Origin of the sequence: Vreelandella azerica (assembly GCF_013112225.1) — a bacterium.
In the GTDB taxonomy this organism is placed as follows: Bacteria; Pseudomonadota; Gammaproteobacteria; order Pseudomonadales; family Halomonadaceae; genus Vreelandella; species Vreelandella azerica.
Genome location: NZ_JABFHI010000002.1, coordinates 114,834 through 230,176, shown reverse-complemented (window position 1 = coordinate 230,176; position 115,343 = coordinate 114,834). Strand labels below are relative to the sequence as shown.

103 protein-coding genes, 4 tRNA genes, 25 pseudogenes and 1 riboswitch (2 of these 133 cut by a window edge) are annotated in these 115,343 nt (G+C 55.1%); of the genes and pseudogenes, 47 read left to right on the top strand and 85 right to left on the bottom strand.

Translation table 11 applies throughout. From position 1 onward, the window contains the following. Positions 1-441 (top strand): annotated as a pseudogene (locus HLB35_RS05150) (glycerate kinase); it begins 749 nt to the left of the window's first position. 99 nt (positions 442-540) lie between these two features. Continuing rightward, positions 541-1,017: a Dps family protein gene (locus HLB35_RS05145; RefSeq protein ID WP_171701772.1), complete on the top strand. Its 477-nt coding sequence runs from the start codon at positions 541-543 to the stop codon at positions 1,015-1,017. 108 nt (positions 1,018-1,125) lie between these two features. Here HLB35_RS05145 and HLB35_RS05140 read toward each other — a convergent pair whose 3' ends face one another. From HLB35_RS05140 to HLB35_RS05120, 5 genes and pseudogenes are all read right to left on the bottom strand, one after another. Next, positions 1,126-1,302 carry a hypothetical protein gene (locus HLB35_RS05140; RefSeq protein ID WP_171701771.1) on the bottom strand — a complete coding sequence of 59 codons (177 nt, stop codon included), beginning with the start codon at positions 1,300-1,302 and terminating at the stop codon, positions 1,126-1,128. A gap of 40 nt (positions 1,303-1,342) precedes the next feature. Next, a complete protein-coding gene (locus tag HLB35_RS05135) occupies positions 1,343-2,035 on the bottom strand; it encodes an AAA family ATPase (RefSeq protein WP_216601409.1) in 693 nt (230 codons plus the stop codon). 366 nt (positions 2,036-2,401) lie between these two features. Continuing rightward, positions 2,402-2,767, bottom strand: coding sequence for a hypothetical protein (locus HLB35_RS05130; protein WP_216601408.1), 366 nt, complete (start codon positions 2,765-2,767; stop codon positions 2,402-2,404). Between the two features lie 291 nt (positions 2,768-3,058). Beyond that, a pseudogene (locus HLB35_RS05125) lies at positions 3,059-4,515 on the bottom strand (aminoacyl-histidine dipeptidase). A gap of 83 nt (positions 4,516-4,598) precedes the next feature. Beyond that, the gene (locus tag HLB35_RS05120) at positions 4,599-6,710 is read right to left on the bottom strand and encodes a tRNA(Met) cytidine acetyltransferase TmcA (protein WP_171701770.1); all 2,112 of its coding nucleotides are present in this window, start codon (positions 6,708-6,710) and stop codon (positions 4,599-4,601) included. Positions 6,711-7,172: 462 nt separating this feature from the next. Here HLB35_RS05120 and dctP point away from each other — a divergent pair, with 462 nt between their 5' ends. From dctP to HLB35_RS05085, 7 genes and pseudogenes are all read left to right on the top strand, one after another. Next, complete coding sequence (gene dctP / locus HLB35_RS05115) at positions 7,173-8,276, top strand: TRAP transporter substrate-binding protein DctP (RefSeq protein WP_171702153.1); 1,104 nt, start codon at positions 7,173-7,175, stop codon at positions 8,274-8,276. A gap of 86 nt (positions 8,277-8,362) precedes the next feature. Then, entirely contained in the window at positions 8,363-8,866 is a 504-nt protein-coding gene (locus HLB35_RS05110; RefSeq protein ID WP_171701769.1) for a TRAP transporter small permease subunit, read from the top strand. Further along, a complete protein-coding gene (locus HLB35_RS05105) occupies positions 8,863-10,191 on the top strand; it encodes a TRAP transporter large permease (protein ID WP_171701768.1) in 1,329 nt (442 codons plus the stop codon). Before HLB35_RS05110 ends, HLB35_RS05105 begins: the two co-directional genes overlap by 4 nt. Positions 10,192-10,697: 506 nt before the next feature. Continuing rightward, the gene (locus HLB35_RS05100; protein ID WP_235936997.1) at positions 10,698-11,813 is read left to right on the top strand and encodes a TRAP transporter substrate-binding protein; all 1,116 of its coding nucleotides are present in this window, start codon (positions 10,698-10,700) and stop codon (positions 11,811-11,813) included. A 78-nt stretch (positions 11,814-11,891) separates the two neighbouring features. Further along, a complete protein-coding gene (locus HLB35_RS05095; RefSeq protein WP_171701767.1) occupies positions 11,892-12,467 on the top strand; it encodes a TRAP transporter small permease subunit in 576 nt (191 codons plus the stop codon). A gap of 21 nt (positions 12,468-12,488) precedes the next feature. Next, a pseudogene (locus HLB35_RS05090) lies at positions 12,489-13,852 on the top strand (TRAP transporter large permease). Positions 13,853-14,195: 343 nt separating this feature from the next. Next, positions 14,196-15,881 (top strand): ABC transporter permease, encoded by a 1,686-nt coding sequence (locus tag HLB35_RS05085; protein ID WP_422822422.1) that lies wholly within the window; start codon positions 14,196-14,198, stop codon positions 15,879-15,881. Between the two features lie 52 nt (positions 15,882-15,933). On the opposite strand, the pseudogene HLB35_RS05080 reads toward HLB35_RS05085, so the two are convergent. Both HLB35_RS05080 and HLB35_RS05075 read right to left on the bottom strand, forming a co-directional pair. After that, positions 15,934-17,029 (bottom strand): annotated as a pseudogene (locus HLB35_RS05080) (ABC transporter ATP-binding protein). Beyond that, positions 16,968-17,207: a hypothetical protein gene (locus HLB35_RS05075; protein ID WP_171701765.1), complete on the bottom strand. Its 240-nt coding sequence runs from the start codon at positions 17,205-17,207 to the stop codon at positions 16,968-16,970. The pseudogene HLB35_RS05080 and the gene HLB35_RS05075 overlap by 62 nt, the downstream one beginning before the upstream one ends. A 162-nt stretch (positions 17,208-17,369) precedes the next feature. On the opposite strand from HLB35_RS05075, the gene HLB35_RS05070 reads away from it, so the two are divergent. Beyond that, positions 17,370-18,410 carry a Fe(3+) ABC transporter substrate-binding protein gene (locus tag HLB35_RS05070; RefSeq protein WP_171701764.1) on the top strand — a complete coding sequence of 347 codons (1,041 nt, stop codon included), beginning with the start codon at positions 17,370-17,372 and terminating at the stop codon, positions 18,408-18,410. Positions 18,411-18,590: 180 nt separating this feature from the next. Here HLB35_RS05070 and HLB35_RS05065 read toward each other — a convergent pair whose 3' ends face one another. Beyond that, positions 18,591-20,159, bottom strand: a complete 1,569-nt coding sequence (locus HLB35_RS05065; protein ID WP_171701763.1) for an ATP-binding protein — start codon at positions 20,157-20,159, stop codon at positions 18,591-18,593. Between the two features lie 128 nt (positions 20,160-20,287). Further along, positions 20,288-23,041, bottom strand: a complete 2,754-nt coding sequence (gene polA / locus HLB35_RS05060) for a DNA polymerase I (RefSeq protein ID WP_171701762.1) — start codon at positions 23,039-23,041, stop codon at positions 20,288-20,290. A gap of 160 nt (positions 23,042-23,201) precedes the next feature. On the opposite strand from polA, the gene HLB35_RS05055 reads away from it, so the two are divergent. After that, positions 23,202-24,161, top strand: coding sequence for a homoserine kinase (locus tag HLB35_RS05055; protein WP_171701761.1), 960 nt, complete (start codon positions 23,202-23,204; stop codon positions 24,159-24,161). Continuing rightward, a pseudogene (speA, locus tag HLB35_RS05050) lies at positions 24,158-26,088 on the top strand (biosynthetic arginine decarboxylase). Before HLB35_RS05055 ends, speA begins: the two are co-directional and overlap by 4 nt. Positions 26,089-26,151: 63 nt before the next feature. On the opposite strand, the gene HLB35_RS05045 reads toward speA, so the two are convergent. Both HLB35_RS05045 and HLB35_RS05040 read right to left on the bottom strand, forming a co-directional pair. Next, on the bottom strand, positions 26,152-26,817 hold the full coding sequence (locus HLB35_RS05045; RefSeq protein ID WP_171701760.1) for a fumarylacetoacetate hydrolase family protein: 666 nt from the start codon (positions 26,815-26,817) through the stop codon (positions 26,152-26,154). Between the two features lie 102 nt (positions 26,818-26,919). Beyond that, positions 26,920-27,237, bottom strand: coding sequence for a hypothetical protein (locus HLB35_RS05040; RefSeq protein WP_171701759.1), 318 nt, complete (start codon positions 27,235-27,237; stop codon positions 26,920-26,922). Positions 27,238-27,509: 272 nt separating this feature from the next. On the opposite strand from HLB35_RS05040, the gene HLB35_RS05035 reads away from it, so the two are divergent. Both HLB35_RS05035 and HLB35_RS05030 read left to right on the top strand, forming a co-directional pair. After that, positions 27,510-27,767 (top strand): type II toxin-antitoxin system HigB family toxin, encoded by a 258-nt coding sequence (locus HLB35_RS05035; protein WP_235936996.1) that lies wholly within the window; start codon positions 27,510-27,512, stop codon positions 27,765-27,767. Positions 27,768-27,771: 4 nt separating this feature from the next. Next, positions 27,772-28,152, top strand: coding sequence for a helix-turn-helix domain-containing protein (locus tag HLB35_RS05030; protein ID WP_171701758.1), 381 nt, complete (start codon positions 27,772-27,774; stop codon positions 28,150-28,152). On the opposite strand, the gene HLB35_RS05025 is transcribed toward HLB35_RS05030, so the two are convergent. After that, a complete protein-coding gene (locus tag HLB35_RS05025; protein WP_171701757.1) occupies positions 28,134-28,463 on the bottom strand; it encodes a GIY-YIG nuclease family protein in 330 nt (109 codons plus the stop codon). The genes HLB35_RS05030 and HLB35_RS05025 overlap by 19 nt on opposite strands. A 9-nt stretch (positions 28,464-28,472) precedes the next feature. After that, a complete protein-coding gene (locus HLB35_RS05020) occupies positions 28,473-28,937 on the bottom strand; it encodes a YchJ family protein (RefSeq protein WP_171701756.1) in 465 nt (154 codons plus the stop codon). A gap of 146 nt (positions 28,938-29,083) precedes the next feature. Between HLB35_RS05020 and HLB35_RS05015 the strand changes: the two genes are divergently transcribed. After that, positions 29,084-29,404, top strand: coding sequence for a hypothetical protein (locus tag HLB35_RS05015; RefSeq protein WP_171701755.1), 321 nt, complete (start codon positions 29,084-29,086; stop codon positions 29,402-29,404). A gap of 115 nt (positions 29,405-29,519) precedes the next feature. Here the strand turns inward: HLB35_RS05015 and argE are convergent, their stop codons facing one another. Next, positions 29,520-30,692, bottom strand: coding sequence for an acetylornithine deacetylase (gene argE / locus HLB35_RS05010; RefSeq protein ID WP_171701754.1), 1,173 nt, complete (start codon positions 30,690-30,692; stop codon positions 29,520-29,522). A 208-nt stretch (positions 30,693-30,900) separates the two neighbouring features. Here argE and ugpB point away from each other — a divergent pair, with 208 nt between their 5' ends. The 4 genes from ugpB (at position 30,901) to HLB35_RS04990 (ending at position 35,197) form a co-directional block, all read left to right on the top strand. Then, a complete protein-coding gene (gene ugpB / locus HLB35_RS05005; protein WP_171701753.1) occupies positions 30,901-32,226 on the top strand; it encodes a sn-glycerol-3-phosphate ABC transporter substrate-binding protein UgpB in 1,326 nt (441 codons plus the stop codon). Positions 32,227-32,363: 137 nt separating this feature from the next. Next, positions 32,364-33,248, top strand: a complete 885-nt coding sequence (gene ugpA / locus HLB35_RS05000) for a sn-glycerol-3-phosphate ABC transporter permease UgpA (protein ID WP_171701752.1) — start codon at positions 32,364-32,366, stop codon at positions 33,246-33,248. 48 nt (positions 33,249-33,296) lie between these two features. Then, entirely contained in the window at positions 33,297-34,139 is an 843-nt protein-coding gene (gene ugpE / locus HLB35_RS04995; RefSeq protein WP_171701750.1) for a sn-glycerol-3-phosphate ABC transporter permease UgpE, read from the top strand. A gap of 2 nt (positions 34,140-34,141) precedes the next feature. Next, entirely contained in the window at positions 34,142-35,197 is a 1,056-nt protein-coding gene (locus HLB35_RS04990) for a sn-glycerol-3-phosphate import ATP-binding protein UgpC (protein WP_171701748.1), read from the top strand. 5 nt (positions 35,198-35,202) lie between these two features. Here the strand turns inward: HLB35_RS04990 and HLB35_RS04985 are convergent, their stop codons facing one another. Beyond that, the gene (locus HLB35_RS04985) at positions 35,203-35,868 is read right to left on the bottom strand and encodes an SDR family oxidoreductase (RefSeq protein WP_171701746.1); all 666 of its coding nucleotides are present in this window, start codon (positions 35,866-35,868) and stop codon (positions 35,203-35,205) included. A gap of 135 nt (positions 35,869-36,003) precedes the next feature. Between HLB35_RS04985 and HLB35_RS04980 the strand changes: the two genes are divergently transcribed. The 8 genes from HLB35_RS04980 to HLB35_RS04945 all read left to right on the top strand — a co-directional run bounded on the left by HLB35_RS04980 (position 36,004) and on the right by HLB35_RS04945 (position 44,051). Continuing rightward, on the top strand, positions 36,004-36,561 hold the full coding sequence (locus HLB35_RS04980; protein ID WP_171701745.1) for a histidine phosphatase family protein: 558 nt from the start codon (positions 36,004-36,006) through the stop codon (positions 36,559-36,561). 495 nt (positions 36,562-37,056) lie between these two features. Continuing rightward, positions 37,057-38,022 (top strand): porin, encoded by a 966-nt coding sequence (locus tag HLB35_RS04975; RefSeq protein WP_171701744.1) that lies wholly within the window; start codon positions 37,057-37,059, stop codon positions 38,020-38,022. Positions 38,023-38,258: 236 nt separating this feature from the next. After that, a complete protein-coding gene (locus HLB35_RS04970; RefSeq protein ID WP_171701742.1) occupies positions 38,259-39,434 on the top strand; it encodes a glycosyltransferase family 4 protein in 1,176 nt (391 codons plus the stop codon). After that, positions 39,406-39,945, top strand: a complete 540-nt coding sequence (locus HLB35_RS04965) for a phosphatase PAP2 family protein (protein ID WP_171701740.1) — start codon at positions 39,406-39,408, stop codon at positions 39,943-39,945. Before HLB35_RS04970 ends, HLB35_RS04965 begins: the two co-directional genes overlap by 29 nt. A gap of 116 nt (positions 39,946-40,061) precedes the next feature. Then, entirely contained in the window at positions 40,062-40,586 is a 525-nt protein-coding gene (locus HLB35_RS04960; RefSeq protein WP_171701738.1) for a YqiA/YcfP family alpha/beta fold hydrolase, read from the top strand. Positions 40,587-40,690: 104 nt separating this feature from the next. Beyond that, positions 40,691-40,864 carry a DUF6435 family protein gene (locus HLB35_RS04955; protein ID WP_171701737.1) on the top strand — a complete coding sequence of 58 codons (174 nt, stop codon included), beginning with the start codon at positions 40,691-40,693 and terminating at the stop codon, positions 40,862-40,864. Positions 40,865-40,868: 4 nt separating this feature from the next. Then, on the top strand, positions 40,869-42,056 hold the full coding sequence (locus HLB35_RS04950; protein ID WP_171701736.1) for a ChaN family lipoprotein: 1,188 nt from the start codon (positions 40,869-40,871) through the stop codon (positions 42,054-42,056). A 6-nt stretch (positions 42,057-42,062) separates the two neighbouring features. Next, on the top strand, positions 42,063-44,051 hold the full coding sequence (locus tag HLB35_RS04945; RefSeq protein ID WP_171701735.1) for a M1 family metallopeptidase: 1,989 nt from the start codon (positions 42,063-42,065) through the stop codon (positions 44,049-44,051). Positions 44,052-44,080: 29 nt separating this feature from the next. Here the strand turns inward: HLB35_RS04945 and HLB35_RS04940 are convergent, their stop codons facing one another. The 5 genes and pseudogenes from HLB35_RS04940 to glnA form a co-directional block, all read right to left on the bottom strand. Further along, positions 44,081-45,250 (bottom strand): GGDEF domain-containing protein, encoded by a 1,170-nt coding sequence (locus HLB35_RS04940; protein ID WP_171701734.1) that lies wholly within the window; start codon positions 45,248-45,250, stop codon positions 44,081-44,083. Positions 45,251-45,325: 75 nt separating this feature from the next. Further along, positions 45,326-46,754 (bottom strand): annotated as a pseudogene (gene glnG / locus HLB35_RS04935) (nitrogen regulation protein NR(I)). 45 nt (positions 46,755-46,799) lie between these two features. After that, the gene (glnL, locus tag HLB35_RS04930) at positions 46,800-47,849 is read right to left on the bottom strand and encodes a nitrogen regulation protein NR(II) (RefSeq protein WP_171701733.1); all 1,050 of its coding nucleotides are present in this window, start codon (positions 47,847-47,849) and stop codon (positions 46,800-46,802) included. Positions 47,850-48,004: 155 nt separating this feature from the next. After that, on the bottom strand, positions 48,005-48,550 hold the full coding sequence (locus HLB35_RS04925) for a DUF4124 domain-containing protein (protein ID WP_171701732.1): 546 nt from the start codon (positions 48,548-48,550) through the stop codon (positions 48,005-48,007). Positions 48,551-48,720: 170 nt separating this feature from the next. Continuing rightward, the gene (gene glnA, locus HLB35_RS04920; protein ID WP_171701731.1) at positions 48,721-50,127 is read right to left on the bottom strand and encodes a glutamate--ammonia ligase; all 1,407 of its coding nucleotides are present in this window, start codon (positions 50,125-50,127) and stop codon (positions 48,721-48,723) included. 550 nt (positions 50,128-50,677) lie between these two features. Between glnA and HLB35_RS04915 the strand changes: the two genes are divergently transcribed. Both HLB35_RS04915 and HLB35_RS04910 read left to right on the top strand, forming a co-directional pair. Beyond that, complete coding sequence (locus HLB35_RS04915) at positions 50,678-50,983, top strand: hypothetical protein (RefSeq protein ID WP_171701730.1); 306 nt, start codon at positions 50,678-50,680, stop codon at positions 50,981-50,983. A gap of 432 nt (positions 50,984-51,415) precedes the next feature. After that, a complete protein-coding gene (locus HLB35_RS04910; protein WP_171701729.1) occupies positions 51,416-51,583 on the top strand; it encodes a hypothetical protein in 168 nt (55 codons plus the stop codon). A 185-nt stretch (positions 51,584-51,768) separates the two neighbouring features. Here HLB35_RS04910 and HLB35_RS04905 read toward each other — a convergent pair whose 3' ends face one another. The 9 genes and pseudogenes from HLB35_RS04905 to HLB35_RS16385 all read right to left on the bottom strand — a co-directional run bounded on the left by HLB35_RS04905 (position 51,769) and on the right by HLB35_RS16385 (position 60,951). After that, entirely contained in the window at positions 51,769-52,785 is a 1,017-nt protein-coding gene (locus tag HLB35_RS04905) for an IS30 family transposase (protein ID WP_171701662.1), read from the bottom strand. Next, positions 52,760-53,532: pseudogene (cas5e, locus tag HLB35_RS18775) on the bottom strand (type I-E CRISPR-associated protein Cas5/CasD). The gene HLB35_RS04905 and the pseudogene cas5e overlap by 26 nt, the downstream one beginning before the upstream one ends. An 8-nt stretch (positions 53,533-53,540) precedes the next feature. Next, a pseudogene (cas7e, locus tag HLB35_RS04895) lies at positions 53,541-54,586 on the bottom strand (type I-E CRISPR-associated protein Cas7/Cse4/CasC). Between the two features lie 16 nt (positions 54,587-54,602). Next, a complete protein-coding gene (gene cas6e, locus HLB35_RS04890; RefSeq protein ID WP_171701728.1) occupies positions 54,603-55,247 on the bottom strand; it encodes a type I-E CRISPR-associated protein Cas6/Cse3/CasE in 645 nt (214 codons plus the stop codon). After that, complete coding sequence (casB, locus tag HLB35_RS04885) at positions 55,201-55,791, bottom strand: type I-E CRISPR-associated protein Cse2/CasB (protein ID WP_216601405.1); 591 nt, start codon at positions 55,789-55,791, stop codon at positions 55,201-55,203. Before casB ends, cas6e begins: the two co-directional genes overlap by 47 nt. 69 nt (positions 55,792-55,860) lie before the next feature. Further along, positions 55,861-56,875, bottom strand: a pseudogene (locus HLB35_RS04880) (IS630 family transposase). 101 nt (positions 56,876-56,976) lie between these two features. Continuing rightward, positions 56,977-58,369: pseudogene (casA, locus tag HLB35_RS16955) on the bottom strand (type I-E CRISPR-associated protein Cse1/CasA); the annotation flags it as partial. Continuing rightward, positions 58,369-60,225, bottom strand: a complete 1,857-nt coding sequence (cas3, locus tag HLB35_RS04870) for a CRISPR-associated helicase Cas3' (protein ID WP_216601402.1) — start codon at positions 60,223-60,225, stop codon at positions 58,369-58,371. The gene cas3 and the pseudogene casA, both read right to left, overlap by 1 nt. Before the next feature lie 42 nt (positions 60,226-60,267). Then, entirely contained in the window at positions 60,268-60,951 is a 684-nt protein-coding gene (locus tag HLB35_RS16385) for a CRISPR-associated endonuclease Cas3'' (protein ID WP_216601401.1), read from the bottom strand. A gap of 159 nt (positions 60,952-61,110) precedes the next feature. Here HLB35_RS16385 and HLB35_RS04865 point away from each other — a divergent pair. Beyond that, a pseudogene (locus HLB35_RS04865) lies at positions 61,111-62,275 on the top strand (IS3 family transposase). A gap of 27 nt (positions 62,276-62,302) precedes the next feature. Here the strand turns inward: HLB35_RS04865 and HLB35_RS18770 are convergent. Further along, positions 62,303-62,395, bottom strand: coding sequence for a WCX domain-containing protein (locus tag HLB35_RS18770; protein ID WP_171701727.1), 93 nt, complete (start codon positions 62,393-62,395; stop codon positions 62,303-62,305). 61 nt (positions 62,396-62,456) lie between these two features. Between HLB35_RS18770 and HLB35_RS04855 the strand changes: the two genes are divergently transcribed. After that, a protein-coding gene (locus tag HLB35_RS04855; protein ID WP_171701726.1) for an IS5 family transposase occupies positions 62,457-63,258 on the top strand; the annotation gives its coding sequence in 2 pieces (ribosomal slippage) (positions 62,457-62,794 and positions 62,793-63,258; 804 coding nt in all). A 98-nt stretch (positions 63,259-63,356) separates the two neighbouring features. On the opposite strand, the gene HLB35_RS04850 is transcribed toward HLB35_RS04855, so the two are convergent. Together HLB35_RS04850 and HLB35_RS04845 are read right to left on the bottom strand one after the other, a co-directional pair. Further along, positions 63,357-63,746 carry a helix-turn-helix transcriptional regulator gene (locus tag HLB35_RS04850; RefSeq protein ID WP_171701725.1) on the bottom strand — a complete coding sequence of 130 codons (390 nt, stop codon included), beginning with the start codon at positions 63,744-63,746 and terminating at the stop codon, positions 63,357-63,359. Between the two features lie 14 nt (positions 63,747-63,760). Continuing rightward, positions 63,761-64,120, bottom strand: coding sequence for an HTH domain-containing protein (locus tag HLB35_RS04845; RefSeq protein ID WP_171701724.1), 360 nt, complete (start codon positions 64,118-64,120; stop codon positions 63,761-63,763). A 242-nt stretch (positions 64,121-64,362) separates the two neighbouring features. Between HLB35_RS04845 and HLB35_RS04840 the strand changes: the two genes are divergently transcribed. The 5 genes from HLB35_RS04840 to HLB35_RS04820 all read left to right on the top strand — a co-directional run bounded on the left by HLB35_RS04840 (position 64,363) and on the right by HLB35_RS04820 (position 68,107). After that, positions 64,363-64,512 (top strand): hypothetical protein, encoded by a 150-nt coding sequence (locus tag HLB35_RS04840; RefSeq protein WP_171701723.1) that lies wholly within the window; start codon positions 64,363-64,365, stop codon positions 64,510-64,512. After that, the gene (locus HLB35_RS04835; RefSeq protein ID WP_171701722.1) at positions 64,509-65,243 is read left to right on the top strand and encodes a metal ABC transporter ATP-binding protein; all 735 of its coding nucleotides are present in this window, start codon (positions 64,509-64,511) and stop codon (positions 65,241-65,243) included. The genes HLB35_RS04840 and HLB35_RS04835 overlap by 4 nt, the downstream gene beginning before the upstream one ends. Continuing rightward, entirely contained in the window at positions 65,227-66,117 is an 891-nt protein-coding gene (locus HLB35_RS04830) for a metal ABC transporter permease (protein WP_171701721.1), read from the top strand. The genes HLB35_RS04835 and HLB35_RS04830 overlap by 17 nt, the downstream gene beginning before the upstream one ends. A 35-nt stretch (positions 66,118-66,152) precedes the next feature. After that, on the top strand, positions 66,153-67,292 hold the full coding sequence (locus tag HLB35_RS04825; RefSeq protein WP_171701720.1) for a metal ABC transporter solute-binding protein, Zn/Mn family: 1,140 nt from the start codon (positions 66,153-66,155) through the stop codon (positions 67,290-67,292). A 134-nt stretch (positions 67,293-67,426) separates the two neighbouring features. Continuing rightward, on the top strand, positions 67,427-68,107 hold the full coding sequence (locus HLB35_RS04820; protein ID WP_171701719.1) for a cupin domain-containing protein: 681 nt from the start codon (positions 67,427-67,429) through the stop codon (positions 68,105-68,107). On the opposite strand, the gene HLB35_RS04815 is transcribed toward HLB35_RS04820, so the two are convergent. Both HLB35_RS04815 and gloA read right to left on the bottom strand, forming a co-directional pair. Next, positions 68,088-68,453: a DUF6164 family protein gene (locus HLB35_RS04815; RefSeq protein ID WP_171701718.1), complete on the bottom strand. Its 366-nt coding sequence runs from the start codon at positions 68,451-68,453 to the stop codon at positions 68,088-68,090. The genes HLB35_RS04820 and HLB35_RS04815 overlap by 20 nt on opposite strands. Positions 68,454-68,455: 2 nt before the next feature. Then, positions 68,456-68,989, bottom strand: coding sequence for a lactoylglutathione lyase (gene gloA, locus HLB35_RS04810; protein ID WP_171701717.1), 534 nt, complete (start codon positions 68,987-68,989; stop codon positions 68,456-68,458). A 141-nt stretch (positions 68,990-69,130) separates the two neighbouring features. On the opposite strand from gloA, the gene HLB35_RS04805 reads away from it, so the two are divergent. The 4 genes from HLB35_RS04805 (at position 69,131) to thiE (ending at position 71,589) form a co-directional block, all read left to right on the top strand. Then, on the top strand, positions 69,131-69,505 hold the full coding sequence (locus tag HLB35_RS04805) for a DUF2237 family protein (RefSeq protein ID WP_171701716.1): 375 nt from the start codon (positions 69,131-69,133) through the stop codon (positions 69,503-69,505). Positions 69,506-69,610: 105 nt separating this feature from the next. Beyond that, positions 69,611-69,955 (top strand): DUF6482 family protein, encoded by a 345-nt coding sequence (locus HLB35_RS04800; RefSeq protein ID WP_171701715.1) that lies wholly within the window; start codon positions 69,611-69,613, stop codon positions 69,953-69,955. A gap of 43 nt (positions 69,956-69,998) precedes the next feature. Continuing rightward, positions 69,999-70,126, top strand: a riboswitch (TPP riboswitch). A 38-nt stretch (positions 70,127-70,164) separates the two neighbouring features. Beyond that, positions 70,165-70,947 (top strand): hydroxyethylthiazole kinase, encoded by a 783-nt coding sequence (gene thiM, locus HLB35_RS04795; protein ID WP_171701714.1) that lies wholly within the window; start codon positions 70,165-70,167, stop codon positions 70,945-70,947. Positions 70,948-70,962: 15 nt separating this feature from the next. Further along, the gene (gene thiE, locus HLB35_RS04790; RefSeq protein WP_171701713.1) at positions 70,963-71,589 is read left to right on the top strand and encodes a thiamine phosphate synthase; all 627 of its coding nucleotides are present in this window, start codon (positions 70,963-70,965) and stop codon (positions 71,587-71,589) included. Here the strand turns inward: thiE and HLB35_RS04785 are convergent. The 51 genes and pseudogenes from HLB35_RS04785 to HLB35_RS04545 form a co-directional block, all read right to left on the bottom strand. Then, positions 71,567-72,443 (bottom strand): annotated as a pseudogene (locus tag HLB35_RS04785) (DMT family transporter). The gene thiE and the pseudogene HLB35_RS04785 sit on opposite strands and share 23 nt — an antisense overlap. Before the next feature lie 78 nt (positions 72,444-72,521). Then, complete coding sequence (locus HLB35_RS18215) at positions 72,522-72,710, bottom strand: SPOR domain-containing protein (protein ID WP_328731102.1); 189 nt, start codon at positions 72,708-72,710, stop codon at positions 72,522-72,524. A 32-nt stretch (positions 72,711-72,742) separates the two neighbouring features. Then, on the bottom strand, positions 72,743-73,015 hold the full coding sequence (locus HLB35_RS18210) for a hypothetical protein (protein WP_328731100.1): 273 nt from the start codon (positions 73,013-73,015) through the stop codon (positions 72,743-72,745). Further along, on the bottom strand, positions 73,000-73,428 hold the full coding sequence (locus HLB35_RS18205) for a D-alanyl-D-alanine carboxypeptidase family protein (protein ID WP_328731098.1): 429 nt from the start codon (positions 73,426-73,428) through the stop codon (positions 73,000-73,002). The genes HLB35_RS18210 and HLB35_RS18205 overlap by 16 nt, the downstream gene beginning before the upstream one ends. Beyond that, positions 73,388-73,756 (bottom strand): D-alanyl-D-alanine carboxypeptidase family protein, encoded by a 369-nt coding sequence (locus HLB35_RS18200; RefSeq protein WP_328731096.1) that lies wholly within the window; start codon positions 73,754-73,756, stop codon positions 73,388-73,390. Before HLB35_RS18200 ends, HLB35_RS18205 begins: the two co-directional genes overlap by 41 nt. 286 nt (positions 73,757-74,042) lie before the next feature. Then, positions 74,043-74,429, bottom strand: coding sequence for a 50S ribosomal protein L17 (gene rplQ / locus HLB35_RS04770; protein WP_171701712.1), 387 nt, complete (start codon positions 74,427-74,429; stop codon positions 74,043-74,045). A 39-nt stretch (positions 74,430-74,468) separates the two neighbouring features. Next, the gene (locus HLB35_RS04765; protein WP_100820751.1) at positions 74,469-75,464 is read right to left on the bottom strand and encodes a DNA-directed RNA polymerase subunit alpha; all 996 of its coding nucleotides are present in this window, start codon (positions 75,462-75,464) and stop codon (positions 74,469-74,471) included. A 117-nt stretch (positions 75,465-75,581) separates the two neighbouring features. Then, complete coding sequence (gene rpsD / locus HLB35_RS04760; RefSeq protein ID WP_171701711.1) at positions 75,582-76,202, bottom strand: 30S ribosomal protein S4; 621 nt, start codon at positions 76,200-76,202, stop codon at positions 75,582-75,584. 12 nt (positions 76,203-76,214) lie between these two features. After that, positions 76,215-76,601, bottom strand: coding sequence for a 30S ribosomal protein S11 (gene rpsK / locus HLB35_RS04755; protein ID WP_009723883.1), 387 nt, complete (start codon positions 76,599-76,601; stop codon positions 76,215-76,217). Between the two features lie 52 nt (positions 76,602-76,653). Next, positions 76,654-77,010 carry a 30S ribosomal protein S13 gene (gene rpsM / locus HLB35_RS04750; RefSeq protein ID WP_171701710.1) on the bottom strand — a complete coding sequence of 119 codons (357 nt, stop codon included), beginning with the start codon at positions 77,008-77,010 and terminating at the stop codon, positions 76,654-76,656. A gap of 141 nt (positions 77,011-77,151) precedes the next feature. Next, positions 77,152-77,265 carry a 50S ribosomal protein L36 gene (gene rpmJ, locus HLB35_RS04745; RefSeq protein WP_031384759.1) on the bottom strand — a complete coding sequence of 38 codons (114 nt, stop codon included), beginning with the start codon at positions 77,263-77,265 and terminating at the stop codon, positions 77,152-77,154. A gap of 91 nt (positions 77,266-77,356) precedes the next feature. Further along, positions 77,357-78,687: pseudogene (gene secY, locus HLB35_RS04740) on the bottom strand (preprotein translocase subunit SecY). Further along, on the bottom strand, positions 78,688-79,122 hold the full coding sequence (rplO, locus tag HLB35_RS04735; protein ID WP_171701709.1) for a 50S ribosomal protein L15: 435 nt from the start codon (positions 79,120-79,122) through the stop codon (positions 78,688-78,690). Between the two features lie 3 nt (positions 79,123-79,125). After that, on the bottom strand, positions 79,126-79,308 hold the full coding sequence (gene rpmD / locus HLB35_RS04730; RefSeq protein WP_171701708.1) for a 50S ribosomal protein L30: 183 nt from the start codon (positions 79,306-79,308) through the stop codon (positions 79,126-79,128). Positions 79,309-79,313: 5 nt separating this feature from the next. After that, positions 79,314-79,814: a 30S ribosomal protein S5 gene (gene rpsE, locus HLB35_RS04725; protein WP_171701707.1), complete on the bottom strand. Its 501-nt coding sequence runs from the start codon at positions 79,812-79,814 to the stop codon at positions 79,314-79,316. An 11-nt stretch (positions 79,815-79,825) separates the two neighbouring features. Continuing rightward, positions 79,826-80,176, bottom strand: a complete 351-nt coding sequence (gene rplR, locus HLB35_RS04720; RefSeq protein ID WP_100820744.1) for a 50S ribosomal protein L18 — start codon at positions 80,174-80,176, stop codon at positions 79,826-79,828. 9 nt (positions 80,177-80,185) lie between these two features. Further along, positions 80,186-80,716 (bottom strand): 50S ribosomal protein L6, encoded by a 531-nt coding sequence (gene rplF / locus HLB35_RS04715; RefSeq protein ID WP_171701706.1) that lies wholly within the window; start codon positions 80,714-80,716, stop codon positions 80,186-80,188. 9 nt (positions 80,717-80,725) lie between these two features. Continuing rightward, complete coding sequence (gene rpsH / locus HLB35_RS04710; RefSeq protein ID WP_100820742.1) at positions 80,726-81,118, bottom strand: 30S ribosomal protein S8; 393 nt, start codon at positions 81,116-81,118, stop codon at positions 80,726-80,728. A gap of 33 nt (positions 81,119-81,151) precedes the next feature. Beyond that, positions 81,152-81,457, bottom strand: a complete 306-nt coding sequence (gene rpsN, locus HLB35_RS04705; RefSeq protein ID WP_100820741.1) for a 30S ribosomal protein S14 — start codon at positions 81,455-81,457, stop codon at positions 81,152-81,154. Between the two features lie 10 nt (positions 81,458-81,467). Continuing rightward, a pseudogene (rplE, locus tag HLB35_RS04700) lies at positions 81,468-82,006 on the bottom strand (50S ribosomal protein L5). An 18-nt stretch (positions 82,007-82,024) separates the two neighbouring features. Beyond that, positions 82,025-82,339, bottom strand: a complete 315-nt coding sequence (gene rplX / locus HLB35_RS04695) for a 50S ribosomal protein L24 (protein ID WP_171701705.1) — start codon at positions 82,337-82,339, stop codon at positions 82,025-82,027. Positions 82,340-82,353: 14 nt separating this feature from the next. Continuing rightward, complete coding sequence (rplN, locus tag HLB35_RS04690; protein ID WP_100820738.1) at positions 82,354-82,725, bottom strand: 50S ribosomal protein L14; 372 nt, start codon at positions 82,723-82,725, stop codon at positions 82,354-82,356. Positions 82,726-82,776: 51 nt separating this feature from the next. Then, positions 82,777-83,037 carry a 30S ribosomal protein S17 gene (gene rpsQ, locus HLB35_RS04685; RefSeq protein WP_171701704.1) on the bottom strand — a complete coding sequence of 87 codons (261 nt, stop codon included), beginning with the start codon at positions 83,035-83,037 and terminating at the stop codon, positions 82,777-82,779. Position 83,038: 1 nt separating this feature from the next. After that, positions 83,039-83,230, bottom strand: coding sequence for a 50S ribosomal protein L29 (gene rpmC, locus HLB35_RS04680; RefSeq protein WP_016915779.1), 192 nt, complete (start codon positions 83,228-83,230; stop codon positions 83,039-83,041). Beyond that, a complete protein-coding gene (gene rplP / locus HLB35_RS04675) occupies positions 83,230-83,643 on the bottom strand; it encodes a 50S ribosomal protein L16 (RefSeq protein WP_171701703.1) in 414 nt (137 codons plus the stop codon). Before rplP ends, rpmC begins: the two co-directional genes overlap by 1 nt. 15 nt (positions 83,644-83,658) lie before the next feature. Continuing rightward, positions 83,659-84,360 carry a 30S ribosomal protein S3 gene (gene rpsC, locus HLB35_RS04670; RefSeq protein WP_171701702.1) on the bottom strand — a complete coding sequence of 234 codons (702 nt, stop codon included), beginning with the start codon at positions 84,358-84,360 and terminating at the stop codon, positions 83,659-83,661. Between the two features lie 11 nt (positions 84,361-84,371). Further along, on the bottom strand, positions 84,372-84,704 hold the full coding sequence (gene rplV, locus HLB35_RS04665) for a 50S ribosomal protein L22 (protein ID WP_010626471.1): 333 nt from the start codon (positions 84,702-84,704) through the stop codon (positions 84,372-84,374). Positions 84,705-84,722: 18 nt separating this feature from the next. After that, a complete protein-coding gene (rpsS, locus tag HLB35_RS04660; protein ID WP_100820735.1) occupies positions 84,723-84,998 on the bottom strand; it encodes a 30S ribosomal protein S19 in 276 nt (91 codons plus the stop codon). A gap of 33 nt (positions 84,999-85,031) precedes the next feature. Next, positions 85,032-85,858 (bottom strand): annotated as a pseudogene (gene rplB, locus HLB35_RS04655) (50S ribosomal protein L2). A 17-nt stretch (positions 85,859-85,875) separates the two neighbouring features. Continuing rightward, a pseudogene (gene rplW, locus HLB35_RS04650) lies at positions 85,876-86,171 on the bottom strand (50S ribosomal protein L23). Continuing rightward, positions 86,168-86,773, bottom strand: coding sequence for a 50S ribosomal protein L4 (gene rplD / locus HLB35_RS04645; protein WP_171701701.1), 606 nt, complete (start codon positions 86,771-86,773; stop codon positions 86,168-86,170). Before rplD ends, rplW begins: the two are co-directional and overlap by 4 nt. A 14-nt stretch (positions 86,774-86,787) precedes the next feature. Further along, positions 86,788-87,426 carry a 50S ribosomal protein L3 gene (gene rplC / locus HLB35_RS04640; protein ID WP_171701700.1) on the bottom strand — a complete coding sequence of 213 codons (639 nt, stop codon included), beginning with the start codon at positions 87,424-87,426 and terminating at the stop codon, positions 86,788-86,790. Positions 87,427-87,599: 173 nt separating this feature from the next. Next, positions 87,600-87,911: a 30S ribosomal protein S10 gene (rpsJ, locus tag HLB35_RS04635; protein WP_171701699.1), complete on the bottom strand. Its 312-nt coding sequence runs from the start codon at positions 87,909-87,911 to the stop codon at positions 87,600-87,602. A gap of 159 nt (positions 87,912-88,070) precedes the next feature. Further along, positions 88,071-89,264: an elongation factor Tu gene (tuf, locus tag HLB35_RS04630; RefSeq protein WP_171701698.1), complete on the bottom strand. Its 1,194-nt coding sequence runs from the start codon at positions 89,262-89,264 to the stop codon at positions 88,071-88,073. Positions 89,265-89,291: 27 nt separating this feature from the next. Further along, the gene (fusA, locus tag HLB35_RS04625; protein WP_171701697.1) at positions 89,292-91,415 is read right to left on the bottom strand and encodes an elongation factor G; all 2,124 of its coding nucleotides are present in this window, start codon (positions 91,413-91,415) and stop codon (positions 89,292-89,294) included. A gap of 130 nt (positions 91,416-91,545) precedes the next feature. Next, positions 91,546-92,015 (bottom strand): annotated as a pseudogene (gene rpsG, locus HLB35_RS04620) (30S ribosomal protein S7). A gap of 154 nt (positions 92,016-92,169) precedes the next feature. Next, positions 92,170-92,543: pseudogene (rpsL, locus tag HLB35_RS04615) on the bottom strand (30S ribosomal protein S12). Positions 92,544-92,683: 140 nt separating this feature from the next. Further along, positions 92,684-96,897 (bottom strand): annotated as a pseudogene (gene rpoC, locus HLB35_RS04610) (DNA-directed RNA polymerase subunit beta'). A gap of 10 nt (positions 96,898-96,907) precedes the next feature. Beyond that, positions 96,908-100,982: pseudogene (rpoB, locus tag HLB35_RS04605) on the bottom strand (DNA-directed RNA polymerase subunit beta). A 283-nt stretch (positions 100,983-101,265) separates the two neighbouring features. Next, the gene (gene rplL / locus HLB35_RS04600; protein ID WP_171701696.1) at positions 101,266-101,637 is read right to left on the bottom strand and encodes a 50S ribosomal protein L7/L12; all 372 of its coding nucleotides are present in this window, start codon (positions 101,635-101,637) and stop codon (positions 101,266-101,268) included. 97 nt (positions 101,638-101,734) lie between these two features. Beyond that, a complete protein-coding gene (gene rplJ / locus HLB35_RS04595; RefSeq protein ID WP_171701695.1) occupies positions 101,735-102,238 on the bottom strand; it encodes a 50S ribosomal protein L10 in 504 nt (167 codons plus the stop codon). 330 nt (positions 102,239-102,568) lie between these two features. Continuing rightward, positions 102,569-103,261, bottom strand: coding sequence for a 50S ribosomal protein L1 (gene rplA / locus HLB35_RS04590; RefSeq protein WP_171701694.1), 693 nt, complete (start codon positions 103,259-103,261; stop codon positions 102,569-102,571). Between the two features lie 2 nt (positions 103,262-103,263). Then, positions 103,264-103,695, bottom strand: a complete 432-nt coding sequence (gene rplK / locus HLB35_RS04585; RefSeq protein WP_171701693.1) for a 50S ribosomal protein L11 — start codon at positions 103,693-103,695, stop codon at positions 103,264-103,266. 177 nt (positions 103,696-103,872) lie between these two features. Beyond that, positions 103,873-104,406: a transcription termination/antitermination protein NusG gene (gene nusG / locus HLB35_RS04580; protein ID WP_171701692.1), complete on the bottom strand. Its 534-nt coding sequence runs from the start codon at positions 104,404-104,406 to the stop codon at positions 103,873-103,875. Positions 104,407-104,414: 8 nt separating this feature from the next. Beyond that, positions 104,415-104,797, bottom strand: a pseudogene (secE, locus tag HLB35_RS04575) (preprotein translocase subunit SecE). Positions 104,798-104,867: 70 nt separating this feature from the next. After that, positions 104,868-104,943: transfer RNA gene (locus HLB35_RS04570), tRNA-Trp, on the bottom strand. A 166-nt stretch (positions 104,944-105,109) separates the two neighbouring features. After that, positions 105,110-105,184: transfer RNA gene (locus tag HLB35_RS04565), tRNA-Thr, on the bottom strand. Positions 105,185-105,246: 62 nt separating this feature from the next. Then, positions 105,247-105,320: transfer RNA gene (locus HLB35_RS04560), tRNA-Gly, on the bottom strand. A 53-nt stretch (positions 105,321-105,373) separates the two neighbouring features. After that, positions 105,374-105,457: transfer RNA gene (locus HLB35_RS04555), tRNA-Tyr, on the bottom strand. Positions 105,458-105,601: 144 nt separating this feature from the next. Further along, entirely contained in the window at positions 105,602-106,441 is an 840-nt protein-coding gene (locus HLB35_RS04550) for a type III pantothenate kinase (RefSeq protein ID WP_171701691.1), read from the bottom strand. Then, a pseudogene (locus tag HLB35_RS04545) lies at positions 106,438-107,407 on the bottom strand (biotin--[acetyl-CoA-carboxylase] ligase). Before HLB35_RS04545 ends, HLB35_RS04550 begins: the two are co-directional and overlap by 4 nt. A 240-nt stretch (positions 107,408-107,647) precedes the next feature. On the opposite strand from HLB35_RS04545, the gene typA reads away from it, so the two are divergent. The 7 genes and pseudogenes from typA to HLB35_RS04510 all read left to right on the top strand — a co-directional run. Next, positions 107,648-109,474: a translational GTPase TypA gene (gene typA / locus HLB35_RS04540; protein WP_171701690.1), complete on the top strand. Its 1,827-nt coding sequence runs from the start codon at positions 107,648-107,650 to the stop codon at positions 109,472-109,474. Between the two features lie 290 nt (positions 109,475-109,764). Then, the gene (locus HLB35_RS04535) at positions 109,765-111,210 is read left to right on the top strand and encodes a sodium-dependent transporter (RefSeq protein WP_171701689.1); all 1,446 of its coding nucleotides are present in this window, start codon (positions 109,765-109,767) and stop codon (positions 111,208-111,210) included. Positions 111,211-111,278: 68 nt separating this feature from the next. Continuing rightward, a pseudogene (locus tag HLB35_RS04530) lies at positions 111,279-112,051 on the top strand (ABC transporter ATP-binding protein). 62 nt (positions 112,052-112,113) lie between these two features. Further along, complete coding sequence (locus tag HLB35_RS04525) at positions 112,114-112,818, top strand: ABC transporter ATP-binding protein (RefSeq protein WP_171701688.1); 705 nt, start codon at positions 112,114-112,116, stop codon at positions 112,816-112,818. Between the two features lie 16 nt (positions 112,819-112,834). Continuing rightward, positions 112,835-113,837 (top strand): annotated as a pseudogene (locus tag HLB35_RS04520) (branched-chain amino acid ABC transporter permease). Then, positions 113,837-115,167, top strand: a pseudogene (locus HLB35_RS04515) (branched-chain amino acid ABC transporter permease). Before HLB35_RS04520 ends, HLB35_RS04515 begins: the two co-directional pseudogenes overlap by 1 nt. Positions 115,168-115,235: 68 nt before the next feature. Then, positions 115,236-115,343 carry the beginning of a DUF6436 domain-containing protein gene (locus tag HLB35_RS04510; protein ID WP_171701687.1) on the top strand. Its footprint extends 372 nt past the window's final position, so the window shows 108 of its 480 coding nt (coding positions 1-108); it begins with the start codon at positions 115,236-115,238; the stop codon falls past the right edge of the window.

Genomic DNA, 115,343 nt, shown 5'->3' with positions numbered 1-115,343 from the left:
ATCAGCGCTGAGCACCTGGGGAGCGACCTTCGCACCCTGCCAGGCGCTGGCGCAGCCGGTGGCATGGGATTCGCTGTACGCACCTTTCTGGGCGCCAGGTTAAAGCCCGGCATTGAGCTGATCATGGATCAGGCAGGTATGGCTGAGCACCTGGCCTGGGCCGATCTGGTGGTGACCGGTGAAGGCCGCCTGGACGGCCAAAGCATGGCGGGCAAAACGCCAATCGGGGTCGCAAGGGCGGCCAAACGGGCAGGCAAGCCGGTCATCGTGCTGACAGGCAGCCTGGGTGACGGCTGGCAGGCAGCCTATCAACAGGGCGTGACTGCCGCCTTTGCCCTAGCGGATGGCCCCATGAGCCTAGCCGATGCCATGGCACGGACAGCCCCCTTACTTGAAGACCGCTGTGAAAGCCTGCTGCGACTTTGGGTCGCAGGCCCTTGAAAGTCCATTGTTACGCTAGCATGTAAAGATGTTATAAGCGCAAGACAGCTTTTACGCTCAATAGTCATCATTGCTTGAAAAAACGACCAAGGAGATACCATGACAGATACCAACAGCATTGGCCTACATTCCGGTAACGCTAGCCAGCTGGCTGAAAAACTCAACCATCTGCTGGCTAATTATCAGATTTTTTACATGAATGTGCGTGGCTATCACTGGAACGTTAAAGGCAGCGAGTTCTTTCAACTGCATGACAAATTTGAAGAGCTCTACACCGATTTGCTGGTCAAGGTGGATGAGGTAGCCGAGCGCATCCTGACCCTCGGTCACCAGCCAGTACACGCCTATTCTGACTACATGACGCTTTCCAGCATTCAGGAAGACAAGAACGTCAGCGACGGCCAGACCTGCGTTAAAGGCGTGCTCAAAGGTTATCAGACGCTGATTGAGCTGCAGCGTGAAGTATTGGCATTGGCCTCGGATGCCGACGATGAAGGCACTGCTGCCCAGGCAGGCGATTACATTCGCGAGCAGGAAAAAACCGTCTGGATGCTGGGCGCCTATCTTGCCAAATAATCAGCTTGGCCAATAATCACCTCAGTAGGTGAGCGAGTCTGAAACAGCAGCAGTGCCTGAAAAGGCAGCTGCTGTTTTTTATGCCTCAGCCAAACGCTTTGAGTGCCGTTACGTCAGCTGTTCATGCCAGATCGATAAAAGCGATCTCATCTGGGCAGGTTTTAGCCCAATTAGAGTGATATAACGCATCGGCTTGTCCACGATGCCTTTCTCCAGCCCCAGGAAGATAAGGCTGTCACGCAACTTGGGGAAAAGGTGCTTTTCAATCAGGGAATCACTTTGCATTTCCTCCAGGAAACGCTGCCGCTGCTTCTCACAATGCTGCTCAGGAGTCGTGGGACGCCATAAATACCTGAACCCCACGCTCGGCCAGCATGAGTAAAATCTTGACCACTTCTGGCATAAGCGAAGGGGTAAGATTTGCCTCTGGTTCATCCCAGAACAGAGTGTTGTTGGCAAACAGTGACCCGTTATGGATTAACTGCCAGATCAGCGCCAGTTTCCAATGCCCTTCTGCCACCAGCGACATTTCCAGCTTCTTGCTGCCCGCACTAAGGTGAAACTCATCGCCTTCCAGTGACACCATACCGCCCACCGTCTTGCGGATTCGTTCCAGCAGTGGCTTTTCATCATTAAGCGGCATCCCCCTTCGTGCGGGCAGATAAGCCTGTTTGATAATGTCGTAATAGATTTCCTCAAACGCCAGCTCATACTTGTCATACAGTGAGATAAAACCAGGTGCGAAAGACAGCACCTCCTTCACCGGAATAAACACCGGTGAGCGCTCGACATCCCAGGCGCCCTGCAAATCAAAGGTATGGTGTTTGGTCGTATCAAACGTAAGTGCCAATGCTTGCCTATCCAGGGTCGTCAGGTTGACGTGTGCTGTATTACTGCCTTTCTTACGGTTCACCAAACGTGAGACTTTATCGCCACTGGGCCGGAACACCGCCGCCAGCTTCTTTTTCAGTTCAGCCGCATCATGACCCTGCATCTGCAGGGCGTAGATCAGTTTCATGATATGCGTTTTACCAGTGCCGTTAGCGCGATCATGACATTCACGCCCGGCGACCACTCAAACGTGGTTTGCTTGAAGGCGGTAAAGTTCTCCAACAGCAGGCTTTTGAACATATCAAGCGTCCTTTCAATATTGGTTACTGAGCCACCAAGCCCTGCAAACTGCTGACTTCATTTAAGATAACATCATCGACCAGTGCAAAGTATTTATGCCCGCAAGCAATATTCAAGTTTTCGTTACGACGAAGGTTGGCGATAAATCTTAAGGAACGCATCCACTCAGCACAGCTCGGAAACCGAATGCAGCCAATACAAAGATTTTGGAAGCGTAATTGATGCCGCAACCATCCAACAGCTATTTGATTACTCACACCAGCGCGTCTTCATACACTTTATCTATTTCAGAGAACACAGTTACACTCTCTAAGCGTGTCAGGGTAGTGAGTTTCATCGAGTTTTTCATTGGGCGATGCGGCACATTGGTCACTGGGGTTTGCAACGTCAAAGGTTTGCCTAACTCAAATAAATAATACAGATCAGCTGAGTTAGATGATTTACCGGCTTGCTCCTCAGTAATAGCATAACGCGGTAGAACAGTGACACCTTTAACCGGCCATAGTTTGTCAATTTGCTTGGAAGAGCTTTGGGTGTCAGAGGTAGAAGCTAACGCTAAATATCGAACTTCCTCGGCGATATGCTGCTTAAATTTTTGTAGAAAGGTGGTTTGTGGCAAGTGGTACCACTTTGCCGTGCCTTGCACAAAACCTTCAAAATCATCTTCCCACGAAGGACTATTCTAAAAACTTCCTTGCCACTCATAATTGGACAGTATCGCACACAAAAAGTATCTTTTTATAGCCAAATCCCTAATTAAGATTAGCAGCACAGCGCTTGGTTAGCTCAAAGGCGTAGTATTTTGCGTGATAGGCGGTGACGGGCATTAGCGGCCTTCATGTGGGGTTGGCATCGACACAGGCAAAATTGAAAACCTAAACGATGCCAGCACGCTGAATCTCTGGATTGCTTAACGCTTCGCAGCAGCTTCCAGCAGCGCCGTGAGCAGCGCCCAGCATTCGGTGACGGCCTCCAGCTCAACGCGTTCATCCGGCGAGTGAGCGCCGCGGATGGAGGGGCCGAAAGAGACCATATCCAGGTGCGGGTATTTACTGCCGATAATCCCGCATTCAAGGCCAGCGTGAATCACCTTGACCTGTGGCTCATGGCCCAAAAGCGCTTTATGCTGGGCGTTGAACAGCGCCAGCATTTCTCCTTCAGGGTCAGGCACCCATCCTGGGTAGCTGTTTTCCGCTTTAACTCTGGCGCCCATCAGGCCAAATAGCGCCTTGAAGCGATCAACCATTGAGGTGACGGCGCTGTCATGCAGCGAACGTACCAGAGCGCACAGATGGAAGCGCCCTTCTTCCAGGCTGAGCACTCCCAGGTTGTTGGAGGTTTCCACCACCCCTGGAACATCGGCACTCATTTTTTCCACCCCACAAGGCGCGGCATGCAGGGTGGCCACCAGCATGGCGCTGGCATCATGACTCAGCGCTTCTCCATTCAGGTCAGTAGGCGCGGCTTTCAGGGTCACGCCGGGGTCGGCACTGCCCAGCTCACGCTTAAACACCTGTTCAAATGCTGCAATCTGTTCCAGGGCGTCGTCCCAGGCGTCAGCGGGCAACGCCAGGGTGGCAAAAGCTTCACGGGGAATCGCATTGCGCAGAGTACCGCCCTGATAGCTTTTCAGGCGCGCGCCCATTTCACCGAGCTCACGCAGCACGCGCATCATCAGGCGGTTGGCATTACCCAGTGGCTGATGAATATCCATGCCGGAGTGACCACCTTTCAGGCCGGTCAGGGCAAGCGCCAGCCCACGCTCGTCATCACGCAGAGGGGCGCTGGGCAGTTGGGCATTGACCACCACATCACTGCCGCCAGCACAGCCGATATACACATCGCCACTTTCTTCGCTATCCAGATTGATCAACCGCTGGCCGGTGAGCCAATCCGGCGCCAGGTTCAGCGCACCGCCCATGGAGGTTTCCTCTTCCAGGGTGAAGAGCGCTTCCAAAGGGCCGTGAACCAGCTGAGTATCTTCGAGCACCGCCAGTATCGCGGCTACGCCCAGACCATTATCAGCCCCCAGGGTAGTGCCATCGGCATGTAACCAGCCATCCTTGACATAGGTGCTGATTGGGTCGCAGCTGAAGTCGTGTTCGCGCCCGGCGTTTGCCTGGGCCACCATATCCAGGTGGCCCTGGAGAATAACCCCTTGGCGCCTTCATGGCCGGGCGAGGCGGGCTTGCAGATGCGCAGATTGCCGAAGCTGTCGCGGTCATGGACAAGCCCCAGTGAGTCTGCCCAGGCTTCCAGCAGGGCGACCAGTTCTGCCTCTTGCCCGGAGGGGCGTGGCGTATTGCACAGGGTGCGAAAATGGCGCCATACCGGCGCTGGCGTCAATGTTTCCAGATGTTCGTTCATAAACACTCATCGTGAGATTAATCGTGCTACTTTACACGTCCCCAGGGCTTCAGGAAATATTTCAGGCAGTGCTCAAAAAAGAATCAGGCGTCACCTAGCAGGGCCGCGACCGCCTTGCGTAGTGCCGCCACCGAGGCTTTATGGCTGCTGGCCAGCGGTTGATTCTGCAGCGCCCAGCTCGCGACCGCCTGTAAATCAGCGCTAACGCCCTCCTCAACACCCTGCTGGGCGGTATGAATGGCCAATGCCTGCAAGGCGCCACGTGCCAGGCGTGGGTCACGATGGGCAAAGGCCACATCTCGGGCGTCCTGAACCTGGTGGCTCTCGATAGGCTTGCTCTGCATGTCGGCCAGTAAGGGCACCACGATATCCGCCGGCAGCTCGGAAAGCTCAAACGCCAGCATAGCCAGTAGGCCAGCATGCAAGCGCTGGCGCAGGGCATGGATGATCGTTTCACCTTCAGGGGTTAACGCCTTGGCGACCATCAAGGCCACTTCCCCTGTAGTGGTATCTCTGGAAATCCCCAACCTTACCGGCGTAAACCCTGCCGCCTGCCAGAAGGCCAATAACCCTGCTTCAGCACCAAAGGTGGCACCACACAGCGCCATACCATCGCGGCGCGCTTGCTCAACGCTGTGTGCCAGCAATGTGCTGGCAACGCCCTGGCGGCGTACTTCAGGGTGAGTGGCAATGCGGGTCACTCGCCGCCAGTTTGCCGTCAGCGCTTCACGGCAGCCTGCATGGGCGGCCAGCGACTGGGCCAGCAAGTGGCCCTGGGGGCGGCGCTCTCCTCTGGCCACTTGTTCAGCCAGATCGGCTGGAAAGCCGCCTTCATCGCGGGTCACCACCACCCCACGGGGTGCTGTTGGCTCTCCCTGCAGGCCGAGCTGGGTGGCGGGGCCATCCAGCAGCTGACGAATATCGCTGGGCGTGGTGCGATAGTGGGACTGAACCAGAAGCCCAAAAAGCGCTTCAAGCGCCGCTTCATCGCGCCCCAGCGCCGCCTGGGAAAGCCACTCAAACCGGGGGCTGGCCGAACAGGGCGGCAGCTGTGCCTTAAGTAACAGGAGCCGGTTCAGAGTGGCTTCCAGCGGGTCGCCAGGGTTCCAGCGCACCGGCGTTTCAAGGGTGATTTCGCGCCACTGGGGTGTATGGCGCATCAACTGGTCACGAAAGCGCAGCGCGAAGCCTCGGCCGGAGCCTTCATAACCGTGCACCGTGGTAGCAAAGGCAATGCGTGGGAAAGCACTCAGCCAACGCCCCAGCAACGCGGCGGGTATGGCAGCGGCTTCATCAACGAACAGGTATCTGCCATCGCCCCCTAACCTGCCTTGCTCAACCTCCTGCGTTAACGCATCAGGGGCTATAAAACGCACGCTCTGGCCGCTTGGCAGCTGCAGACTGTGCGCTGACGGCCAGCTCGCTTCAGGGTAAAGCACGGCCAGCCGTTTGAACACCGGTTGAACCGCCCCGGGCCGCGGTGCGGTGATACACAAATGCTCGACACCCTTGGCCAACAGGCGCGCGCAGGCGATGCCCAGGGCGGCACTTTTGCCCCGCCCCCGGTCAGCGGTGATCACCAGCGGGCGGCGGCGCTTGAGATTAACCAGGGCGGCTACCGCCTGGGCCTGGTCTTGGGTCAGGCAGTCCAGATCAGCGGGGAGCGGTGTCTGCACGCTCATTTCTGGCAGGCGAGGAAGCTCGATATGCGAGTCAGCCAACCATCGAATCACCTTGTCGTCATTGGAAAGCAGTCGTTTCAAGCGTGCCAGATAATGTGTACTCAGCCCTTGATAAGCATGAGGATAATCGGCAATACGGCGATAATCCTGGTCGGGGGCTGTTGCCCAGTCGTCCGGCGTCAACAGCACCAGCAGCCCACCGGCAACCACTGTGCCCGCCAGAGCACCTACAGCATCCGGATCAAACCCTTGGCGGGTATCAATAATGATCAACTGGTGCTCCTGACCCAGGCGCGTACGTGCCTGCCCGGCATTGATCGCCGGCTGGCAAGGCGCCGCTTGCCCAACCCACAAGGGCGCCTGCCACTCCTTTGCCTGCCATAATGCCACTGCTCGTTGCTCGACATCGTCGCCCGCTAGCCACAACCATTGTCGCCAGCGATACCTCTCCAAGCGTTGGCAATGCATTAAGAGGCCGCCCAGCGCCATTATTCGAGCGTTCTGCGTTCGCATCTCGGCTGCCCCCTTGAATGGCGATTTTCTACAACTTTCGTGTGGATTTTTGACGCTTTTCAACGCTAACAACGTCTCAGTTTACCAATAAGCCGTGTTATTCCTAACCTATTGATCGGGCCATGTTAACAACAAAGGCAAGGCACCAACCCGGGGCCATGTGGCCGTATACAAGCCTCGCCAAGCCTTCGACGGGTGGAAAAAAACACGGGATATCCGCTACGCACAGGCAGGCATGGCTCAGGCGATAGCGTGAGGCATTGTGGCACCGGCCGCTGTTCGACAAAATAAGCTGTTTACGTTAACGTTAACTTGCAAAAATTTTTGCAGTTGTATTTTCCTGCTAGAGGCAGTCTGAATGCTGGAGACAAGCGCCCTGATGCGTATCGGGGTCACCTCCAGCGGTGTCGTAAAACAACAGCTACAACGCCAACACATATCAGGAAGCTAACAATGATCAAGATGACCAAAATGACCAAGTTTACCGTCACTGGACTCGCTGCTGGCATCGCCATGGCCGCCATGACAACAACCGCTCATGCACAACAGCAGTGGACAATGACCACCACCTGGCCGGACAACCTGGATCTGATCAAGATCGATCAGCACTGGGTTGATATGGTGAACAAGCTGGCCGGTGACGACCTACAGATCAACTTCCGCGCCGGTGGCACCCTGATGCCTGGCACCGAAGTGTTTGATGCCACCGAAACCGGCGCCATCCAGGCCGCAGGCGACTGGCCGGGATACTGGGCAGGCCGCAGTCCGGCTTTTTCGCCACTGGCCACTACCACCAGCCTGTTCAACGGCGTTGACTACCTGAACTGGATTCAGCAATGGGGTGGCTTTGACCTCTACCAGGAAGTCTATGGCGACTACAACATGGTTTACCTGCCCTACGGGATCACCAACAACGAGTCGGGGTTCATGGGTAACACGCCGATCGAAAGCATTGCCGATCTGGAAGGCAAGCGCCTGCGCCTTTCCGGCCGTGATCAGGGCCGGGTACTGGAGATGCTGGGTGGCTCTCAGGTCACGCTGGCGGGTGGCGAAGTCTATCAGGCCATTGAGCGTGGCGTGATCGATGCCGGTGAGTTCTCGACGCCCGGCGTTGATTACAATGCGGGCTTCTCCGAGGTAGCGGATTACTGGTCAACACCGGGCTGGCACCAGTCAGCAAGTGTGTTCGGCGTCATGATCAACAAGGACGCCTGGGATGAACTGTCCGAAGAAACCCAGGACATCCTGAAGATTGCTTCTGAGGCTACCATGGCCTGGTCGCTGGCCTGGTCAGAGCGGACCTCCACAGATGCGACTGTCAAATTCCAGGAAGATGGTGTTGAAATCACCAGCCTTTCCGAGGAAGACCTGGCGAAAATCCAGGATGCCACCAATGAAGTGATCTTACGCGGTGCCTGCGAAGACCCGATGCATGCCAAGGTCTACCATTCCATGATCAGCTACATGGAGCATTACGCCAACTGGCGCGATGTTACCGTGCCCTTCAACATGAGCCGCGAGATCGACAACCTGCCATCGCTTGAAGAAATTGAAGCCTGCCTGTAAGGCTCAGGGTATCTACCCCGGTCACCTCCGGGGCGGATACTTTTGCCTGGCTGCCCTTCTTGCCACTATTTTGGAGATCTCCCCAGATGCTTGCGATCGCAAAAGCCATTGATGCACTCAATGAGCTACTAGGGCGGATTATCGCGCCACTTGTGGCGATCATTACCATTATTGTTCTCTATGACATCGCCATGCGGTTTTTTCTTGGCCGCCCCAGCGACTGGGCCTTTGACGTTACCAAGATGCTGTTTGGCGCCCACTTCATGCTGATGGCGGCCTACGGTCTGCGCCATCACGCGCACGTCGAAGTTGACGTGCTTAAGCGCCTGCTTTCGCGCCGAAAGCAGGCAGTGCTTGAAATATTGGGTTATGCCATTTTCTTTGTGCCTTTTAACTGGCTGCTTATCACCTACGGCTGGAGCTTCTTTGAGCGCTCTTTCAGCCGCGGTGAAACTACCTATGGCATGGTATCCATCCCTGTTTATCCTGTGAAAGGCGTGATCGTATTTGCCGCCGTACTGATTCTTCTTCAGGCGCTGGCCATCGTGTTACGGGCTATCACTGGGTTACGCAAGGAGACACCCGCATGAGCGCTGAAATGCTGACGCTGCTGATGTTCAGCGGCCTGCTGGTCGGGCTTTTCATGGGTCACCCGCTGGCTTTTGTACTGGGTGGGGTTGCCGTGATCGGGGCCTACTTTGGGCCGGGTGTTAATACGCTGGGTATTATCATCAACAATGTATATGGCAACGCCATGGATAATTATGTCCTGGTGGCCATTCCGCTGTTTATTCTGATGGCACGCTTTCTGAACGACTCCGGTGTTACCGAGAAGATGTTTGATGCCATGCGCCTGCTACTCGCCAACCTGCGCGGCGGCCTGGCGCTGACCGTGGTGATTGTGTCTGTCCTACTGGCGGCGACCACCGGCATAGTGGGGGCCTCGATTGCTGTCATGGGCATGATTGCCCTGGTGCCCATGCTGAAATATGGCTATAACAAGGAACTGAGTACCGGTGTCATCATGGCAAGCGGTTGTCTGGGCATCCTGATTCCACCCAGCATCATGCTGATCCTGATGGCCAGCTATTCACCGGTGTCTGTGGGGGCTCTGTTTGCCGGTGCCCTGGTGCCCGGCCTGCTGTTAGGCGCCATGTATGCCCTCTATGTGCTGATTATCTGCTTTATCAAACCATCCTATGGCCCCAAGGTACCCGCCCAGGAACGTGCCGAGGTGAGCACCAGGCAACTGCTGATCATGCTGGCCAAGTATGTATTGCCACCCATGTCACTGATTCTGGGGGTATTGGGGGCACTGTTTACCGGCGTCGCTACGGCGACAGAAGCCTCGGCTATCGGGGTATTCATTGCCTTTTTGCTCTTCATGATTTTTGGCGACCGCAAGCTGTCCACCTGCTTTAATACGCTGATTTCAGCCAGCAAGACCACCACCATGGTGATGATGGTGCTGGTGGGTGCCACGGCCTTTACCGGGGTGTTCTCGATTGGCGGCGGCATGACGGTCATCAGTGAACTGGTCTTATCAATGCCGGGTGGTACCGTGGGCGCACTGCTATTGATGCTTTTCCTGGTCTTCATCCTGGGCATGTTTCTCGACTGGACCGGCATCGTGTTGCTGAGCTTCCCGATCATGCTGCCTATCATTGAGTCTATGGGCATTGATGTACTGTGGTTTGTAGTGATGGTGGCTGTTGTCCTGCAAACCTCATTTTTGACCCCTCCCTTTGGGTACGCCCTGTTCTACCTCAAAGGCGTTGCCCCTCCAGGGGTGGAAATTGTTGATCTTTACAAGGCGGTCATCCCTTTTGTTGCCATCATTCTTTTCGCCTGCCTGTTGATGGCTTTCTTCCCTGGCCTTGTCACCGGATTACCCGCTCTCTTGCTGGGCCGATAGTCACTGGATTGAAAATAGCGTTACATACCGCCTGCGCTGTTCCAGCGCAGGCGTTTTTGTTTTGAACGTTTAGAGCCGCACACTAAAAATTGGTAAGACCAATACGACTCCTATTTCAGACAAATAATCACTGCATCAGCCACTGATTAGAAAAGGTGCCCTTTAGACCCATATTGGTCAGACCAATCAACGCCCATGTCAGGCTGCAGATTCAGCAATAAAAACGCCCAAAGCATTATCTATTAGTCTAACGCCTCTGCGTATGGGCCTGGATTCAGATAATTTCTAAACAACGCAACATAACAGCATTTAGCCTATATTTAGCTTGGTTATAGCGCCTTTAGCAGTAATTTTAGCGCGAATTGTTAAAACAGCGCTTGCCTCAATGCTGGCAACGAGTTGAATAGTGTTGAAACTGCTACTTGAGCCTCTACACGGCTGGCTATAGCCTCAGCGTGGCAGTTATAACTGAATAAACAATAACCAGTGTAAGCGGAGAAAGGTTCATGAATATGATGACCCGCACAAAAGCGTCAATGCGTTTCAAGCTCGCCGGCACAGCTGCTGCTGTGATGATGGCAACGGGTACCATGGCGACAGTAGCCAACGCCCAGGAACAGGTGCGCTGGCAGGTTCCGATTGCATTTCCTTCCAACCTTGTTGGCTTGAGTACACCGGTTGTACACCTGTCTGAGTCCCTGCAGGCAGCGTCCGGCGGCAATATCAACCTCCGCTATTACGAACCAGGCGAATTGATTCCTGCCTTCGAGATTCTCGATGCGGTTTCTGAAGGCCAGTATCCGGCAGGCTTTACCTGGATTGGCTATGACCAAGGCAGCATTCCTTCACTGCCGCTTTATGCTGGTGCTCCCTTCGGGATGGAACCGTCCTCCTATCTGGCTTGGTACTACCACGGTGACGGTCATACACTGCTTGAAGAAATCTACGAGCCTTACAATGTTCAGCCGCTGCTTTGCAGCATGATCGGGCCGGAAGCCGCTGGCTGGTTTGCCGAGCCGGTTGAATCGCTTGAGCAGATGGATGGCCTGCGTATCCGCTTTGCGGGCATCGGCGGTCGTGTTATGGAGCGCCTCGGTGCTTCCGTTACCATGCTGCCGGGTGGCGAACTTTACCAGGCAATGGAACGTGGCACGATCGACGCCACCGAGTTCTCGGCCCCTGCGGTTGACCGCATTCTGGGCATGCAGGAAATCGTCAATAACTACCTGATGCCGGGTTGGCACCAAACCTTTACGACCGCTTTCCTGTTGGTCAACCAGGATTCATGGAATTCGTTGGAAGAGGCCTCCCGCGCCCAGATCGAAATGGGTTGCCGCTCAGCCACCCTGTTCGGCCTGTCTGAAAGCGAGTGGGAAAACCCGCTGGCCTTGCAGGGCTTCGTAGAAGAAGGGGTTAACGCTCAGGTTCTGCCGGAAGAAGTTCTGCAGGAACTGCGCACGATTACCCATGAAGTGCAGCAGGAAATCGCCAACGAAGACGATATGTTCCGTCGCGTACTCGACAGCCAGCAGGACTGGATGCGTATTCACGGCGAGTGGCGCACCAAAGGCTACCTGCCGAAAGAATACTACCTGCCTGAGAACATCCAGCAGCTGGACTAATTGCCTGTGATACGACTGGCCGGGGCATCGTCATGATGCTCCGGCCTTGTTCATGCCAAGACACATGAGACTGATACTATGTCTACGCCTTCCCAGGATCCGTCAAAGACGCTTCCCACCAATGCGTTAAGTTTTCGGCTGGATTCGATGATTGCTTTTTCCGGCAAACTGCTTTCCTGGCTGTGGGTTGTCACTATTGCGGTTGTCCTGACTAACGTCTTCAGCCGCTTTATCCTTGGGCGCGGCTCTATTGCGCTGGAGGAGCTTTCCTGGCACTTCTTTGGTGCCACCATGATCATGACACTGGCCTATGCCATTGTGACCGATGATCACGTGCGCGTGGATGTTCTGCGTGAGCGTTTTTCACTGCGCCTGATGGCATGGATCGAGCTGCTTGGCATCGCGCTTTTGATGCTGCCATTACTGTATTTCATTATCGACCAGCTAATTGAATATGCCTACCGGTCATTCGAGCAGGGCGAAAGCTCTCAGGCACCCAGTGGCTTGCCTTACCGGTTCATCCTTAAGAGCACCCTCCCCATCGGCATGATACTGATTGCCGTTGCCATGGTGTCGCGTTTACTAAGATGCACCACCTATCTCTTCAAATTTCCTCGGGAAGTGCGGCCAACGCACCCGACCGACTTTCGCTAACGCCTGATACCGGGGATTAATATGGGTATTGAAGAACTTCTCGTTATTGGCATGTTTGCCAGTTTCATGGGGCTATTGCTGCTGGGTTTTCCGGTAGCCTGGTCGCTTGCTGGTATCGGCTTTCTATTCGCTATTATCGGCCACGTCATGGTCGAGTATTTCGACGCCAACCTGTGGTTCACCTGGGGGGCACCATTGGCGTTCTTAGCCAGCGGTTCTACGGGATCGTGGCCAATGAGCTAATGGTGGCACTGCCGCTGTTTATTTTCATGGGCATCATGCTGGATCGCTCCGGCATTGCCGAACGCCTGATGAACTCTCTTGTACGCGTGATGGGCGGCCTACGCGGCGGCTATGCCGTCACCGTGGTCATTGTGGGTGTTCTGCTAGCCGCCTCCACCGGTATCGTCGGCGCCTCAGTCGTCCTGCTGGGGATGCTCTCTATCGGCCCGATGCTCAAGGCCAACTACAACAAATCGCTGGCGGTAGGAACGGCATGTTCGGTCGGCACCCTGGGGATACTCGTACCGCCCAGCATCATGCTGGTGCTGATGGCGGATCGTCTGGGCACTTCCGAGGCGTCTGTCGGGCGTTTGTTTATGGGCGCGCTGATCCCTGGAGTAATGCTCGGCGTCATGTATATCGCCTTTATCATTATTGCTGCTTACATCAAGAAGGATCTGGCACCCGCCCCCAAGGATCGTGAACCCCTTAACGGGCGCGCGCTGCTGGAAGTCCTGATTGCCGTGCTGCCCCCATGGCGCTGATCGTTGCAGTGCTGGGGTCAATTTTTACCGGCTTTGCCACCACAACGGAAGCCTCTGCCGTGGGTGCTCTGGGTGCCACTGTGCTGGCTCTTTTCAGCCGCCGTCTTAACTTCAACGTCATGTCCAGCGCGCTTTATCAGACGACCCGCACCACAGCGTTCATTTTCGGTATTTTTATCGGCGCTACCGTTTTCGCAGCGGTGCTGCGCGGACTGGGTGGCGATGATGTTATTCGTGATGCCGTCACCGGTTTGCCGTTTGGTACCGCCGGTATTGTGCTGACCATCCTGCTGGTCGTTTTTCTGCTCGGTTTCTTCCTTGACTGGGTCGAGATCACCCTGATCATTCTGCCGCTGGTAGCACCTGTGGTGTTCAGCCTGGGCGTTGAGCCGGTCTGGTTTGCGATTCTGTTCGCGATTTGCCTGCAGACCTCGTTTATCACCCCGCCGGTCGGGTTTGCGCTCTTCTACATCAAAGGGGTCTGCCCCCTTCGATTCAGACAATGGACATCTACAAGGGGTAGCGCCCTTCGTATTGCTGCAGCTACTCGGCCTGATGCTGGTATTCTTCTTTGAGCCGCTGGCGACCTGGCTGCCCAATCTGGTTTACAGCAGATAAGAAACAGCTGTTGCCTGCAGGCTTCATCTTTAGCCCCTTGCCCAGCAGGGGGCTTTTTACTTCCCGGCCTATAAAAATGGTAGGCTGCGAGCGGCCAGGTGGCGGCATGTCGCATGGATTTCACATCGTTAAGTCAGTTGCCAGATGGTATGATTAGCATTTGATACTGGTTCGCATCGCCGTTACGGGTGCCCGCAGTTCCTCGCGCTGCTATCAATCGCGCCGGACTTTTTTGACGCCCACCAGAATCCACGCCTTGCGTCACTGTGTTCGCTAAGTTCGCGATATTGACAGGCATATGCCAACCCGTTTCACACCTTATCTATCTTTAAGGAGAAAACAGTTGTCTCAGACTGCCGATCGTGGATTCGACTCGCTACTCAAGCGACTGGTTAGCCGGTTCAATGTCTGGTCATTGATTCTTTTTGGCATTGCTCTGGTGGTGGCGCTACCCGTTATCGTCATTTTTGCGCATATTTTCATGCCAACCGACGGCATCTGGCAGCATTTGGCCAGCACTGTGCTGCCCCGTTACCTGACCAATACCTTCTGGCTGGTGCTGTTTGTTGGCATCGGTACTTTACTGATCGGGACGGGCACCGCCTGGCTGGTGGTCATGTGCCGCTTTCCGGGTAAACGCATTTTTGAGTGGGCGCTGCTACTGCCTCTGGCGGTGCCGACTTACGTGATCGCCTACGCCTATACGGACTTTCTGCAGTTTGCCGGCCCTCTGCAAAGCCTGCTGCGCGAAACGTTTGGCTGGGCCCACGGTGACTATTACTTCCCCAACATCCGTTCACTGGGCGGCGCAGCAACCCTCATCACCCTGGTACTTTACCCTTACGTCTATCTGCTGGCACGGGCTTCATTTCTGGAGCAGTCGGTATGCGTTCTGGACGTTGGCAGAACGCTGGGACGCGGCCCCTGGCACCTGTTTGCCAGCGTGGCGGTGCCACTTTCCCGCCCTGCCTTGGTGGGCGGGGTTTCCCTGGTGCTGATGGAAACTCTTAACGAGTTTGGTGCCGTGCAGTTCTTTGGCGTGGATACCTTTACCACCGGCATCTATCGTACCTGGTTCGGGCTGGGGGAACCCGTTGCAGCCGCTCAACTGGCGGCTTGCCTGCTGGCTTTTGTGGTTGCTTTGGTGCTGCTTGAACGTTGGTCCCGCGGCAAGCGGCGCTACTTTCATACCACCAATCGCTACCAGCAATTGCCCGAGTATGTACTGTATGGCTGGCGAGCGGCTGCGGCGGTGATTTTTTGCCTCCTACCCGTCTTGATTGGCTTTCTGCTGCCTAGCGGCATTCTGCTCGAAATGGCCATCACTGAAGGCGACAGCCTGTTCGGCACGCGCTTTTTCGGTTTCGCCTTTAACAGCCTGGCGCTGGCCGCGCTAGCCGCCGTGCTGGCAGTCGGCCTGGCCATGCTGCTCAGCTATGGTGTGCGCATCCACAACACACCCTTTGCCCGCTTCAGCTCACGGATAGCCGCCATGGGCTATGCCATTCCCGGCTCGGTGGTGGCCGTGGGTATTCTGATTCCCTTTGCCTGGCTGGATAACACCATCAACCTGTGGACCCGAGATACTTACGGCGTGATTATCGGGCTGATTTTCAGCGGATCAGCTTTTATTCTGATCTACGCCTATGTAGTGCGCTTTCTGGCAGTATCTTTCAACGCCGTGGAAGCCAGCCTGGGTAAGGTCACGCCCAGCATGGACGCTGCCTCACGCACGCTTGGCCAGACAGCCGGCGGTACCCTACGGCGCATTCATACCCCACTGATGCGCAGCAGCCTGCTGGCTGCCGGTATTCTGGTGTTTGTGGATGTCATGAAGGAGTTACCTGCCACCATCATATTGCGCCCGTTCAACTTCGACACCTTAGCGGTGCGGGCACATAATCTGGCGGCGGATGAGCGCCTGGCGGAGGCCTCAACGGCATCGCTGGCGATTGTCGTGGTGGGAATTATTCCGGTTATCCTGCTCAGCATGGCCATGCGTCGTGCCCGCCCTGGAAGCGGGCACTAAGCCGCAGACGACTAACTACTCACTACTCACTACTTAGATTCACCAAGCACCGTTACAGCGGAAAGACAAATACCTGGGAGAGGTCGAGGTGAATATCCACCGGCTGGCCTTCCCCAGGCAGGAACAGTCCTGAAACTCGGGCATGCAAATGCGCTTCGTCGCCGCTATTGTTATGTGCACACAGGTGTATCAGGCTGGTGCGGCCCAGTAACTTGGCCATGATAACGTGACTGTGATCATGCGCTTCAGCGGGCAGGTCGCGCTCCTCGATGCGCAGCGCCTCCGGGCGGATCATTACCTTGGCCGGGCTGCCGTCTGGGATGCCCCCTGCTTCCACCTCGCCTACCGGTGTTTGCACCTTGCCATCCTTGACCACCCCTTCAATCTCGTTGACCTCTCCAAAAAGGTCACCACAAAGGGATCATTGGGCGCGCAGTACAGCTCCCTGGGTGTACCGGTCTGAATGATCTGGCCATCACGCATCAGAGCAATGCGATCAGCCATGAACATCGCTTCTTCCGGGTCATGGGTCACCAGCAGAGTCGCCGCACCGACTTTTTCAACACATGCAGGGTATCGTCGCGGATCTGGTCGCGCAGGCGCGCATCCAGGCTGGAAAATGGCTCATCCAGCAGCATCAGTTGTGGGCCAGGTGCCATGGCGCGAGCCAGCGCCACCCGCTGCTGCTGACCGCCCGACAGCATATGCGGGTAGGTATCGATGTAATCCGCCATACCCAACTGCTCAAGCAACTCAACCGCCCGGGGGCGACGTTTGGCTGCGGGTAGATGCTTCAGGCCAAAGGTGACATTTTCCACCACGCTCAGGTGCGGGAATAACGCTGAATCCTGAAAGGCTAACCCGACACTGCGCTTTTCGGGTGGCAAATGGCGCATACCGGGCCGAGCGATCACCTGACCGTTAAGCTCAACGCTGCCTTCCTGAAGAGTTTCCAGCCCGGCGGCAATGCGCAGCAAGGTCGTCTTGCCGCAGCCCGAAGGCCCCAGCAGACAAACCACCTCTCCCGGCTCAACTTCAAGTTCCACGCCTTTGACAACCTGATTGCCATCAAAGGAATGACGTACATCATGCAGCGCCAAGGCATTTGTCGGCGCGGCGATTTCTGCTGCTTTCACTGTTGCCGTCATGACTCTCCGCCATCGTGTTGAATATGACGCCTGCAAAATGCAAGGGCGTATTAAAACTGAAAGTTATTCTCATTCTATTTTCTATCTGAACATAATGCACCTGCTGTGCGGGCAGATACAGCGGTTTATCTCCTAAAGCATAAGAGGTTTGCGCCTGCTGGCGGTAAAAATCGCCCACCGTGAAAACGGATGATTTTCTTTCTCATTTACTTGACGATGCGCTCAAAGACCCTTACATTGACGAAATTGGTAATGCAACTTATTATCATTCAATACCGCTAGGACGTCGGATATGAACAATCGTTCATTGTCCTGTTCACTGATAAGAGGAAGCTGATAGATGAAAACTGCTGGCGTAAAAACTGTCCGCGCTGTTGTCCCCTTTGCTGCTGTGCTGGCAGGCGGTGCTTTCGCAAGCCAGGCACTGGCCGATGAAGTAAATGTTTACTCCGCCCGCCACTATGATTCTGACGAAGCGCTCTATCAAGCCTTCACCGAGGAAACCGGCATTGAGGTCAATATTCTTGAAGGCGGCTCCAGCCAACTGATTGAACGCATCAAGAGCGAAGGCGTGGCAAGCCCCGCCGATGTAATGCTCACCGTTGATGCTGGTAATCTGTGGCGCGCTGAACAGGAAGGCATTTTCCAGGGCGTTGATTCTGATGTTCTCAATGAGCGCCTGCCGGACAGCATGCGCCACCCGGAAGGCATGTGGTTCGGCTTTAGTCAGCGTGCCCGGGTCATCTACTACAACCGTGATAACTTCGATCCCAGCCAGATCAGCAGTTACGAGGACCTGGCCGACCCACAGTTTGAGGGTCAGGTGTGCATCCGCTCTTCCAATAACATCTACAACCAGTCACTACTGGCGTCGCTGATCGAGCATCACGGTGAAGAAGGCGCTCAGGAATGGGCAGAAGGCGTTGTGAACAATATGGCGCGTGACCCAGAAGGTGGCGACACCGATCAGATTCGTGGCGTCGCCAGCGGCGAATGTGATCTGGCCGTCGGTAACCACTACTACTATGTTCGCCTGCTGCACTCCGATGAAGAAGCTGATCGTGAAGTAGCCCGTAATGTTGGCATTATCTTCCCGAATCAGGATGGCCGTGGCACTCACATCAACATTGGCGGCGCCGGCGTGGTTGAAGGCGCACCGAACCGCGAAAATGCCGTACGTTTGCTCGAATTCCTGAGCTCTGACATGGCTCAGGAAGCCTTTGCAGAAGGCAACTATGAGTTCCCGGTCGTTGAGGGCGTCAAGAAGAACCCGGTACTGGAATCCTGGGGTGACTTCAAGAAAGACAGCCTCAACATCAGCGTACTCGGTGAAAACAACCCGGAAGCGATCCGTATCTTTGATCGCGCGGAATGGCGTTAATCAATACCTGAAGCAACCAGGTAAGTGAACCGCCCGCAGCCAAAGCTGCGGGCGGTTTTGTTTGGGCATGTCTCGGTCATTCCCGGATCAACCACAGAACTGTCATTCCCGAATGGGGTTATCGGGAATCTATTTTGACCTTTGCCTGATAACGCTCGGTGAGTGATAAAGACGCAATCTTTATGGTGTCAGCGTCTCTACTTCAAACGCCACTATCTGCCGCTCGATGCTGGAAAATTCCACCCCGACCAGATGAATGGGCTTACCACTGGCACGGTATTTATCAGCATAACCTTGTGCTTTGATCTGCTCCAGCGCCTTGCCTTCAGGTAACTGCTCCACGACCTTGAATTCAAACAGATAGAAATGGCCGCCGAAATCAACGCTCATGTCCACCTTGCCTTTATTACTGGCATCCTCCACCGTCACGCCCACGCCAAGTGCCGCAAAATGGCTGTAAAAAACACTCGCATAATGGCCTTCATAGCGGGCAATCGGGTTGTTGCGATACCAATCGTGGGGCAAGCCAGCAAAAAGCGCTTTCAGGTGAGCTTCCAATGCACCAAGGTCATGATGCTGCAGGACACGAAACAGCGTCAGCCGCTCCCTGGCAGGTTCTTGAACACCCAAGGCAGGCAATAATGCCTGGTTAAGGCTGGTGGCCACTTCGTGATTGGGATAGCCAAGCGTATAGAGCCAATAACCGGTCATCGGCTCTTCTACTGAATGCACAGTGAGGTAGCCGGTCTGGAACAGCAGCGCTTCCGTGGCGATATGGTCGATATCGAAGCGCCCAAGCAGTTCCGCTTCGGTCTGCAACTGGCTAAGTGCGGGGGTAAAAACACCACGCTGTTTCAGGATATCGACCAGAAAAGTGGGGGTGGCCGTTTCGAACCAATAAGGGCTGAATTTGCGTTCTTCCAGCAAGAGCAGCACATCAAAGGGGTTATAAACACTCGAGACTTCCTGCCCACCCCAGCGGTAGCCGTTATACCAGCGGCGGATTTCATCCCGATCAAGGCCCGGCAGTTCTGGTGCAAAAATACTGTCAATATCATCATCGGTGTAGCCACAGATGGCGGCATAATCAGATGACAGGGTAATATCGCGAAGGTTATTCAACCCCGAAAACAGGCTGACCTTGCTGAATTTGGACACGCCGGTAAGCAGCACAAAATGCAGATGGGGGTCAGCATCCTTAAGTACGCTATAGAGGTTTTTCAGCCCTTCGCGCAACTCGCGGGCCAATTCAGGGTTGAGTAGGTTATCCAGTATTGGCTTGTCATATTCGTCAATCAGCACCACCACCCGTTGGCCATGCGTACGATGAGCATTTTCAAGCAGGCTGGCAAAGTCGTCGGCAATCCTTTCAGGTGGCGTTGCTTCAATACCGAGACTGGCGCGCTGTTGCTGCAGTTGATAGCGAATATTCGCGTCCAGATCTTCACGGCTGATGACCACACCATTGGAAAAGCTGATGCGCACCACAGGGTAGCGTGTTTGCCAGTCCCATTTATCGTGGATATAAAGCCCTTCAAACAATGCCTCCCGACCTTCAAACAGGCAGCGCAGGGTATCCAGCAGTAGGCTTTTGCCAAACCGCCTCGGGCGGGAGAGAAAGTAGTACTTGTTTTGATTGACCAGTTTCTCGATAAAGGGCGTTTTATCGACGTAATAGTAGCCATCTTCACGAATATCCGAGAAGGTCTGGATCCCGATAGGGAGTTTACGACGCTGATCAGATGGCATACGAGCCTTCCTTATCATCCTGTTGATGGCAGTCTAGCATGCTGAAAAACGTACACGTGCGTTGTCACTTGCGGTGGAAATCCAGCGGCCGCATCAAAACACCTGTGATACGGTCTTGATTAAACGCCTTAGTGCGCCTCATCCCAGTTGGCGCCGCTTTCGGCTTCTACCGTGAGCGGTACGCTGAGGCTGGCAGCGGCTTGCATACGAGCCTGGATCTGAGCGATGAAAGCCTCGACCTGACTCTCCGCCACTTCGAACACCAGTTCGTCATGTACCTGCATAACCATCAGGGCGTCAAACGCCCCTTCTGCTAGCCAGGCATCCACCTCTATCATGGCCAGCTTGATAATATCCGCAGCCGTACCCTGCATGGGCGCATTGATCGCTGTGCGCTCGGCCCCCTGGCGACGGTTGCGGTTCTGAGAGTGAATCTCGGGAAGATATAAACGCCGCCCAAAAACAGTTTCGACAAAGCCATCCTCTGCTGCCTGGCTGCGAATGCGCTCCATATAGCGGGCCACGCCGGGGTAGCGGTCAAAGTAGCGGTCGATGTAGGTCTGCGCCTGCCCTCTTTCGATATGCAGCTGACGCGAGAGGCCCCAGGCGCTCATCCCGTAGATCAGCCCGAAGTTGATTGCCTTGGCGCTGCGCCGCTGCTCGTCGGAGACCTTTTCCAACGGTGTGCCGAACACTTCTGCGGCGGTTGCGCTGTGAATGTCCTTGCCCTCGGCAAAAGCGGTCAGCAGCCCCTTGTCCTCGGAAAGATGCGCCATGATGCGCAGCTCAATCTGGGAATAGTCGGCCGCCACAATGCGATAGCCCGGGCGGGCGATAAATGCTTGGCGAATCTTACGGCCTTCCTCGGTGCGAATGGGGATATTCTGCAGGTTGGGGTCAGACGATGACAGGCGCCCCGTGGCGGTCACCGCCTGATGGTAGCTGGTATGCACCCGACCGGTGCGCGAGTTGATCAGGCGCGGCAGTTTGTCGGTGTAGGTAGATTTCAGCTTGGCCAGGCCGCGATGCTCCATGATGACTTTAGGTAGCGGGTAATCCAGCGCCAGCTCTTCAAGTACCGCTTCCGCCGTTGAGGGCGCGCCCTTGGGGGTTTTCTTGAGCACGGGGATTTTCTGCTCTTCGAACAGAATTTCTCCCAGTTGCTTGGGCGAGCCCAGATTGAACTCCCGACCGGCCAGCTCAAAAGCCTGTTTTTCCAACGCATAAATCCGCTGTTCAAGCTGCTGGCTCTGGGCATGCAGGCGTTCGGCATCCAGCGCCACGCCATTGCGCTCGATGCGTGACAGCACCGACACTAACGGCAGCTCAAGGGTATCCAGCACCTTGGCCAGCTGCCCTTCCGCTTCCACCAGAGGGCGTAGGGTGTGCTGCAGGCGCAGGGTAATATCCACATCTTCACAGGCGTAAGGCGCGGCCTGCTCCAAGGCAATCTGGTTGAAGGTCAGCTGCTTGGCGCCTTTACCGGCGATATCCTCGAACGAGGTCGTAGCTTCACCCAGGTATTTCAGCGCCAGCGAATCCATATCATGGCGGGTGGCCGTGGCATTCAGCACGTAAGAAGCCAGCATGGTATCCGCCAGCGGGCCAGCCAGGTTAATGCCGGCACTGGCCAGCACTGACATATCGTATTTGAGGTTCTGGCCAATCTTGATTTTTTCCGGGTCTTCCAACAGCGGCTGCAGGGCGGACAGTACCGCGCTGCGATCCAGCTGGGCAGGCGCATCCAGATAATCATGGGCCAGTGGTATATAGAAAGCTTCCCCCGCTTCCAACGCCAGCCCAACGCCGACGATCTCGGCGTCCATATAGTTGAGGCTGGTGGTTTCCAGGTCCACGCAAAACTGTGCGGCTTTATCCAACCGAGCCAGCAAGGCATCGAAGTCAGCTTGTTCGGTAATCACCTGGTCGCGCCGCTCTGCCGCAGGTAGCTGAGCGGTGGGTGTGGTGTCAGGCTGTTCAACAGCGGCTTCTACGGCTTCATCCTGGCCGCTTAATAGCTCGTTCAGCCATTGTTTGAACTCCATTTCCCGGTACAGCTCGGCCAGCTGCTGCTGGTCAGGCTGGGCAATGTCCAGGTCATCCAACCCGACTGGCAGCTCGCAGTCGGTCTTGATGGTGGCCAGTTGGTAGGAAAGAAACGCCTGGTCGCGGTGCTCCTCAAGCTTTTTAGGCAGCGTCTTGGCGCCACGAAAACTCAGCGTCTTGACGCGTTCCAGTTCAGCGTAAATGGTATCAAGCCCACCGCCCATTCCCTGCAACAGGCCAATGGCGGTCTTTTCGCCCACACCGGGTACGCCTGGAATGTTGTCCACCTTGTCGCCCATCAGGGCCAGGTAATCAATGATCAAGCCAGGCGGCAGGCCGAACTTGGCTTCCACTCCGGCTTCATCCAGGGTTTCATCCTTCATGGTATTGACCAGGGTGATATGCGCGTTGACCAGCTGCGCCATATCCTTGTCACCGGTAGAAATCACCGCATCACGCCCAGCCTGGGTGGCGTGGTGAGCCAAAGTGCCAATCACATCATCGGCTTCTACGCCTTCAACGCATAACAGCGGCAACCCCAGCGCTTTCACGCAGGCATGCAAAGGCTTTATCTGGCTGCGCAGGTCATCAGGCATGGGTGGACGATGGGATTTGTAGTCGCTGTAAAGGTCATCGCGGAAGGTCTTGCCCGGCGCATCAAACACCACGGCCATGGGGCTATCCGGATAATCCTTGATCAGCCGTTTGAGCATGTTCAGCACGCCTTTGACCGCTCCCGTGGGCTGACCCTGGGAAGTGGTCAATGGCGGTAAAGCGTGAAATGCACGATACAAATAGGATGAGCCATCCACCAGCACAATAGGAGCGCGCGCCATAAACAGAAATCCACCTGCTGAGAATAATGGTCATTATGATAACGCGCCCGGCAGTCCCTGCCGAATGGAAACAACGTCTTTTACTGTTAACACGTGAATGCTGCCAAGTTATCGCCCAAACCGCTACAATATTGGCCTTGGCAACCTGGGCGAGACTCTCATGGCTGTATTTACTCCGCTTAGCGACGCACAGGTCGCAGCGTTTCTGGAAAAGTTTGATGTCGGCCAGCTGCAAACCCTGGAAGGGGTAGCGGGTGGCACCGAAAACTCGACATTTTTTGTCACCACTGACCAACACCTGCTGGTGCTCACCCTGTTCGAGCAGGGCGAGCACGAAGAGCTGCCGTTCTTTGTCGACCTGCTGGATTATCTCGATGAGCATCGCCTGCCAGTGCCTGGGCCGGTGCATGACCGTGACGGCATCGCGCTGCATAGCCTGGCAGACAAACCTGCTTTGCTGTTTCCGCGCTTGCCGGGGCGCCACCCTGAAGCCCCCAACCTCATTCAGTGCCAGGTGCTGGGCGACACTCTCGGGCATATGCATGCCATCTCCCAGCATTTTCCCGGTCGTCGCCCCAACCCGCGCGACCTGCACTGGCTGCAGGCCATGCACCATAAGGTGCTGGCCTATATCAGCCCGGCCGACCAGACGCTGATGAAAGACGAGATCGACGAGTTTGAAAGTGTCTTCAGCCAGTATGGCGAACTGCCCCAAGGGGCTCTGCATGGCGACCTGTTCCGCGATAACACCCTGTTTGACGGCAACCAGCTGGGCGGCATGATTGATTTCTATAATGGCTGCACTGGCGATTTGCTGTTTGATCTGGCAATTGTGATCAACGATTGGGCCTCAGATGAGAATGGCCACCTTGACCGCGAGCGTTATGACACCATTCTCAACGCCTATCAGGCGCGCCGCCCGCTGAATAGCGATGAACAGGCCGTCTGGCCGGTGATGCTGCGCATGACCGCCCTGCGCTACTGGCTGTCACGGCTGCTGGTGGTCTACGTCGACCCGCCTGCTCACGATCTGACGCCCCACGACCCGCAGCGTTTTGAAACCATTCTGAAGGCACGGATTGCCCAGGGCGCGCTGCCCTTGCCCGAGGTCACCCCATGAGTTCTACGGCATCCGCCAATAGCCTTGCCAGCACCCCTGCCATGCGCGCCCGGCGCACCTGGAACATTGACCAGTGGGGCAGCGGCTACTTTGATGTCGATGACCAGGGCCACACCCTGGTGCGCCCGCTCGGCCATGCTGCTCCCGGCCCGGCTCTGCCGCTTAATGGCCTGGTGCAGCAGCTGCTGGCAAGCGGCCTGCGCCTGCCCGTGCTGGTACGTTTCAGCGATATTCTGCATGACCGGGTGGAACAGCTGTGTGGCGCCTTTGACCAGGCCATGCAGGACGCCGATTACCAGGCTGGCTACACGGCGGTCTACCCGATCAAGGTCAACCAGCAGCGCCGCGTGGTGGAAGAAATCCTCGCCACGGCCGAGCGCGGCAACGGCCGCGTGGGGCTGGAAGCCGGCAGCAAACCGGAACTGCTCGCCGTGCTGGCGCTGTCTGACCGGGATTCCTCGCTGATTGTATGTAACGGCTATAAAGACCGCGAGTATATCCGCCTAGCGCTGTTAGGAGAGAAGCTTGGCCATCGTGTTTATCTGGTGGTGGAAAAACTTTCCGAGCTGACTCAGGTGCTGGAAGAGGCGCGTGCGCTGAACGTTCAGCCACGTATCGGCCTGCGCGCCAGGCTTGCCTCGATCGGCAAGGGCAAGTGGCAGAATACCGGCGGTGAAAAGTCCAAGTTCGGCCTCACTGCCAGCCAGATCCTGCAGGTCGTTGATACCCTGCGCGAACATGATGCCCTGGCCAGCCTGCAGCTGGTGCATTTTCACCTTGGCTCACAGATTGCCAATATCCGCGATATCCAGCGCGGATTGCGCGAATGCGCGCGCTTCTACCAGAGCCTGGTGGAGCTGGGCGCCCCGATAGACTGTGTGGATGTGGGCGGTGGCCTGGGCGTTGATTACGAAGGCACCCGCTCACGCAGCTTCTGCTCGGCCAATTACTCCATGGCCGAATATGCTCGCAATGTGGTCAACGCTTTTGCCCAACTTTGCCAGGAAACCGGCTTGCCACAGCCTCACCTGATCAGCGAATCCGGTCGCGCCCTGACCGCTCATCACGCGGTACTGATCACCAATGTGATTGATGAGGAACGTGTCGACACGACGCCACCGCCCCGCCCAGAGACGCCAGACCCGCAGCTGGAAGCCCTGTGGCGGGTACTCGACCAGCTGGAAAGCTTTCAGGAACCCCGCATACTGGTAGAAGCCTGGCACGACCTGCTGCAGGCCGTCAGCGAACTACAGGATCGTTTTGTGCTTGGCCTATGTGATATGGGAGTACGGGCTGAAGGCGAGCGCGTCTACACGGCTGCCTGTCACCGCCTGCGCGCGCAGCTTGATGGCCGCAACCGGGCCCACCGTGAAATTCAGGATGAACTGGCGGAAAAGCTCGCCGACAAGCTGTTCGTCAACTTTTCGCTGTTCCAGTCGGTGCCGGATGTATGGGGAATCGAACAGATCTTTCCTGTGCTGCCGCTTTCCGGGCTGGAGCAGACGCCCACGCGGCGCGCGGTGATTCAGGATATCACCTGCGATTCCGACGGACGCATCGACAGCTACGTCGATGGCCAGGGGTGGAAAGCACCCTGCCACTGCCGGAGTGGGCCAATGAGGATCAACGCTGGCTAGGTTTCTTTCTGGTGGGGGCCTATCAGGAAATTCTCGGTGACCTGCACAACCTGTTTGGCGATACGGACTCGGTTGATGCGGCTCTGGATGCCCAGGGCAACTGGGTGCTTTCCAACCCGCTGGCGGGCGATCGGGTGGCCGATGTGCTGGCCTACGTCAACTTTGATGCTGACAAGCTTCAACAGCGCCTGATGGCGCAGCTGGCTGCCAGCCAGCTGACGCCCCAGGATCAGGCTCAGTTTGCTGACAGCCTGCGTGACGGCCTGAATGGATATACCTATCTACAATGACTATCTACAACAACTGTCTTGCAATAACTGTCTGCAATAACACGCATCCACTTACTCAATGACTTACTCAATGACGCTGGCGGTGACCTCCAGGCTACCGGTCAGCGTCATACGCAGCTGCGCTCCACGCGGCAACTCACCGACGCCTGCTGGCGTGCCGGTTAGGATGACATCGCCCGCTTCCAGAGTGAAATGGCGGCTCATTTCGGCCACCAGGGACGGAACCGGGAACAGCATATCCGCCCCCTCGCCGTACTGGCGCTCCTCGCCGTCAATTTCCAGGCTGAACGCCAGTGCATTCCAGTTGGGCACCCGGGTCAGCGGCAGAAAGGAGGAAAGCGGGCAGGCGCCGTCAAAGGCCTTGGAAATTTCCCAGGGGTGGCCGTTTTCCTTCAGCCGAGTCTGCACATCACGCAGGGTCAGATCCAATGCCAGGCCAATGCCAACAATCGCCCGCTCGGCTTCATCCTGGGTGACATCGGTCAGTGTTTCACCGATCAGCAGGGCAAGCTCCAACTCAAAATGCACCTCGCCACGCGAAAAAGGCGGCGCCAGCGGCGCATCAAAGCCTAGCGCACTGGTCGATGGTTTGATAAACAGCAGCGGCTCGGTAGGCACCGGGTTTTCAAGCTCCTTGGCATGGTCTGCATAGTTGCGACCCACACATACTATCTTGCCCAATGGGTGAGCAAATTTCTGACCATCAGTGAACTGAGGAACAAAGCGCATGGCGGATAGTCTCCTTCTCGTAATAACTGCCGCCGTTTAACGACAAAAAATCAGTTTAGACCAGCTGAGGTTAACCAGGGTCTTGGCGACTCACCTCAGAACTCAGCCAGCATGATGGCGCACCAGCCAATCTGCCGGTGTATCATTACCACTCAGGCGAGCACCGGTGAGTTGATACCATTCTTCTTCGGTTAGGTAAGTCTGGCACCAGCGCCCCAACGCTATGGCGGTCGCTTCACTACCTTGACGGTTCGTATGGTAGCCATTGGCCATATCCAGAAGGTCCTGACGCGCCGTACGGGCACGCGGTTGGCTGCCATGGACGTTGGCCAATGGATAGCGTCGATCATACGCTGCATTGATAAGCGCATTAAGCCAGTAATCCAGCTCCCGCGCCTGTATGCCGCCATAAACAGCCACCTCTGCCCTCCCTTGAATGCATGTCCATAAAACCCCAGCTCACCCGCAAAGGAAACTAGGTCACAAAACCGCGCCCATGCCAGTGTAAAATGCTATTACCGACATCGTAACGTATTTAGCCATAAAACGCCTGCCTGCCGCCTGCAGAGCCTGGCACACGGCCATCGCAACAGGCTGACAAAGCATCAGATTCAGGCACTAGTCTTTACCGCATAGCCTTCTGCCAGCAAGGTTTCAGCGCTCTTGCGCAAAAACGCCAGCACCTTGGACTGTTGCCATACGTTAAAGGCTCTCTAGAGGCTTGGGTTGACGAGGTAAGGCATGCTCAGTGGCAACACCCACATGAGATCAAGTTGAGATATCCGAGAGCTAGTATAATAGGTAATAAACGTGTCGTATTTGATATTAAAGGCAACGAATACCGACTGATTACCAGCATTGCTTATCGACACAGCGCAGTTTATATCAAATTTATCGGCACACATGCAGAGTACGATAAAGTCGATGCCGAAACAGTTGAAATGGAGTGACTTTATGGATATTCGCTCAATTCGCACCGAAGATGACTATAAATCGGCTCTACAGGATGTATCCGGTTATTTTGATAATGAGCCTGAGCCAGGCACTGAGAATAGTGACCGCTTCGATATTTTATTGACCCTGATAGAGCATTACGAAGCACAGCAATTTCCTATAGATTTGCCAGACTCGGTCGAGGCCATCAAGTTTCGCATGGATCAGGAAGGACTGACCGCCAGGGATCTAGAGCCAGCGATTGGCAAACGTAATCGTGTCTACGAAATTCTGAATGGTAAACGTAACCTGACCCTGAAGATGGTGTGGAAACTGCACACTATGTTTGGTACCCCAGCAGAAAGCCTGATTAAATCTCCGCGTCAGACTGAAGTTGCCTGAGTATCTTTAGGATGAACCCACTCCGCTGCCCATTGGCGTTTTTGCGCGGGCGACTTCTGTTTCAGTTGGTACTCTGCGCGGCTGGCGGCGGCACGGTCGGCGAATGGCTGCGCGCCAAGCAGCGCCAGCGGCGGGTTGGCACGGGTGTAGCGGGCGCCTTTTCCCTCGCAATGAGCCTGATAACGTTTTGCCAGATTGTTGGTAATGCCGATATAGGTGCCGCGGCGACATTCCAGTAGGTATAGATACCACTGATCACTGGTGCTTGCTGGCGGCTTTTCAGATTCGCCCTGTGGTGTATCAGATGCCATAGATATTGACTACTCGCCGCAACATTGCTTGATTTTGCGGCCACTGCCACACAGGCAGGAGTCATTGCGGCCCGGCTTTAGACGCTCAATGCTCGGCGTGCCGTCCAGGTACCACCAGCACCCATCTTCAAACACAAAGCGTGAGTTTTCTTCCAGCACCTGCCAGCGGTTCCGCTCGCGAAAAAAGGCCTGAAAATGCACCCTGCCCTGATGGCTGGCAGGCGCTGGGGCCTCAAGGATAGACAGAGCTTTCCAGTCAGTCTGCGCATCAGGCTCCAGATGGGCTGGCCGGGTGCTGGCATGCCAACTGTGCAACAGATAATCCGTCAGCCCCAGCGCAAAGGCGCTGTAACGTGAGCGCATCAGGGCTTCTGGCGTTGCCGGAAGCAGCTTGCCCTGATGATAGGGCTGGCAGCAGTCAGCCAGTGGGCGAGCGCTACCGCAAGGGCAGTTGAGCGGTGTGGAAGGTGTCATGGCTAGCGTTCTTTAACCCTTTGCCTGGGTAACAGATGTTTTGTTTCGGTATTCACCGATAATTCGGTATAGTGGAAGCGCAAGAATATCACACGGAGTAAGCATCACGATCAATCATCTTTCCAACAAGCAATGGAGGTTCTCCTATGAAGGTCTTTAAACCGGAATGGCAGTGCACGTTTAGCGTAAACGAAGGCGCGGAAGAATCGGCAAACTGGAAAGAGAAAGTGGCATGGCGACTGCGGGGCATGGCTGACTGGCTGGATAGCGGTGGCCGTACGCTGAAAGTAGCGTACAACGTAACCCCGGCGGTCAGCCAGGATGAAGTGGATACTTGTCTGGGTAAAGGGTTTGAATTGACTCAGCAGCTGTTAACCCAGCTGGCCCACCAGCAAGCGTGTGAAGATGTTATGCGCCATGCAAAGGCAGAACTCTACGATGAGCAACCTTCCGTACAAGGCTTCTAACCCGCCTGTATCGAACGTTTTCATTAAACGCTGCGTCTTTAAAGCTGAAAGCTACATGGTGCAAGGCCCCACCCGCTAAATGCGTGTGGGGTTTTTTGTGGTTATCAATTATTTCTCAACCATCCCGGTAGGGTGTTTCCAACGCACTGCCCATACGGCGCATAAAAGCCGCGCAGGCCTCCAGCTCACTTTTATCAATATATTCATCCGGTTGATGGGCCTGAGCAATACTGCCGGGGCCCAGGATGATGGTCTGCAAACCCACCTGTTGGAACTGGCCTGCTTCAGTGGCGTAGGCCACCGCATGCTGACAGCAAGCCTCAGGCAGATGGGCATTGGCCAGGCGCAGAACTCGGTCGTTATCGTGATCAGCCAGGCCGGGCACCGTGGTATTCAAGGCTTGAGTGTCAATAGACAGCTGCTTGCCCCTGGCATGCAGTTCTGCTGTCAGTGTCTGGCAGTAGGCCTCGAAGCGGGCAAAGATCTCGTCAAAAGTGTCGGTTGGCAAATGGCGAATCTCCCACTCGAACTGACACTCTCGGGCCATGATATTGATCGCCGTGCCGCCCTTGATCTTACCTACGTGGAGGCTGGTATGCGGCACATTAAAGGCGTCATCAACGCGGCCCTCATCAATCAGTGCCGCCATGGTATCTTCAATAAAGGTGACCAGCCTGGCCGCTATATGAATCGCGGATGTCCCCTGGTTGACCTGGCTGCTGTGAGCTTCACGGCCTGTCACCGTGGTGCGCAGATTGGTCGCGCCTTTCTGGGCCACCACAGGCTGCATGCTAGTGGGTTCACCCACGATGACATGGGCGGTGGTAGAGTAGTGGGTATGGAAGCGGCGAATCAGATCCGGCGCACCCACACAGCCGATTTCCTCATCATAGGAAAAACCGAAATAGATTGGCTGCTCAAGCGCCGCCCGAGACCACTCCGGCACCATGGCCAGCGCGCAGGCAATAAAGCCTTTCATGTCACAGGTGCCACGCCCGTAGAGGCGGCCGTCACCGCCATCACGCAGGGTAAAAGGGTCACTGGACCAGGGCTGACCGGTTACCGGCACCACATCGGTATGACCGGAAAGCATGACGCCACCGGGGGCATCCGGCCCAATGCGAGCAATCAGGTTGGCTTTCTGGCCGCACGGGCTCATTACCCGCTCGCTTTCCACCCCGTAGCCTGCCAGATAACCTTCCACAAACTCGATCAGCGCCAGGTTGGACTCACTGGATGTGGTGTCGAACGCCACCAGACGTCCGAGTAGATCTATTGCCTCTTGCATCACTCACCTTCTTTTGTACGCCGGGTATCACGCCAATTCTCATGAGACTACACGGCCAGGCGGTAAGCGCCAATGTTGAGATGATATTTATCACAGCACTGGCGTCATGCGCTGTTCATCTGGTATTCATGAAAGTGTCATCTACAATAATTAGAGTTGCTAGTAGACCCAAACCAAAAAAATAGCACGCGGTATAAAAGGAGACGTCATGTCACGCTTCAAGTTTCACGCCCTCGCGCTGGGCGTCATGAGTGCCAGCTTAAGTTTTTCCGCCCAGGCTGCAACCGAAGTGACCTGGTGGCACGCCATGGGCGGCCAGCTAGGGGAAATCCTCGAAGGCATGACTGAGGAGTTTAATGCCTCCCAGGATGATTACCGCGTGGTGCCTAGCTACCGCGGCAATTACACCGAAACCATGACCGGCGCTATCGCTGCCTTTCGTGCTGGCGAGCAGCCGCACATTCTGCAGGTGTTTGAAGTCGGCACCGGCACCATGATGAACGCTGAAGGCGCTATCTACCCGACCTACCAGCTGATGGAAGACCATGGTCGCGGCTTTGATCAGAGCGCTTTCCTACCTGCGGTCGTCGGCTATTACACGGACACTGACGGCAATATGCTATCCTTCCCGTTCAACTCTTCCACGCCGATCATGTACTACAACAAAGACATGTTCGAAGCCGCTGGCCTCGACCCTGAGCAGCCACCCACCACCTGGCAGGAAATGGAAGACGCAAGTATTCAGTTGATGGAATCTGGCGCCGCCTCCTGTGGCTTCACCACCTCATGGCCAAGTTGGGTGATGCTGGAAAACTTCTCTGCCTGGCATAACCTGCCGCTGGGCACCCTCGAAAACGGCTTTGGTGGTATTGAAACCGAGTTTGTCTTCGACAACGAACACGTTGCCCGCCACTGGGATAACCTCAAAACCTGGCAAGATGCAGGCGCCTTCCAATGGGGTGGCCCAGGTTCCGGCCCGGATGCCGAGCCGATGTTCTACTCTGAAGACTGCGCCATCTTCTTTGGCTCTTCCGCCTCCCGTGCGGATGTGGCCGCCAACGCCGAGTTTGAAGTCGGCTTCGGCATGCAGCCCTACTACGACGACATAGAAGGTGCCCCGCAGAATTCGATCATCGGCGGTGCGACCCTATGGACCCTGCAGGGCCATACGGATGAAGAATATGCTGGTGTTGCGGCCTTCTTCGATTACCTCTCCCAGCCGGAAGTCCAGGCTGAGTGGCACCAGCAGACCGGCTACCTGCCAATCACCCAGGCCGCCTGGGATCTGACTGAAGAGCAGGGCTATTACGCCGAAAACCCGGGCGCCGATATTTCGCTCAAGCAGATGACCCTGAACGAGCCAACGGAAAACTCCAAAGGGCTGCGTTTTGGTAACTTCGTGCAGATCCGCGACATCATCTCCGAAGAAATGGAAGCGGTGATGAGCGGCGACAAGACCGGCCAGGAAGCCGCCACTGATGCGGTAGAGCGGGGCAATGCCCTGCTGCGCGACTTCGAAGCCGCCAACCAGTAAGCGTCGTTAACTGAACCACCGTCTGGCCGCTGGCCGGGCGGTGGTTTTGCTGTTTTCATCCACCCCGCTGACGATAAGGCGCGATGTACGCGTGCCGACCCCGTCATAAAACGCGCCGTAATAAAAAAGAGTCGCCCATGCAAACCAAACGCATGACGTTTCCCGGCCACTGGCTGCCCTATGCCCTGCTGGCGCCTCAGGTCATCATTACACTGATTTTCTTTATCTGGCCAGCCGGCCAGGCCATGTATCAATCGCTGCTGCGTGAAGATGCCTTCGGGCTGCGCAGCACCTTTGTTGGCCTGGAAAACTTTGCTCGCCTGTTCCGTGATGGCGCCTACCTCAACTCACTGTCGGTGACGGCGGTGTTTGCCATCGGCACCACCCTGCTTTCCATGTCGGTGGCCCTGCTGCTGGCCAGCACGGTTAACCGCATGATTCGCTCACGCAGTACCTACACCACCCTCCTGGTCTGGCCCTATGCGATTGCACCAGCGATTGCCGGGGTCTTGTGGTGGTTTATCTTCCACCCCTCGATTGGGGTGATTCCCTATGTGCTGAATGTGGTCGGTTATGACTGGAATCATCGCACCTCAGGCGCGGATGCCATGATGCTGGTCGTGTTTGCCGCCGCCTGGAAGCAGATTTCCTATAACTTCCTGTTCTTCCTGGCCGGTTTGCAGTCCATCCCGCAATCCCTGATTGAAGCGGCAGCCATTGATGGCGCCAGCCCCATCAAACGCTTCTGGACGATTGTTTTCCCACTGCTGACCCCCACGACCTTCTTTTTGATGGTGGTTAACGTGGTGTACGCCATGTTCGATACCTTCGGGATCATCCATGCCACCACCGAAGGCGGGCCCTCCCAGGCCACCAACACCCTGGTCTACAAGGTCTATTCCGATGGGTTTGTCGGCCTGAACCTGGGCTCATCCGCCGCGCAGTCGGTGATTCTGATGGCCATCGTGGTCGCGCTGACGGTTGTCCAGTTCCGCTTTATTGAACGCAGGGTGAATTACTGATGCTGCCAACCCCGACAATTCCATCCTTTATCCCACAGGAGCGCCACCATGGTTGAGAACCGCCCCTGGGCCAATTTCTTTGCCCACCTGATGCTGATTGGCGGTGTGGCACTGGTGGTTTTTCCTGTCTACATCGCTATCGTCGCCTCCACCCAGGCGCCCGGTGACCTGCTGCGCGGCAGCCTGCCGATGCTACCCGGCTCCCACGGCTGGGAAAACTACAAGGCCATGTGGAGCACCGGGCTTTCCCGGGCTGGCGCGCCACCGGCAGGCCATATGCTGTGGAACAGCTTTGTGATGGCCATGGCCATTACCATCGGCAAGTTGAGCATTTCGCTGCTCTCCGCCTTTGCGATTGTGTACTTCCGCTTTCGCTTTCGGATGTTTTTCTTCTGGCTGATCTTTATTACCTTAATGCTGCCCGTGGAAGTGCGCATTATCCCCACCTATCAGGTGGTGGCTGATCTCAGCATGCTGAACAGCTTTGCCGGGCTGTCGATTCCGCTGATTGCCTCGGCCACTGCCACCTTCCTGTTCCGCCAGTTCTTTATGACAGTGCCGGAAGAAATGCTCGAAGCTGCCCGAGTGGATGGCGCCGGCCCCTTGAAGTTCTTCAAGGACATCCTGATGCCGCTATCCATCACCAATATAGCGGCACTCTTTGTGATCATGTTTATCTACGGCTGGAACCAGTACCTGTGGCCGCTGCTGATCACCACTGACCCGGATTACTACACCATCGTGATGGGCATTCAACGTATGACCTCCGAGGAAAATCCCCAGTGGCACCTGATCATGGCCGCTGTGGTGCTCGCAGCGCTACCCCCGGTGCTGGTGATCCTGTTTATGCAACGCCTGTTTGTGAAAGGCCTGACCGAGACGGAGAAATAACCATGGCCAGTATTACCTTGGAAGGGCTTAAAAAAACCTACAGCGGCAATGTTGATGCGGTAAAAGGCATTGACCTTGCCATCGAGGACGGCGAATTTGTGGTGCTGGTCGGCCCCTCGGGCTGCGGTAAATCCACTCTGCTGCGCATGGTAGCGGGCCTTGAAAGCATTACCGACGGCACCCTGAAAATCGGCGACCGGGAGGTCAATAACCTGGAACCCGCCGAGCGCGATATCGCTATGGTGTTCCAGAACTATGCGCTCTATCCGCATATGACGGTGTATAACAACCTGGCTTACGGGTTAAAAAACCGCGGTTTCAAGAAGGATCAGATCGAAGAGCGCGTACAGACCGCCGCCAAGATGCTGGAAATTGCCGACTTCCTGCAGCGCAAGCCGCGCCAGCTTTCCGGCGGCCAGCGCCAGCGGGTGGCCATGGGCCGCGCTCTGGTTCGCGATCCGGCAGCATTCCTGTTTGATGAACCGCTTTCCAACCTGGATGCCAAACTGCGCGTGCAGATGCGGGTAGAAATCAAACAGCTGCAGCGCCGTCTGAAAACCACCAGCCTGTACGTCACCCACGACCAGCTGGAAGCCATGACTCTTGGTGACCGTCTGGTCGTCCTCAATGGCGGGCAGATCGAGCAGGTCGGCACGCCCATGGAGATCTACGCCCGCCCGGCCAGCATGTTCGTGGCCGGGTTTATCGGCTCACCGGCGATGAACATGCTGCCGCTGGATTACCTCCACGGGCAAGGTTCCGGGGCGCTGCTGCATGACTTGCCGGAAAACACCGACATTGTCGGCATTCGACCTGATGATATGCTGCTACAACCGCCGGAAAGCGCTTACCTGCAAGTTGACGCTACCTTGATGCTATACGAAGCTGCCGGGGCGGAAAGCCACCTCTATGTGCAACTGGCTGATAGCGAGCAGCCCACGGTAATTCGCACTTCCGGCCAACCGCCGGTCAGCGAGGGGGATACTCTGGCCTTCTACATTGCCCGTGACGCTCTGCACCCGTTCAACAGCGCCAGCGGCAAACGCACTGGCGACTGAACCACTTACCAGGGCAGCTCTTCACCATTGGAATGCCAGAAGCCGCCGGTGTTATCGAGCGTCAGGGCGTCAATGCGCGCCACGATACCTGCGGCGGCTTCTTCAGGTGAGATCACACCGCCAAAGTTGACCATCCGGGTTTTCACATAACCCGGATGCAATTGCGCCACGGCAATACCCTGCGGTTTCAAATCCATCGCCAGGGATTTACCAAAGGCATTGAGCGCTGCCTTGGAGGCACGATAACCGTAGCGGCCACCGGAGTCGTTATCCGCAATCGAGCCCATGCGACTGGTGATATTGGCAATCTTGCTGCCGCTTTTCAGGTGCGGAAGCAAAGCCTCGCATACCCGCAGCGGCGCATAGGCGTTGATTTCCATCTGGGTACGGATGCTGTCAAAATCCAGGCTGCCCAAGGATTCATCCTGCAAAAGCCCGGCATTATTGATCAACAGATCCAGGGTTTCGCCGTCCAGCGCCTTGGCCAGGGTTGCGACACTGTCTGCCTGGGTGACATCAATCCTGTCGATCACTTTATCGGCCACCACCTGCAAGTCATCAGACGACTCGCGGCAGGCGCCAATTACCCGCCAGCCAGCTTTGTGATACTGCTCGGCCAGCGCTAGGCCAACGCCTCGGTTTGCACCCGTAACAAGCACAGTGTGTTGCATGCCAGACTCCTGAAACAATGAGATAACAATCTTCATCGAAACTGAAATCCACCATCAGGTCAAGCGACCTGGTCAGAGGTCTCAAGCCTCACTTGCGCATCATACTCCAGACACCACAACAGAAGGCACCATGACATGATTACCCAATGCGCTCTCGCGCCATATGCCAAAGTAAACAGCGACCCGACAGACAAGGCCCGTATTTATCTGCTGCGTCACGGGGAGACCGACCTGAATGCCCTTGGCGTACTCCAGGGCTCCATAGAGGAACCGCTGAATGACGTGGGCCGACAGCAGGCACAAGACGCTGCCCGTGTACTTGCAGGGCTGGGTATTGAACGCATTATCAGCAGCCCACAGAGTCGCGCTCGGCAAACGGCGGATATCGTTGCCGAAGTGCTGCATTTAAACATCGAGGAAAACGTCCTGTTGCGCGAACGCGACTGGGGGATTTACGAAGGTCGGCCGATTGGCGAACGCAATGAGGAAGGAGCCGGTGTCGAGCTTCTCGCCAACCTGAATGCACGTGCCTGCCAGGCGTTTGAAAGCATTACCGGCGACCTGGCAGCACCTTGCCTGGTGGTGACCCATAGCGGTTTTATCAAGGCATTGCTCACCCAGTTATGTGGACATACACCTGACGTCATCCACAATGGCGAAATCATTCAGCTTGAGCCTCACCGCAACGCCTGAGAAGCACCAGCCCTTCCCCGTTCATGCCTTGATCGCCACCTCCCTGTCGTGGCTTTATAATAAATACAAATCAGAAAAATTCGCACTAGTATACAAATATCAAATGAGAATTATTATATTACACCTGTTAGCGCTTGATGAGCCGAACGCTGCCAGTCAGTCGCGTTTAATGAGTAGGTGTGAAGTATTAAATGAGTAAAAGCTGCAACCCTACCGTCATTAAACTGCTTTATTCCAGTCATTTTAACGACACATAACCCAGTTAAGTTGTTGGCAAGGACATCAGGGATAAATTTCTAAAACACATCCCTGTACAAATCGTCTTTTTGTTAAAAAAGATGACATATTCAGGAAAAATCAATTTTTCGTCTGAAATACTTTGGCTATGGCGCCGAGGTAAACATCAAGAACTGGATTAAACCAGTCATCAACAATTTTTGTTGGAAGTTTCCAGCAACCGGGATTCAAGCAAACATCCATTCAAGGGTTTTAAACATGAAGAAGACACTACTCGCTCTCGCTGTTTCACTGGCTTCTGTTTCTTCTGCCAGCGCCGCTACTATTTATGAAAACGCAGGGCTCACTTATACAGTTAATGGTGATATCCAGGTACAGCTACGCCAGAAGGCAGGCATTGACCGGGATTCTGACATTGAGTTTGATGATCTCGAACTTAAAAACTATGTCACCTACGAACTGGACGATGCTACAACGGCCTTTGGCCGGATTGATTTCGGCTTCAAAGATCTGGCCAACGAAGACGACGGCAAAGCTGAACTTGAAGAAGCCTATCTGGGTCTGAAGTATAACAATATTGCCGTTTCTTTCGGTAAGCGCCCTACCGCATCAGATGAATTTGGTGTCGAGAAAGCGATTGAAATGGATGGTGCTGATGAAGACCGCTTTGATGCCGTTGGTGGCACCAGCGGTGATGACGTCATTCACGCTGAGTTTGACCTGGATACAGTTACCCTATTGGCCTCTTATGAAATGGCTGCCAAGGGTTCAGATATTAATAGCAAAGATCACCACTTTGATCTATTTGCCACCACTGAACTTAATGGTCTTGAACTGAGTGCTGCCTTTCAACAGTACACCCGGACTGGTGGTAATGAGAGTATCGACACCTACGGTATCAGTGCTGCCTATGACTTTGGCATGTTCGAGCTCGCGGCTGATTACAGCTCCTCTGATGATGATATTGAAACCAGCAATCTCAATGCGTCACAGTATAATCTAGCAGCCAGCTTTGCAGCCAACAGTGATACCACGGTGGCATTCGGCGTAACTGATACGTCATTTGACAGTAATGTCAATGAGGAAGACTTTATGGAGTACTACGCTAACATGACCTACAAGTTTCCGGCTCAGCCTAATGTCAGCGTGTTTGCCGAGGTCAAGAACACCGATCTTGACGATAGCGACATGGGCTACCTGGCAGGTATGCGCGTCAAGTTCTAATCGTGTATGACCCGCTCTGCTCCGAGCGGGGTGTGATGTAGGAAGACTGTTTCGACGTTTCTCTCAGGACGTTAATGTTTTGATGGATTGGCCGGTGCTTTTTGCACCGGCTTTTTTATTTGCCCTTCCCAAAGTACCCACCAGGTAACGCTGTCATTGCTTGTTCATACCAGTGTCGCAGACGTGTCATTGTCGTGCGCCATGATAAACGTACTTCAACGAATAGAGCGACGAGCATGCGGCTGTGTATTGTCAGCGAAACCTGGTTACCGGAAATCAATGGCGTGGCCCATACGCTTGCCCGGTTAAGTGCGGAGCTCAGCCAGCAGGGCGTCACCATCGACCTGGTTAGGCCACGCGCGTTACCAACGCCTGGCGAGCAGGCAGCGGATTCCATACAGGTACCTGTTAACGCTGAGCTGCAGGTAATGCCTGTGTCGCTACCTGGCTATCGCAGCGTACAGATCGGCTTGGCCACCCCCAAAAAGCTGCGCCAATTTATGCAGGCGCATAAGCCAGATGTGGTGTATCTCGCTACCCAGGGGCCATTGGGTTGGGCGGCCCGTCAGGCGGCACGACGCCTGGGTATTCCGCTGATTGCCGGCTGGCATACCAATTTTGATCACTACTGCGGTGATTACGGGCTAGGCATGCATACTTGGATGACCAAGCGCTACCTGCGCTACTTCCATAATGCTTGTGCACTGACCCTGGTGCCCACTCAACTTCAGGCAAGGGCGCTGCGCTCGGCAGGCCTTCAACGGGTGGACGTGCTCGCCCGCGGCATTGACAGCCAACAATTTATGCCCAGCCTGCGCGACCCCGTGCTTCGCCAGCAATGGGGCGTAAACGACCACCAGCCGGTGGCCCTTTACGTGGGACGGTTGGCCGCTGAAAAAAACCTGACGCTGCTCCAGGAGGCTTATCAGGCCATGGCCAATGTACGCCCGGATATGGCTTTTGTGGTGGTCGGTGACGGCCCGGCGCGCCAGCAGCTGGAAGCACTGCTGCCCAACGCGCATTTTACCGGTTTCATCCACCAGCAGGCACTTGCCCGTTACTACGCCAGCGCCGATATCTTTGTGTTTCCATCGCTATCGGAAACCTGGGGCAACGTGGTGACAGAAGCCATGGCCTGCGGTCTGGCAGTCATCGCCTACCGCCAGGCGGCAAGTGCCACCCTGATTCAGAGCGGCCATAACGGCCTTTGCGTGCCAGCCGGTGATGCCGAGGCCTTCTGCCAGGCGGCAGTCAGCCTCTGTCAGCACCCGGCGGATTACGCCCGCTACGGACGCATGGCACGTCTACGCGCCCGCGAACAGAGCTGGCCAGGCGTTGCCAGCCAGTTCATCAACTACCTTCATCAAACTCAGGAGATGCATCATGCGACCTCGGCTTCTTGGCGTGTTTGACCGTCTGGACCTGCTTGAATGGCAATTTTGCCAGCGCGCAACCCGACTTTCTCTTTTCCGCCCCTGGCGGCTGACCCTGCAGGCGGCTAGCAAGCTGGGCGATTGGCCCGTCTGGGTGGCCTTGATCATTGCCCAACCCTGGCTGGTGCCCAACGGAAATTTTCGCCTAATCCAATACACCGTAACGGCACTGATTGCAGTAGGGGTCTACCGCTTTGTCAAAACGCGCCTGTGCCGCGAGCGCCCCTTTATTACCTACTGCGGTGGCATTCAATGCAGCGAACCCGCCAGGGATCGCTACAGCTTCCCCAGCGGCCACACCATGCACGCGGTCATGTTTACTCTGCTGGTCGCGGCCCACACACCCTGGCTGTTGCCGATTGTCGTACCGCTAGCGGTGCTGATCGCTATTTCCCGCGTTGGGCTTGGCCTGCACTATGTCAGCGATGTGCTTGCCGGTGCCGCCATGGGCTACGGTTTTGCCCTGTTAAGCCTGGCAATACTAGGTTGAAGCTGTTTTGAATAATCGAAAGGTGTGAATAGCTGACAGGCAGGGCGCGCATTTCAGCGGTAAAAACGTTAATGTTTCATTGATGCGGATTGAACCATTGACTGAAGGAATACGCGATGCTGACCGTCTACCTTTCCCATGGCCTTGAAAGCGGGCCAAACGCCATGAAGATGCAGGCCCTGAAAGGCGTGGTAGAAGCGCTTGATGACTGCGAAGCGGTGGTCATGGATTACCGCAACATGCCAGACCCTGCCACCCGGCTGGAACACCTCTACGCAACCCTGGATGCCCGTAACGAACCCGCCACTTACTGGGTGATGGCAGGCTCCAGCCTCGGCGGCTGGTTAAGTGCCATGGTGTGCGCACGCTACAAAATCCGCGGCTGTTTTATGCTGGCACCGGCACTAGGCCTGCCCGACTACCCGCAAACATCGCCTACTCTGCAACCTTGCCATACGCATATCATTCATGGCTGGCAGGATGACATTGTGCCTCCTGACCCGGTGATTGATATTGCCCGCCAGCAGCGCCTTCCCCTGCGCATGGTCGATGACGACCACCGTTTACATGCCAGCATGCCGACCATTCTCAGCGACTTCGACGCCTTTCTGAAGCAGTGCCTGAGCGACGACAATGTTTGAAAGCGTGCTGAAAAGCGTGTTTGAAAGCGCAAAAAGACGCGATAACGTTAGACATAGGCAAACAAAACCTCTACAAATAGTATACATACTTATGGAGGTGCATCATGTTCGGTTTATTCAAGAAAGACCCCGCCAAGAAGCTACAGCAGCAATACGAGAAAAAACTCGAAGAGGCAATGCAGGCATCCCGCAATGGCGATATGCGCGCCAATGCTACCCTGACCGAGGAAGCCAACGCCCTGCTGGCTGAAATCAATAAACTCAAAGCTCAGGACTAGCCCCATGCTGCGCCTATCTCCTGCCCTACGCGCCCTATGGCTTCTGCCCATGGCGGGTGTTTCCGGCGCATCGCTTGCAGCCACTGACGGCGACCAGTGCGCTCACCCCGGCCAATGGTGGCAGGGCGGGCAAGCGCTTGCGGCCAGTACCCTGTTTGAACAGGCCGCCGAGCAGGATGTCGTCTTGCTCGGGGAGTTCCATGACCGGATGAGCCATCACCGCTGGCAGCTGCATACCCTGGCAGGGCTGGCCGCCCACCGCGATGACATGGCGATAGGGCTGGAAATGCTACCCCGGGAAGCCCAGCCTGCCCTGGATGCCTGGGTAGCGGGTGAGCTATCCGAAGCGCAGTTTCTCCAGCAGAGCCAGTGGCATGAAGCCTGGGGCTTCGACCCTGCTCTCTACCTGCCGATCCTGCATTTTGCCCGCATGCAGCAGATCCCGCTGCTGGCCCTTAACATCAAGCCAGCACTGCGCCGCCAGCTGGCCACCGAAGGGTTTGATGCCGTCAGCGCCGAGCAGCGTTTCAATATTGATGAGCCAGCTCCCGCCAGCGATGCCTATCGTCAACGCTTGGAGCAGAGCTTTCAGATGCATCCCACAAGCATGGGGAATAAGAGCCAGGGGAATGAGAACCAGGGGGATAACGCCGCCTTTGAAACCTTCCTGAATGCTCAGCTGATCTGGGATGCGGCCATGGCCGATGCCCTGGCCTCCGCGGTTGACGATGACACCCTGGTGGTTGGGCTGATGGGCGTGGGCCACCTGGCGTATGGCGATGGCGTGCCCTACCAGTTGGAGGCCATGGGCATTGCCGATACGCTGGCACTGATGCCCACCACCCTGGAAGCCTGCGAGCCGCCTGACGGCCAGCTGGCAGATGTGCTTTATCTGCTGGGTGATGAACAAGCCGCAGAGACGCCGCCGCCACGGCTGGGCGTGCAGATTGCACCGAGTGAGGATGGCGTCAGCATTGTTGCCATTAAAGAGGAATCGCTAGCCTATAAGGCTGGGCTTCAGCCGGATGATATAGTGACACAGGCTGCTGGGCAGGAGGTGCGTGCCCCCGGTGAACTGAGCGCCATCGTCCAGCAGCAGGCGCCAGGCACCCTGCTGCCCATGGAAATCCTGCGTGACGGCAACCTCCAGGAAATACTGGTACGTTTTCCACCCGCTGAACCATTGAGGTAACCACCGATGAGGCTGTTTGCCCTGTTATGCGGCCTGGGGTTATGGGCCAGCCTATGCACGACCGGCGCCCTGGCGGCTGAGCCTGGAAACGCTATCAAGAAATCTCTTGAAGTAACCCTGGCCCCGGCTCAGCGCTCGATCAGCGGCACCCTAGTGCTGAATCTGCCTGATAGTGCCAACGCTGAACCACTTACCTTCACGCTTGCCTCCGGCCTGACCCTTGAGCGGGCCGAACAGGCAGGAGACACGCTTGACTGGGAAGAAACCCAACCCGGCCACTATCACCTGAATGCGCCTGACCCACAGACACCGCTCACCCTGAGCTGGAAGGGCCAGCTAGCGTCTCAGCTGCCCGGCGGCGGCTATTGGTCTAAGGATAATCTCTGGCTACCCGGCCAGTTGGCCTGGTACCCAAGACTGGAGACCAGGGCACCCTTTGCCGCCGACATTGAGGTTGTCACCCCGGATAGCATCGAAACCGTTGTCAGCGGCCACTGGCTGGGCACCTCCACCCGGGGCGACCAACGCCAGACTCGTTTTGCTCACCCCCAGGCCAGGCAGCTGTCTCTCGCTGCTGGACGCTGGCAGGCAATGACTCGCGAAGTTGCAGGTGAGGCCGGTGAAGACGTCAAATTACGCACCCTGTTCCCGGAAAAACTCAGCGCGCCTTTCGCTACTACTTATCTGGAGGCTGCCGAACGCGCCCTGCAGCTGTTTCAGCAGCGCCTGGGCCCCTACCCGTATTCAAGTTTTACCATGGCCGCCTCATTGCGCCCCATCGGCTTTGCCTTTGCCGGCTTTACCCTCTTGGGCGAGCAGGTCATAGCGTTGCCTTTTATTCCGTATACCTCGCTGCCCCACGAACTCATGCACGGCTGGTGGGGCACCGCCGTGCAGGCCACGCCTGGCCAAGGTAACTGGAGTGAAGCCCTGACCACCTATTTGGCCGACTACGCCATGGAAGCACTCAAAGGTGAAGAAGGCGCTCTGCGCCAACGCTGGCTGACCGACCTTAACGCCCTGCCGGATGCCGATCATCTGGCGCTGAAAGACTTTGGCTATCAGCGCCAGCCTCAGGATCGCCTGATTGGCTACCAGCACGGCGCCATGCTGTTCTATATGCTCGAACAGCAGATCGGCACGGTCGCCTTTGACAGCGCCCTCGGCCAACTGATTGAACAGCATCGTTTTGAGCAAGCCAACTGGCAGGATCTGCAACACGCCTTTGAAGACGCTTCCGGCCAAGCCCTTGGCGAATTCTTTAACGCCTGGGTAGCGCAACCCGGCCGTCCAGCGGTGAGCATGGACACTCCCCGCCTGGAGGAGACGGCAGATGGTTTCAGGGTAACCTTCAACCTGAGCCAGACGGCGCGCCAGCAGGACGGCCATGACGATGAGGAAAGGCAATGGCCGCTGCGACTGCCGGTTGAGATCTACGCTGTACAGGGCCAGACCGAACGTAGCTGGCTCAGCCTGGAAAGCGCCAGCGAGCGTTTCACCCTCGATACCCTTAAGCGCCCTCGCCAGCTGGTCATCGACCCGGATTACCAGGTGTTGCGGCAACTCCCCAACGCCCCGGAAACCCTGCGCGAACTGAGCCTGGCCGCCGAAACCCGCTGGCTACGCCTGGGTGCCTACAAAGAGCTGCCCCTACCACGTGGCGCCACTGAGCTGAACGAGCTACCCGACGACCTGACGACAAACCCGCTGTGGGTCATCGGCACGCCTGATGAGATTGAAAAGTGGTGGGCCGACCAAGGCCTTGAAGCCCCAGCCCAGCCACCCGCAGAGGAGCTGGACGACACGCCAGCCGGGCAGCTGTGGCGCCAACCCGGCACCCAGTTGGGCATTATCAGCGCAACCAGCCCGCAAGCCGCCATGCGCCTGATGCGCGGCCTGCGCCACTGGGGAAGCGCAAGCTACGTTGTATTGAACGACGGCGACACCCGACGCGGTACCTGGGAAAGCGAGCCTGAGCTGCAATACCGCTTTTGATTAACCTGTTTTTTATTAACATGTTCTGATTAATCGGTGCTAACCACCCTATTACGGCCATTTTCCTTGGCCTTGTAGAGACGGTCATCCGCCTGTTTGAGAGTGATTTCACTAGGTTGCGGTGAATGCGGGCAAGCCACACCAATACTGGTGGTGATAGGCACCTGGTTGCCATCGTGATCAAAGAGGGTGGCGTTTTCGATGGTGTCACGAATGCGCTCAGCAATCCGGGCTGAATCCTCGACGCTGGCACCGAGCAGTATGACAACAAATTCTTCGCCGCCATAGCGGGCCACAAAGTCTCCTGAGCGCACCTGTAGCGCTATCAAACGGGCAAATTCCCGCAGTACCTTATCGCCAACGGAATGGCCGTAAACATCATTGACCCGTTTAAAATGGTCGATGTCCATCATCAGCACTGCATAGGGTACCGGTGTGCCACTACTGGATTCTGCACGTTCGATTTCGGCCAGCCGGACTTCCAACGCCCCGCGGTTAAGCAGGCCTGTTAGCGCATCATGGGTCGCCTGGCGATAAAGACGTAATAAAAGGCTTAACTGGAAATGGTTGGCCGTCAAGGTCACCGCAAGCAGCGTAAACATCAGCCACTGGGCTTCCAACCCGGTGGGCGTCATCCAGCTGCCGTCTATGTGCTGGACGAATACCAGCAGGGATTGCAACAAAAGACCCGCCAGCAATGATTCCACCAGGGTGAACGGAAAGACACTCAACACCGCCACCAGCAAGAACGGAATAAAGCTGTAGCCGACCAGGGCCGCGCTGTGGTTATCCGGCACCAGGGTTAATACCAGCATATAGAACAGGGCGGGCAGGGCCAGCAGAGCACCCGCGCTAAACCGTATCCGGCGGATATTATCCTCGCTGCGCCAGGCCCACCACACCACAACGGCAAAACCCGCCATCATCAGCAAGCGCCCTACCAGCGTTGTCTGCAACAGGCTGCTGGGCAGCACCCATTGATCCACCAGCAACCACACCGGCGACATCACCAGAAAGATGATTCCCATTGCCATGACCCGGCTGCGCATATAAAACGCATGGGCAAATACAAAATCACGGCTATGGTGGCGATTGGTCAGCGTGTCCCGTAATGAGGTGTAGGTACTGGCTAACCATGAAGAATCAGCAGGTTTGGCCAACCCCGGCTGGCTGCGGCGCTCTTGGCCCATAGGCATCATTGTTATGCTCTTTAGAAGGTTAATTGTTAACCAAGGTTACATAACAAGCCCCCTATGGCGCCAGCCTAAACGCTTTTAAACTTCATCCGCCAGCGCGGGCAGCAGTGCTTTTAGTTTACGAGTCAAGGTATTACGGCCCCAGCCAAGCAGTTCGGCGGCCTCGCCTTTGCGCCCCCCGTGTGCTTTAGCGCTGTCTCAATCAAAATCCGTTCAAAATCGGGCACGGCTTCTTCCAACAGGTGGGTATGGCCTTCTGCCAGAGCCTGATCAGCCCAGCTGCGAAAGGCGCTGCGCCAATCACCGTGCAAAGTGCCTTCCAGGGTGTCCGCATCGCGCAGCTCGGGGGCAGGTCTTCCACCAGTATTTCCCGCCCGGAGGCCATGACGGTCAGCCAGCGGCAGATGTTCTCCAGCTGACGCACATTGCCCGGCCAGGGCAGATGGGTCAGGTGCGCTTCCGCCTCGGGTGTCAGCACCTTGATGTCCGTCGCCAGCTCCTTGGCCGCTTCGGCCAGAAAATGGCGGGTCAGGCGGGGGATATCCTCGCGCCGCTCCGACAGACGAGGCAGATGCACGCGAATCACATTCAGGCGGTGAAAAAGGTCTTCGCGAAAACGCCCGTCTTCCACCAGCGATTCCAGATTCTGGTGGGTAGCGGCGATAATCCGCACATCGACTCGAACCGGCGTATGCCCGCCTACCCGGTAAAACTCGCCGTCCGCCAGCACCCTTAGCAGGCGCGTCTGGGTTTCGGCGGGCATATCCCCGATCTCATCCAGAAACAAAGTGCCGCCGTTGGCCTGTTCAAACCGGCCCTGGCGCTGAGCTGCCGCCCCGGTAAAGGCGCCTTTTTCATGCCCGAACAGCTCAGATTCAATCAGATCGCGCGGAATCGCCGCCATATTCAAGGCAATAAACGGCTTGCCCGAACGCGGGCTATGCTGATGCAGCGCTTGGGCTACCCGCTCCTTGCCGGTGCCGGATTCGCCGTTGATCAGCACAGTGATATGCGAATGCGCCAGCCGCCCGATGGCGCGAAACACCTCCTGCATGGCTGGCGCTTCGCCAATGATTTCAGCGTTCAGGCCTTCCGGCACGCTGACTGGCCGCTGGCGTTCACGGGCATGGGCCACCGCCCGGCGCACCAGCGCCAGGGCTTCATCCACATCAAAAGGCTTGGGCAGGTATTCAAAAGCACCGCCCTGATAAGAGGCGACGGCACTGTCCAGATCAGAGTGTGCGGTCATCACGATCACCGGCAGATCCGGATGGGCGTCACGAATCCGCGCCATCAGGTTCAAGCCGTCAATCCCCGGCATGCGGATATCGGTGACCAGGACATCCGGTGGCTCGGTAATCAGGCGCTCAAGCACCGTATCCGCCCGTTCAATACATTCAACGTCCAGATCGGGCTGCGCCAGGGCGCGCTCCAGTACCCAACGAATCGCGCGGTCATCGTCCACAATCACCACGCGAGCAACATCGGTCGAGTGAACTTCAGTCATGGCGCTTCTCCGGTGAAATCAACCAACAAATCGATAAATGGCCCATCAGCTTGAGCCATCAATAAACAGAGGAATCAACAAGCGAAATTCAGTCCGCCCCGGCTGGGATTCGCATTCAATCAGGCCCTGGTGCTGATGCAGGATCGACTGGGCAATCGACAGGCCCAGCCCGCTGCCTTCCGCGCGCCCGGACACCATGGGGAAGAACAGCGTCTCCTGCAGGGTGTCCGGCACCCCCGGGCCGTTATCAATGATCCCCACATCACACACCAGCCGATGCCGCTCGGCCCCCAGGGTAAACTGCCGGCGTGCCCGGGTGCGTAACACCAGCTTGGGCGCCTCCACCTGAGCATCGGTCATTGCTTGCACCGCATTACGGGCAACGTTAAGAATCGCCTGGATCAGCTGGGCTTCATCCCCCGACAGATCCGGCAGGCTGGGGTCATAGTCGCGCTCAATGCGCACCTGGGGATGCTCGGCAATCAACAAGGTACGCACTCGCTCCAACACCTTGTGAATATTGACCGGTGAATGCTGGATCATGCGATTAGGCCCGAGCATGGAATCCACCAGATCACGCAGACGATCAACTTCCTCCACAATGATATGGGTAAACTCTTTCAGTGCCGGATCGGCCAGATCCCGCTCCAGAAGCTGCGCTGCGCCGCGAATACCACCCAGCGGGTTTTTCACCTCATGAGCCAGACCACGCGCCAACACCTTGATGGTTTCCTGGCGGGTGGTGAGGGCTTCCTCGCGGGAAATCTGCATCAGCCGGTCGCGGGGCTCAATTTCCAGCAGCAGCTCATCAGCAGACAGCGGTGTCACGGTATAATCCACCGTCAGTGGCTCACCGCTCATCGGGATAATCCGAGCTTCACGCTGGGTATAGGGATGAAACGCATCACGGGCTTTGATCAACACATCCTCAATCGCCTCTTCCTCGCCCAGCAGCCCTTCCAACCGCGCCCCCAGCACACGGCTGATGCTTACCGCCAGCAAGGCTTCTGCCGCCGGGTTCATCCACCGCACCTTCAGGTCGCCATCCAGTAGCAGAACCGCTGTGGTGAGGTGTTCAAGCAAGCGTTGGTACATATCACTACCTGTGATCGAGTGGCATGGTGATGGAATTGCAAAAAGCGCGCCAACTTAGCGCACCTTACTAACGCAGCGGTGGAACGCGGCTAATCACGCTCAAATAGCCTTCTTTCCGCCAGGATGGTGCCCATGCCTCACTCACTAAAGCACCATTATGGTGCAACGTGAAACCGCACCACCGGGGTTTGATGGCGCACCCGCCCCTGGGCATCCAGCAATTCGGCCTGAAGCTGGTGCACGCCGGCGGGCAAATTGGCGACCCAGAAGGCATCGCTGTGCATCGCACTCTGGTTGATTTCACCATTAAGGCGCAAACGCAGCTGATGATCGTCACGCAGCGCCGGGCTTAGGGCAATTTCGACCGCTGTGGTAGCGCTATTCAGGCGCGCCTGATGGGCAGGGTAGGCAATCGTAAAACGGTCGTAGGGCATGAAGGGCGGGCCGGGGGAGCGCTTGCCTGAAGGCTGGGAAGCCGGTGGCGAGACAGCAGACGGTGAGGAAGAAACGCCCGGCAGTGGCGCCAGCACCACGGCTTCACCGCCCCGCTCGGGGTTATCGGTAAAGGTCACGCGGCCCTGTTCATCCACCACCCGATAAACCGTCTGGGCCGCCAGCGGTGGTGCCCCAATCAGCAGGGCGCCTCCTAACAACACCGCCCACAGCCACTGCCCTCTTCTGCCTGCTGTTTGATTGGCCATTATTGCCCCCTAACGAAAAAACCCCGCCGAAGCGGGGTTTGTCACTGATCACCTCGGGTTATTCCCCTTGGGTGATCATAGCAGCTCAGATCAGCGTCAGTGCTTATACAGCCAAAGTACTTATACAGCCAAAGTACTTATACAGCCAAAGTACTAGGAAACAACCGTACTTAGCAGCTGTAGTACATGTCAAACTCGATTGGGTGAGTTGCCATGCGCAGGCGCTCAACTTCTTCACTCTTCAGCTCAATGAAAGCATCGATCATTTCATCAGTAAACACGCCACCTTCGGTCAGGAAGGCACGGTCAGCGTCGAGGGCTTCCAGCGCCTGATCCAGGCTGTGGGCAACGGTGGGCACGGCCTTGCCTTCTTCCGGCGGCAGGTCGTACAGGTTCTTGTCCATGGCATCGCCAGGGTGGATCTTGTTCTTGATACCATCGATACCGGCCATCAGCATGGCTGAGAAGCACAGGTAGGGGTTGGCGGTCGGATCAGGGAAGCGCAGCTCGACACGCTTGCCCTTGGGGCTGGCGGTATACGGAATACGGATAGACGCGGAACGGTTACGCGCGCTGTAGGCCAGCATGACCGGCGCTTCAAAGCCTGGCACCAGACGCTTGTAGGAGTTGGTGGACGCATTGGTGAAGGCGTTCAGTGAGCGTGCGTGCTTGATGATGCCGCCAATATAGTACAGCGCCATTTCAGACAGGCCCGCGTACTCGTCACCGGCGAACTGGTTCTGGCCATCTTTCCAGAACGACTGGTGCACGTGCATACCGGAACCGTTATCGCCCACAATCGGCTTGGGCATAAAGGTAGCCGTCTTGCCGTAAGCATGCGCCACATTGTGGATCACATACTTCATTTCCTGAACTTCGTCAGCCTTCTTCACCAGGGTGTTGAACTTGACACCAATTTCGTTCTGACCGGCGTTAGACACCTCATGGTGATGCACTTCTACCGACTGGCCGATAGCTTCCAGGGTGTTACACATGGCACCACGGATATCGTGGAAGCTGTCCACCGGCGGAACCGGGAAATAGCCGCCTTTCACGCGCGGACGGTGGCCCAGGTTGCCGCCTTCCACCTGACGGTCTGTTGACCAGGCGCCCTCTTCCGAGGAAATCTTGTACATGGCGCCTTCGATATCGGCTTTCCAGTGTACTTCATCAAAGATAAAGAACTCAGGCTCCGGGCCAAAGAAGGCGGTATCACCCAGGCCGGTAGACTGCAGGTAGGCTTCAGCGCGCTTGGCGATGGAGCGCGGGTCACGATCGTAGCCCTGCATGGTGGCAGGCTCGATGATGTCGCAACGCAGCACCAAAGTAGCGTCTTCGGTGAAGGGGTCCAGGAAACCAGTGCCATCTTCCGGGCGCAGGATCATGTCGGACTCGTTGATGCCCTTCCAGCCTTCAATTGAAGAACCATCGAACATCTGGCCGTTTTCAAAAAACTCTTCATCAACGTCACGCGCAGGAATCGTCACGTGCTGTTCCTTGCCGCGAGTATCAGTAAAGCGCAGGTCGACCCACTTGACGTCGTTTTCTTCGATGAGTGCAATTGTCTTGGTTGACATGGTGTCCTCCGGTTTAAGCGAAACTGAGCGTATCTGGGCACCCGTTTGTACATTGCTTATTATATGAGCTATCAAACAAGACAGCAGCAAAGGTAAAACACGGTGCAACGTTAAATCGGCTACTGTTTTAGCACGTCCAGGCATCCACTGCCTATGACATTAGCCGCTGACATTTATAATGCAGGTTACATGCCAACCACGCACCAATAAAGGATACGTGAATCGTAATTTGTTGTTTTTACTATTATTTAGCGGCTTTCTAAAAATCTTTCAATGCCACATAAAAGGGCAAAACGTATTTCTCAACGTCTAAATGCCACTAAAAAGCGCCTGAGGCAATCATCAATGCACCAAAAAAGCACAGCAAAAGCCTTTTTGCACCATACAGGTGCGAATGACTAACTGAAGTGACGACCATGCGTTTGGCACCCTCCCTTTCACCCACCCCAGATGTGCTAGGGTGTAGGTATTACCAACCGCGCAGCCTGCACGCTTTCAACCAGCCACCAGCCTGGCGGACTTCACACCCTCTCTAACCAAGGAAGTAACCATGCACAAGCACATCGAATGGGACCCCACCGACGGCGACAGCGTAACCGCCAACCTCACCCCCAACACCCCCTACCCGGGCGAGATCCTTTCCGCCCGCTACAAAGGCTGCAATGTACGCGTCAAGGTAGAAACCTACCGCGAGGATGACGCCGTCAGCATCGCCAGCGTTGCCGCCCTCATCACCCCCAGCGGTGAACGCAAGGACAGCCACCACGACCTGCAGCTTGGCGACATCGTCCGCCTGCCGGACGACAAGCGCAGCATTGAGCGCTGGGATGAAGAAGATCAGCAAGGGGATGAATAAAGAGGCGTTGAGGCCGAGAGGCGCTCGAACACCTCGTTTGCTTTATTCTCATTGTAGGCATGGCTGAACGCGTTGCGCCCCAAACGCGTTGGAGGTGCGTTAAGTTTGGATATCGCGTATATTTTTAACTAGGTGTACGGTATTAGAGTACACCCAATACAGCCAAATCAGCCCACCAAGAGACTGAAGCATGGCACAAGGTGTGCAGGAGGATAAATTATGAATAGTATCCAGAGGATGAAAGACCGTTTTTGGCAGAGCTACAGGGACGCTAAGAAAGAAAGTAGAGAAAAACCAAAATATTACGTAGTAGGCAACGGTGTGATGACCATGAAAGCATCAGAGGTTATACGAACGAAGTCATTTCGCGAACACCTTGATGCTACTGAGCTACTAGAGCAGCATTCCAAGACATCTCAATAGGCATAGAACATGCCTAAAACGCTTGTTGCCATTATTGCCTTTGTGACGCTGCTTTCAGGCTATCTATTCGTTACGAAATGGCATGCATCAAGATACATCATTAGACGCCAAGACTCACAAGGCGTCTATTTTTATGCAGCTGCGGCAGGTCTTGTTCTGCTTTTTTATCAATTATAACCATAAGTTATCAAGGTGACTCACTGCTGTGGTTAAAAAAGCCTATAGCTGCCTGGGCAAAAACCAACTCCCTTTAGATAGCAGTGGAAGTGAACTAGTTGTAGCTTACTGGGCTATAGTGTTTGGCACCACACTAGCAGCAGGATTTATCACAAGGGCGGATGCAGGCTCTGAGTGCAACACACTCATTGGATGGTTGATGGGCTTTCATGGTACTTGGCCATCAGCTCGCTCATCACTTCTATCGGACATTTAAAATCAAAGCGTTTTCGAGGCCGCATATTCAGCTCAAAGGCAATGGCATCCAGCTCTTCCTGGCTATGTACTGAAAGGTCTGTTCCTTTCGGTAAATATTGACGGATAAGGCCATTGATATTCTCGTTGGCTCCCCGTTGCCAGGGGCTATGGGGATCGCAAAAGTAAATCGCAACACCGGTTTCTTGAGTAATTTTTGCATGGTGTGTCATTTCACGCCCCTGATCATAGGTCATGCTTTTTCGAGCGGTGGTCGGCATTCGGTTCAGAGCAGCACTAAAGCCTGCTACAGCGGATGTGGCGGTGGCGTCGTCCATTTTTGCGAGGATCAGATAGCCACTGCTAAGTTCTACCAAGGTGCCTACCGCGGACGCGTTATTCTTACCTTTGATCAGGTCGCCTTCCCAGTGGCCGGGCATTTCACGCTTACTGACCTCGGGCGGACGTAAGTGAATGCTGACCATGTCAGGGATCTGACCACGTCGATCCACTTCGCCACGGCGAGGCTTACGCGTGGTTTTTCCTTGTCGCAAACAGTGAATCAGCTCCTTGCGCAGGTGGCCAACGGGCAGTGCATAAATAGCCGTATATATCGTCTCTCGGCAGACGTAGGCATCGCTTAGGTCAGGTAATTTCATGGCCTTGAGCTTGCCGCTAATCTGTTCGGGAGACAAGCGTCGCCGCAACATATAAACGATGAGGTCAAACCGCTCGGTGCCTGGCAAAAGCTTACGCGCAGGACGACAGACCACTCGACGCTTTTCTCGCTGACGTTGGGCGTGCCGGGCACAGTAACCGTTCTGGGCCATTTGGTTACGGCGTATTTCACGAGATATGGTTGAAGGAGCTCGCCCTAAGAGCTGGGCAATATGCCGAAGGCTCATCCCTTGGGCTTGACCCACTTGGATGTTGGCACGTTCTTCAATGCTGAGTTCGAGGTAAGACATGGGACAACACCTTAGCGAAATACTCAGGTGTTGCACTCAGTTTCTGCGGCCAAGCAGTTACACGGCGATCACGGTATAACTTGTGCTCACCGAACTGTACGGGGACATCATTAAGGGTCAATACCTCTCCTTCATACTCACCTTGCAGCACTTTGAATATTGGTAAACGGTTTTTTGATGTAGCAAGCTGCCGAGCCTTATCCATGGCCTGTTCCTCGTCCGCATGAATACCCTGCACAATAAACTCGGTCGGCACACAATTCTTGCGACCAAGGTACAGATCCCATACAGGATTTTGTAATGCCGCTTCGAGCTCGGCTAACTCTTCGCGCCCCCCTGCAAGGCAACGGCATATGCCATATCCTGCAGATAATAGCGATAAGTCATTTTGGAGCCTCCACCCACCGCTTTTTTGCCTTCGCTCGTTTTTGGAATAAGCAGGTTTTGCCACGGGTCCTGATCATCATAGCCACTGCCCACCATGTGAAAATCCCTCAGTAACGGCTGACGGGGCAGTGCTTCTTTCTTCTTGCCCACAGGCACATATGCCTGCACCTGCATGTCTCTCTCCGCCCAGCGGGCTAGCCGTTCTACCTGCTTACCACCCGCCCCCAGTGCACAACAAAGCAGGCCCATCACACCAGATTTAGTGGGAAAATCGAGGCTATCCCGGCGCCCGAATTTGGAATCATGACCCCAAGACTGAAGCGGAGCCTCCAACCACAGCAGTAAATAAGGATCTTTCATACCTCACCTCACTGTGCTGGATTTGTAGGGATATGGCTTTGCAAATCACTAATCAAACCATCAATGCTGTAATCTTCATTTTCGCCCCAGTCGTAGGAACCCTGTTTGCCAAACAGCGAACCTGCCAGCTTTTCTTTTTTATCCAGCTCGATTTTCAATCTATCAATGCTGGCGTGAAGATAGCCGCCTTCACGGGCCTTGCTAACCGGCGTTTCAAAAGGCACCTGCAGGCGTTGACCTTTCCTCACCATAACGCGGGCAAAATCCCAGTAGCTGGCACCGGATTGCGTAGTCTGCCTTGCATTAGGTACTGCGATGAACAATGCCTTAGTAAAAGCTTCAACCGCTTCCTTCAAATCAGGCTCTCCCATGGTCTGTGCTAATTGGCCTAGATCCAAGCTGATATAGCGGTAGTAAGTCGCCGAGTTGAACTCCAGGCTACCCATATGCGCAGAGCCTGGCTCCTCCTGAAGGTCATCTAGTGCTGTAAAAAACTCGACTTCGTTACTGACTTTATGCGTCGAAATTGCATGCGAAAAAGCTGCTGCGGCCTCAACATTCATACCTGCAGCTTTCGCCACCATACGACCAAACAAGGCAATATCGAGTGAGTCTTGTGCGGGGTTTAGTGCCTTTTTAGCAACTTTGGCAAGTTCCTTATCCTTAATTTTGCTATCGTCAAACTCCTTTTCTGCAGCATAAGCTGCAAATGCTGAAGCTTCCGTTTCACTGACAAATAACAAGGTATCATCAGTTAGTTGCGTAGCAATTTTAGTGCCACATGCAGCAGCCTGTTCTTCACTGGCACCCGCTTCACTGCACGCTTTAATAAAAATTTCTGATGCTTTTTTGTACGGACGCCAAGTTTAACGCCCAGCTCCTGCATGGCAAGACGTACCTGCCTCTTCCAGCATTGTGAGCTGACGCGTGCGCGCGGCACGCCACCGACAATCGCTGACTTGGGGGCGCCTACATCATCGCGATTCAAGCAGGTAACCGGGAAGGATTGCAGAATGTGGTATTCGATACGAGTATTGGTATAAGCATTAGTCATAGCAGTTTCCTTGTGGTTATGAAAAAGGGTTTTCAGTAATAGGTACGATTTGAAGCAGCCCACAGCCGAAAGCACGAGCACGCCCGATGCCTTGCTTAAAACTATGCGCAAATTGCTGTTTATCAGTCACACTTAGCAGCCCTTGAACATTCGCCTGTCCAATAGTGACCTGGCGCTGATGCTTATCCTTAAACTGCAGCACTTCTATTTTGTCGACTTGCAGGTGCTGGGGAGAAACGTCAAACCCCCAGCTTTTAGTAGCTCGCTCAGTAAACCATTCTGCGACGTCTTCTCGTCCGCGCACAGCTAACAACTTGCGGCTCGCACTATCACGCCGTGTTGGGTTGACGATAACTTTAAAGCGGTACTGATCGTGGTCTAGAAAACTTTCCGAAACCTGCTTGCTCAGAACTTCTCCATATTGGCCATCTACACTTGACTTTGGTGTTCGATTGGCCAACATCAGTATCTTGCGTCCCCAATAGTCACCACCTTGGTCGGCGTAAAGTATGCCGCTGGCTTTACTGGCAGCCTTGTCTGCGTCATCGCGGATGTCGTCATAGAGGCTGTAGATTACTCTGTGCAGCGAGTAAGCGTCGGTGATACGCAGCGCCTTAACAGAACGGCGGTCTAAATGAAGTGCACTGGCCACCATACTCATGTTGCCGCCTCCTGTTTGTCGTCAGGTGCAGGCTGACCATAAAACTCCTGTGCCCACTGGGTTTTGGTTCTATGGCCAAAAAGCGCAGCTGACGTAGTAATCGGATGTAATCCACCGGCTGCCCTACTTTGCTGTCAATTAGGGTCAATACAGGGCGCAACAGCCGACATACTTCGATCAATTCACTACTTGCTAATAATCGGCGCAAACGTGCCTTAGCCTGCGCACTTTCTCTGCCATCTTCATAACAAGCGGCAATGGCTCGACCTAGAGAAAGCGTGCCGTTCCTTTCTGCTTTGGCTTTCGCAATAGCTGAAGCCACGGTAACGTAGGGGATGCGTTTATAATCCACTTCAAGGTCAATACCGAGATAGCTCAGCGAACCCAGTAATTCCCAGCTCTGGTATTCCATCGCGGGGTTATCCGCCCGACGTAATCGGGCGGCCAGGCCTTTATCCTTGAGGCACTGATCAATCACGGTCTCGACGAATTTTTCATCGCTGCTTTTGGGCTTGTTGGGTGGCGCTGCTTGTGCTTCTTGCATGATGCTTAAGCCTCCTGCTTCAAGTATTTACTATTGTTAGGTCGACACTTAGCCCAGGCATCTAAGTAGTTATGCAAAAGTTATCGTGTTATCTACGCCATAACCGTTACAGACGCCTTTCACCGCCTGACAGAGCCTATCGAAAGAGCTATAGGCCGTCAGTGGTAACCAGCGATATTTGATTTCACGCCAAAGAATTTCGATCAGATTCAACTCAGGCGAGTATGGCGACAGATAAATCAGGTGAATACGGTGGGTCATCCAATCAATGATTTTCCGTCGAAATGCCTTGGAGTGATGCATTTTGGCATTGTCTAGCACAACAACAGCGAAGGCATCAGGATCTTTCTGTGCTGCAAATTGGTCAAACGCCTCTATAACCGTTTCACTATTCACCGTGTCCATTGTCATATGATGAAAGAACATCCCTTTTCTGGATAAAAAACCTAATACATTCAATCTCTTGCTATGAGAGTAAGCAGTGACTTCCCAGGGTTGCCCTATTGGGCTCCATGCATAAGGCAGTGATGAAGACTGCGAAAATCCAGTTTCATCAAAGAAGTAAAGATCACAGGTGCCGCTGTCTTCCCATTCTTTCAATGCGTTGATCAGGCCTTGCGTATTGCGGAAATCTGTCTCGTCACGCCGTGCCTTCAGCGAGTAGCGAACACGTTTACAACTGTTACCGTTTTTTTTAGAGCACGACGTAGGGTATCTCGACTGACCACTTTCCCGGTTTTTCTTGAAACTTGGCATGCAGCACCGGCAACTGATGAGGATGATCTTCAACAAGCTGCTGCAATAACGCTATCTCGCCATCATTGAGAAGGTTTGGCCGCCCGTCGCGGGGTTTGTCTTGCAGACCGTCAATACCGTCTGCTTCCCACTGGGATAGCCATGTCGATACCGTATCGCGCTTGACCCCGAGAATGTCACGAATTTGATTGATCGTGTGCCCTTTATGGCTCAATAAGATGGCATGAGCGCGACGGCGTAAGGCTCGCTTTTCACCGTACTGATAAGCGTTATTTACAATGCGCTGTTGGTCTGGTGTCAAAGAGATGAAGCGTAACGGCTTGGACATGATGTATCTCCTCGTTGAGTTACATCTTTATACCCTATAATTATTGCATAGGCACTTAGTTGCCTGGCAGTCTCTCGTGGGCAATATTGGTCATAGGCTTGATGTACATAGCCTGCAAAACGTCGCCGCAGCTTGTGCCTCTCGTTTGCGGCTTGTTCAGTCTGGTCGCATTGATCAACCAATTCCTGGAAATCACGTTCACAAAGTTGCCAGAAATGGCGAGTGGCTAGCGGCGCAACTTTGCTACCATCAACCGTCTGCTCCTTGTAAAAACCCTGAACTCGGCCATAGAGGTTTTTGGCAAGGCCATTGATGGCATCCATTTCTTTTTTAAGCTGGCTGAACCATATATCACCCAAAATACTGCTATCCAACCAGACTTGCGACTCGACAAAATCATCACTTCCCGAAGCAAACTGCTCACCAGCATTGCTGCTTACCCGTAACCCGCCAGACCAGATAGCAAACGCATTTGTATTTTCTTGCGCTCGCAATAAGCCATTGCGTAATTGCCAGCTTTGAAAACCCTGAGAGTCCGATTGGCCAAAAAGACCAAGTAAAGATGTCAGCTCTCGCCACGGCCTTTTTTCGGGATCTACCCACAGCGCCTTAGGCTCTTTGCCCGAGTAATTGACCGCCGTGCTGGGATCTACCCCCCTCTTTATACCCAGGATGCGAAACACCCTCAGAATAATTAATTCCAACTTCAGTAAGAAAGCAGAACCTGCAAACAGGGATTAACCGACCCATTAAGGCACGCTTTAGCTGTTTTGCATGCTCACAATCTTCACCTTCAGGCATTTGTTCCCACGCTGCGACACCAACTCCTCCGGGATAGCTATTCATTTCCTCAAGCTGTCTACATGTGAACAAATTAAGCCAGAGCGTTTTTGGAACATCATTACCAATTAAAAAACTGTGTAGGAACCCCATATGTCCGACAGAAGGCCCCGGCTTTCCCGTAGAAGGCTTACCTTTATCATTTTTCTTTCCTGCATAACCTTCTGTTAACACAACACTGTTGTCAGTTTTTTTACCGGATAGTGCAAACCCCATTAGCGTTAGCAACAACAGCGCTCTTTCACCATCATCCAAACGTTTTTGCACCTGTTGCTGGTTTAAAACTGTGGTGTTGCCTGTTGAGACTTCTGGCAATACTGCTCCGAAAGGTTGAAGCCTGGCAGACTGAATTGCTGGCATCTGTAAAAATGGCTTATCGCCGTATAGATAAAAACGGTCATGCCATTTATCCAGATACGATAAGCATTGTTCAGCTAAACCATTCGCACCCAGTGCTTTCCATTCAGTTTCATCTTTAGGTGTTGCCGCTGACTGTGCTATCGCTAGAAGCAGTTTTAGCAGGGCAATTTTCTGCACTGGATTGCCACCCAGACTTCTATATTCGGGATTGCTGAATATTTGCCGCAGACTGACACGGCCATAATCCGCCACGGGTATCCATGGCTCGTCGATCAGATTAAAACGGCATTCCATCATCTATTCCCCCTGTTCTTGATGACCCTGTATCCAAGATCATCGCGGTATTCCAGAGTATGCTTGTCGTGAATATCATTATGCTCAACACCCTGAAGACGGTCGGACGCATCCACCAATGCTACGCGCAAAATGCTTTCATCTTCTGGCCAGTCTGGGTTGCCCAGATAAAAACAGTGGCCCAACCCAAAACTTTTGAGGGTCTCCATCGACAGAGCATTAGGATTATCGCCTTGCGGCACATTAACAATCTGACGCATCAGCTCTGCCGTCCGCTGCCGCCATTCTGGCTTCGTCAGCTTATGACGCTGTAGGGGAAGCTCTATCTGGACACCGTTCAATAATGTCAATGTTGCTGTATCACCCGCACGATTTCGGGTCATTGCTTTTAGCAGCAGGACCTCATAACTTTCCGACTCGCTGTAGCGTGTCTGCGCCTTGCTTTCTGGCAGAGTGTTGCCACCTTCCGAAAGCCCTATTCTCGCTAGCTGACGCAAGGTATTTAACCCTTTGCGGTGACGATTACCCTCTTCCAACTCCCTCAGCCAGCGGCTCATCGAGGTATTCTGCTCTGTTCGGCTGACATAGGTACGCTCAATCAAGCTCCGAATATCTTTCGGAAGATCGATGTGCTTCATGTTCTGCCAGACTTCAAGGCTACGGCAAAGAACATAAGGGCTATAAACGTAAGCACTGGCACCGAAATTAGCTTCTGGTGCCTCGATAGCTGCACCGAGCGCAGGAGCAAGCACCCAGGCTTGCGGCGTTGCCTCGCTACAACGAGGCGTTTCACTATGCCGCCACAAACGGCCCAAGCGTTGCAGCAGCATGTCAGTAGGCGCGAAGCGGGACACCATGAAATCCGCATCTATATCCAGAGACTGTTCCAGCACCTGCGTACCAACTAGAATCCGCCCTTGCTTGTGGCGTTCCTTCCAACCCGCCTTTCCAAACAGGCTGACCCATTTATCTTCGATCTGTTGTCGGTCATTGGCTGTAAAGCGAGAATGTAAAAGACAACACGCCACCCCCAAATCAGCAGCGCGTGCGGCAATGTCCAAATAACGCTGCTGGGCCTCCTTGACAGTATTTTCGATCCACAGAATCTGCTGACCTTGTTCTGCACAAAGCAGTACTTGTTCAATTGCGACGGATTCATCAGACTTTATAACAATCTCAACGCTACTGTTTGTACCTGCCGACACACTCACTTCACGTGCCGTATGCTCATCATTCTGGCTAGCGGTTATTAGCGGATAGCCCGTTGACGTGACTGAACGGTTCAATATCCCTTGACGGCGTTCCTGATTGAGCGTGGCACTAAGAATAATGATGGTGCAATGTAGCTCACGGAGTAAACTGACCAGTGCATCCAGTAGCGTACTTGTATAGGCGTCATAGGTGTGTATCTCATCAAGAATAACTACCTTGCCTACTAAACCAAAAGCCCTGACAAAACCATGCTTGACATTCATAGCTGCCATCAGAGCCTGATCTATGGTACCCACTGCAAAAGGTGCTAACAGCCCTCGCTTACTTTGATTAAACCAAGCACCACCAGGGCGGCCTTCTTCGCCCAACTCAGTATCAAAAAGCCAAGCATTAGCATGTAATAAGAGTGAGCGATGGCTGCAGTCCTCTGCCAGCACTTGATTAAGAAAGTCATTGAAACGCTCGTAAATCTTGTTAGAAGTTAGTTGCGTTGGGAGCGCAAAATAGATGCCACTTGCCTGGCCATTAGCCAGCATTTGATAGGCGGCATAGAGCGCAGCTTCTGTTTTTCCTAACCCCATAGGGGCTTCAAATACGTAAACGCCAGGCCGACTGACTTGCTGAATCAATGTTGATTGTGCCAACCGTGGTGCAAATCCAAACACCTGCTCAAAAGAAAGGTTTTGTTAGTATGAAACCGGCACGAAGCCTGCGTCATCCAGAGCTTGAGTGATTTTTTCTTTCCAAGGGGCTTCTGGATCTTCAAAGTGATGGCCTGACCCGATCCAATCAGCCACAGAGGTTAAACCTGCCAGTAAACGTGCCTGGGCAACAGAGCTAACCTGTGGCCAGCTTTCACCTAATGAAGCACTTAAGGCTTTAGCGAGCTGTTCACGCTCTTTCTGCCATATAGCGCCTCCAAACACTTCCGCGTCGGCCTTCTTACCAGCAAGGTTAGGCGAAAAGCCATGATGTTGACCCAAAATCTCTGGCACATACTCAGGAGCCCCCATCGCTTTAGCAGTAGCTTGACTGACACCCGCATGTCCGCCCCACTCCCTTTCCAGGTCAGCATTGATATTTGCTATCCGCTCTAGCAAGCAAGAGCGCATAATTTTATTGAAGAAAGTCGGTGAAACTTTACCGATGTCATGGGTGGCAGCAAGATAAGCCGCTCCTTTAGGGAATATGTCTTGAAGAGGAAAACGTCGAATCAGCTCTTTCGCCACTTCGCCTACTATCTGACAATGACTTTCAACACTTCGGCCAGGACGAATGCGGCCATCGGCTGCTGTGAATGATTTAGCGGGGCATGCTGCATAGGGTTTTACTGCAACAGATGAAACGTTTTCGCTTCTTTTCCTAAGCATGATGCCCCCTTGATAATATTAAGATACCAATCCTATAACACTGACTGCCCCAACCAGTGCACCACCTATCAGCATTTTGAATAGATATCAGCTGAAGTGGTTATAGTTTCCCGGACACACAGACGCAGATAAAATTATCTGCCCATCAAGGTGTGTGTCATGAGTCAGAAGAAAAGTAATTCTTATACAGCTGAATTTAGAGAATCTGCCGTCAAACTAGCGGTGGAGTCCGGTCAACCGGTCGCCCAGTCCGCACGCGAGTTAGGTGTTAACGTCAACACGCTGCATACCTGGATGAGTAAGCTCCATGATAAGCAGACGAGTGAGGCAAGTGGTGTGGTTGATGACAAACACCTGTATGAAGAATTGAAGCAACTCCGGCGTGAAAATGCTCGGCTGAAGGAAGAGCGAGCTCTGTTAAAAAAGGCGGCCGCCTTCTTCGCCAAAGAATCAACCTGAGATATGCGTTCATCGAGGAACATCGGGGTAGGTTTAGCACCGCCCTTATGTGCCGAGTGTTTGAGGTATCTCGCAGTGGCTATTACGAGTGGCGAACCAGACCGCCTAGTCAGCGAGCCCAGGATGATCAGGCGTTGAAGGCCAGTATTCGTGAACATCATGAAAAGAGCCGTTCCACCTATGGCACACGGCGTATTCAAAAAAAAAACTAGCCGAAGACGGTAAGATCGTAAGCCGCCGTCGAATCGGCCGATTGATGGATGAAGAGGGTCTTGAATGCAAGATGCGGCGCAAGTTCAAAGCGACGACTAACTCGAAGCATAACAAGCCGGTCGCCCCGAACCTGTTGGACCGTAATTTTACGGCATCAGAGCTTAATCAGGCTTATGTTGGCGACATCACTTATGTCGCAACACGGGAGGGCTGGCTGTACCTTGCTGTCTTCATTGACCTTTGCTCACGTGCAGTTGTCGGGTGGTCCATGGATAGCCGGATGCCGGCAGCATTAGTGAACGACGCGCTGACCATGGCGATCTTTAAACGTCGGCCAGAAGCTGGTCTGCTAGTTCATAGTGACCGTGGCAGCCAATATGCTTCGGATAGCTTCCAGGGCTTGCTCAAACAGCATGAATTCAAGTGCAGCATGAGCCGCAAGGGTAGCTGTTGGGACAACGCCCCGTCAGAAAGCTTCTTTCATACGCTGAAGACCGAGCTGGTGTATCACGAGGACTTCAAAACGCGAGAGGAAGCAAGACAGGCGATTTTCGAGTATATCGAGGTGTTTTATAACCGGGTGCGGTTGCACTCTAGCAACGACTATATGAGTCCAGCGGACTATGAATCGAGGCTACGAGCAGCCGCTTAAAAAAGCGTCCGGAAAACTGTTGCCAGATCAAGCCATTGTCCGGATGCGTTGAGCTACTTCGGCTCTCAGCTCTGGTGGATCTAACACTTCCACTTCTCCACCATAACGCAGAATTTCCATCACTAAGAGCTTATTTCAAAACCCTTGAAATCAAGCATTAATATCCTAAGCTCGATCCATTATGGCTAAGAAAATCGTACCTGATGAGCTCTGGAACATTGTTGAACCGCTTTTACCACCTGAACCGCCCAAGCACGAAGGTGGTAGGCCACGTATTTCTAATCGTGCCGCATTGACAGGCATTCTGTTTGTACTCAAATCAGGCATTCCTTGGGAGATGTTGCCACAGGAAATGGGATGCGGTTCCGGTGTAACCTGTTGGCGACGACTGCGTGATTGGCACGACGCCGGCGTCTGGGAAAAGCTTCACCAGACGTTGCTAAGTCATTTACAGGAAGCCGAACAACTCGACTGGGACCGTGCCTGCATGGACAGTGCTTCCATCAAGGCAAAAAAGGGGATCTGCCACTGGGCCAAACCCAACGGATCGCGGACGACCCGGCACAAAGCGGCACCTTCTGACTGACCGACAAGGAACCCCTTTGGCAGTTGTTCTATCAGGTGCCAACATGCATGACAGCATTCCTTTATCTGTTCTATTGGATACGATAAAACCTGTTGCAGGTCGATCTGGTCGCCCACGTCAAAGGCCCACCAAGCTTCACGCCGATAAGGCTTATGACTTTGCACGCTGTCGTCGTGCCTGTCGCCGACGGCATATTCAAGCGCGTATAGCCAGACGTGGTGTAGAAGACACGCAGCGCTTGGGGCGTCATCGCTGGGTAGTTGAGCGCACCTTTGCCTGGTTGGAGCAGATGAGACGACTTGCAACACGGTACGAGCGGCGAACCGATATACACTATGCATTCACGTTAATCGGATGTTCGCTGATTTGTTTTAATCGTCTCAAAAGACAGTTTTGAAATGAGTTCTAATTCTCGGTCATCGGCATACGGAACTTTTAGGTGATAACCATCAGCCTGCCATTGGCTTTCTTGCTCAGGATGCCACTTTTCTTCAGCTACCCACCTAGCGGCATGTTCAGAAAAAGCAGGTGTGCAACATCTTTCGGCTTACCACCAAAAATACCGAATCCTGCGAGCGAAAACTCATCCAGCTCGGTAGCATTGAGTCGATGGCAAGGATCCATTGTTGTTTCAATGTTGATCATTCTGTCTAAGGAGAACAGACGCAATGCTTTTGCACGCTCACAAAGTGCTAACAGGTACCAATTTGAACGGTAGTGAAGTAAACGTTGAGGGTGAGCACATCGACGTTGAGAGTCACCAGCTTCGCTTCTCGACTGGTAGTCAAACTCAAGGCAGTGCCCTGCCAAGGGCCTGAGCAACAGGATCAAACACTCTATTTTCTGAAATGCGATTTTGGATAGGTTGGATGCGTATGCGCTCACTTATCTGCTCGGCATCATGACCTGACTCCCCCAGCAACTGCTGCACCTTTTTTGAGCGGGCTTAAATGGAAAGCAATAAGCCCTGGCTGAACATTTTCCAGCAATTGCTCACAAGCCAGGAGGGCATGGAGTTCAGCAGGTTTCATCCAAAAACCCGGCAGCTCGAAAGAAGGAGCGTTGGGGTCATAAAGATGCCCATTGTATTCACGGGAATAGATTAATGGCGCTCCTAAGGCATCTCTGAGAAATTCGAAATCACGCGTAATCGTATTGCGACTGGTTTCAAGTTCAGCCATGAATATTCGCATGGCTACAGGATGGCGCGATGCTTTCAATATTTCATGAATTTTATAGGTGCGATCCATCCGGCTCATTCCCCACCTCCCTGTCTATCTCCATGAGTCATGCTCCCCATCTAACCACCCATCCTGCGCCAATTCCATTAATCTCAATAATTCTTAGCTTATTTAACGACCTCTACACCATGCCCCCTTCACCATTGCCTATCCGTGTGCGGGGCGTACAATGCGGCGTTTTGCACTGCGCAACGTAACGCTAAAACGTTATGTTATAACTTATTTTATGCTATCGTTGTTGCTTGTTTAGAGGACGCCTGATGAGTGAGCACTCACATCGACATAACCGCGAGGGGCCTTGTCATTTTTCCCTGATGTCGCTGTCGGCGGTGAAACGCCTGGCATTGGTGGCGCTGCCGTTGGCGGTGCTGTGGCTGCTGGTTGTTTGGGCAGGTGGTTGGGCATCATGAGTTATAAGACACCCTCCCGCCTGATACTTCACGACCTGCACCTGGCCCAGGCGCGGCGCAGCGTGCTGGAACATGTTTCCGGTGAGTTTAAGGCCGGGGCAATTACTGCCCTGATTGGTGCCAATGGCGCCGGTAAAAGTACGCTGATTCAAGCCATTATGGGTGAGCTAAGCCCCATAAGCGGCGAGGTGGTATGTGCCATACCGCCGGAGCGGCGGGCCTGGCTGCCTCAGCAGCTGGCGTTAGACCTGACCTTTCCAATGAGCGTGGAAGAGCTGGTGATGACCGGCAGCTGGCCAAGCCATGGGGCGCTAAAGGGCTATTGCGCGGCGCACTATCGCAAGGGTCGCGACATCATGGCACGCCTGGGCATTTCGCATCTGGCCCATCGCCCTTTGGGCGAGCTTTCCGGCGGCCAGCGCCAGCGCGCCCTGATTGGCCGCACCCTGATGCAGGAGGCAGAGCTTCTGCTGCTGGATGAGCCCTTTGCCAACGTGGATAGCGAAACCGTGAGCGTGCTGGTGCCTATTCTGCGCCAGATGGCCGATGACGGCATGACGCTGATTGTGGTGCTGCACGATATGGATCATTTGCAGCGCCTGGCAGATGAGGTGCTGTTGCTGGAAGGCGGCCGCGCTTACTGGATGCTGCCTAGCGAGCTGGTGTCGGCGCACAGGCCGGTTAACCCCTTGCCGTTCACGTCTGGAGGGCATTATGTGGGAACTGCTTGATAGCTGGCTGATCGCGCCTTTTGATTATGGCTTTATGCGCCGCGCCGTGGTGGCGGGGTTGGCGCTGTCGTTGGCGGCGCCGACTCTGGGGGTTTTTCTGGTGTTGCGTGGCATGAGCTTGATTGGCGATGCCATGGCCCATGCCATTCTGCCGGGCGTGGCCCTGGGTTTTCTGCTGGCGGGGTTTTCGCTGCCGGTGATGAGCATCAGCGGGATTATCTTCGGGGTCTTTGTGGCGCTGCTGGCCGGGGCGGTCTCCAAGATGGGAGGGCAGCGCGAGGATGCGGCCATGGCGAGCTTTTTTATTATCTCGCTGGCGGCGGGCGTCATGCTGATTTCGCTGGGTGGCAGCAGCGTTGATCTTACTCATGTGCTGTTCGGCTCGATCCTGGCCATCAACTCCACGGCCCTGTTGTTGATTGCCAGCATCAGCACTTTGATTGTGATCATTCTGGCGGTGATTTTTCGCGCCTTGGTGGTCGAGTGCCTGGACCCGCTATTCCTGCGCGGCCAGGGGCGGCGCAACCAGTGGATTCACAGTATTTTCCTGGGTTTGCTGGTGCTCAACCTGACGGCGGGCTTTCAGACCCTGGGCACCCTGATGGCGGTGGGGCTGATGATGCTGCCAGCCACCTCGGCACGCTTCTGGAGCAAGCGCCTGGAAGGCCTGATCGGCATTGCCATTGTGCTGGCGATGCTGGCCAGCACTGGCGGGCTGCTGCTGTCGTTCCATTTTGATCTGCCGTCCGGGCCGAGCATTATCCTGCTGGCGGGCACGGGCTATCTTTTATCCGCCTTGTTCGGGCGCTACCACAGTCTGGCCGCCCGCTTGAGGCGCAAGACGACCCCGATTGAAACACAATCGTTAACCTAACGCTGCCTGGCAGCGGTTGCTTTACAGGAGTCAAGATGATGCCTTCTTCTTTATCACGCTGGTTAGTGGGTGCGGGCACCCTGCTGGCCCTGCCTGCTGCCATGGCGGCGGAACGCGTCAATGTGGTCACCAGTTTTTCCATTCTGGCGGATATGGTCGAAAACGTCGGCGGTGAGCATGTGGAGGTGACGTCACTGGTGGGTGCTGATGGTGATGCTCATGTCTTCTCCCCCAGCCCTGGCGATGCGCGCTCGCTGGCGCAGGCGGATCTGGTGGTGTTCAACGGCCTGCTGTTTGAAGGCTGGATGGAGCGCCTGATTGATGCCAGCGACTATAACGGCCCCCTGGTAACGGCCGCCGAAGGCATTAATGCGCGTGCTTTCAGCCCTCAGGCAGAGGATGAGCACTCGGAGCATGATGAGCATGGTCATGACGAACATGATGAGCATGGTCATGACGAACATGATGAGCATGGTCACGAAGAGCATGATGAGCATGGTCATGAAGGCCATGATGAGCACGATGATCATGAAGGCCACGCCCATGGTAATGAAGACCCCCACGCTTGGCAGGATATGCAGCAGGCCCAAGTCTATGTGGCCAATATCCGCGATGGGCTGATTGAAGCCGACAGCGACAATGCTGACACTTACCGTGCCAATGCCGAGCGCTACCTGGAAGAAATGGCCGCAGTGGATAGCGAAATGCGCGACCTGCTCAGCGAGATTCCGGCATCGACCACCATTATTACCGGACATGATTCGTTTGGGTATTTTGCCAACGCCTATGGGTTGCGTTTTCTCTCACCGGTCGGGCTTTCTACCGAGGCGGACCCCAGCGCTGCCAGCATTGCTGCATTGGTGGATGTGATTGAGGAACAGGATGTGCAGGCGCTGTTCCACGAGAACATGACCAATCAGTCGATCATTACCCAGCTGGCCGAGGAAACTGGCCTGCCCATAGCCGGCACCCTGTATGCGGATGCGCTGGCCAGCGAAGGTGAAGCGAGTACTTACCTGGGAATGATGCGCCATAACGCCGAGGTGCTGAACGCAGCACTGGCGCAGCCGGGTCATGATGATCATCACGCCAGCGACCATGACGACCATGACGACCATGACGACCATGACGACCATGACGACCATGACGACCATGACGACCAGCATGATCATTGACTGTGAGACAGAAATAACAATGTAAACGATTGGATACCGCCCTCGGGCGGTATTTTTTGGATTGCATTTCACGCAAGAGACGCCGAAACTTGTTTCCCGAACCCTGCCATTCCCCGATTGCAAGAGCTCAAGCCATGCGTGTAAACGCCGATTTTAATGATTTTGCCTGTGTCACACCGGAGCGCTATCAGTGGGTTACGTCTCCCAGTGCGGGTGTGGAACGTATGATGCTGGACCGCATTGGTGACGAGGTGGCCCGCGCCACCAGCCTGGTTCGCTACGCGCCTAACACCCAGTTCAGCCGCCATACCCACGGCGGCGGCGAAGAAATACTGGTGCTTGAAGGCGTTTTTGCTGATGAGCATGGCCGCTATCCCGCAGGCAGTTACCTGCGCAACCCGATTGGTACGGGGCATACACCGCAGATTGGCGACGAGGGCGCTCTGATCCTGGTCAAACTGCATCAGTTCGACCCTGACGATATCCTCCAGCTGGCCGTGCCGGCGCACCGCCTGCCCTGGCAGCCTGACCGCCGCGCAGGCATCACCTACAAAATGCTGCATACCTATGGCGGTGAACGGGTCAGCCTGGAGCGCTGGGAAGCCGACACACAGGTAACTTACCCACCGTTGGGCGGCGGCCTGGAACTATTTGTCCTGCAAGGCTCGCTGATCAGCGACAAAAGTGAATACGTCGCGGGCAGCTGGTGCCGCTTTCCTTGTGGTGCAGCCCCACAGCTCAAAGCAGGCAGCGAGGGCGTGCAGCTGTATCTTAAACGCGGCCACCTGGCGGTCATTAACGCGCCAGACCAATAAAGGGCAGTAATGTCAGCAGCACGATCAGTGCCACCCCCAGGATCACCAGGGTGAACTGAAAGGGATGTTGCAGCAGGCGTTGCCAGAAGCTGGAGACTTCACCTCTGGCCAAGGCTTCTGCATGTTCGCGGCGGGCCTTTTCAAGGCGGCCTGCCTGGTATTCCTTGAGCGCGGCTTCTGCGGCTTCTTTCTGGCGGCTATCGCGCAGCCAGATGGCGTCTACCCCCAGGCGGAAAAACCCCGCCTGGGTCTCGTAGGTATCAAAGCCGTGTTCTTCGAGCAGCTGACGAACTTCCATGGCTTCTTCATCGGTCACATGGCGCAACCGGAACAGCAGATGCGCCATGCTCAGTCGCCCTTGTTAGCCATGCGGTCTGCCTGTATCACTTCGATCCAGTAACCATCCGCATCCTTGACGAAAATCACGTCTTGCATCTTGCCCTGGTCGGCGCGTTTGACGAAGGTCACGTCGTGCTCGTCAAACCAGGCCTGGGCGGCTTCAAGGTTAGGCACGCAAAAGCAGATATGTCCAAAGCCCTGTGGCTCGGCGTTACCATCATGGTAGGCAAAGTCGGGCTGGTCTTCGGTGCCCCAGTTGTGGGTCAGCTCCAGCAGGCCTTTCTGGCTGAAGGTCCAGGCTGTACGGGCTGATACATCTTCAGGCACGGTGTCGCCGTCTTCCAGGTTGGCCAGGAAGTAGAGCGAGAACTGCATCTCTTCAAAATCCAGCCGACGCATGACCTGCATGCCAAACACCTGAGAATAGAATGCCAGGGCACGTTCAGGGTCCTTGATGCGCAACATTGTGTGGTTAAGACGAAAACCTTGAGTTTCTTCGGGCGTTGGCGCCACGCCAGGATGGTGTTCCCCGCTGAAAGCCATGTCAGAATATCCTTGTAGGCTTGTACATGAATTTGCTCATGTAAAATATAGAATATATTTTCATAGGCGCTGTCTTGCAGTATGCAGGCAGACCACTCGAACACGCAACGGGCAAGCTAGCCCCTTTTAGGAGTCGATAAGATGTCACGTGACCGTAATGTTTTGGGTGAACCGCTAACCCCTTGCTGCCATGACCCGGTAACTGGGTTTTACCGCGATGGGTTTTGCCGCGTTGGCCCTAATGATCATGGAGTGCATGCCGTCTGCGCCATGGTGACCGAGGAGTTTCTGGCGTTCTCTCGCGCTCAGGGCAATGACCTAGTGACTCCTCACCCGGAATTCGGCTTTGCTGGCCTCAAACCCGGCGATCGTTGGTGCCTGTGTGCCAGCCGCTGGAAGGAAGCCGCCGTGGTTGGCCTGGCACCACCGATTATTTTATCCGCCACTCATGAAAAAGCCCTGGATGTTATCCCCTTGATTCAACTGCAACAACACGCCTTGGACGCGGTGCGTTAATGAATTTATCGCCGGGATGGCTGGCAAAGATTGACGATTGCTCTACACTAGTTAATCAAAGACTGTACAGAACAATCAGTATTGCCCCGTCTTCAGGAGTTCATCATGACTAGCATTGACTATCAGTTAGGCGACCGTCTCAGCTATCGCCAGTTGGCACATGCGCTACAGAATGGTTTTTCACCGATTGTTGAGGTGGAATCCATGGACGGTATCTATACCGTACGTTTTCATCATGCCAATGGTGTATCAGAGCTGAGTGACAACGACGGTCGCGTTCTTTCTTTCCTTGGTACCGGCGAGATTCGCGACAAGCTTGGCCAGCTCGGCCTGCACCACGGTGTGTTGACCTTTGCTGATCAGTGTGGCGATGAAATGATCGGGGTTCCTGGCCGTGCCATGTCGCCGGATGAAATGCTGACCTATGGAACACGCATCGCTTTCAAATGAAGGATTCGCCAGACTTCTGATGTTCGGTTAAACTTCTGCTTTGAAAAAACGACAGGGGCGCTTGAACGGCCATGTTGGCCAAAGTACCACGATAAGACGGTACCAAGCTGAGACGCACCCTCACTACCTGATCCGGATAATACCGGCGTAGGGAGTCGTGGGGGCAAAACGCTTCCATTGCCTCCCGCCCGGGAGGAATGTATGACAGCATGACAATAGCGCCTTTGGGTCAGCATTTGACCCACTTACACCAAGTGACCCCTCTGACGCACTGCATTACCAATTATGTGGCGATGAACAGTAGCGCGAATATCCTGCTGGCCCTTGGGGCCTCCCCCGCCATGCTCCATGCTGAGCAGGAAGTCGCCGAGTTTGTGCGGCTGTCTGCAGCGCTTTCAGTCAATATCGGCACCATTTCTGCTCCTTGGGCACATAGCATCCAGATAGCCGCCCGCGCGGCTCAGGCGTCTGGCACGCCCTGGGTGCTGGATCCTGTTGCCGTCGGTGCCACCGCTTACCGCCAACAACTGTGCGCTGAGCTGCTGGCTCTCAAGCCCGCTGTGATACGCGGCAACGCCTCTGAAATTCTTAGCCTTAACGGCATTGCCAACCCAGGGCGCGGCGCGGACAGTACGGTCAGCTCAGAAGACGCCCATACGGCAGCCCGCCAGCTGGCCAGGCAACAAGGTTGCATTGTTGGGGTCAGCGGTGAAACCGACATCATTACCGATGGCCATCAGTCATTACGCCTTTATGGCGGCCATGCCCTGATGCCGAGGGTGACGACGCTAGGATGCGGGCTAAGCGCTGCGGTAGCGGCGTTTGTGGGCGCTGACCCAACATCGCCAGTGACGGCAACAGCCGCCGCCTTTGGCTGCTTTGCCCTGGCAGGCGAGCGGGCAGGACAGATGGCCAGCGGGCCGGGAAGCTTTACCCCCGCCTTTCTGGATGCCCTTTACCAGCTTACCCCCAGGATCTGGACACCTGTTTGAAAATGGAGCCAATGGATGCCGCTTGATCTTTCGCTATACCTGGTAACCGATGCAGGTTTATGTGCTGAAAAAACCCTGGAACGTACCGTTGAAGACGCTGTTGCTGGCGGTGTCAGCATTGTACAACTGCGCGACAAGCAGGCCAGTAATGCGGCCATGACTGAGCAGGCCAAACGGCTGAAAAGCCTGCTGGCAGGAACCGGCGTTCCTTTGATCATTAACGACCGCCTTGAGGTGGCAATTGCCAGCCAGGCCGATGGGCTGCATGTCGGGCAAAGCGATGCCACCATCGAACAGGCCCGTCAAGCGCTAGGCGAGAAGGCGATCATTGGCCTTTCGGTCAACACCTTGATGCAGCTTTCCCAAGCGCCAATCAGCCTGCTGGATTATTTTGGTTTTGGCCCGGTATTTGCCACGCCCAGCAAAGGCGATCACGAGCCGCCCATTGGCTTTGAGGGCCTGGCAGCCTTAACCTCAGCCAGCCGCTTACCGGGCGTTGCCATTGGTGGGTTGAAGGCCGCTCATATGCGTGATGCCAAACGCAGTGGTGCTGCCGGAGTTGCGGTGATTTCAGCGATCTGCGGGCAAGCGTCTCCTCGTGAGAGTGCCTATCATCTGGCTAGGCAGTGGGCCGACGCTTAAGGCTAGTACGGCGGTCGTGGTAAGCAATCGCCAGGCCGCTGCTAATAATCAGCACGCTACCCACCAGCACCCAGATATCCGGTAATTCACCCCAGAACCACCAGCCCAGCAGCACCGCCCACAGCATGGCAGTGTAATCAAAGGGGGCGGCAATCGCGGCGGGGGCATGGCGAAAAGCCATGGTGATAAACGCCGTGGCGCCGACGCCTAAAACGCCTGACAGCAGAAAGCCGGGCCAATGCTGCGGATGAGGCGTCTGCCATACCCAGGGAAGCGTCAGTGCCGTCAGCAGCATGGGGATCAGCGTCATATAGAACACCATGGCCCAGAGGTGCTCACGGCCACCATAGCGGCGGGCGGTAATCATCATCAAGGCGTAACAGACCGCCGCCGCTATCATCACCAATGAACCCAGCTGGAAGGCCTCTCCGCCCGGGCGTACCACAATGACCACGCCCACAAACCCGACCAGTGAGGCAATCAGTACAGGCGGGTCAATACGCTCGCCGAGCAAAGGAACGGAGAGCAGAGTGACAAACATGGGCGCGACAAAGACAATGGCTGTGGCTTCCGCCAGGGGCAGCATGGTCAGCCCCCAGACAAAAAGCCCATGGTGCCGGTATAAATCACCCCCGCATCAGATGCACCTTAGGCCTGCGCGTTTGCAGCTTGCGCAGGCCACCAGCACCAAAGTGGGCCAGTAGCGCAATCAGCGGCAAGGATACTAGGGTGCGGAAAAACACGATTTGCAGTGGTGAGTGCACTTCTCCCAGCCATTTGGACACGGCATCGCCCAGCGCCAGAAACAGCACCCCGATACACATGAACATAATGCCTTTGAAAGAAGTGGTCATATCAACGTTTCTCGTTATCCAGATAAACAAAAAACCCCGCGAGGTTACCCAGGCGGGGGTCATATACTTAACTTAACACTACAGGCTGGCGTTTACGACCATACAATCCATGCCCTGAGAGCGTAGCTGCACACAGGCGCGACGAGCTTGCTGTTCATCAAGGGAAACCACACGGGCACGAAACAGCTGATTTTGGCCTGGCACTGCCTGTACGGCCACTTGGCCGCTTATGTAAGTGCCTAGCTTCTGCGATGCCTGGGTTGCCATGCGCCGCGCCAGGCCTTCTTCAGCAAAAGCGCCTAGCTGAACCCCCCACCCCCATGACTCGCCGACGTGGGTCGAGTGGCCGCACGAATAGCCACTTCACGAACCTCGCGAACCGGATTGGCAGAATTGCTGGCATTGCGATTGTCAATATAAGCATTGCTGATACTGGCATAGGCGGGCTGTGAGTAACGCGGAGGCGATGCATCAAAGCGCATATATTCACGCGAAAAATCGGCATTGGCCAGCCAGTTGCCCTGGTCGCGCAGGCGTGAACGGAGAAAGCTTCGATCTAGCAAATCCGCCATATGGGCATCACGCGACTTGGACGTAAAGCCCCCATGACTATCCCGACCAGACGGCGGTTACCCCGAGTGGCGGTCGTCGCTACGTTAAAACCGGACGCGCGGATAAAACCGGTTTTCAAGCCGTCAGCCCCAGGATAGTTACGTACCAAACGGTTATGACTTTTATGCGTTTTGCCGTTAAAGTTGAACGACTGCAATCCAAAATAATGATAGTACTGCGGAAAGTCATCCATCACTCGCACCGCAAGTCGAACCATGTCTCGAGCGGTGGTCACCTGGCCACTATCAGGCAGGCCGGAGGCGTTTTTGAAGGTGGTAGAGGTCATACCAAGCTCACGGGCACGTTCGGTCATCTGTAGCGCAAACATGCCTTCAGACCCCCAGTGCTTCTGCAAGAACAGCAGCCACGTCATTGGCAGACCGCACGGCCAAGGCGCGAATGGCCTGATCAACCGTAATAGTGCTGCCCGCTGGCAGCCATAATTTAACGGCTGGCTTTGCAGCAGCATAGGCCGATACAGGCAACGGTTGATGCAACGAAAGGCGGCCACTCTCCAATGCTTCAAACGTCATGTAAAGCGTCATCATCTTGACCAGAGAAGCCGGGTAACGGCGCTCGTCCGCGTTTTCAGCGTAGAGCACTTCACCATTATCCAGATCAACCACGATACCGGCATAGCGGGGGTTTGCCTGCGCGACGGAAGCTACTGACAGCATCAGCAGTATCAGGACAGCCAGCATGATAGAGGCACCTGGCCGATAGGCGCTACGATGCTGAGCGTTCGAACAATGGCCAGCCTGCATGATCAAGCCCTCTGAGTTCCTTGTTGATAACAAACTATTCCGTCACTGATTGAGCGCTACTGCTATTAGTGACATAGAGAATAGCGGTTTTTAAGCTATCTGTATCTGCCATCCAGTCCCATCAGCAATTAAAAAAGCAGCAAAAAAACCGGCCTGATAGTCACTGGCATTATGCCAGAGATATCAGGCCGGTTTTACCGTCACCCTTGCGTCGAAACAGAACTTAATCTTCGACGGCGACGTCTTCCACCATGGGGCGGTCTACCAGTTCAACGTATGCCATCGGCGCGTTATCACCGGCGCGGAAACCGCACTTGAGAATACGGATGTAGCCACCCGGACGCTCGGCATAACGCGGGCCCAGTTCGTTGAACAGTTTGCCCACCGCTTCCTTGGAACGCGTGCGGGAAAACGCCAAACGACGGTTGGCAACGCTATCCTGCTTGGCCAGAGTAATCAGCGGCTCAATAACGCGACGCAGCTCTTTGGCTTTCGGCAGGGTTGTCTTGATAATTTCATGCTCGACCAGTGATACAGACATGTTTTTGAACATGGCCTGACGGTGCGAGCTGGTACGATTTAAATGACGACCACTCTTACGATGACGCATGGTTGTGATTCCTTACCAAACTGGGACTCAAGATGACGCTCACGCGGAGGCCTTGTCGTCCTTCAGGCTTGCTGGCGGCCAGTTCTCTAACCGCATGCCGAGGGACAAGCCACGTGCTGCCAGTACATCCTTGATTTCATTCAAGGACTTCTTGCCGAGATTAGGTGTCTTCAGCAGCTCAACTTCGGTACGCTGAATCAGATCACCAATGTAATAAATATTCTCGGCTTTCAGGCAGTTCGCGCTGCGAACAGTCAACTCAAGATCGTCTACGGGGCGCAGTAGAATCGGATCAACATGATCCTCTTCCTCTTCGACTTCTTGCTCTTTATCAGCTTCAAGGTCGACGAAGGCGGCCAACTGCTCTTGCAAGATGGTCGCACTGCGGCGGATAGCCTCTTCTGGATCCAGGGTGCCGTCTGTTTCCAGATCGATAATCAGCTTATCGAGGTCAGTACGCTGCTCGACACGGGCTGCTTCAACGGCATAAGAAACACGACGCACAGGGCTGAAAGTAGCATCCAGCTGCAGGCGGCCAATCGCCCGTGATTCATCATCTGAACCACGAACATCAGCAGGCTCGTAGCCGCGCCCCAGTGCCACTTTAAGCTGAATTTTCAGCTCGGCACCTTCGTTTACGTGCGCAATGACGTGATCCGGGTTGACGATTTCAACGCTGTGATCAAGTGCAATGTCGCCAGCAGTGACGACGGCTGGGCCCTGCTTGTTCAGCGAGAGCACCGCCTCATCGCGGCTGTGCATTTTGATCGCAACATCTTTAAGGTTCAGGAGGATTTCAATTACGTCCTCCTGCACTCCTTCGATGGCACTATATTCATGCTCGACACCTGCGATTTCAGCCTCAACCACGGCGGCACCGGGCATGGACGAAAGCAGAATGCGACGCAGTGCATTCCCAAGAGTGTGACCAAAGCCGCGCTCGAAGGGTTCGAGAACGATCTTGGCATGATGTGCGCTAATTTCTTCGACCTTGATGTCGCGAGGACGGAGAAACTCTGTCACTGAACGCTGCATAAAAACACCTTTCAGGCTGCCAAACGGGTTCTGAGCACTCTGGAAAGTCAGTAAAACAATCCAGAATAACCGGGCGGGTTAGGCACCACGCCCGGACATGAAGAAGCCAGTCAAGACTTACTTCGAGTACAGCTCGACGATCAGATTTTCGTTGATGTCGGCAGTCAGGTCACCGCGTTCAGGCAGAGCCTTGAAAGTGCCTTCCATCTTCTTGGCGTCTGTTTCGATCCAGATCACATCACCACGGTTGGCCGCCAGGGCCATGGCGCTTTGGATGCGAGCCTGATTCTTCGCCTTTTCGCGAACGGAAACAACGTCACCTGGCTTGACCTGATAGGAAGCCACGTTAACGGTTTTGCCGTTCACAGCAATTGCCTTGTGACTGACCAGCTGACGTGCTTCTGAGCGAGTCGAGCCAAAGCCCATGCGGTAGACGACGTTATCCAGTCGGGATTCGAGCAACTGCAACAATACTTCACCGGTTGCACCTTTCAGGCGGGCGGCTTCTTTGTAGTAGTTACGGAACTGCTTTTCGAGTACGCCATACATACGGCGTACTTTCTGCTTCTCACGAAGCTGCAAGCCGTAGTCGGAAAGACGCTGACGACGCTGGCCGTGTACACCCGGAATCTGTTCGGATTTACACTTTTTCTCGAAGGGAGTCACACCACTCTTTAAAAAGAGGTCTGTGCCTTCACGACGAGACAGTTTGCACTTCGGTCCAATATAACGAGCCATGAATCTGTCTCCTTAAACGCGGCGTTTCTTAGGCGGACGGCAGCCATTGTGGGGAATGGGCGTCGCGTCAGTGATGCTTTGCACGCGGAAGCCGGCGGCATTGAGTGCGCGCACGGCGGATTCACGACCAGGACCTGGGCCTTTGACCAGCACGTCGACGTTTTTCACACCATACTCGGCTGCAGCAGTTGCTGCACGTTCACTTGCTACTTGAGCAGCGAACGGGGTGCTCTTGCGAGAACCACGAAAACCCGAACCACCGGCAGTTGCCCATGAAAGAGCATTGCCCTGGCGGTCTGTGATCGTCACGATCGTGTTGTTAAAAGAGGCATGGATATGCGCTACGGCGTCCACTACCTGCTTTTTAACCTTTTTACGGTTACTACGCGGGTTAGCCATGTTGATGTCTATTCCTGTCTTTACGTCAACTCTCTATTAAAGAGCCTGCGTGTTATTTGCGGATCGGCTTACGCGGGCCCTTACGGGTACGCGCGTTAGTCTTGGTCCGCTGACCACGCAGCGGAAGACTACGGCGATGACGCAGACCACGGTAGCAACCCAAGTCCATGAGACGCTTGATATTCAGCGTGACATCACGGCGTAGGTCGCCTTCTACGGTATACTTACCAACTTCAGAACGAACGGTATCCAGTTCTTCACTGGACAGGTCCTGAATCTTGGTAGTCGGCGCGATACCAGCTGCAGCACAGATGTGCTCAGCACGGGTACGGCCAATCCCGAAGATGTAGGTCAGCGAGATCGCCGCATGCTTGTTGTCCGGGATATTGACGCCTGCAATACGGGCCATCAGCTTACTCCGAAGTTTGAGCGGCTTGCTCGTTTGTTCATCTTTAAAAGGCGCAACAGAATACCTCTACCAGAGCTGGATTGCAAGCATTGCAACCAGCCAGGCAGCAGAGACCCTGACGCCAGCATGTTCAGGCCAGGATTAACCCTGACGCTGCTTGTGCCGAGGCTCCGTGCAAATAACGCGTACAGCGCCATTGCGACGGATAATCTTGCAGTTACGGCACATTTTCTTTACGGAAGCTCGAACTTTCATCGATCTTTCTCCAAAAACCGTCTCGCGGTGCGCCCTCGACACTGGTTGCCGAGGGGCTTCCCTCACGGGTATTAAAGCGTTGGACATCGCCTCAGCGCATGATGCCGCCGCTGCCGTAGCCTTTCAGGTTGGACTTCTTCATTACTGAATCGTACTGATTGGACATCAAATGCGACTGCACCTGAGCCATGAAGTCCATGATAACCACCACGACAATCAACAGGGATGTACCGCCAAAGAAGAACGGAACATTCCAGGCCACAATCAAAAACTGGGGCATCAGAGAAACTGCGGTGATGTACAGTGCACCGAACAAGGTCAGACGTGTCATGACCTTATCTATGTAGCGAGCAGTTTGCTCACCTGGACGTATCCCCGGCAAGAAGGCACCTGACTTTTTAAGATTGTCAGCCACATCTTTAGGGTTAAAGACCAGCGCTGTGTAAAAGAAGCAGAAGAATACCACTGCCGCCGCGAAAAGCAAGATATAAAGCGGTTGACCCGGGCCGAGCGCCTGAGATGCGCGCTGCAGCCACTCCATGCCTTCACCCGCCCCCATCCACTGACCGATCGATGCCGGGAACAGTAGAATACTGGAAGCAAAGATAGCCGGAATGACACCGGCCATATTAACTTTCAAAGGCAGATAACTGCTTTGGCCTGCATACATCTTGTTTCCCACCTGACGACGTGGGTAGTTCACCTTGAGACGGCGTTGGCCGCGCTCGATGAACACCACGAACGCCACAGTGGCGATACCTAGTGCAGACAAAGCCAACAGCGGCAGTACATTCCAGGCGCCTTCATTACGGGCAAGCTCGAAAGCCTGACCGATGCCACCAGGAAGCCCGGCGACGATACCAGCAAAGATCAGCAATGAGATACCGTTGCCGATGCCTTTTTCGGTAATCTGCTCGCCCAGCCACATCATGAACACTGCACCTGACACAAAGGTGACAATAGCAGTGAAATAGAAGCTGAAGTCAGCGCTGTAGGCAATTCCCTGACTAGCCAGGCCCACCGACATACCGGTGGCCTGAACCAATGCCAGTATCACCGTGCCGTAGCGGGTGTACTGGCTGATCTTGCGGCGGCCGGCTTCCCCTTCCTTCTTGAGCTGTTCAAGATGGGGGAAACCGCGGACATCAGCTGCATGATAATCGACGCGGAAATATAGGGCATAATACCCAGCGCGAGGACACTCATGCGCTCCAGTGCACCACCCGAGAACATGTTGAACATGCCCAGAATGGTACCCTGTTGCTCCCTAAACAAGGCAGCAAGCTGGTCAGGATTGATACCGGGTACGGGAATGTGGGCACCGATACGGTAGACCACAATGGCGAGGAGCACGAAGCGCAGACGCGCCCATAGTTCACTCAGACCGCTACCCATCGCCGGCATATTTCCTGACTTGGCCATTTAGTCCTCTACCTTTCCGCCAGCGGCTTCGATAGCAGCCCGCGCACCCTTAGTGCACTTGATGCCGCGAACCGTAACCGCCTTGTTGAGATCGCCTGACAGGATAATCTTCGCATGACGCGTAGAGTCCTTCAGCACGTTGGCATCTTTCAGCGTGTCAAGAGTGACTTCATCACCGGCTACTTTCGCCAGCTCAGCCACGCGGACTTCTTCAGATACCAGTGACTTGGCAGAGGTAAAACCAAATTTTGGCAGGCGACGCTGCAACGGCATCTGACCGCCTTCAAAACCTGGCTTGACGCTGCCGCCACTGCGTGACTTCTGGCCTTTGTGGCCACGGCCACCGGTCTTGCCCAGACCGGAACCGATACCACGACCAACACGCTTTTCAGCCTGCTTTGAGCCCGGTGCCGGGCTCAGAGTATTGAGTTTCATGGATTACTCTCCCTCAACGCGCACAAGGTAGGTTACCTTGTGGATCATGCCGCGTACGGCGGGGGTGTCTTCCAGTTCAACCGTGTGACCGATGCGACGCAGACCCAAGCCCATGATAGTGGCCTTGTGCTTGGGCAGAATCCCGATGGTGCTGCGGACCTGGGTAACCTTGATCGTTGCTGCCATGGTATTCACCCCGTGATCGCTTCGACAGACAGGCCACGCTTGGCAGCCACGTCTTCCGGTGCCTGCATTGACGCGAGACCATTGACGGTTGCGCGGACAACGTTGACCGGGTTAGTAGAACCGTAGCACTTGGCCAGTACATCGTGGACGCCAGCGAGCTCAAGTACTGAGCGCATGGCACCGCCTGCGATGATACCGGTACCTTCAGAAGCCGGCTGCATGTACACCTTGGAAGCACCGTGACGGGCTTTTACCGGGTACTGCAGCGTGTGGCCTGCAAGGTTAACCTTGACCATGTTGCGACGCGCTTGTTCCATCGCCTTTTGAATGGCAACCGGCACTTCACGTGCCTTACCACGACCAAAGCCGACACGACCTTTACCATCACCAACGACGGTCAGTGCGGTAAAGCCGAAAATACGACCACCCTTGACCACCTTGGCGACACGGTTGACCTGCACGAGCTTTTCCTGCAGATCACCGTTTTGCTGTTCGTTCTTCGCCATCGTAAAACCCTTTAGAATTCCAGGCCGCCTTCACGTGCGGCGTCGGCCAGAGCCTTGACGCGACCGTGATACATAAAGCCAGCACGATCGAAGGCCACCTGGGTGATGCCTGCTTCTTTTGCGCGTTCGGCAATCAGGGCGCCGACTTTCGTGGCAGCCTCTGTATTACCGGTTGCACCCTCGCGAAGCGCTTTGTCCAGCGTAGATGCACTGGCCAGCACTTTGCCACCATCCGGCGAGATAATCTGCGCATAGATGTGACGTGGGGTACGGTTGACGCACAGGCGGAACGCGCCTAGCTCGCGGATCTTGGCGCGAGCACGGCGGGCACGACGGAGACGAGATTCTTTCTTCGCGTTCATAACCCTGCCTTACTTCTTCTTGGCTTCTTTGCGACGCACCTGCTCGTCGGCGTACCGAACACCCTTGCCTTTATACGGCTCAGGGGGACGGAAGGCGCGGATTTCCGCGGCGCACTGACCGAGCTTCTGCTTGTCCGCGCTTTTCAGCACGATAACGGTGTTCTTCGGCGTTTCCGCTGAGACACCTTCAGGCAGTTCGTAGTCGACCGGGTGCGAGAAGCCCAGTGAAAGATTGAGCGTCTGGCCCTTTACTTGGGCACGATAACCGACGCCAACAATTTCGAGGGATCTTGTAAAGCCCTCGGATACGCCCGTGACCAGGTTCTGAACCAAGGCGCGGGTAGTACCGGCCATTGCCCAGCTCTTCGCCGATTCACTCGGCGCGAAGGTCAGTTGGCCGTCTTCCTGTGCAATCACGACATCATCGTGAACCTGCATGGAAAGCGTACCTTGACCACCTTTGACGGTCACTGTGCCTGCGTCAAGCTTGATATCAACGCCGGCGGGCAGTTTAACCGGATATTTCGCTATGCGGGACATTCCAGCCTCCTAGAATACGGTGCAGATGACTTCGCCACCGACACCCGCCTGGCGCGCGGCACGATCGGTCATCACACCATTGGAAGTGGTGACAATCGCGATACCCAGACCATCGGCGACCTTAGGCAGGTTGTCTTTGCCCTTGTACTGGCGCAGAGACGGCTTGGAAACCCGCTGGATGTGGTCGATAACCGGCTTGCCCTCAAAGTACTTGAGAGTGACGGTCAGTTCGGGCTTGCTGCTTTCAGCCACTGAGTAATCAGTGATGTAGCCCTCTTCTTTCAGCACGCGGGCCACTTCCACTTTCAACTTGGAGGACGGCATGGTTGCCGTCTCCTTGGTGGCCATCTGCGCATTGCGGATACGGGTAAACATATCCGCCAGAGTGTCTTGCATGCTCATTTAATGTGCGCTCCTGATGATTCTACGTGGCACTTACCAGCTGGACTTTTTAAGGCCAGGGACGTCGCCACGCATGGCGGCTTCACGCAGCTTGTTACGGCCGAGGCCGAACTTGTTATAGAAACCGTGCGGACGGCCGGTAACGCGGCAGCGATTACGCTGACGTACCGGGCTTGAATCGCGCGGCAGTTGCTGCAGCTTAAGCTGCGCGTCGAAGCGCTCTTCGTCGGAAGCGTTAACGTCCTGGATGATTGCTTTGAGCTCAGCGCGCTTGGCAGCGTATTTGGCTACCAGGTTCGTGCGCTTGAGCTCACGCTCTACCATGCTTTTCTTTGCCATGATCCAACCCTTATTTTTTGAAGGGGAAGTTCAGTGCACGCAAAAGTGCACGACCTTCCTCGTCGGTGTTGGCGGTAGTGGTGATGGTGACATCCAACCCCGGATATGATCGATCTTATCATACTCGAGTTCCGGGAAGATGATCTGCTCACGCACACCCATTGAGTAATTGCCACGACCGTCAAAAGACTTCGGGTTGAGACCACGGAAGTCACGCACGCGTGGAATCGCGATGTTGACCAGACGGTCCAGGAAGTCCCACATACGCTCGCTGCGCAGTGTGACCTTGACACCGATGGGCCAACCTTCACGCACCTTGAAGCCCGCGATGGACTTGCGTGCCTTGGTCACCAGCGGCTTTTGACCGGAAAGCTTCTCCAGATCGCCGATGGCATTATCGATCAGCTTTTTATCGCTGACCGCTTCGCCGATACCCATATTAAGGGTCACTTTCGTGATCCGGGGTACCTGCATTACGTTGGCGTAGCTGAACTCTTCTTTCAGTTTAGCTACAACCTCGTTTTGATAACGTTCTTTCAAGTTCGCCATTTTGCTACCCGACTCACGTTAGGCGTCGATCTGCGTCTGCGTCGACTTGTAGATACGTACCTTGGTACCGTCTTCCTGGACTTGGAACCCGACGCGATCCGCCTTACCGGTCTCCGAATTGAAGATGGCTACGTTGGACGCGTGAATCGGAGCCTCACGCTCAACGATACCGCCCTGATTTCCCGCCATGGGATTTGGCTTGGTGTGACGCTTGATCATATTCACACCGGACACCACAAAGCGGTTTTCTAATACCCGCTTGACGGTGCCACGCTTGCCTTTATCCTTCCCGGCGATGACGATGACTTCATCGTCACGTTTGATCTTTTGCATATCCGCCTCGCTCCTTACAGCACTTCAGGCGCCAAGGAAATGATCTTCATGAACTTTTCATTACGAAGTTCACGAGTGACCGGCCCGAAAATACGGGTCCCGACCGGCTGTTCGTTGGTGTTATTCAACAGAACCGCCGCATTCCCGTCGAAACGGATCAGCGAACCGTCAGGACGACGGACGCCGCTCTTGGTACGGACGACAACCGCTTTCATGACCTGGCCTTTCTTGACCTTGCCACGCGGGATCGCCTCTTTTACTGATACTTTGATGACGTCACCAACGCGAGCGTAGCGGCGGTGTGAACCGCCTAACACCTTGATGCATTGCACCCGGCGCGCTCCGCTGTTGTCAGCGACATCCAGCATTGTCTGAGTCTGAATCATCGGTTTTCTCCAAACCTAATCTGACTGCACTGGTTGAACAGGCGCAGGCAATTAACCTTTAGCCTGCTCGACCACCTCGATGAGGGTCCAGGCTTTCTTCTTGGACAGCGGACGGCACTCTTGAATAGAGACCGTGTCGCCAGCCTTCGCCTGATTCGACTCATCGTGGGCGTGCAACTTGGTGGAGCGCTTTACGTATTTTCCGTAGATCGGGTGACGCTCACGACGCTCGATCATTACCACGATGGACTTGTCCATCTTGTCACTCACCACTTTACCGGTGAGTGTACGGGCTTTCTTTTCTTCGGCCATCTCAGTCACCTGCCTTCTCGTTAAGCACAGTCTTCACGCGGGCAATATCCCGACGGACCTGCTTGAGCAGATGAGTCTGGCTCAGTTGGCCGGTGGCCTTCTGCATGCGCAGGTTAAACTGCTCGCGGAGGAGTTCGAGGAGCTGTTCCTGAAGCTCTCCGACTGACTTTTCACGAATTTCTTGGGCTTTCATCACATCACCGTCCGTTTCGCAAAGGTGGTGGATATGGGCATTTTCTGGGCGGCCAGCTCAAACGCTTCACGCGCGAGCTCTTCTGACACACCTTCAATCTCATACAGGACCCGACCCGGCTGGATTTGGGCTACCCAGTACTCGACTGAACCTTTACCTTTACCCATACGAACTTCGAGTGGCTTTTTGGAGATCGGCTTATCAGGGAATACGCGGATCCAGATCTTGCCGCCACGCTTAACGTGACGTGTGATCGCACGACGGCCGGCTTCGATCTGACGCGCAGTGATGCGGCCGCGACCGGTAGCCTTGAGGCCATACTCCCCGAAGCTAATCTTGCTTCCGCGCTGTGCCAGGCCGCGGTTACGACCTTTCTGCACTTTACGGAATTTTAAACGCTTGGGCTGTAACATCGACTCGCTCTCCCCTTACTTGGAACCTTTCTTCTTGGGCGCGTTGCCGGCGGGCTGTTGCTTGGCCCTGGCACGTACTTCCTCGATACCACCGAGGATTTCACCCTTGAAGATCCACACTTTGACGCCGATAACGCCGTAGGTGGTGTGAGCTTCGTAAGTGGCGTAGTCGATATCCGCACGCAACGTGTGCAGCGGAACGCGACCTTCGCGGTACCATTCAGTACGTGCGATTTCAGCACCACCCAAGCGGCCTGACAGCTGGATCTTGATACCGCCAGCACCGAGACGCATTGCGTTCTGTACCGCACGCTTCATAGCGCGACGGAACATGACACGGCGTTCGAGCTGACCGGCAACGTTAGCAGCTACCAGTTTGGCATCCAGTTCCGGCTTGCGAACTTCTTCGATGTTCACATGGACCGGTACGCCCATCATCTCGCCGAGATCACGACGCAGACGATCAACGTCTTCACCCTTCTTGCCAATCACGATACCCGGACGGGCGGTGTGAATGGTGATACGGGCGTTATTAGCTGGACGCTCGATATTAATGCGGCTCACGGAGGCGTTTTTCAGACGCTCTTCCAGGAAGCTACGCACTGCGAGATCGTTATTGAGCTTATCGGCGTAAGCGCCGCGCTCGGCATACCAGACAGAAGCATGGTCTTTGACGATGCCCAGTCGAATGCCTGTTGGATTGACTTTCTGACCCATCTGGTCGACTCCTACTTCTCGGCTACCTTGACGGTGATGTGACAGGTGCGCTTCAAGATACGATCCGCACGCCCTTTGGCACGCGGCTTGATACGCTTGAGCGTCATGCCCTCATCGACGCAGATGGTCGATACACGCAGCTCGTCGATATCCATGCCGTTATTTTCTTCCGCGTTTGCAATGGCGGACTGCAGCACTTTCTTGACCAGTTTGGCAGCCTTCTTCGGTGAGAAGGTCAGCAGGTCGAGTGCCTCGGCGACCGGTTTACCGCGCACCTGGTCAGCCACCAAACGGGCCTTCTGGGCGGATAAACGAGCGCCACGCAACTTAGCTGTGACTTCCATCTCTCAATCCTCTCTGGCTTACCGTTTGGCTTTCTTGTCCGCTACGTGCCCACGGTAAGTGCGGGTGGCAGCGAATTCGCCTAGCTTGTGACCAACCATTTCCTCGGAGACATGCACCGGGACGTGTTGGCGACCGTTATGTACTGCAATGGTCAGACCTACCATGTTCGGTAGAATCATCGAACGACGCGACCAGGTCTTGATCGGTTTACGGTCGTTCTTTTCCACTGCAACCTCGACCTTCTTCAAAAGATGAAGGTCAATAAAGGGACCTTTCTTTAGTGAACGTGGCACAGCCGTTACCTCTTAATTTCTTGGCAAGTTCAATCACCGAGCCTTACGGCGACGGATGATCAGTTTGTCGGTGCGCTTGTTCTTACGCGTCTTATGACCCTTGGTCGGGACACCCCATGGCGTGACCGGATGACGGCCACCACTGGTGCGGCCTTCACCACCACCATGCGGGTGGTCTACCGGGTTCATCGCAACACCGCGAACGGTGGGACGTACGCCTCTCCAGCGCTTCGCACCGGCCTTGCCAAGTTGACGCAGGCTGTGCTCAGAGTTACTTACTTCACCCAGGGTCGCGCGGCACTCTGCCAACACTTTACGCATTTCGCCGGAGCGAAGACGCAAGGTAGCGTAATTGCCTTCACGCGCAACCAGCTGTGCGCTAGTACCAGCGCTGCGAGCAATCTGCGCACCTTTACCCGGCTTGAGTTCAATACCGTGAACGGTAGAACCCAACGGATGTTACGCAGCGGCAACGCATTGCCTTTCCTGATCGGCGCGTTAACACCAGATTCCAGCACGTCACCCGCGCTGACACCTTTCGGTGCAATGATGTAACGACGCTCACCATCGGCATACTTCAGCAGCGCAATGTGCGCACTGCGGTTGGGATCATGTTCCAGACGCTCAACGGTGGCCGGAATGCCATCCTTGGTGCGTTTGAAATCGATCAGCCGATAGTGCTGACGGTGACCACCGCCCACGTGGCGGGTAGTGATGCGGCCGTAGTTGTTACGCCCACCGGACTTGGACTGCTTTTCCAGAAGCGGTGCATAGGCACGGCCCTTGTAAAGCGTCTCGCCAACAATCTTAACGACGTGGCGACGACCGGCGGATGTGGGTTTGGTCTTGACGATTGCCATTATCCGTACTCCTGCCCTTATTCGGCGCCAGAGAAGTCTTCGAGCGTTTCGCCCGCGGCCAGGGTGACATACGCTTTGCGATACCCTTTGCGCATGCCAACGCCATTTGCGGTACGCTTCGTCTTGCCTTTGACGTTTAGCGTCTGAACACTGGCGACTTTCTTGTCGAACAGTGCTTCAACTGCTTTTTGATCTCAGGCTTGGTAGCGTCGCTCGCCACCTTGAAAACGTACTGATTGCGCTCAGCTGCCATCGCGGCCTTTTCGGTCACGTGTGGCCCGAGCAGAACCTTGAATACGCGTTCCTGGTTCATGCCAGCTTCTCCTCGAATTTACGCAGGGCGGAGACGGTGACCAACACCTTGTCAAAGGCGACCAGGCTCACCGGGTCAGCAGCAGCAACATCCACCACATCAACATGCGGAAGGTTGCGTGCGGCCAGATAGAGCTTCTCGTCAACTTCTTCAGTGACGATCAGGACCTTTTCCAGATCCAGCTCTTTCAGCTTGGCAGCGACCTGCTTGGTCTTGGGCGCATCAACGAGAAACTCTTCCACTGCCACCAGACGCTCTTGACGAACGAGCTCGGACAGGATGGAGCGCATCGCTGCGCGGTACATTTTGCGGTTAACTTTCTGGCTGTGGTCCTGAGGACGCGCCGCGAAAGTTACGCCACCACTGCGCCACAGCGGGGAACGAATGGTACCGGCACGTGCACGGCCAGTACCTTTTTGACGCCATGGCTTCTTACCACCACCACGTACGTCAGAGCGATTCTTCTGAGCGCGCGTTCCCTGACGACCGCCGGCCAGATAAGCCGTGACCACCTGGTGAACCAGCGCTTCATTGAATTCATTGCCAAATGTGGCGTCGGCTACTTCAACGGTACCCGCACCTGCAGCAAGATTCAGATTCATTGGTAAACTCCCCTTCAGCCTGCTTTCACGGCGCTGCGAACGATGACATTACTGCCGGTTGCGCCCGGTACAGCACCCTTGATGAGCAGCAAATTACGCTCGGCATCGACGCGCACGATCTCAAGGCTCTGAACGGTGCAGCGGACATTGCCCATCTGACCGGCCATCTTTTTGCCCTTGAATACACGCCCAGGAGTCTGACACATACCAATGGAGCCCGGCGCGCGGTGCGACAGAGAGTTACCATGAGTATTGTCTTGGGTACGGAAGTTCCAGCGCTTAACAGCACCCTGGAAACCTTTACCCTTGGAGGTACCGGTCACATCGATCTTCTGACCAGCTTCAAAGAGGGATACGGTGAGTTCGCCGCCCACTTCAGGAGCCTGCTCGCCTTCTTCAAGACGAAACTCCATCAAGGAACGACCAGCCTCAACACCTGCCTTGGCAAACTGACCCGCTTGCGCCTTGGTGAGGTGCTTGGCTTTACGAGAGCCTGTTGTAACCTGAACCGCAGCGTAGCCATCAGTCTCAACTGACTTAACGCGAGTAACGCGGTTAGGATCAACTTCAATAACGGTTACGGGCACAGATGCACCGTCTTCGTTAAAGACGCGGGTCATCCCGGCCTTAGTACCGACCAAACCGATAGTCATTCTCAGTTCTCCTATAGTGTACGGGGCTGTCACCCGCTATGGCTGCCCTTTCCAGAGCATTCCACTAGCACATTGTGTGGCGCCTCACGGCGCGGCGACTGCTGCTTCTGTTGTCTTGATGCTCACCCTGAGGATGAAGCCAGAAAGCGCTGGGTCGCGAGTGTCTAGTGTAATTAGTCGAGCTTGATTTGCACGTCTACGCCAGCAGCGAGATCGAGCTTCATCAGGGCATCAACTGTTTTCTCAGTAGGCTCAACAATGTCGAGCACACGCTTATGGGTACGAATCTCATACTGATCACGCGCGTCCTTATTGACGTGCGGAGAGATCAGTATGGTGTAACGCTCACGATTGGTCGGGAGCGGAATCGGACCACGAACCTGAGCACCAGTACGCTTTGCGGTATCAACGATTTCCGCAGTGGACTGGTCGATCAGGCGATGATCGAACGCTTTCAACCGAATGCGAATCTTCTGGTTCTGCATTAGCCCTAAACTCAAATGGATGTCGACGGCGCGAGCCGTCTACCCACGCATTCAAAGGATGCGCATTATAGGCACAGCGATAGCACATGTCAAACATTTGCTTCCACTGCGCAGAAAAGGGGGCTCATGAAGAGCCCCCTTGAGTACTTCCGGATCTATTTACTGAACGATCTTGGCAACAACACCAGCACCAACAGTACGACCACCTTCACGGATAGCGAAACGCAGACCGTCATCCATCGCGATCGGTGCAATAAGGGTAACAACCATTTTAACATTGTCGCCCGGCATGACCATCTCGACACCTTCCGGCAGTTCACAGGTACCGGTTACGTCGGTGGTACGGAAGTAGAACTGCGGACGGTAGCCCTTGAAGAAAGGCGTATGACGACCACCTTCTTCCTTGGACAGTACGTACACTTCTGCTTCGAAGGTAGTGTGCGGCTTGATAGTGCCCGGCTTGGCCAGAACCTGACCACGCTCGACGTCATCACGCTTAGTACCACGCAACAGGGCGCCAACGTTCTCACCAGCACGACCTTCGTCGAGCAGCTTACGGAACATTTCGACACCGGTAACGATAGTCTTGACAGTATCGCGGATACCCACGATTTCCACTTCTTCACCGGGCTTGACGATACCGCGCTCTACACGACCGGTAACAACAGTACCACGGCCAGAGATAGAGAAGACGTCTTCGATCGGCATCAGGAACGGCTGGTCGATAGCGCGCTCAGGTTCCGGGATGTACGCGTCCATTGCCTTGATCAGGCTGGCAACAGCGGTAGTACCCATACCGTTCTCGTCTTCACCGTTCAGCGCCATCAGCGCAGAACCAGTGATGATCGGCGTATCATCGCCCGGGAAGTCGTACTCGTCGAGGAGCTCACGAACTTCCATTTCAACCAGCTCAAGCAGCTCTTCGTCATCGACCATGTCCGCCTTGTTCAGGAAGACAACGATGAACGGAACGCCAACCTGGCGAGACAGCAGGATGTGCTCGCGAGTCTGCGGCATCGGGCCGTCAGCAGCAGAACATACCAGGATAGCGCCGTCCATCTGCGCTGCACCGGTGATCATGTTCTTGACGTAGTCAGCGTGCCCCGGGCAGTCGACGTGTGCGTAATGGCGCACTTCAGACTGGTACTCAACGTGAGAAGTCGCGATGGTGATACCGCGCTCACGCTCTTCCGGAGCATTATCAATGGTGTCGAACTCACGCCAGTCACCGCCGAAAACTTCAGCAGAAACGCGGGTCAGAGCCGCTGTCAGGGTTGTTTTACCGTGGTCAACGTGACCGATGGTACCAACGTTGACGTGCGGTTTGGAACGTTCAAATTTTTCCTTAGCCACTGCTATAACCTCTTTATAAGCTAACGGTTAACCGTTTTGATTGATGACGGCTTCTACGACGCTGGAGGGCGCCTCGTCGTATTTCGCGAACTCCATGGAGTAGCTCGCACGGCCCTGGGTCTGTGAGCGCAGGTCGGTTGCATAACCAAACATCTCACCCAGCGGCACCATTGCACGGATAACTTTACCTGAAGAGGAGTCATCCATGCCCTGCACCAAACCGCGACGACGGTTCAGGTCGCCCATGACGTCACCCATAAAGTCCTCGGGAGTCACGACTTCGACCTTCATCACCGGTTCCAGCAACACGGCCTTGGCCTTCCTGGCGCCTTCTTTGATTGCCATGGAAGAGGCAACCTTGAACGCGGTCTCGTTGGAGTCCACGTCATGGTAGGAACCATCGAACAGCGTAACCTTGACATCAATCATCGGGCAGCCCGCGATGACACCGTTCTTGAGCTGTTCGTAGGCTCCCTTCTCCACCGCAGGGATGTATTCCTTGGGAACCACACCACCTACGATTTCCGAAACGAATTTGAAGAAGATTTCATCATCCCCTTCGCCTTTCTCTTCGGCTGTCAGAGGCTCGATGCGCATGACCACATGACCATACTGACCGCGACCACCCGACTGACGTACAAACTTGCCTTCCTGTTCAACACTGCCGCGAATGGTTTCGCGGTAGGCCACCTGAGGCTTACCAATATTGGCATCAACCTTGAACTCACGACGCATACGGTCGACAAGAATATCAAGGTGTAGCTCGCCCATACCGGAAATGATGGTCTGACCAGTCTCTTCGTCGGTTTTCACCTGGAAGGACGGATCTTCCTGAGCCAACTTGCCCAGTGCAACACCCATCTTTTCCTGGTCGGCCTTGGACTTCGGCTCAACGGCTACCGAAATAACCGGATCCGGGAATTCCATACGCTCAAGGACGATCTTGTTGTTGATATCACACAGGGTATCGCCTGTCGTGACATCCTTCAGACCGATACAGGCGGCGATGTCGCCCGCACGTACTTCCTTGATTTCTTCACGCGAGTTGGAGTGCATCTGTACGATACGACCGACGCGCTCTTTCTTGCTCTTGACCGAGTTGAAGACACCGTCACCTGAATTCAACACGCCAGAGTAGACGCGAATAAAGGTCAGGGTACCTACGAAGGGGTCGGTTGCAATCTTGAAAGCCAGGGCGGCAAAAGGAGCACTGTCATCCGCTTCACGGGTGTCAACAGTACCGTCCTTGTCGTCAAGCTCACCTTCAATTGCCTTGACTTCTGTCGGTGACGGCATGTATTCGATAACGCCATCCAGCACTGCCTGAACGCCCTTGTTCTTGAAGGCCGAACCACAGGTCACCAGGACGATATCGTTAGCCAGGGTGCGCGCGCGCAGTCCCGCCTTGATCTCTTCAACGGTCAGTTCGCCGCCTTCAAGATACTTGTCCATCAACTCGTCAGTACCTTCGGCAGCCGCTTCGACCATTTCTTCGCGGTACTTCTCAGCCGTTTCCTGCAGCTCTGCCGGAATATCGACAAGCTCGTAGTTCATGCCCAGGCTGGCTTCATCCCACAGGATGGCCTTCATCTGGATCAGGTCGATAACGCCCTTGAAGTCTTCTTCCGTGCCCCAGTTGATCTGGATCGGCACGGCTTTGGCGCCCAGACGCTCTTTCAGCTGGTCAACCACCATGAAGAAATCAGCGCCGGTGCGGTCCATCTTGTTGACGAAGACCATGCGCGGAACTTCATACTTGTTAGCCTGACGCCAGACGGTTTCCGTCTGCGGCTGAACACCGGATGAACCACACAGAACAACAACAGCACCATCAAGAACACGCAAGGAACGTTCAACTTCGATAGTGAAGTCTACGTGTCCCGGTGTATCGATGATGTTGATACGGTGCTCAGGAAACTGCTTGTCCATACCCTGCCAGAAACAGGTGGTCGCAGCAGAGGTAATGGTAATACCACGCTCCTGCTCCTGCTCCATCCAGTCCATGGTGGCCGCACCATCATGAACCTCACCCACCTTGTGTGACAGGCCGGTGTAAAACAGTACACGCTCGGTTGTCGTGGTTTTACCCGCGTCAACGTGTGCGACGATACCGATATTACGGTAACGATTTAATGGGGTCTTGCGTGCCACGGTGGTAGCTCCCGTTGGTTGGCGATGCTCGAAAACTGGCTGCAACTGGGTGTTTATATGCCAATGCCGCCATCCAGTGGATGACGGCGTCTGATACATAGATAACTCAGTACCAGCCTAGGCAGCGAGCTTAGAAACGATAGTGAGAGAATGCCTTGTTGGCTTCAGCCATACGGTGCACGTCTTCACGCTTCTTGACCGCAGAACCCTTGCCTTCTGCGGCATCCAGCATTTCACCCGCCAGACGCTGCACCATTGTTTCTCACCGCGACGACGCGCCGCGTCGACCAGCCAGCGCATTGCCAGCGCTTGACGACGGGACGGACGAACTTCTACCGGCACCTGATAGGTCGCACCACCCACGCGGCGCGACTTGACTTCGACCATCGGCTGGATAGTTTCCAGCGCCTTGTCGAAGATTTCCAGCGGCTCTTCTTTACTACGCTCGGCAACCTTGTCCAACGCACCATAGACGATGCGCTCAGCTACGGACTTCTTGCCGCTGAACATCAGGTGGTTCATGAATTTCGCCAGGCGCTCACTTCCGAATTTAGGATCCGGCAGGATGTCGCGCTTTGCTGCAATTCTTCTTCTAGGCATGATAAGCCCTCAATTAAGGATCCTTCAGGTAAACTCGAGACTCACTGCTAATCAGCCGCTCGACCTTACTCTTATCAGACCAACAAAAATTCAGTTATCGCTTTAATAAACTACGTCTTTTCCGCTTCATCCATCTGACAAAGTCAGAAAGAACTTACGACTTAGGACGTTTAGTACCGTACTTGGAACGGCCTTGCTTACGGTTCTGAACACCAGAGGTATCCAAAGCACCGCGAACGGTGTGATAACGCACACCTGGCAAATCCTTTACACGGCCGCCACGAATCAGGACAACAGAGTGTTCCTGAAGGTTGTGGCCTTCACCACCGATGTAGGAAGACACTTCGAAGCCGTTGGTAAGGCGCACACGGCAGACCTTACGCAGGGCCGAGTTCGGCTTCTTCGGGGTAGTAGTATAAACGCGGGTGCAAACACCACGCTTTTGCGGGCATGCCTGAAGCGCCGGCACGTCACTTTTGTGACCGGGCGCTTGCGCGGCTTGCGCACGAGCTGATTAATCGTTGCCATAGCTGTAGCTGACTCCAATGGTTGCCTTGCCTTGCAGTGAGTACGGGCGAACCCACCCCACTATTGAAGGCTGCGCATTCTAATCGTTATACCCGGGTAACGTCAAGAGCAACTTGACAGCCAACCCGGGCATAACAGGTTTAGAGCTCTTCGTCGGAATCCAGCGCGGTCAGCTGAGCACCCAGTTCCTGTTCGACTTCAGAAGCCGACGGATTGAACAGGCGTTCAACGTCTTCGCGCTTGCGACGACGCTCGGCGTGGTGGGTAAGACCGGTACCGGCCGGGATCAAGCGACCCACCACTACGTTCTCTTTCAGGCCGCGCAGATAATCGCGCTTGCCTGTCACGGCGGCTTCTGTCAGCACGCGCGTGGTTTCCTGGAACGATGCCGCTGAAATGAACGACTCCGTTGCCAGACTTGCCTTGGTGATACCCAACAGCAGGCGGCTGTACTTGGCCGGGAACTTGCCTTCTTTTTCCAGCCGCGCGTTCTGTTCCAGTACACGTACCAGTTCGGCCTGGTCACCGTTGATAAAGTCGGAATCACCCGAATCAACAATCTCCACCTTGCGCAGCATCTGACGCACAATGACTTCGATATGCTTGTCGTTGATGCCAACACCCTGCAAGCGGTAAACCTCTTGCACTTCAGCGGTGATGTACTTGGCCAGCTCGCTGACGCCGAGCAGACGCAGAATGTCATGCGGGTTGCTGGGGCCATCGGAGATGACCTCGCCCTTTTCGACTTTCTCGCCTTCGAAGACCGCAATCTGGCGCCACTTCGGAATCAGCATCTCAAACGGGTCGCCTTCGTCTGGAGTAATGGCCAAACGACGCTTGCCTTTGGTTTCCTTGCCGAAGCTGATAACGCCGCTGATTTCGGCCAGAATGGACGACTCTTTCGGCTTACGCGCTTCGAACAGGTCGGCCACTCGCGGCAGACCACCGGTGATATCCTTGTTACCCGATGCCTCTACCGGAATACGCGCCACCACCTCACCAACACCTATGGCGGCACCGTCATCTACCGAGATGATCGAATTACCTGGCAACAGGTATTGAACCGGTGTATTCGCTCCAGAAACGGCAACGTATTCACCCGCGGCATCTTTCAGCATGATCATCGGGCGCTTATCACGACCGACCATTGGGCGCGTCGCAGACTCAATGACCTCAATCGATGACAGACCGGTCATTTCGTCGACAGTACGGTGCATGGTGACACCTTCATCAAGGTCAACAAACTGTGCCTGACCTTCCACTTCGGCAATGATCGGGTGCGTGTGCGGATCCCATTTGGCAACAATTGCCCCAGCATCAACCACATCACCATCGCGCACTGACAGCTCAGCACCGTAAGGCAGCTTGTAATACTCCCGCTCACGGCCATGATCGTCGGCAACGGCCAGCGCGCTGGAACGGGATACCACGACCAGTTTGCCATCGTTACGTTCCACGTGCTTGATGTTGTGCAGGCGCACCTTGCCGCCGTGCTTGACCTGTACGCTATCCACGGCAGAAGAACGCGAGGCCGCGCCACCGTGTGGAAGGTACGCATGGTCAGCTGGGTGCCAGGCTCACCGATTGACTGAGCAGCAATGACGCCGACAGACTCACCAATATTGACCTGATGACCGCGCGCCAGATCACGCCCGTAGCAGGCCGCACACACGCCATGCGGTGTGGAACAGGTAATGGTCGAGCGAACAACGATTTCGTCAACACCCATGGTATCCAGAGCATCACACCACTTCTCGTCGAGCAGAGTGCCACGCGCAATCAGCACATCATCAGTAGCCGGGTCCACGACATCCTGCGCCACGACACGCCCCAGAACACGCTGGGACAGCGGTACGATGATATCACCGCCTTCAATCACCGGGTGCAGGGTCAGACCGTTGTCTGTGCCGCAATCTGTTTCGGTGATGACCAGATCCTGAGCAACGTCTACCAGACGACGCGTCAGATAACCGGAGTTAGCAGTTTTCAACGCCGTATCGGCCAGACCTTTACGTGCACCGTGGGTCGAGATGAAGTACTGAAGTACGTTCAGACCTTCACGGAAGTTGGCGGCGATCGGCGTTTCGATGATCGAGCCATCCGGTTTGGCCATCAGGCCACGCATACCTGCCAGCTGGCGGATCTGGGCGGCAGAACCACGTGCACCAGAGTCAGCCATGATGAAGACGCTGTTGAACGAGTCCTGCTCCACTTCGTTGCCGTCACGATCAATCACGGTTTCTTTTTCGATACCGTTCATCATCGCCTTGGCGACTTTATCGTTGGCCTTGGACCAGATATCAATAACCTTGTTGTACTTCTCACCTGCGGTTACCAGGCCAGAAGAGAACTGGTCTTCAATCTCTTTCACTTCAGCTTCTGCGCCATCGACGATGGCGGCCTTCTCATCCGGGATAACGAAGTCGTTAACCCCGATAGAAGCGCCTGACCAGGTTGCCAGACGGAAACCGGTGTACATCAACTGGTCAGCAAAGATAACCGTCGGCTTGAGACCAGCACGGCGATATACTTCATTGATCAGGTGCGAAATTGCCTTTTTCTTCATCGGCCGATCGATCAGGTCAAACGGCACGCCTTCGGGCAGAATGCGGAACAGCAGTGCGCGACCCACTGTGGTGTCGTAAATCCGGCGATGAAAGGTCCGCTCGCCGGTTTCTTCATCCACATCCACTTCGTCCAGACGCACCTTGACCTTGGCGTGCAGCGATACTGCCTGGGTGCCAAAGGCACGCTCAACCTCATTGAGGTCAGACAGCACCATGCCTTCGCCTTTGGCGTTGATCTTTTCGCGGGTCATGTAATAAAGACCCAGAACAACGTCCTGCGACGGCACGATAATCGGCTCGCCGTTAGCCGGTGACAGCACATTATTGGTGGCCATCATCAAGGCACGCGCTTCGAGCTGGGCTTCCAGAGTCAGCGGTACGTGTACCGCCATCTGGTCACCGTCAAAGTCGGCGTTGTAGGCAGCACAGACCAGCGGGTGAAGCTGGATCGCCTTACCTTCGATCAACAGCGGCTCAAACGCCTGGATACCCAGACGGTGAAGCGTCGGCGCGCGGTTAAGCAATACCGGGTGCTCGCGAATAACATCGGCGAGGATATCCCAGACTTCCGGCAGCTCGCGCTCAACCATCTTCTTGGCGGCCTTGATCGTTGAGGCGTAGCCCAGCGATTGCAGCTTGGAATAGATAAACGGCTTGAACAGCTCCAGCGCCATTTTCTTGGGCAGGCCACACTGGTGCAGGCGCAGGGTCGGGCCCACGGTGATAACCGAACGGCCTGAGTAGTCAACGCGCTTACCCAGCAGGTTCTGACGGAAACGACCCTGTTTACCCTTGATCATGTCAGCCAGGGACTTCAGCGGGCGCTTGTTGGAACCCGTGATAGCACGGCCACGACGCCCGTTATCCAGCAGTGCGTCCACCGCTTCCTGCAGCATGCGCTTCTCGTTGCGCACGATGATATCCGGCGCATTAAGATCCAGAAGACGCTTCAAGCGGTTGTTACGGTTGATCACACGACGATAAAGGTCGTTCAGATCCGAAGTCGCGAAGCGGCCGCCATCCAGCGGTACCAGCGGACGCAGATCCGGCGGCAGCACAGGCAGTACTTCCATGACCATCCACGCCGGCGCATTGCCGGAATGGTAGAAGGCTTCCAGCAGTTTCAGACGCTTGGAAAGCTTCTTGATCTTGGTTTCCGAGTTGGTCTGCGGAATTTCTTCACGCAGGTGGTTAATCTCTTCTTCAAGATCGATGTCTTTGAGCAGTTCCTGAACGGCTTCGGCGCCCATGCGGGCATCAAAGTCGTCGCCGAACTCTTCAAGCGCTTCAAAATACTGCTCGTCGTTGAGCAGTTGACCACGTTCCAGGGTGGTCATGCCTGGGTCAATGACCACAAAGCTTTCGAAGTACAGCACGCGCTCGATATCACGCAGGGTCATATCGAGGAACATGCCGATACGCGACGGCAGTGACTTCAAAAACCAGATGTGAGCGACCGGCGACGCCAGTTCGATATGGCCCATGCGCTCACGGCGCACGGCAGCCTTGGTGACTTCAACGCCACACTTCTCACAGATGATGCCACGGTGCTTCATGCGCTTGTATTTGCCGCACAGGCACTCGTAGTCCTTGACCGGGCCAAAGATCTTGGCGCAGAACAGGCCATCCCGTTCCGGCTTGAAGGTACGGTAGTTAATGGTCTCGGGCTTTTTCACCTCGCCGAACGACCAGGAGCGAATCATGTCCGGCGACGCCAGAGTAATCTTGATCGCGTCAAACTCTTCAGTCTGTGACTGCGATTTGAGGACTTTTACCAAATCTTTCATTGGACAGCTCCTAGCTCTCTAACTCGATATCGATGCCCAGCGAGCGGATTTCCTTCACCAGTACGTTGAAGGATTCCGGCATGCCTGCCTGCATGGTGTGGTCGCCATCCACGATGTTCTTGTACATCTTGGTGCGGCCTTCGACGTCGTCCGATTTGACGGTGAGCATTTCCTGCAGCGTGTACGCGGCGCCATAAGCTTCCAGTGCCCACACTTCCATCTCACCGAAACGCTGACCACCGAACTGCGCCTTACCACCCAACGGCTGCTGGGTTACCAGTGAGTAGGAGCCGGTAGAACGGGCGTGCATCTTGTCGTCTACCAAGTGGTTCAACTTCAGCATGTACATGTAGCCGACGGTCACCGGGCGATCAAAAGATTCGCCGGTACGTCCGTCATAAAGGGTCATCTGGCCGGAATCCGGGATATCCGCCAGGCGCAGCAGGTGCTTGATCTCGTGCTCCTGGGCACCATCAAAGACCGGCGTTGCCATGGGCACACCGCCCTTGAGGTTTTTCGCCAGCGCAATCACCTCTTCATCGGTCAGCGAACTGATGTCCTCTATCCGCGTGCCCGGCGTGTTGTAGATCTGGCCGAGGAAGTCACGAATTTCCGCTACCTGCTGTTCACGGGCGTCACGCAGCATGGCATCAATCTTCATGCCAAGGCCACGGGCGGCCATGCCCAGGTGGGTTTCAAGAATCTGACCGACGTTCATCCGCGACGGTACACCCAAGGGGTTCAGCACCACATCGACCGGCTCACCGTTATCATCAAACGGCATGTCCTCGATCGGCATGATCGCTGAGATAACACCCTTGTTACCATGACGCCCGGCCATCTTGTCACCCGGCTGGATGCGACGCTTGACGGCCATGTAGATCTTGACGATCTTGAGAACGCCCGGTGCCAGATCATCGCCCTGGGTCAGTTTGCGCTTCTTGTCTTCAAAGCGCTCGTCCATTTCCTTGCGACGGCTCTCAAGCTGCTCATCGGCCTGAGCCAGCAGCTCATTGCAGGATTCATCCTGAATGCGCAGCTTGAACCACTGCTGACGGGGCAACTCATCCAGGTAGGCTTCGTCGAGCACATCACCTTTCTTGAGCTCTGGGCCGCCATTGACGACCTGACCGATCAGCGTCTGCTTGAGACGCTCAAAAGTAGCGTCTTCGGCAATCCGGTAGGTTTCCTGCAGATCCTTACGGACTTCATCCAGCTGCATCTGTTCAATGGCGATAGCGCGCGAATCTTTTTCGACGCCATCACGGGTGAACACCTGAACGTCAATCACCGTCCCTATCATGCCGGTCGGGGCGCGCAGAGACGTGTCCTTCACATCTGAGGCTTTCTCACCGAAGATGGCACGCAGCAGCTTTTCTTCCGGCGTCAACTGGGTTTCACCCTTGGGCGTTACCTTACCGACCAGGATATCCCCCGGACCCACTTCGGCACCGACGTAGACCACACCGGCTTCATCCAGCTTGGAAAGCGCTGATTCACCGACGTTGGGAATATCCGCGGTGATATCTTCCGGCCCCAACTTGGTGTCCCGCGAGACACAGGTCAGTTCCTGAATGTGAATAGTGGTGAAACGGTCTTCCTGAGCCACCCGCTCGGAAAGCAGGATAGAGTCCTCGAAGTTGTAACCGTTCCAGGGCATGAAGGCGATACGCATGTTCTGGCCCAGCGCGAGGTCACCCATATCAATGGATGGGCCGTCGGCCAGGATGTCACCGCGTGCCACATCATCACCCGGACGCACAATCGGGCGTTGGTTCATGCAGGTGTTCTGGTTCGAGCGGGTGTACTTGGTCAGGTTGTAGATATCAACACCGGCTTCACCGCCGATAATTTCATCTGCATTGACACGTACTACCACGCGACGAGCGTCTACTGAATCGATCACGCCGCCACGTCGTGCAACCGCACAGACACCGGAGTCGCGGGCAACAAAGCGCTCCATACCAGTACCTACCAGCGGCTTATCGGCACGCAGGGTGGGAACCGCCTGACGCTGCATGTTCGCGCCCATCAAGGCGCGGTTAGCATCATCGTGTTCCAGGAACGGGATCAGTGCTGCTGCTACTGACACTACCTGACGTGGCGATACGTCCATCAGCGTCACCTGTTCAGGACGCATGAAGGTCGTCTCACCGCGGTGGCGTACCTGCACCAGGTCGTCACTCAGCTTATTGCTTTCATCCACGCCCGCTGACGCCTGAGCGATAACGTAATCACCCTCTTCGATCGCCGAGAGGTGGACGATATCGTCGGTCACCTGACCCGCATTAACCTTGCGGTACGGGGTTTCCAGGAAGCCGTAGCTGTTGGTGTGACTGTAAGTCGCCAGCGAGTTGATCAGACCGATGTTCGGGCCTTCTGGCGTTTCGATCGGACACAGGCGGCCATAGTGGGTAGCGTGAACGTCACGCACCTCAAAGCCAGCGCGCTCACGGGTCAGACCGCCTGGGCCGAGTGCAGAGACACGACGCTTGTGGGTGACCTCAGAAAGCGGGTTGTTCTGATCCATGAACTGGGACAGCTGGCTGGAACCAAAGAATTCTTTCACCGCTGCCGCTACCGGCTTGGCGTTGATCAGATCCTGCGGCATCAGGCCTTCGCTTTCCGCCATGGAAAGACGCTCTTTAACCGCGCGCTCAACGCGCACCAGACCAACACGGAACTGGTTTTCGGCCATTTCGCCAACACAGCGTATACGACGGTTACCCAGGTGATCGATATCGTCAACGTCACCAAAGCCGTTACGGATATTGATCAGCTCACGCAGGACATCCAGGATGTCCTTCTTGTCCAGTACGCCGGAACCCGTATCTTCTTCACGACGCAGGCGACGATTGAACTTCATGCGTCCAACGTTGGAAAGGTCGTAGCGGTCTTCAGAGAAGAACAGGTTGTTGAACAGCGTTTCTGCGGCATCCTTGGTGGGCGGCTCGCCCGGACGCATCATACGGTAGATTTCAACCAGGGCTTCCAGCACCGAGCCCGTGGTATCCAGCTTCAGGGTATCGGAAATGAAGGAGCCACAATCCAGATCGTTGGTATACAGCGTTTCGATATCAGTGATACCGCCCTGAGCCATCACTTCCAGCACCTCAGGGGTAATCTCGGTGTTGCAGGCAACCAGCAGCTCGCCGGTTTTACGATCAATCTGATCCTTGGCCAGGGTCTTGCCAAACAGGTACTCCATGGGCACATCAAGACGCTCCAGACCGGACTTCTCCAGCTGGCGAATGTGCTTTTGGGTGATACGGCGACCCTCTTCAACAATCACGCTGCCATCGGCATCCTTGATGTCGAACGTTGCGGTTTCACCGCGCAGACGCGAAGGCACAAGCTCCACAGAGAAGCCGGACTTCTCGATGTGAAACTTGCTGGTCTCGAAGAACTCACTGAGGATTTCTTCGGTGTTCATCCCCAGGGCGCGCATCAGTACCGAGGCTGGCAGCTTGCGGCGACGGTCAATACGCACAAAGACGTTGTCTTTAGGATCAAACTCAAAATCCAGCCAGGAGCCACGGTAAGGAATGACCCGCGCTGAGTACAGCAGCTTGCCAGACGAATGGCTCTTGCCCTTATCATGATCGAAGAACACACCGGGCGAGCGGTGGAGCTGGGAAACAATTACCCGCTCGGTACCATTAATAACGAAGGTACCGTTTTCGGTCATCAGGGGGATTTCCCCATATAGACTTCCTGCTCCTTGATATCCTTGATCGCCTTGTTAGATGAATCGCGATCATAAATAATCAAGCGAACTTTGACACGCAGCGGCGCGGAGTAAGTTACGCCGCGCAGCTGACATTCCTTGACATCAAATGCCGGTGTGCCAAAGCGATAACTAACATACTCCAGCGCCGCGTTCCCCGAGAAACTCTCGATCGGAAACACAGACTTGAACGCCGCGTGCAAGCCCACTTCGTGCCGCTCGTCGGGCGAGCGGTCTTGCTGGAGAAAACCGTAATAGGAATCAAGCTGGATGGCCAACAAGTAAGGCACATCCATTACTTGGGGCAGTTTGCCGAAATCCTTGCGGATGCGTTTTTCTCAGTATATGAGTAAGCCATCTGTATTCCCCAGCTTGTTCACCATGGGTGACCGGTGCGTGGTCATCTGCCCCGCGGGCGTTTCAGACGCAGACAGCAAGCTCCTAGAAGGGTAGCTCGCCGTCAAAAATCTAGAATTCGTTGCGTTGTGATGACGACGGTTAATGGTCATGCGTTGTCGTGTCACTGACGCGTCTGCTGCAACAACAACGCTGATGCTGTTGTAACAGAAAAAGGCCGGCAGCGGGAATTTCCCGCCGCCAGCCGCGGAAGCTTACGCAGCGCGTAAAGCCCGAGCCATCGATTACTTGAGCTCGACGCTTGCGCCCGCTTCTTCCAGCTTCGCCTTGGCTGCTTCAGCATCGTCCTTAGACATGCCTTCTTTGATAGTTGCCGGAGCACCATCAACAGCACCTTTGGCTTCTTTCAGGCCAAGACCGGTAAGCTCACGCACTGCCTTGATGACGTTAACTTTCTTGTCACCAGCAGCAGTCAGTACCAGGTCAAACTCAGTCTGTTCTTCAGCCGCTTCTTCGCCGCCGCCACCAGGGCCAGCAACAACAGCCGCTGCTGCAGAAACGCCGAATTTTTCTTCCATTGCTTCGATCAGTTCAGCAACTTCCATCACAGACATTTCAGCGACGGCGTTGATGATATCGTCTTTGGTCAGTGCCATTGTTTCATTCCTAACTTTGCGGGAGTCTCGGTGTCCCGATGACTCAGGGTTCATTGCTCGTATCAGGCAGCGCTATACCACCTGCAGGAAAAATGGCTTATGCCGCTTCTTCCTGCTTCTGGTCGCGCAGAGCGGCCAGAGTACGAACCAGCTTGCCAGCGGAAGCTTCTTTCATTACCGACATCAGTTTGGCAATTGCCTCATCGTAAGTCGGCAGGGTTGCCAGACGGTCGATGTCAGCAGCCGGAATCAGCTCACCTTCGTAGGCCAGTGCCTTAACTTCGAAGTTCTGATCCTTTTTAGCGAACTCTTTGAACAAACGAGCGGCAGCGCCCGGATGCTCGGTAGAGAATGCCAACAAGGTAGGACCTACAAAGCTCTCGTTCAAGCACTCCCACTGAGTACCTTCGAGGGCACGGCGTGCCAGGGTGTTGCGGACAACACGTACCTGAACGCCATTCTCACGCGCCTGCTTACGCAAATCGGTCATCTTGCTGACCGGCACGCCACGAGAATCGGCAACTACGACGGAGAGTGCGTCCTTAGCCGCTTCACTGACCTCGGCAACAATCGCTTTCTTGCCTTCAAGTGCTAGTGGCACAGTGATCACTCCTTCATGCCGAAACCTAAAAGCAGGTTCCGGTGGTTACCATCTCTTCCAGCTCATCGGGGCTTTCACCCATCTTGATGACGCCAGAAGCCTAAGGGATGGTGCTCACCAGAAATCGGCTTAGCTAAAAAGCGTCTACCAACTGGCGGCAACACCATCTGCGCAGGTGACTTTCATCATTAAGCTACGCTTGACGCGTATCGCCTGCGGTCTTTGACGGTGCCCTGCTGCCAACGAAATAGGCTGGCGACAGGGACCGCAAAGTTCTTGCTCTTTTCTGCTGCCTTGACAACACAAGGACCGGCAACGGGACTACTTGGCTTACAGGTAAGCTGAGTGGTCGACCGTCAGGCCAGGACCCATGGTTGTGGACAGCGTCATTTTCTTGAAGTAGATGCCCTTGGAAGCGCTCGGCTTGAGCCGCTTCAGGTCACCAATCAGGGCTTCGATGTTGCCCCTGATAGCGTCAGCATCAAAATCAACCTTACCGACGGTAGTATGGATAATACCATTCTTGTCGGTGCGGAAACGTACCTGACCCGCTTTGGCGTTCTTGACAGCTGTCGCTACATCAGGCGTTACCGTGCCAACCTTGGGGTTAGGCATCAGGCCACGCGGACCCAGGATCTGGCCCAACTGACCCACAACACGCATAGCGTCTGGCGAGGCGATGACGACATCAAAGTCCATCACGCCTTTCTTAACCTGATCAGCCAGCTCTTCCATACCCACAATATCAGCGCCAGCTTCTTTAGCGGCATCTGCATTTGCACCCTGAGTAAAGACAGCAACACGCACGTCTTTACCGGTACCGTTAGGCATGACGGTAGCGCCACGCACTACTTGGTCAGATTTACGAGGGTCTACGCCCAGGTTGACGGCAACATCCACAGATTCCTTGAACTTGACGGTAGAAAGCTCCGACAACAGTGCCACGGCCTCTTCAACCGAGTAGACCTTGCTGGAATCAACCTTTTCACGAATCAGCTTGGCGCGCTTAGACAGTTTAGCCATGATTATAGACCCTCCACGTTTAGGCCCATGCTGCGAGCGCTGCCCGCAATGGTGCGCACAGCGGCGTCAAGATCGGCAGCCGTCATATCAGGCTCTTTGGTCTTGGCGATTTCTTCAAGCTGCTCACGGGTCACCGTGCCAACCTTCTTCTTGTTCGGCTCACCAGAACCGGACTTGATACCTACAGCTTTCTTGAGCAGCACGGCAGCAGGCGGCGTCTTGGTGACGAAGGTGAAGCTACGGTCGGAATAAACGGTAATCACGACAGGCGTCGGCAGACCGGGCTCAATATCCTGAGTCTCGGCGTTAAACGCTTTACAGAATTCCATAATGTTCACGCCGTGCTGACCTAGCGCAGGACCCACGGGCGGACTTGGATTGGCTTTACCAGCTGCAACCTGCAGCTTGATGTAAGCCTGTACTTTCTTGGCCATAAATTACTCCAGTTGGGTATAACGCCTTGCGGCTCCCCGGTGACATTTGGCCGTCACGTGACGACCAATGAAAAATCTGAAAACTATCTATCAATCAAAGCTACTTACTACTCACTAACCAAAACCATGCAATCCGCCGCCATCAGCCGACCGGGGTCAGCTTTAAGCGGCTTAAAACTATTCTTTTTCTACCTGCGAGAACTCAAGCTCGACGGGCGTTGAACGCCCAAAAATCAACACGCTGACATGCAAGCGGCTTTTCTCGTAATTGACTTCTTCAACGACGCCATTGAAATCTGCAAAGGGCCCGTCGACCACACGAACAGACTGACCTGGCTCGAACATTGTCTTGGGACGCGGCTTGTCCACACCGTCCTTGACACGATTCAATATAGCGTCCGCTTCACGAGTCGTGATAGGCGCCGGCTTTTCCTTGGTGCCACCAATAAAACCCATTACCCGGGGTGTTTCATTCACCAGGTGCCAGGTGTCATCGGCCATTTCCATCTCGACCAGCACGTAGCCAGGATAAAATTTACGCTCACTCTTGCGGCGCTTGCCATCGCGAACTTCAACAACTTCTTCGGTCGGCACCAGAATCTCGCCGAAACGATCTTCCACTCCGTACATCTTGACCCGCTCAAGGAGCGAACGCATGACATGCTTTTCGAAGCCGGAATAGGCGTGAACGACGTACCAACGCTTGGACATGAAAACTCCTAACCGATAACGCCGGACATCGCCCAGCTGAGAAGCGTGTCAATCAACCACAACATCAGGCCAACCACGAGAACAGCCGCTAACACGATAGCGGTTGTCTGAACTGTTTCAGGGCGCGTTGGCCATACGACGCGCTGAATCTCTTTCTTGGCTTCTTGAGCCAGGATAACGAGATTCTTGCCCTTCTCGGTCATCAGCGCGACTGCTCCAGCCGCAGCACAGAGCACAACAACACCAAGGACACGATAGAGCAGGGCCACGTCGGCAAAAAAGTGTTACCAACCACGGCTGCTAACAAAAGCGCTACGACCGCTGCCCATTTGAGCCCGTCATGACGCGACTGTTGTACCTCAGCGCCATGCTTTACAGAATTAGGCTTCATAAAACGAGACTCCCTAGGGTACAGCGAACGATAAAGGAATTCTTGAGAGGCACGCCAACTTGAGGGAAGTTGGCAGGCCAGGAGGGAATCGAACCCCCAACCTGCGGTTTTGGAGACCGCTGCTCTGCCAATTGAGCTACTGGCCTGTATCGTACTGAATGAGCAAATAAGACGCTTGCTCAATAGCGGGCGCCATCATAGCGAAAGACTTACCGCTTGACAACCCTTCATGCACTTTCAGCTCACTTTAATCAACCAATACGCCAAAAGCAGTGACAAAAAAGCGAGCCAGGCTCGCTTTTTTCGATATTATGGAGCTCATGGACGGATTTGAACCGTCGACCTCACCCTTACCAAGGGTGTGCTCTACCCCTGAGCTACATGAGCAAATCGCACAAAATTCCGTGCAGAACAAATATAATAAAACTACACGAAATTTACACAAGCCATGGAGCGGGTGGCGGGAATCGAACCCGCACCATCAGCTTGGAAGGCTGAGGTTCTACCATTGAACTACACCCGCGCTACAACAATACTAAGCTCACAAGACTGATTTGCATTGCTGTCAATTAATTCTGGTGGAGAGGGAAGGATTCGAACCTTCGAAGCTTTCGCGGCAGATTTACAGTCTGCTCCCTTTGGCCACTCGGGAACCTCTCCAACATGGCGGCATATTGTGCCTCATCCCAAGAAAGTGTCAACCATTAATTTGCCAGCTCCTAGCCTTTTCCAGATACTGCTTGGCGCTACTTGCTAGAACAGACGCTTGATTTAACTTCTTGCCTTGGAACGCGCCGCATTGTGTCAAAGCAGCATGGAGAATGCAAGCCCTGCGCGTATTTTTTCAAGCGAAACCGGACTTGGTACTACAGGCGCGCCCGACATCCGGCCTGCGCGCTCGGCGGGTGTCAATGGAAAACTGGCCTCCAGCCCGCCATACACCATATCTGGCCAAACCGCATGTGGCACCTGCACACCTCGAGAAACAACCCGGGCATCACCACCGGTTAACAACATTGGCAACGCCACTTCCTGCTGATCACATACCTCACTGTAAATGCGGTTTATGGCGCTGACGGCCGCCATGTAGATACCGTGATTCACCGCCTCCACAGTGCGCCTGCCTGGTTCCAGCAATTCCGCGGCCTCGCTTTCCGGGTCAATGGCCACGTTGCGTGTTCCCAGCTTGAGGCTCTCTTTCATCAGCCTCAAGCCGGGAATGATATAACCGCCCAAGTGGTACCCGCCTGGAATAACGAAATCCACGGTAATCGCGCTGCCGCAGTCCACTGCACAGCAGCCGCCTGCCAACTGATATCCCGCCAGCGCCCCCATCCAGCGATCAACCCCCAAGCGGCCCGGCTCCTCATAGCCATTGAGCACTCCCAGGGCCTCACGGGTCGAACGGGCGACAAAGACATTGGGCACTCTACGGCGAAGCAGGCTGACAGTGTCATCCAACACGGCCTTGCGCGCCACGCTGGAAATACGCACCGACTCCACCACATCAAGGTCCGGGATATCCGCACCTGGCCGCCATTCCTCGCGCGTCCAGACAGCACCTCGCGAACGGATTTCACTGCTATCAACGTCTTTCAGGCGCCATTTGGACAAGGTATTGCCAATATCAAGATCAAGAATCATAGGCGCCTGCGTATACTGATCTCGCCACCTGCAAGACGTCGCGACTGGCCATTTTCTTCACTGACCCAAAGGTTACCGCTAGCATCTACGTCCCCTGCCGTTGCTTCACAGCCCTGCTTGCCCTGCAAAATATGAATAGGTTGATTGGCAAACGCATGGCGCTGATTCCACTCAGCCTGCCAGGCCTGAAAACCACTTTTCTCGAACGTTGACAGCATGGCCAGAAGCCCTGCCACCATCTCAGCTGCCAGTTGATTGCGCCCCAGCCCCGGGCAGGCGTCACTGAGGGCTGCCACCGGCTGGCCAATCGCCTGACGCTGAGCGTCATTCATGAACAGGTTCAGGCCGATACCAATCACCACTTCACACGGGCCGGCGGCATCGCCAGTCACTTCAACCAGAATACCCGCCAGTTTGGCCAGCTCACCACTATGATCAGGCAAGAGTACATCGTTGGGCCATTTGAGCATGGGTTGAGCGCCGTAGGCCTCCAGCACCTGGGCGGTCACCACGCCCACCGCAAGGCTCAGGCCTTCAAGTGCAATCACGCCACTTTCAAAGCGCCAGCCCACCGACAATATCAGGCTCTGGCCCCAGGGCGTTACCCAACTGCGGCCACGCCGACCACGCCCTGCCGTCTGCGACTCCGCCAGGCAGACCTCGCCATGGCCAGCGCCTTGCTGAAAGCGCTCACGCAGATAGGCATTGCTTGACGCCAGCTGATCTTCCACCAGCAAACGGGTCAGCAGATGACGGGCATCGGCAGGCAGGTGCGCGACAATGGCCGCCCCGTCCAGCGGCTCAATGGGCTGAGCAAGCTGATAACCGCGACCTTTGACAGCCTCTACCGCAACTCCCATGGCGTCGAGTTTTTTTTAACTGCTTCCATACGGCTGCGCGGGAAATACCCATGGCATTACCCAACTGCTCGCCGGAATGCACGCTTCCATCGCTTAATAACCGCATCAAATTACCGATGGTCATAGTCATGCCCATGCCGGAAAAAGGCTTATCTTACCGGATGCGCTGACCCAGCGAAAACACAAGCATGCACGACCATCTGCTACAGTACTCGGGTACTCGCGTTGATAGAGCCTTAAAAAGCCTTATTAACATCATCCTTGAACGCAGCTCTCAATACAGTGCTGGCAGTTAACCGCTTCGTACCTCTATAATGCTGCCCTATTTTTCTAGCAGGATCGTGTCGTGATCGAGAACCTCCGCAATATCGCCATTATCGCCCACGTTGACCATGGGAAAACCACCCTGGTCGACAAACTCCTGAGTCAGTCGGGCACCCTAGACCGCAAAGCCGAAGGGCAGGAGCGGATCATGGATTCCAACGACCAGGAAAAAGAGCGTGGCATTACCATCCTGGCCAAGAACACCGCTATTCAATGGCAGGATGGAAAGGGCAATGGTTACCACATCAACATCGTGGATACGCCTGGGCACGCTGATTTTGGTGGTGAGGTCGAGCGCGTCATGTCAATGGTCGACTCAGTACTCCTACTGGTTGACGCCGTTGACGGCCCAATGCCGCAAACCCGCTTTGTTACCCAGAAAGCCTTTGCTCAGGGCCTGAAGCCGATTGTTGTCGTCAACAAGATTGACCGCCCCGGTGCGCGCCCGGACTGGGTGGTTGACCAGATTTTTGATCTGTTTGACAACCTTGGTGCCTCTGATGAGCAGCTGGATTTTCCAATCATCTACTGTTCGGCACTGAACGGCATCGCTGGCATGGACCCGGAAGAGCTGGCTGACAACATGGATCCCATGTTCCAGTCGATTGTGGATATCGTTGAGCCGCCAGCCGTTGAGATTGATGGCCCCTTCCAGATGCAGATCTCAGCGCTTGACTACAACAGCTATGTGGGCGTTATCGGCCTTGGTCGGATCAAGCGTGGTTCGGTCAAACCCAACCAGCAAATTTCAATTATCAGCGTTGATGGGTCTACCCGTAAGGGCAAGATCGGCCAGGTAATGACCCACATGGGCCTTGAGCGCGTTCAGACCAACGAAGCGACCGCAGGTGATATCGTCTGCGTGACCGGCATCGAAGATCTGGCGATTTCCGATACCCTGTGTGATCCAGCTGCCGTTGAAGCACTGCCGCCGCTGTCGGTGGATGAGCCCACCGTCTCGATGACCTTCCAGGTCAACGATTCACCTTTCGCGGGCAAGGACGGCAAGTTCGTTACCAGCCGCAACATCAAGGATCGCCTGGAACAGGAGCTGATCCATAACGTTGCCTTGCGTGTGGAGCAGGGTGAAACACCGGAGAAATTCAAGGTATCAGGGCGTGGCGAACTGCACCTTTCAGTGTTGATTGAAACCATGCGTCGCGAAGGTTTCGAGCTGGCTGTCGGGCGCCCGGAAGTCATCATCCGGGAAATTGATGGCGAAAAACAGGAACCCTACGAAGAAGTCATCATCGACTGTGAAGAGCAGCACCAGGGCGCCATCATGGAGGAACTGGGCTATCGCAAGGGTGAGATGACCAACATGAACCCGGATGGCAAGGGTCGTGTGCGTCTGGACTTCATCATCCCCGCCCGTGGCCTGATCGGCTTCCGTGGCCAGTTTTTGACCCTGACCTCGGGCACTGGCATCCTGACTAGCCGCTTTGACCACTACGGCCCGCTCAAGCCTGAGGCCTCAATCGAGCGTCGCAACGGCGTTCTTGTCTCCATGGTCTCTGGTAAGGCACTGGCCTACGCTCTGTATGCCCTGCAGGAACGCGGCAAGCTGATTATCGATCATGCCACGGAAGTCTACGAAGGCATGCTAATCGGCATCAACAACCGCGCCAATGACATGGTGGTTAACCCGACTAAGGGTAAGAAGTTGGATAATATGCGTTCAACCGGTAACGATGAAAATATCGTGCTGACACCGCCGATCAACTTTACCCTTGAACAGGCCATCGAATTCCTGGATTCCGATGAACTGGTAGAAGTCACGCCAAGCCACATCCGCCTGCGCAAGAAGTTGCTCAAAGAGAACGAGCGCAAACGCGCCAGCAAGAGCTGATCAGCAACAGCACGGTCATCAGCCAAACCCGCACAGCCACTGTGCGGGTTTTTTTATGCTGCGTCCGATGTGACCCACAACAACAACGTTACTCCGCGCCATTAGCCAAACGCTGCTCTTAACGCAACCTAAACGCAGCGCGGCTAGAAAGATGCGCCAAACTGGCGCAAAGTACGCATTTGAGCGTGACCCTCTCATTCAGGCTTGGTTTAATACATCCGCGTTAATTCATACGTTTGACACTTATTTCCTACTAACCACACACCCCATCGCAACGGATATTTCTGCACATGAGCGGCCACAACGTCTGGACACATAAAGGTACTTTTTTATTAGCCGCGGTAGGCTCTGCCGTTGGCCTGGGTAACCTCTGGCGGTTTCCCTATCTTACCGGTGAAAATGGCGGCGGTGCTTTTATTCTGGTCTATGCTTTGACCATCTTCGCCGTCGGCATTCCCATTCTTATTGCTGAGATCATGCTTGGCCGTACCAGCCGCCAAAGCCCCATCATGGGCATGCGCCACCTGACCCGAACCCACCAGACATCTCGCGCCTGGGAAAGCATTGGCTGGCTTGGCGCAGCCTCGGCGTTTCTGATTCTAAGCTTTTACTCTGTGGTAGCTGGCTGGTCGCTGCACTATACCTGGCAGATGCTGACCGGCAGCCTGGCCGGCGCTGATGCCGCTACTATAGGTGCCGGTTTTGAAAGTCTTTTAGCCTCCCCGGGGTTGATGACACTTTACCATACGCTGTTCATTATTCTTTCTGCACTGATTGTCGGCATGGGCATTCATAAAGGCATTGAAGGCGGGCTGCGCATTATCATGCCTGCGCTGTTTGTGATTCTGCTAGTGGTACTCGGTTACAGTATTGTTAACGGTGATATTGGTGCCGCCGCTGAGTTTCTGTTCACCTTCAACATGGCCGACCTGAGCCTTGAAGGCTGGCTCGAAGCCATGGGTCAGTCCTTCTTTACCCTGAGCCTCGGGATGGGCGCCATCATGGCCTACGGGGCCTACATGCCCAGCGATGTTTCCCTGACACGTACCGCCTTTGCGGTAGCGTTTGTGGATACGGCAGTAGCTCTGGTCGCCGGGCTGGCAATTTTTGCGCTGGTCTTCGGTGCTGGGCTGGAAACCGGCCAGGGCCCGGGGCTGATGTTTGTCACCATTCCGCTGGCTTTTGCTGAGATGCCGTTTGGCAGCCTGATTGGCGGTATTTTCTTTATTCTGGTGCTAGGGGCAGCCATCAGTTCGTCGATTTCACTGATCGAACCGGTGGCCGCTTTTCTAGTCGAGCGTTTCGATATGACCCGCCCACAGGCAGTCGCCATTATGACCCTCGGCAGCTGGGCGCTGGGGCTTTTGACCGTGGTCAGCTTCAATGTCTGGTCAGAAGGCACGATTTTCCACGCTCTGTTTGGGCGCAGTGCTTTTGACTTTGTCGAGCTGCTGACCAATATCTTCATGCCGTTGGGCGGACTCCTGATTGCGCTATTTGCCGGCTGGGCACTTACCCAAAGCGAAGTGGCCAAGGAACTTGGCGGCAGCCCTGCGTGGTTCAGCGTATGGCGCTTTCTGGTACGCTTTATCGCACCAGCCGCCGTGGCCTTTGTGTTCCTGCGTACCCTGCCGCAAGTGGACGGCTATCTGCTACCTACCGTTGGCGCGCTAATCATTGTATTGGGTGTCGCCCTTAGCCGTCACCTGCTGGTCAAACAGCCACCGGCGGCGTAAAGCCAGGCAGCATTAGGCTCTGTTCAACCCCACTGGCGGCAAGCGCCGTCAGTGGCTAAGGATTCATTATGACACCGCTTATCGAAGTGCAACATGTTAACAAGGCCTTTGGCGGCCTGAAGGTGATTAACGACTGTTCGATCCAGGTCGCCAAAGGGTCGGTGACCGGCATGATTGGCCCCAACGGCGCAGGCAAGTCGACTCTGTTCAACCTGATTGCTGGTGCCTTGACACCTGATAGCGGCCAGATACGTCTCGATGGCGAGGATATCAGCGCCCTGAGTGCCGATCAGCGTTTTCACAAGGGCTTGCTACGCACCTTCCAGATTGCCCATGAATTCAGCCATATGAGCGCTCTGGAAAACCTGATGATGGTGCCCCCGGCCAGCCCGGTGAAAACCTGTTTGCCACTTGGTTCAAGCCGGGCGTGGTGCGCGCCCATGAAGCCGAGGTCAAGCGTCGCGCCTTGGAAGTCATCGACTTTGTCGGGCTTTACCACGTGCGCAATGAGCTGGCGGGTAACCTTTCCGGCGGCCAGAAAAAGCTCCTTGAGCTGGGCCGCACCATGATGACCGATGCCAAGGTCGTCTTGCTTGATGAAATTGCCGCTGGAGTCAATCGCACGCTACTCGGTGACCTGATCGGCAATATCGAACGCCTGAACCAGGAGATGGGCTACACCTTTCTGGTTATTGAACACGATATGGAAATGATCGCCCGCCTGTGCGACCCAGTGATTGTGCTCGCCCAGGGCAGCGTCATGATGGAAGGTAGTATCGAAGACGTGCAGAGCAACCCTGAGGTTATTGAAGCCTACTTTGGCGGCAGCACCGCAGCCTGACCTGATGACTCGCCTTGTCAGCCTTTACTACATCAACGTTGATAGCATGAGATAACCACAAGATGCCATTACTAGAAGCGCGGGACGTGCACGGTGGCTACGGCGGCATGAACATCCTCAATGGAGTCAACATGCTACTGGAAGCCGATCAAGTCGGTGTGATTGTCGGCCCAAACGGGGCAGGCAAATCGACCATGCTGAAAGCCGTCTTTGGTCTTCTGCATGTCAATCAAGGTGATATTCTGCTCCACGGCGAGCCGATTCAGAACCTTGCTCCCAACAAGCTGGTTCAGCGCGGCATGGGCTTTGTGCCCCAGGAAAAGAATGTGTTTCCCAGCCTATCGGTTGAAGAAAACCTGGAAATGGGCGCCTTTCTGAAACCTGCTAACGTCAAACGCATGCTGACCAAGGTGTATGAATTTTTCCCGCCGCTGGCCGAAAAGCGCCGCCAGCCAGCAGGCGAATTATCCGGCGGACAGCGTCAGATGGTCGCTATGGGCAGGGCGCTGATGGCCGAGCCGACGCTACTGCTGCTGGATGAGCCTACGGCGGGTCTTTCACCGCTTTACATGAACGAGATTTTTGATCGTGTCAAGGAGATCAACGCGGCGGGCGTGGGGATTCTGATGGTCGAACAGAACGCCAAGCAGGCCCTGGCCATTGCTGATAAGGGCTTTGTTCTGGCCGCTGGGCAAAACCGCTTTACGGATACCGGAGCGGCGCTACTCGCCGACCCGGATGTCGCCAAAAGCTTTTTGGGCGGCTAGCCCAGGAGAGATACGCGTGAACGAACTGGTCTTCTTTATCAACAACGTGATTATTTCCGGCAGTGTGACCGGCTCCATCTATGCGATTGGCGCCATTGGAGTCACGCTGATTTTCAGCATCATGCGCTTTGCCCACTTTGCCCATGCCGACATGATGACCTTTGGCGCCTTTATGGTGCTACTGCTCACCGCGGCTTTTCCAGCAGCGGGCGCCAGTTTCGGCATACCTACGGCTTTGGTCATGCTGCCCCTGGCCATGGTGATAACCGCCGCCCTGGCAGTCGGCATTGATAAGGTCTTCTACAAGCCGCTACGCGCTCACGGGGTCAAACCGATTGTGCTGGTGATTGGCTCACTGGGCGTCACCCTGATGCTGCAGGGCCTGATTCGCCTGTTCGCGGGTACCGGCGGACAAAGTCTTTACGTGGACGATCGCAAGGAAATCTTCCGTCTGGCGGTGCCCTTTGAAGGCGTCAGAGCGCCGATTGTGATCACCGAACCCCAGATCTACCTGTTTATCCTGACGCTGATAGCCGTTGTCGCCCTGCATCTGTTCCTCAGCCGCTCGCGGCTAGGCAAGGCCATGCGCGCCATGTCGGATAACCCCGAACTAGCCCAGGCATCCGGCATCAACACGCAGATGATTGTCGCTGTGACCTGGGTGATTGCCGGTGGCCTGGCGGCGATTGCGGGAACCTTGCTGGCCTTGGATGTCACCTTCAAGCCGGATCTGAGCTTCTTTATTTTGCTACCGATTTTTGCCGCCGCCATTGTCGGCGGCGTGGGTCATCCTTACGGCGCGATTGCCGGGGTTTGTAGTCGGCTTTGCCGAAACCCTGGCGGTATTCAACTGGAACATTCTACTACGCCCCTTTCAGGACAGCCTGCCCGCCTGGTTAGAACTGCCCAGCAATTTGGCGTTTGTGAGCAGTGAATACAAGATAGTCGTGCCATTCTTCATCCTCGTTGCCATCCTGGTGTGGCGCCCGACCGGACTCTTCAAGGGTAAGGTGATCTGATGACAACCTCTAGTAAGCAACCCTCTCGGGATACTGCCAACACCCCTCGTGAAGCAACACCCGCACGTAGCTTCCCAGTGCGTGAGGTCGTGCTCTTCTGTGCTCTTCTGGCTTCCGTTCTGGGCGTTTACGCCATAATGGGCGCGGCCTACAGCACGCGTATGCTGGTGGAAGCTGCCTGTTATGCCATTCTGGCCCTTGGCCTGACCATACAGTGGGGCTACGCCGGACAGTTCAATGCTGGTGTGATGGGCTTTGTCGCCCTGGGCGGCTTTTCTGCCATGCTGTTCAGCGTGCCGGTTAACGAGGACTTCTGGGGCACGGCACTACCTGGCGAGCTTGGCCGTGTGCTGCTTTACGGCGCCGCCGCCGTTGTCGTGGTCTTGGGCGTTTCCCGGCTTGACCGACTCGGTGTGCCCAAAAAGCTGCGCACACTGCTCACAGTTCTGCTGGCGGTGGTGCTGTATCTGGTCGTGATCAGCCAGCTGCGTGAGGTCACCGAGCAGATAGAAGATACCGCTGGCTTTATCGGTGGTTTCGGCCTGCCTGCCTGGGCAGGTTGGATTTTCGGCGGCGCCCTGGCAGGCGGTGTGGGTTATTTTATCGGCCATGTATGCCTTGGGCTGCGCAGCGATTATCTGGCGATTGCCACCCTCGGTATCGCAGAAATCATCAAGGCATTTCTGAAAAACTCCGAGTGGCTGACCCGCGGCACTGCCACCGTTTCGCCACTGCCCTGGCCAACCCCGGACCGGCCGAGATTGGCTTTACCCTGGCCCGAGCGGTGTATCTATCGATGACAGCAGTAATCATTGCGATTATCTTCTTCCTGCTGCATCGCGCCTATCACGCCCCCTGGGGGCGGATGGTACGTGCCATCCGCGATAACGAGATTTCCTCGGCGGCCATGGGCAAGGATATCAACCGTCGGCGCCTGGAAATCTTTGTACTTGGCTGCATATTGATGGGACTTGGCGGTGGCATCCTCGGCACCTTCAACAGCCTGTTCGACCCTAACGGCTACCTGCCGCTGAACCATACCTTTCTGGTACTGGTGATGGTGATTCTTGGCGGGCCAGGCAACAACCTGGGGACGATTTTCGGCGCTGTTGCCGTCTATATCATCTGGCTGATGTCTGAGCCGCTGGCATTGTTCCTGATGGAAATCTTTGTCAGCCTTGGTGAGGGGGCCTTCGGTTGGGAAGCACCCAGCAACATGGATAGCCGTGCCTTGCAGGCCCGGGTACTGGTCATTGGCCTACTGATTACACTGGTACTGCGCTTTGCCCCTAAAGGCCTGCTGCCGGAAAAAATCACTCACCACGGTTAGAGACTGCCATCAACATCCACCGCAAAAACGCAATCGCCCTTGGCCTAGTCACTCTTTGGGCGATTGCCATGGTATTTGTATTCTGGCATTTCATGTATCGCGATATCGGTCGTTTTAGCGCTGATGATGAGCGTCTGGCCAGCTTTGATGCCAATGCATTAGCGGCATTTTCTCCC

Coding starts and splice junctions, on each gene's coding strand:
- HLB35_RS05145 (WP_171701772.1), top strand. CDS start 541: ATGACAGATACCAACAGCATTGGCCTACATTCCGGTAACGCTAGCCAG.
- HLB35_RS05140 (WP_171701771.1), bottom strand. CDS start 1,302: ATGCAAAGTGATTCCCTGATTGAAAAGCACCTTTTCCCCAAGTTGCGT.
- HLB35_RS05135 (WP_216601409.1), bottom strand. CDS start 2,035: ATGAAACTGATCTACGCCCTGCAGATGCAGGGTCATGATGCGGCTGAA.
- HLB35_RS05120 (WP_171701770.1), bottom strand. CDS start 6,710: ATGCGAACGCAGAACGCTCGAATAATGGCGCTGGGCGGCCTCTTAATG.
- dctP (WP_171702153.1), top strand. CDS start 7,173: ATGACCAAAATGACCAAGTTTACCGTCACTGGACTCGCTGCTGGCATC.
- HLB35_RS05110 (WP_171701769.1), top strand. CDS start 8,363: ATGCTTGCGATCGCAAAAGCCATTGATGCACTCAATGAGCTACTAGGG.
- HLB35_RS05105 (WP_171701768.1), top strand. CDS start 8,863: ATGAGCGCTGAAATGCTGACGCTGCTGATGTTCAGCGGCCTGCTGGTC.
- HLB35_RS05100 (WP_235936997.1), top strand. CDS start 10,698: ATGAATATGATGACCCGCACAAAAGCGTCAATGCGTTTCAAGCTCGCC.
- HLB35_RS05095 (WP_171701767.1), top strand. CDS start 11,892: ATGTCTACGCCTTCCCAGGATCCGTCAAAGACGCTTCCCACCAATGCG.
- HLB35_RS05070 (WP_171701764.1), top strand. CDS start 17,370: ATGAAAACTGCTGGCGTAAAAACTGTCCGCGCTGTTGTCCCCTTTGCT.
- HLB35_RS05065 (WP_171701763.1), bottom strand. CDS start 20,159: ATGCCATCTGATCAGCGTCGTAAACTCCCTATCGGGATCCAGACCTTC.
- polA (WP_171701762.1), bottom strand. CDS start 23,041: ATGGCGCGCGCTCCTATTGTGCTGGTGGATGGCTCATCCTATTTGTAT.
- HLB35_RS05055 (WP_171701761.1), top strand. CDS start 23,202: ATGGCTGTATTTACTCCGCTTAGCGACGCACAGGTCGCAGCGTTTCTG.
- HLB35_RS05045 (WP_171701760.1), bottom strand. CDS start 26,817: ATGCGCTTTGTTCCTCAGTTCACTGATGGTCAGAAATTTGCTCACCCA.
- HLB35_RS05030 (WP_171701758.1), top strand. CDS start 27,772: ATGGATATTCGCTCAATTCGCACCGAAGATGACTATAAATCGGCTCTA.
- HLB35_RS05025 (WP_171701757.1), bottom strand. CDS start 28,463: ATGGCATCTGATACACCACAGGGCGAATCTGAAAAGCCGCCAGCAAGC.
- HLB35_RS05020 (WP_171701756.1), bottom strand. CDS start 28,937: ATGACACCTTCCACACCGCTCAACTGCCCTTGCGGTAGCGCTCGCCCA.
- HLB35_RS05015 (WP_171701755.1), top strand. CDS start 29,084: ATGAAGGTCTTTAAACCGGAATGGCAGTGCACGTTTAGCGTAAACGAA.
- argE (WP_171701754.1), bottom strand. CDS start 30,692: ATGCAAGAGGCAATAGATCTACTCGGACGTCTGGTGGCGTTCGACACC.
- ugpB (WP_171701753.1), top strand. CDS start 30,901: ATGTCACGCTTCAAGTTTCACGCCCTCGCGCTGGGCGTCATGAGTGCC.
- ugpA (WP_171701752.1), top strand. CDS start 32,364: ATGCAAACCAAACGCATGACGTTTCCCGGCCACTGGCTGCCCTATGCC.
- ugpE (WP_171701750.1), top strand. CDS start 33,297: ATGGTTGAGAACCGCCCCTGGGCCAATTTCTTTGCCCACCTGATGCTG.
- HLB35_RS04990 (WP_171701748.1), top strand. CDS start 34,142: ATGGCCAGTATTACCTTGGAAGGGCTTAAAAAAACCTACAGCGGCAAT.
- HLB35_RS04985 (WP_171701746.1), bottom strand. CDS start 35,868: ATGCAACACACTGTGCTTGTTACGGGTGCAAACCGAGGCGTTGGCCTA.
- HLB35_RS04980 (WP_171701745.1), top strand. CDS start 36,004: ATGATTACCCAATGCGCTCTCGCGCCATATGCCAAAGTAAACAGCGAC.
- HLB35_RS04975 (WP_171701744.1), top strand. CDS start 37,057: ATGAAGAAGACACTACTCGCTCTCGCTGTTTCACTGGCTTCTGTTTCT.
- HLB35_RS04970 (WP_171701742.1), top strand. CDS start 38,259: ATGCGGCTGTGTATTGTCAGCGAAACCTGGTTACCGGAAATCAATGGC.
- HLB35_RS04965 (WP_171701740.1), top strand. CDS start 39,406: ATGCGACCTCGGCTTCTTGGCGTGTTTGACCGTCTGGACCTGCTTGAA.
- HLB35_RS04960 (WP_171701738.1), top strand. CDS start 40,062: ATGCTGACCGTCTACCTTTCCCATGGCCTTGAAAGCGGGCCAAACGCC.
- HLB35_RS04955 (WP_171701737.1), top strand. CDS start 40,691: ATGTTCGGTTTATTCAAGAAAGACCCCGCCAAGAAGCTACAGCAGCAA.
- HLB35_RS04950 (WP_171701736.1), top strand. CDS start 40,869: ATGCTGCGCCTATCTCCTGCCCTACGCGCCCTATGGCTTCTGCCCATG.
- HLB35_RS04945 (WP_171701735.1), top strand. CDS start 42,063: ATGAGGCTGTTTGCCCTGTTATGCGGCCTGGGGTTATGGGCCAGCCTA.
- HLB35_RS04940 (WP_171701734.1), bottom strand. CDS start 45,250: ATGATGCCTATGGGCCAAGAGCGCCGCAGCCAGCCGGGGTTGGCCAAA.
- glnL (WP_171701733.1), bottom strand. CDS start 47,849: ATGTACCAACGCTTGCTTGAACACCTCACCACAGCGGTTCTGCTACTG.
- HLB35_RS04925 (WP_171701732.1), bottom strand. CDS start 48,550: ATGGCCAATCAAACAGCAGGCAGAAGAGGGCAGTGGCTGTGGGCGGTG.
- glnA (WP_171701731.1), bottom strand. CDS start 50,127: ATGTCAACCAAGACAATTGCACTCATCGAAGAAAACGACGTCAAGTGG.
- HLB35_RS04915 (WP_171701730.1), top strand. CDS start 50,678: ATGCACAAGCACATCGAATGGGACCCCACCGACGGCGACAGCGTAACC.
- HLB35_RS04910 (WP_171701729.1), top strand. CDS start 51,416: ATGCCTAAAACGCTTGTTGCCATTATTGCCTTTGTGACGCTGCTTTCA.
- HLB35_RS04905 (WP_171701662.1), bottom strand. CDS start 52,785: ATGTCTTACCTCGAACTCAGCATTGAAGAACGTGCCAACATCCAAGTG.
- cas6e (WP_171701728.1), bottom strand. CDS start 55,247: ATGAGTATGGTGGCCAGTGCACTTCATTTAGACCGCCGTTCTGTTAAG.
- casB (WP_216601405.1), bottom strand. CDS start 55,791: ATGCAAGAAGCACAAGCAGCGCCACCCAACAAGCCCAAAAGCAGCGAT.
- HLB35_RS16385 (WP_216601401.1), bottom strand. CDS start 60,951: ATGCTTAGGAAAAGAAGCGAAAACGTTTCATCTGTTGCAGTAAAACCC.
- HLB35_RS18770 (WP_171701727.1), bottom strand. CDS start 62,395: ATGGAAATTCTGCGTTATGGTGGAGAAGTGGAAGTGTTAGATCCACCA.
- HLB35_RS04845 (WP_171701724.1), bottom strand. CDS start 64,120: ATGAGCCGGATGGATCGCACCTATAAAATTCATGAAATATTGAAAGCA.
- HLB35_RS04840 (WP_171701723.1), top strand. CDS start 64,363: ATGAGTGAGCACTCACATCGACATAACCGCGAGGGGCCTTGTCATTTT.
- HLB35_RS04835 (WP_171701722.1), top strand. CDS start 64,509: ATGAGTTATAAGACACCCTCCCGCCTGATACTTCACGACCTGCACCTG.
- HLB35_RS04830 (WP_171701721.1), top strand. CDS start 65,227: ATGTGGGAACTGCTTGATAGCTGGCTGATCGCGCCTTTTGATTATGGC.
- HLB35_RS04825 (WP_171701720.1), top strand. CDS start 66,153: ATGATGCCTTCTTCTTTATCACGCTGGTTAGTGGGTGCGGGCACCCTG.
- HLB35_RS04820 (WP_171701719.1), top strand. CDS start 67,427: ATGCGTGTAAACGCCGATTTTAATGATTTTGCCTGTGTCACACCGGAG.
- HLB35_RS04815 (WP_171701718.1), bottom strand. CDS start 68,453: ATGGCGCATCTGCTGTTCCGGTTGCGCCATGTGACCGATGAAGAAGCC.
- gloA (WP_171701717.1), bottom strand. CDS start 68,989: ATGGCTTTCAGCGGGGAACACCATCCTGGCGTGGCGCCAACGCCCGAA.
- HLB35_RS04805 (WP_171701716.1), top strand. CDS start 69,131: ATGTCACGTGACCGTAATGTTTTGGGTGAACCGCTAACCCCTTGCTGC.
- HLB35_RS04800 (WP_171701715.1), top strand. CDS start 69,611: ATGACTAGCATTGACTATCAGTTAGGCGACCGTCTCAGCTATCGCCAG.
- thiM (WP_171701714.1), top strand. CDS start 70,165: ATGACAATAGCGCCTTTGGGTCAGCATTTGACCCACTTACACCAAGTG.
- thiE (WP_171701713.1), top strand. CDS start 70,963: ATGCCGCTTGATCTTTCGCTATACCTGGTAACCGATGCAGGTTTATGT.
- HLB35_RS18215 (WP_328731102.1), bottom strand. CDS start 72,710: ATGGCAACCCAGGCATCGCAGAAGCTAGGCACTTACATAAGCGGCCAA.
- HLB35_RS18210 (WP_328731100.1), bottom strand. CDS start 73,015: ATGGCGGATTTGCTAGATCGAAGCTTTCTCCGTTCACGCCTGCGCGAC.
- HLB35_RS18205 (WP_328731098.1), bottom strand. CDS start 73,428: ATGACGTGGCTGCTGTTCTTGCAGAAGCACTGGGGGTCTGAAGGCATG.
- HLB35_RS18200 (WP_328731096.1), bottom strand. CDS start 73,756: ATGCTGGCTGTCCTGATACTGCTGATGCTGTCAGTAGCTTCCGTCGCG.
- rplQ (WP_171701712.1), bottom strand. CDS start 74,429: ATGCGTCATCGTAAGAGTGGTCGTCATTTAAATCGTACCAGCTCGCAC.
- HLB35_RS04765 (WP_100820751.1), bottom strand. CDS start 75,464: ATGCAGCGTTCAGTGACAGAGTTTCTCCGTCCTCGCGACATCAAGGTC.
- rpsD (WP_171701711.1), bottom strand. CDS start 76,202: ATGGCTCGTTATATTGGACCGAAGTGCAAACTGTCTCGTCGTGAAGGC.
- rpsK (WP_009723883.1), bottom strand. CDS start 76,601: ATGGCTAACCCGCGTAGTAACCGTAAAAAGGTTAAAAAGCAGGTAGTG.
- rpsM (WP_171701710.1), bottom strand. CDS start 77,010: ATGGCCCGTATTGCAGGCGTCAATATCCCGGACAACAAGCATGCGGCG.
- rpmJ (WP_031384759.1), bottom strand. CDS start 77,265: ATGAAAGTTCGAGCTTCCGTAAAGAAAATGTGCCGTAACTGCAAGATT.
- rplO (WP_171701709.1), bottom strand. CDS start 79,122: ATGAAACTCAATACTCTGAGCCCGGCACCGGGCTCAAAGCAGGCTGAA.
- rpmD (WP_171701708.1), bottom strand. CDS start 79,308: ATGGCAGCAACGATCAAGGTTACCCAGGTCCGCAGCACCATCGGGATT.
- rpsE (WP_171701707.1), bottom strand. CDS start 79,814: ATGGCGAAGAACGAACAGCAAAACGGTGATCTGCAGGAAAAGCTCGTG.
- rplR (WP_100820744.1), bottom strand. CDS start 80,176: ATGAACGCGAAGAAAGAATCTCGTCTCCGTCGTGCCCGCCGTGCTCGC.
- rplF (WP_171701706.1), bottom strand. CDS start 80,716: ATGTCCCGCATAGCGAAATATCCGGTTAAACTGCCCGCCGGCGTTGAT.
- rpsH (WP_100820742.1), bottom strand. CDS start 81,118: ATGAGCATGCAAGACACTCTGGCGGATATGTTTACCCGTATCCGCAAT.
- rpsN (WP_100820741.1), bottom strand. CDS start 81,457: ATGGCAAAGAAAAGCATGGTAGAGCGTGAGCTCAAGCGCACGAACCTG.
- rplX (WP_171701705.1), bottom strand. CDS start 82,339: ATGCAAAAGATCAAACGTGACGATGAAGTCATCGTCATCGCCGGGAAG.
- rplN (WP_100820738.1), bottom strand. CDS start 82,725: ATGATTCAGACTCAGACAATGCTGGATGTCGCTGACAACAGCGGAGCG.
- rpsQ (WP_171701704.1), bottom strand. CDS start 83,037: ATGGCCGAAGAAAAGAAAGCCCGTACACTCACCGGTAAAGTGGTGAGT.
- rpmC (WP_016915779.1), bottom strand. CDS start 83,230: ATGAAAGCCCAAGAAATTCGTGAAAAGTCAGTCGGAGAGCTTCAGGAA.
- rplP (WP_171701703.1), bottom strand. CDS start 83,643: ATGTTACAGCCCAAGCGTTTAAAATTCCGTAAAGTGCAGAAAGGTCGT.
- rpsC (WP_171701702.1), bottom strand. CDS start 84,360: ATGGGTCAGAAAGTCAATCCAACAGGCATTCGACTGGGCATCGTCAAA.
- rplV (WP_010626471.1), bottom strand. CDS start 84,704: ATGGAAGTCACAGCTAAGTTGCGTGGCGCTCGTTTATCCGCCCAGAAG.
- rplD (WP_171701701.1), bottom strand. CDS start 86,773: ATGAATCTGAATCTTGCTGCAGGTGCGGGTACCGTTGAAGTAGCCGAC.
- rplC (WP_171701700.1), bottom strand. CDS start 87,426: ATGACTATCGGTTTGGTCGGTACTAAGGCCGGGATGACCCGCGTCTTT.
- rpsJ (WP_171701699.1), bottom strand. CDS start 87,911: ATGCAGAACCAGAAGATTCGCATTCGGTTGAAAGCGTTCGATCATCGC.
- rplL (WP_171701696.1), bottom strand. CDS start 101,637: ATGGCACTGACCAAAGACGATATCATCAACGCCGTCGCTGAAATGTCT.
- rplA (WP_171701694.1), bottom strand. CDS start 103,261: ATGGCTAAACTGTCTAAGCGCGCCAAGCTGATTCGTGAAAAGGTTGAT.
- rplK (WP_171701693.1), bottom strand. CDS start 103,695: ATGGCCAAGAAAGTACAGGCTTACATCAAGCTGCAGGTTGCAGCTGGT.
- nusG (WP_171701692.1), bottom strand. CDS start 104,406: ATGTCCAAGCGTTGGTACGTCGTTCACGCCTATTCCGGCTTCGAAAAG.
- HLB35_RS04550 (WP_171701691.1), bottom strand. CDS start 106,441: ATGATTCTTGATCTTGATATTGGCAATACCTTGTCCAAATGGCGCCTG.
- HLB35_RS04535 (WP_171701689.1), top strand. CDS start 109,765: ATGAGCGGCCACAACGTCTGGACACATAAAGGTACTTTTTTATTAGCC.
- HLB35_RS04525 (WP_171701688.1), top strand. CDS start 112,114: ATGCCATTACTAGAAGCGCGGGACGTGCACGGTGGCTACGGCGGCATG.